A 115343-nucleotide genomic window follows, 5' to 3' on the forward strand; every position below is an offset into this window, starting at 1 on the left:
CCTCATCCTCTTTTCTGCAGACGAAAAAAAACCTGTCTTTTCAGACAGGTTTCTAAAATGGTCGGCGAGAGAGGATTACTCTGCTCTGCGAGCAGCGCCCTTCGGGCCGTTGCTGAAGCAACGTTGTCTCGCTACGCTCGGCTCAAACCTCCTTCGGAGGTCCTCATCCTCTTTTCTGCAGACGAAAAAAAACCTGTCTTTTCAGACAGGTTTCTAAAATGGTCGGCGAGAGAGGATTCGAACCTCCGACCCACTGGTCCCAAACCAGTTGCGCTACCAAGCTGCGCTACTCGCCGATTTTTTTAACTGTTTTGCCTGGTGCGAAGAGAGGGACTTGAACCCTCACGTCCGTTAAGACACTAACACCTGAAGCTAGCGCGTCTACCAATTCCGCCACCTTCGCGTTTCCCAGCAAAATCTGGGGTGGCTAATGGGACTCGAACCCACGACAACTGGAATCACAATCCAGGGCTCTACCAACTGAGCTATAGCCACCACAATACTTAATGTCACAAGTTAAAAACCTGCAGCATTTAAATCTCTACTGCCAACCGCGGTAAATCAACCACCGAAGCTCATGCGCACAAACGATATGGCGCGCCCGACAGGATTCGAACCTGAGACCTCTGCCTCCGGAGGGCAGCGCTCTATCCAGCTGAGCTACGGGCGCGTAGCGCCGTTGCGGATGTGCATACTAGAGATAAGCGCCCATCGTGTCTAGTGCTTTTTAAATAAAAAGACGCGTTTGATTACGCTTTGTGCATTTTGTCGACAAATAGTGCATTTCCTCTCTCACAACGCGTAAAAATGCGGCATTTATCAGCAATATCAGAGATCGCCACGCCAGTGATAGCGCAAATATTTAAGCAGTTTTAATTGCCGGCGCAGGCGGCCAGGCTGCCGAATCAGACGATAGAGCCACTCCAGCCCCAACCGCTGCCAGATCTCCGGCGCTCGCTTCACATGGCCGGTGAAAACATCGTACGTTCCACCCACGCCCATATAGAGCGCATCAGGCCAGTGCGCACGGCACGCCAGCATCAATAGCTCCTGACGGGGCGACCCCAGCGCTACAGTCACCAGCTTCGCGCCGCTGGCCGCAATCCGGGCAAACAGCGCATCCTGATCGGCTGGCGCAAAATAGCCGTCCTGCGCCCCGACAACATTCACATTCCACTGACGACGTAGCTTATCGCAGGTTTCATCCAGCACCTGCTGACGACCGCCGATAAGAAATACAGGCGTCCCTTCCCGCCCGGCGCGTTCCATCAGCGCTTCCCATAAATCAGCACCCGCAATGCGCTGCACCGACGCGTGTGGATACTTTTTACGAATCGAGCGCACAATGCTGATGCCATCGGCGTACGCATACTCCGCCTGCGCTAACAGCGTGCGTAATCCCTCATCCCGCTCAGCGGTCAGGATCTTCTCCGCATTAATCGCCACTAAAATACCGCTGCGTACGCTGTGCGGCGGCATCAGAAAATTCACCGCCGACGGCATGTTTTCGAAGCCATACAACTCAACGCCGCGAATCCGGTACTGCGGCGTCTCAGTTAACTTTGTCATATCTTCCGTCAATCCCAGAGGCTACTCAGAGCGGGCTGTGCAACACCCGCCTGCTGCGGTCGCGAATCAAACCTGCGCGATCCAGTAACCAGAAAAGTAATTTAGCCATGCCCAGACAGGCAGCAAAAATGATGCAGAAAAACACCACGCGTGAACCGAACGCATCAAGGCCTTCGCGTGCCAGCACGATCATGTTAAAGACCGCGCCAAAACAGAAGCTTTGCAGGATGGCGCCGGTGTAACGGTTGGTCTCAAGACAGCCACGCTGATAGATTGCATCAAAGGCTTTTATAATCATCCCTACCGCGACCGCACCGATCGGAATCGCCCAGACGCCGCCCATCACCACCAGCGACCCTATCAGCGTGGGTGAAATCGCCAGGCCAGAATGGTTGTTCAGCACTTCCCAGGTGAAGTAGTTAGCACTGTTTAACACTGCCAGCGGCCGATCCGGCCAGAGCCAGGTCGGAATGAAAACGTAGAAATCACGCCACAGCGGTGCCAGCCCCTGAAACTCAATTCTGGCGTAGTTATCCAGCAGCAAGGCGAGATTCTCCCACGGCGAGAAGGTATCACGCGTCAGATAGAGGAAAGTATAAAACGCTTCATCGCCCATAACGTCGAGGTTATAGCGGCGCAGTGCCAGCCAGAACATTCCTGCAATCGCCAGCACGCCCGCCGTTGCCAGCATCCACAAAGTGATCCAGCCACGGGTAATCCCGATAAACAGGAACAGGGCAAACGCAATAATGATATTGGCGCGGGTACCACCCACCAGCGCGTAGGTCAGTAAACCAAAGGCAACGGTCACCACCAGGAACAGCAGCCAGTTGCGGCGCGTCGGGCTCAAAAAGTAGGGGATCAGCATCGCCGGAATAAAGAAATAGAAGAAGCGCTTAAGCGCTACACCCGACACTTCACTGGAGAAAATCTGGTTATAGGCAGTCAGGCGGAACAGCAGAAAACCGTTATGAATGAAGAACACCGTCACGGTACCCAGCGCCACCAGCGCCAGTATCACGCAGGTCAGATGGGTTTCGACGCGATTCATCTGCAGCCAGGGCTTCGCCGGAGACGCGCTGGCGGGTTTCAGCCGCACTTTATAGCTGACGTAATAAATGGCGTAAAACGCCGTGGCCGACAGCAGCGCCTCCAGCAGGTTCTCAACCGGCACCACTTCAACATTAAAGCGAAACACCAGCACGGAGGTCAGCGGGAAGCCGAAGTAAAAGGTCAGTAAGAACAGCAGCGTGAAGAACAGATGAAAGTTAAAACGGACGCGCTTAAACTCCCGCCAGGTCAGGGTCAGAATAAAAACCAGCGACAGCAGATAGACCACCAGCAGGCCGCCAAACTGCATAAGACTCATGACAACTCCCCTTCGCTGAGCTGTAACGCGGCTCGCCAGCCCGCCAGATAACCCGGCGCAAAAAAGGCGATAGCCTGTTTATCACAGCTCATCAGCTGACGACGTGCCTCGGCGATCACCGCAGGCGACAGCGTATCTTCGCTGAACAATACCGGAAGCTGCTGCTCTGCCACATCACGCCAGAATGGATTTTTGCGGGTCAGGACAAACGGCACGTTGGCCTGAATCAGCAGGCAGAGTGTTCCCACCCCTTGCTGACGTTCAAACATAAAATAGCCGACATGGCAGCGCGCCAGCAGGGCTAAGTAATCATCAAACGCCAGGTTTTCACGCATCAGATTCACCTGACCGTTTGGGAACAGCGCATCGGCAGCGGCCTGAATCTGGCTGATATAAGCCTCATTACCTGGCGGATAGCCCAAAGGGACCTCGATACGCACCTGCTCGCCAAACTGCGCGTGAATCGCTTTTAAGCCTTCGATGTGTCGGTTACTCGGATCGCCCGAGTTGCCCAGCAACAGCGTAAAAGGCTCCGACGGGACAGATTCAACGGCTGCGGCGGGCATTCTGGTGGGAAAATAGAGCAGTGAACCGGGTACGCGCCGATGGCGCTGCTGATAGTGATGCAGGTCGCCCCGGGTCGCAAAAACCTGTGCAACCCGCCCCTGCGCTATCCGGCGGACCAGATAGAACAGACGGAACTTCAGGCTGCGCGAATCTTCATAAAGATCGGCGCCCCAGACGTGCCAGAACAGCTGTGAACGACGCAGCTTACCGCTGAGTAACGCCAGCCAGATCCACGGGTTAAACTGTCCGTGGCAGAAAAAACGCTGCTGACGATTTCTGGCGCGCTGCAGTACCGCCTGCGCCAGCGCTTTCTTGCTGGTAAAGCACTCGATCTGCAACGCACTGAACGGCGCCAGGCTCTCGGGCTGCTGCGTCACCACCATAAAATGGCGTGGCGCAGCCGCAGGCTGCTCAACGCTGAGTACGTCGTTGAAAAAGCGCAGCACCGTAAGATTGTGGTGGGGAATGTCCGATCCCAAAACGTGAATTAAAGTCATTTTTTCCGGCAGTAAACAATAAAAGCGCCACAACACAGGGCAAAGTAAGCCATATAGGTAAACATATAGGCCTGCGCCGCACCCGTCGCGCCATGTAACGGGATCAACCAGCGTGAAAACAGGGTCAGCAACAGGAACTGGCTGATCTCAGTCAGAACATAAAAGCGCAGCGAGGCTTTGGCGATAACCAGATATCCGAAAACATAGGCGCCGACCTTAAAAACATCGCCGCACAGCTGCCAGACAAAGAGATCGCGCATCCCGCGAAACGCTTCAGAGAACAGCAGGCTGATGGCGAAATCGCGCAGTACCCAGACACCCAGGCTGGCAACCGCTACGGCGGGCAGGACAAAGCGCAGTGCACGGCCAATCTCGCGCGCGATGTCGCGTTTGTTATCCAGCCGCGCCAGCGTCGGCAGCAGCCAGACGCTAAACGTCGCGGTAATAAATTGCAGATAGGCATCGGAAATGCTGGTGACGCCCTGCCACAATCCGACCTGTGCCCAGCCCTGCTGCTCCGCCAGCAGATTACGCATCAGCACCCATGCGACCGGCAGGGTCACGGCGGTGATCAGCGCCATCAGGGTATATTTTGCCAGATTACGGGCCAGCTCAGGATGCCATTGCGGTCGCAGCCAGCTAAGCGGCAGCGGCGCACGGCGTTTCAGCATCAGGAGTGCAGGCAGCAGCAGCAAAGCCGGCACCAGCGCCAGACCCGTCAGCGCGCCCTGATAGCCGCCCAGCCACCAGCAGAGCAGATAGCCCGCCACGCCAATCAGGCTGCCGAGAATCAGCGCCAGCGCATTACCGCGCGCGTCGCGATAGCCCTTCAGCAGCGCCAGGGTAAAGTTGGCCCAGGCGATGCCGAGCTGAAGAAAGGCCACCACGCGGATGACGCCCTGATAACGGTCGTGACCAAACAGCGCGATACTGATGGGTGCCGCCGCCAGCAGAAACAGCAGCGCCAGCATACCGGAAAAACCCAGCACCATGGTTGATGCCGTGCCCACCATCGCCCGCAATTGCTCGGGCTGCTGCTGATACTGCGCCACATAGGTGGTGACGCCATTAAAGATGCCTGCGCCCGCCAGCACGCCCAGCACGGTGATCAACTGACGGAAGTTCCCCGCCTGGCCGACACCCTCGGGTCCGAAGCTGACCGCCAGCAGTTTGACGACCAGCAGGCCGGCCACAATTTTTACCAGCGTGGACGATGCGGTCCACACTGAGGCTCTGGCTAATGACATCAGGAAAAGAAGCTCAGCAGTGAGCTGATAACCGTGCTCTGATTGTTATCCGACAGGTTATAAAACAGCGGCAGACGCAGCAGGCGTTCACTTTCCCGCGTGGTAAAGCGATCGTCGCCGACAAACTGCGAGAACCGCTCACCGGCGGGCGAACTGTGCAGCGGAATATAGTGAAACACCGTGAGTATCTCGGCTTCTTTCATCCAGTTTATCAGCGCCTGACGATCGTCCTGATCGCGCAGTTTGATGTAGAACATATGCGCATTGTGTTCACAGCTGGCGGGGATCACCGGCAGGCTGATGCGTCCCTGAGCCGCCAGCGGCTGCAGCGCATCGTAATAACGCTGCCAGATGCGTAACCGCTGCTGGTTAATACGTTCAGCGGCTTCCAGCTGCGCCCAGAGATAGGCTGCCTGCAGATCGGCCATCAGATAGCTCGATCCCATATCGCGCCAGGTGTATTTATCGACCTGACCCCGGAAGAACTGGCTGCGGTTGGTGCCTTTTTCCCGCACGATCTCGGCGCGCTCGACCAGGCTGGCGTCGTTAATGAGCGTCGCGCCACCTTCGCCGCCGGCGGTGTAGTTCTTGGTTTCGTGGAAACTGAAGCAGCCAATATGACCGATGGTGCCGAGCGCACGACCTTTGTAGCGTGACATCACGCCCTGCGCCGCATCTTCAATCACAAACAGCTTATGCTTTGCCGCCAGCGCCATAATGGTGTCCATTTCACAGGCCACGCCTGCGTAATGCACCGGCACAATGGCGCGGGTTTTTTCAGTGATGGCCGCTTCGATCAGCGTTTCATCAATGTTCATGGTGTCCGGGCGCACATCGACAAACACAATGCGGGCGCCGCGCAGCACAAAGGCGTTGGCGGTAGAGACAAAGGTGTAGCTCGGCATAATCACTTCATCGCCGGGCTGCAGATCGATTAACAGCGCCGCCATCTCCAGCGAAGCGGTACAGGAGGGGGTCAGCAGCACTTTTTTGCTGCCAAAACGCTGCTCCATCCACTGCTGACAGCGACGGGTAAATCCACCATCGCCGCACAGCTTGCCGCTGTTCATCGCCGACTGCATATACTCAATTTCTGTGCCCACAATCGGGGGCGCATTAAATGGAATCATGACCTTTCCTGTAAAACCAGTACGCGGTGCTGTCGAGCCGGGCACCGCTGCGTAAATAGAGGCGCATCGCCGTGAGATTGCTGAGCTGGGTAGCAACCCGAAGCTGAGCCAGCTGTCGTACCCGCGCCCAGTCTGCCGCCGCCAGCATCAGTCGCTGACCCAGCCCCTGGCCCTGCGCGTCGGGCAGTACGCCCAGCAGGCCAATGCGGGCATCGCCATCCACCGCGCGCAGCGAAACAAATCCCTGCAGCTGACCCGCGGCATCGCTTGCCACCAGACACTGATCGTCAAACGCCCCGCGTACCGCATTTTCAATCCACTGCGCATAGAAGCGTCCGCTGGCGTCCGGCGCATACCAGGGCGCGCGAAAACGACTCTGGCTGAAGAGCTGTGAGGCAGCATCGCGCAGTAGCGGGATCTGGGCTTCGCGCGCAATGCGAATTCCCGCCTGCCGTTCAGTCTGTTTCAGCGCCAGCGTCAGATCTGCTTCGCCTTCTGCCAGCCGGAACTGATGCTGCTGCAGCGTATCAATCAGCGCCGTCTCGCTGGCAGCGACTTTCATCTGCATCAGCGCACAGGGATGACGCAGCGCCTGTTCCAGCGGGATGTCACCTTGCGGCTCCAGCCGCACGGTATCAACACCGAAGAATGCGCTCTCCCAGTTAAGGGGATTAATATTGACGTGGACGGGCATGTAATAAATCCAGCAGGTATTGGCCGTAGCCGGTTTTTGTCAGCGCTTCACCCGCGGCCCGCAGCTGGTCATCACTCAGCCAGCTGTTACGCCAGGCACCCACACATGTAAGCCGTTTATACGGTAAAGCGCACCAGTGCAGAACCGATAAACCCGGCACCGCCCGTGATCAGAAAACGCCTCATCGCCACACACCTTTGGTGTCGACAATCCAGTTCTGCTGAACGCTGGCGCCATCAATGGCGCGGAAGGCGCGGTGATCGACCAGCATCACCAGAATATCGGCCTGTTCCAGCGCCTGCCCGGCAGAGACCAGCACGGCTTTGTCGGCCAGTGCGTCAGCAAGCTGCTCAATATGGGGTTCAACCACCCAGGTGGTGCCGCTGTGCCACTCTGCAATTTTCTGTGCCACGCCCACCGCCGGGCTTTCGCGCAGGTCGTCAATATTGGGTTTAAAGGCCAGGCCAAAGCAGGCGATGGTGATATCGCTGGCGCGCTTGCCGGTCTGTGTCAGGCAGTCCGCCAGCGCGGTTTTCACCTGGTCCAGCACCCACTGAGGCTTGGCGTCATTGACCTCACGCGCGGTGCGGATCAGGCGGGCTAATTCAGGATTCTGCGCCACGATGAACCAGGGATCGACGGCGATACAGTGACCGCCGACGCCTGGGCCCGGCTGCAGAATGTTGACGCGCGGATGGCGATTCGCCAGCGCAATCAGCTCCCAGACGTTAATCCCCTGATCGGCACAAATCAGCGACAGCTCATTGGCAAAGGCGATATTCACGTCACGGAAGCTGTTTTCTGTCAGCTTACACATCTCGGCGGTTCGGGCGTTGGTTTCAACGCATTCGCCTTTTAAAAACAGCCGATAAAGCTCGCTGGCGCGGGCGGAACAGGCTGGCGTCATGCCGCCAATCACCCGGTCGTTGTTAATCAGCTCAACCATCACCTGACCAGGCAGCACGCGCTCCGGACAGTAGGCCACAAAAATATCGGGCGTATCACCGTGCTGAGGAAAGCGCAGGTCGGGACGCGCCGCCGCCAGCCAGTCGGCCATCTGTTCGGTGCTGCCCACCGGTGAGGTCGACTCCAGAATCACCAGGTCGCCCTTTTTCAGTACCGGCGCAATCGACTCCGCCGCGGCTTTCACAAAGCGCAGATCGGGCTGATGCTCATCTTTAAAAGGGGTCGGTACGGCGATAAGAAAAGCGTCGGCGGCTTCCGGCTGCGTGGTGGCGCGCAGATCGCCACGCGTAACAGCCGCATGCACCACCTGATCTAAATCGGGTTCCACGATATGGATCGCGCCACGATTGATGGTTTCAACGGCGCGCGCGTTGATATCCACGCCCACCACTTTTTTTCCCTTTGAGGCAAAAACGGCTGCCGTCGGCAGCCCAATGTATCCCAGTCCAATCACGGAGATGGTTTCAAAACTCATAATTTGGCTCGGTTATCTTTTAAGGCTTGTAAAATACGACCACAGGCTTTGCCATCGCCATACGGATTATGGGCGTGGCTCATCGCCTGCCAGGCAGCGTCGTCAGTCAGCAAGCTGCTGACCTCCGCCACGATTCGGGCGATATCGGTCCCCACCAGTTTGACGGTGCCGGCGTCGACCGCTTCAGGCCGCTCGGTGGTGTCACGCATCACCAGCACCGGTTTACCCAGCGAAGGCGCTTCCTCCTGAATGCCACCGGAGTCAGTGAGGATGAGCCAGGCGCGGTTCATCAGCCAGACAAAAGGCAGATACTCCTGCGGTTCAATCAGAATGATATTCTCAATGCCGCTGAGAATCCGGTTTACCGGCTCGCTGACATTGGGGTTAAGGTGCACCGGATAGACAATCTGCGCCTCGGGATGCTGGCGGGCAATCTGCGCCAGCGCGCTGCAGATACGTTCAAAGCCGCCACCAAAGCTTTCGCGACGATGTCCGGTGACCAGCACCAGTTTCTTATCCGGGTCGAGAAACGGATAGCGCGCCGCCAGTTGTGCATTCAGATTGCTGTCATCCAGCACCCTGTCGCGAACCCACAGCAGCGCATCAATGACCGTATTGCCGGTCACGATAATGCGCGCATCGGGCAGATTTTCCTGCAACAGATTCTGACGCGATCGGGAGGTGGGGGTGAAATGCAGATGGGCAAGATGACCGGTAAGTTTACGGTTACCCTCTTCCGGCCATGGCGAGGCGAGATCGCCGGTACGCAGACCGGCCTCCACATGCCCGACCGGAATCTGATGATAAAATGCCGCCAGGCTCGCCGCCAGTGTGGTGGTGGTGTCACCATGCACCAGCACGATGTCCGGTTTGAAGTCGAGCAGGACGGTTTTCATGCCCTCTAAAATGCGGCAGGTGATCTCGGTCAGCCCCTGCTCGGGACGCATAATATTGAGATCATAGTCCGGCTGCAGCTTGAACAGGCGCAGCACCTGATCGAGCATTTCGCGATGCTGTGCGGTGACGCACAGTCGCGATTCGAAAGCGGGATCCTGCGCCAGCGCCTGAACCAGCGGTGCCATTTTGATCGCTTCGGGACGAGTACCAAATACCGTCAGAACTTTCACACTGTTTCTCTCACTCATGCGTGTCTGACATCAGACGCGGACGACGTGCCAGCGCCACTCCCGCGCCTGTTAATGCCCCAATGGCACCCCACATAATCATCATGAACAGACGTCGCGGACTGTCACGTGATACCGGCTCTTCCGGCGTACGCAGATAACGGTAGGTCTGGAACTGGCTGTTCAGTTTTGGCCCGGTCTGCAGCGTGGTCAGCATTGCTCTGTTCTGATCATAGCTGATATCAAACTCCGGACCGGTAGCGCGCAGCGTATCCAGCTGTCCCTGTAAAACGGGCTGGCCCAGCAGAAACAGGTCGCTGTCTGCCAGATTTTCACCCGCTTCACGCGTCTGTTTCTCATTGATGCCCTGCTGGCTGGCGATTTTCAGCGCCTGTTCCAGCCGATGCTGCTGGCGCTGAAACACCGCATTAGCCACATCTTCCTGACGTTTCACCTGCGCCTGCAACTGGTCGGTACGCGCCCGCCAGGCACCTTTTAGCTCATCATTCAGATGACGCGCGGCGCGCTCACTGGCATAGGCGATGTACTGACGCAGCAGATTATTGGCGTCGCCAGCGGTTTCCGCTTTGAGTTTGACGTTATCGGGCAGGTTATGTGCCGCGTCAGCGGGCGTGAACAGGATATTGCCGATCATATCGTCGAGCAGCGCGGCATCATTATGCGCATTGCCGGTTTTACGACTCTTGTAATAATCCGTTTGCTGCCAGAACTCACGACGTGTATCCCAGGAGGCGAGTTGCATGGTGAACTCCTGATAAACCTGATCCATCACCGTAGGTGAAGGTGCGGCCAGGGTTAAGGCGTTGTTGCGCACATCCAGATTGGTCAGGAATTGCTGCTGCGCATAGTAAGAACCCAGCATGTTCACCGTCGGACGATCGGTGATCGCCGTGGTGCTCCAGACCTGTTTCAGCAGCAGCGTGGCCAGCCAGGCGACCAGAGCAAACAGCAGCGCCAGCCCGATAATCCAGCGCTTGCCACGCCATAAACGGCAGCAAAAGCTGCGAATATCCAGTTCGTTGTCCACAACGTCAGAAGGCATGGCAGAGGTATCCTTTATCAGCTCTTTTCAGGGTAATTTGTTTTTTGCTTCGCGATGATGGCTCAGACGGCGCTTAATGCGGCGGACACGTCGCGCCACGCGCCACGCATGTTTGAGGCAGTAGCCGTAAACCATAAACGCGCCCAGGAATAGCAGCAGCATCACCCACTCCGGGATAAATGCCAGATATTCGCCCAGCACACCGATACCGGCGAGAATGGCCGCCGCAACGGTAATCAGCACAAAGGCCTGACGGGAGGTAAAGCCGGCACGCATAATCAGATGATGGATGTGCTGACGGTCAGCCGAGAACGGACTCATGCCTTTACGCAGGCGACGATACATAATCGCCACCATATCCATCAGAGGAATGGCAATAAGCCACAGTGCGGTAACGGGCGTGATGGGATGGCTAAGACCCTGCGTCGTTTCCAGCAGAATCCAGATAATGGTGAACCCGATCATGGTGCTGCCGGCATCGCCCATAAAGACTTTGAAGCGACGGCCAAGGAAGCCGAGGTTAAGCAGGATATAGGGCAGCGTGGCGGCAATCATCGCAAAACACCACATCGCGAGGCTGGTCTGGCCGTCGAAGTAGAGGATAATCCCCATGGCGGCAAAAGTGACCGAGGAGAGTCCGCCCAGCAGACCATCGATCCCATCCACCATATTAAAGGCGTTGATCGCGGCCCAGACGGCAAACAGCGTCAGCACATAACCAAAGGGCCCCACGATAAGCTCGAACGGGCCGACGATAAAGCCCAGGCTAAGCAGATAGAGTTTTGCGCCAAACATCATCACCAGCGCGACAATGGCCTGCACCACCGCACGAATTTTGACGCTGATATCGAAACGGTCATCCAGTGCGCCAACCAGCACCAGAACACCGGCGCAGCCCAGATAGAGCAGCGCGTGAGGCAGATAGTAGTTGGTAATGGCAAACGTGAAGCAGATACCTGCGAACACAGAAATGCCGCCCACCAACGGAATCGCGCCATGATGGCGTTTACGTGAGTTAGGCTTATCAACTAAACCAATTTTTTTAGCTGCTTTTCGAGCAAAAAAGAGGAAAGCCAGGGAAAAGAGAAAAATTAAACCAAGCTCAGTACTCATAGTGAGTAAATTCACGTTAAACGCTCTCAGCTAACATCCCGCACAACAATACGCGAAAAAACGCGCCTATCGCTGTGTCGGATTCCGAATTCTGCATAAAGAGACAGACGAACGGTCAAAAGTTCGCCATCGCTACCACAGTCATTATAAATGCTCCTGCCAGTGTTCAATCCTATAGCTCACAAATGAAAAACGCCACGTTGAGACGTGGCGTGAGGTCGATTTTCTGCGCATCTGGACTAAAAAAGCCGAATCTGTGGTTCGGCCAGGCAGTATCGGATTAAGAACGCTTCATCATATCGAAGAATTCATCATTAGTTTTGGTCATCGCCAGCTTGTTGATGAGGAATTCCATTGCGTCGATTTCGCCCATCGGGTGAATAATCTTACGCAGGATCCACATCTTCTGCAGCTCTTCCTGAGAGGTGAGCAGCTCTTCTTTACGCGTACCAGAGCGGTTGTAATCAATCGCCGGGAAGACGCGTTTTTCAGCGATTTTACGGGCGAGATGCAGTTCCATGTTACCGGTACCTTTAAACTCTTCGTAAATCACTTCATCCATCTTCGAACCGGTATCAACCAGCGCGGTCGCGATGATGGTCAGGCTACCGCCCTCTTCCACGTTACGTGCAGCACCAAAGAAACGCTTTGGACGATGCAGGGCGTTGGCATCCACACCACCGGTCAGGACTTTACCTGAAGCAGGAACCACGGTGTTGTAAGCACGTGCCAGACGTGTAATGGAGTCGAGCAGGATGATGACATCTTTCTTGTGTTCAACCAGACGCTTGGCCTTCTCGATCACCATTTCAGCAACCTGAACGTGGCGTGAAGCTGGCTCATCGAAGGTTGAGGCGATAACTTCGCCTTTCACCAGACGCTGCATCTCGGTGACTTCTTCCGGGCGCTCATCGATCAGCAGTACCATCAGGGTACAGTCCGGATAGTTGTGCGCCAGGCTCTGCGCGATGTTCTGCAGCAGCATGGTTTTACCGGCTTTCGGTGGTGCAACAATCAGACCACGCTGGCCACGACCAATTGGCGATGCCAGATCCAGTACGCGAGCAGTTAAATCTTCCGTTGAGCCATTACCCCGCTCCATACGCAGACGTTTATTTGCGTGCAGCGGCGTGAGGTTTTCGAACAGAATCTTATTACGCGCATTTTCCGGCTTGTCGTAGTTAACTTCGTTAACTTTCAGCAGCGCAAAATAACGTTCACCCTCTTTCGGTGGACGGATTTTGCCAGAGATGGTGTCACCAGTGCGGAGGTTGAAGCGGCGGATTTGACTAGGGGAAACGTAGATATCATCAGGGCCGGCGAGGTAGGAGCTGTCTCCGGAACGGAGGAATCCAAATCCATCCTGAAGGATCTCCAGCACGCCATCACCGAAGATGTCTTCGCCGCTTTTCGCGTGCTGCTTCAGGATTGAAAAGATAATGTCCTGCTTGCGCATACGAGCCTGGTTTTCCAGTCCCATATTTTCGCCGAGAGTAACCAGCTCAGCAACCGGCGTATTCTTTAATTCGGTAAGATTCATAGTGATGGGTTCTTAAACTCGGGGTAATACTCGGAATGTTTTTCGTGAATGGTATGGCAACTAATCCATGCCGTTAATGGCTCTTTTCGGCTCTTCCTGACGATCATCGTATGGAATGGCGATCGGTATGCAGGGAGATGTCCGAATGTGATGCCAGAGTTGGAGCTAACCGTAAGATTGCTGAACCGTTCTATCTTTATAAGGTACAGGGCGACAGGGTTCAACAAGGGAAAACTTTTAGATGCTAACTACAAGGTAAGTTCGTAATGCAGTGCTGGTAAATTAGCACGCCTGAAAGCGAACGTCCAGCAGCAGGAGATAAATTCACCACTGCCGGACATTCAGCCCTGAATTACGCCAGATTGGCGTTCAGGAACTCTTTCAGCTGGCCTTTAGACAGCGCGCCCACTTTGGTCGCGGCGACTTCGCCATTTTTAAACAGCAGCAGCGTCGGGATACCACGAATGCCATACTTCGGTGCCGTGCCTGGGTTATCATCAATATTCAGCTTAGCGATGGTCAGTTTGCCATCATACTCTTCTGCAACTTCATCAAGGATTGGCGCGATCATTTTGCAAGGACCGCACCATTCAGCCCAGAAATCTACCAGTGTAACGCCGTCGGCTTTCAGCACGTCGGTGTCGAAACTGTCATCAGTCAGATGAACGATTTTATCGCTGCTCATGTTTTACTCCACAAGATTATGCCTGGCGAATTGGCGTAAAATATACCAATGTTGGTTGACTTTATTTCATCGGATACGCTTTCGTAAAGCGATAGTAAGCTGATATTCTACCACACTATGAGCAAAACACACTTAACTGAACAGAAGTTTTCCGACTTCGCCCTGCACCCAAAAGTGGTGGAAGCCCTTGATACTAAAGGCTTTCAATACTGCACGCCGATTCAGGCGTTAGCTCTGCCTTTTACGCTTTCAGGGCGTGATGTTGCAGGCCAGGCGCAAACCGGTACCGGCAAAACGATGGCGTTTCTGACGTCAACGTTTCATCATCTTCTCTCTCATCCTGCGGCGGAAGGTCGTCAGGTTAACCAGCCACGGGCATTAATTCTTGCGCCGACGCGTGAACTTGCTGTGCAGATTCATGCTGATGCAGAACCCCTTACCGCCTCAACCGGCCTGAAACTGGGTCTCGCCTATGGCGGAGACGGTTATGACAAACAGCTGAAAGTGCTGGAGCAGGGCGTTGATATTCTGGTGGCTACCACCGGTCGCCTGATCGACTACGCGAAACAGAATCACGTCAACCTCGGTGCTATTCAGGTCATGGTGCTGGACGAAGCCGATCGTATGTTCGATCTCGGCTTTATTAAAGATATTCGCTGGCTGTTCCGTCGCATGCCGCCGGCCACTCAGCGTCTGAGCATGCTGTTCTCGGCGACCCTCTCCTACCGCGTCCGTGAACTGGCGTTCGAGCACATGAACAGTGCTGAATATGTGGAAGTGGAACCGGAACAGAAAACCGGCCATCGCATTCAGGAAGAGCTTTTCTATCCGTCTAACGAAGAGAAAATGCGCCTGTTGCAGACCCTGCTGGAAGAAGAGTGGCCCGATCGCGCCATTATTTTCGCCAACACCAAACACCGCTGTGAAGATATCTGGGGCCACCTGGCCGCCGATGGACACCGTGTCGGCCTGCTGACCGGCGACGTTGCTCAGAAGAAGCGCCTGCGCATTCTGGATGACTTCACCAAAGGTGATGTGGATATTCTGGTCGCCACTGACGTGGCTGCTCGCGGTCTGCACATCCCGGCTGTTACCCACGTCTTTAACTACGATCTGCCAGACGACTGTGAAGATTACGTTCACCGTATTGGCCGTACCGGTCGTGCAGGCGCCAGCGGTCATTCAATCAGCCTGGCCTGTGAAGAGTACGCGCTGAATCTGCCTTCGATTGAAGAGTACATCGGCCACAGCATCCCGGTCAGCAAGTACAGCAGCGAAGCGTTGTTAACGGATTTACCGCCGCCTAAGCGTCTGCAACGCAGCCGTTCCGGCAATGGCCCGCGTCGCGGAGGGAATAACGCCAATCGTCGCGGTGCTCCACGCAACAACAACCGTAAACGTTCAGGTTAAGGCCACCATGCTAAGCGCATCGTCACTTTATGCAGCGATTGATTTAGGGTCTAACAGCTTTCATATGTTGGTGGTGCGCGAGGTCTCTGGCAGTATCCAGACCGTTGCAAAAATTAAGCGCAAGGTTCGCCTTGCTGCCGGTCTGGATAAAAATAACCTGTTGTCAGCCGACGCGATGTCGCGGGGCTGGCACTGCCTCAGACTGTTCTCTGAACAACTGCAGGATATTCCCCCCGATCAAATTCGCGTGGTGGCGACCGCCACGCTGCGTCTGGCTGCCAATGCGCAGACCTTCCTCGACACCGCCCAACAGATCCTTGGCTGTACCATCAACGTCATCAGCGGTGAAGAAGAGGCGCGCCTGATTTATCAGGGCGTGGCCCACACCACCGGCGGTTCCGACCAGCGTTTAGTGGTCGATATCGGCGGCGGCAGCACCGAGCTGGCCACCGGCGACGGATCGCACGCGTCGGTGTTGTTCAGTCTGTCGATGGGCTGTGTGACGTGGCTGGAGCGATTCTTCAGCGATCGTCATCTGGCAAAAGAGAACTTTGACCAGGCCGAGCTGGCGGCACGTGAGATGATCCAGCCCATTGCAGCGCAGCTGCGTGAGCAGGGCTGGCAGGCCTGTGTTGGTGCTTCAGGCACGGTTCAGGCGCTGCAGGAGATCATGGTGGCGCAGGGCATGGATGAGCGCATCACGCTGAATAAGCTGCAGCAGCTGAAGCAGCGCGCCATTCAGTGCGGCAAACTGGAAGAGCTGGAAATCGAAGGGCTGACGCTGGAGCGGGCGCTGGTGTTCCCCAGCGGCCTGTCGATTCTGATCGCCATCTTCCAGGAGCTCAGTATCGATAGCATGACGCTGGCGGGCGGCGCACTGCGTGAAGGACTGGTCTACGGCATGCTGCATCTGCCCATCGACCGGGATATCCGAACCCGTACGCTGCATAACGTCCAGCGCCGTTTCAGCATTGATGTCGAGCAGGCGGATCGCGTGCGTCAGCTGGCGGAGAGCTTTTTCCGTCAGGTTTCCACGTTGTGGAAGCTGGATCAGCGCTGTCGTGAGTTGCTGCTCAGCGCCTGCGCGATCCACGAAATCGGCCTGAGCGTTGACTTCCGTCATGCGCCGCAGCATGCGGCGTATCTGGTGCGTCACCTCGATCTTCCTGGTTTCACACCGGCACAGAAGAAGCTACTGGCCTGTTTACTGCAAAACCAGAGCGGCAGCATCGATCTGGCTTTGCTGACGCAGCAGAACGCCCTGCCGCCGCGGCTGGCAGAACGGATGTGCCGTCTGCTGCGGCTGGCGATTATTTTCTCCACCCGCCGTCGCGATGACACCCTGCCTGCGGTGCGGCTACAGGCAGACGATGATGCCCTGCATCTGACCCTGCCCGCGGGCTGGCTGGAGGCCCATCCGTTGCGCAGTGAGCTGCTGGAGCAGGAAAGCCATTATCAGTCTTACGTCCACTGGTTATTAACCCTGTCGTAATTGCCGTCGCGTGAGGCGAATCTCTTTCGCCTCCTGCACTGGTTTAACTCTTTTTCGCCTTATCCAGCATCGCTCTCAGACCGGCCACCCGGCTCTGACCGGTTTTCATCCGCTCCTCCGCACTGACCACTTTGCGCTCAGTTTCCCATTGCAGATCGTCCTGCGGCAGTTCCAGCAGAAAACGGCTCGGCTCCGGCCGGATTAATTCGCCATATTGCCGGCGTTCGCGACACAGGGTAAAGGTCAGCTCTTTCTGTGCCCGTGTGATCCCCACGTAGGCCAGGCGACGCTCCTCTTCGATATTATTTTCATCGATACTGCTCTGATGCGGTAACAGCCCCTCCTCCATGCCCACCAGGAACACATAGGGGAACTCCAGCCCTTTGGAGGCGTGCAGCGTCATCAGCTGCACCTGATCCAGCTCTTCATCGCTTTCACCGCGCTCCATCATGTCGCGCAGGGTAAAGCGCGTCACCACCTGCGCCAGCGTCATCGGCTCATCAATATCGCTGCCCTCCAGCATTTCTGTCATCCACTGAAACAGCGTGTTGACGTTCTTCATCCGCATCTCTGCGGCTTTCGGGCTGCCGGAGGTTTCGAACAGCCAGCTTTCGTAGTCGATGCCGCGAATCAAATCACGCACTGCGTTTACCGGCTCACGTTCGGTCAGCTGGATAATCTCATTCAGCCAGTGGGTGAAGCGCTGCAGATGCTCCAGACCACGGCCACTCAGCGTCTGCCCCAGACCGACATCAAAACTGGCGTTAAACAGGCTCTTGCTGCGCAGGTTGGCCCACTCACCGAGCTTCTGCAGCGTAGCCGGGCCAATCTCACGGCGCGGCGTATTGACGATGCGCAGAAACGCGCTGTCATCCTCAGGATTGGTCAGCACGCGCAGATAGGCGAGCAGATCTTTGATCTCGGGCCGTGAGAAGAACGAAGTACCGCCAGAGATGCGATAAGGGATGCGGTTCTGCATCAGAAACTTTTCAAAGGTCCGGGACTGATGGTTACCACGATAAAGAATGGCGTAATCTTTGTACTGCGTCCGGTTGATAAAGTGATGCGCGATGAGCTCGCCGGTGACCCGCTCCGCTTCATGCTCTTCGCTGTTGGCAGTGAGCACCTTCAGCTCGCTGCCCTGCCCGAGCTCCGAAAAGAGCCGCTTCTCAAAGACGTGCGGGTTATTGGCAATCAGGATATTTGCCGCTTTCAGTATGCGCTGCGAAGAGCGGTAGTTCTGCTCCAGCTTCACCACCTCCAGCGCCGGGAAATCCTGATTCAGCAGCACCAGATTCTGCGGGCGTGCGCCGCGCCAGGAGTAGATAGACTGATCATCATCGCCCACCACCGTGAAGCGCGCCCGAGCGCCCACCAGCAGCTTAACCAGTTCATACTGGCTGGTGTTGGTATCCTGATACTCATCCACCAGCAGATAGCGGATACGCTGCTGCCAGCGTTCACGCACCTCCTGATTACGCTGCAGCAGCAGCGTCGGCAGCAGAATCAAATCGTCGAAATCGAGCACGTTGCACGACTTAAGATGCTGGCTGTAGAGGGCGTAGCAGTGAGCAAAAATATTATCCTGCTGTGATCGCGCCAGCGCGGCGGCGCCCTGCGGATCGATCAGATCATTTTTCCAGTTCGAGATGGTGGAGATGAGCTGCTGTAGCAGCGTCTTATCCTCTTCCAGCCACTCTTTTGTCAGCTCTTTCAGCAGGGCGAGCTGATCCTGATCGTCGAACAGCGAGAAGTTTAACTTCATGCCCAGCGCCGCGGTTTCGCGTTTGATGATCTCCAGCCCCAGCGTATGGAAGGTGGAGATCAGCAGGCCGCGCGCCTCTTTGCGGCCCAGCGTCTGCGCCACACGCTCTTTCATTTCGCGCGAGGCTTTATTGGTAAAGGTCACTGCGGCGATGTGGCGCGCCTGATAGCCGCATTCACGGAGCAGATGGGCGATTTTATTGGTAATCACGCGGGTTTTGCCCGATCCCGCGCCCGCCAGCACCAGACAGGGACCGGTAACAAATTCGACGGCACGTTGTTGGCTGGGGTTTAAACGCATAGGAGAAATCGCCTGATTGAATCGAAAGAAAGGGGTTTATACTGGGCGGCAATTATACACAACCGAGATACCAACATGGCGAAAACCGCGGCGGCTTTACACATCCTCGTCAAAGAGGAAGCGCTGGCAAAAGAGATACTGGCAAAACTGGCGAAGGGTGGCAATTTCCAGCTGCTGGCAAAGAAGCACTCAACCTGTCCTTCCGGCCGGAATGGCGGCGATCTGGGCGAGTTCCGGCAGGGACAGATGGTGCCGGCCTTTGATAAAGCGGTCTTTACCTGCCCGCTGCTGACGCCTTACGGGCCGGTAAAGACCGGCTTTGGTTATCACATTATCAAAGTACTCTATCGCAACTAGTTACTTCTTCTGCTTCATCTGCTGCAGGACGGTGCTGCACTGGTTGTCTTCGTTATCACTAGGAGAGATCAGTGCCAGCAGCGCCGCCGCCGGGCCGACTACTGCGCCCAGTGCCACTGCAGCAGCACCACGTGCCAGCAGTGGCCCCGTTTTCACGCCCGCATCAGGATTTTTAAAGGTGCCACGCACGTAGAGCGGGGAGCGCAGCGTTACGATGCGGACGCCCTTACTCTCCGGATTCACCGACAGATCCAGCCGCTCACTGGCGAAGTTCGCGTTGCCTGACACGTTGATAATCGCGTTCTCGGTATCAAACACAAACAGGTTAGGCGTCGCCACACCGTTCTGCAGTTTGAGATCGGTGGCGGCGCAGTTGATGCGCACCTGGTCATCGCCAAACAGTTTGCCCACCACGTAGTTACCGACGTTGAGTCCGGCAATTTCCATCAGGCTGCGGCTGATCAGACCATCATTCATCAGCAGCTTAAGTTGCCCGTTGCTGGTCGCCAGCAGATCGGCTACGGAGTTACCGGTGCCAGTAAAGCTGGCATCGCCATTGAGCTGGCCACGGCTGTTCTTCATCGCCTCCACATTCGGGAAGAGCTGACGCAGCTGCAGCTTACGGACATGAAGATCAACCCGGCCACGCATCGGCGAGTGATCGCCCTCCAGCCGGATAGTGCTGTTGAGATTGCCGCCCGCCACACCAAAGCGCAGCGGGTCCAGCAGCAGATCACCGTTTTTGAGCTGTAAATGGGTATAGAGATCGCTTAACGGCAGTGAATTGCTGTGTTCGATCCGTTTGCCGCTGAACTTCACGTCGGCATCCATCACGTCCCAGTTTTTGGTTTCGAATTTATCGTGTGGCAGCACGCGGTCTGCGGGCTGATTCGATTTCTCCCCGCGCCGGGCTTTGGCCTGAGCCGTTTTTTCACTACCTTTGCCAGAGTCGACCCCAATCAGCGGCCCCAGATCGGCCATGCGCAGTTGCTCAGAGGTCAGCTCGCCGCTGAGTGTCGGGCGGGGTTTGACCTGACTGTAGATCAGCGAGCCATGAATATCGCTGTCGCCAATATGTCCGTTGAATTTCTCATAGCGGTAGACCGCGCCCTTTTCGCCGCTGAATTTTGCAATCAGATGGCCGTCGGTTTCATAAGGTGGCGTGTCAGGCAGCAGGACGCCGGTCAGGCCATAGAGATTGGCCAGCGTATCGCCCGAGAAGCGCAGTCGCACGTTAAGCCCGCCGAGGTTCATCGGATCCTGCAGACCGCCGGTCACCTGAACGCGGGTGGTGCCGTTGCGCAGATCGGCCTGAATCGGGAACGGGGTGTTCTGACTGCGCAGTGACAGCATGCCGCCAATCTTACCGTCGCCGCTGAGTGACTCATTGTTATAAGTGCCCTTCGCCTGCCAGCCAAAGACGAAGTCGCCTGCGCCCTTCTGCTGGTCATTGCCTCCGGCAATCTGCGTATACGGCACCGGTTTACCCAGCGGATTAACCTGCACCGTGACATCTGCGCGGTTAATGGCATCGCGATAACGAATCTGGCCCTGATCGAACAGAATATTATCCAGACGGAATGACCAGGCCGATGGCGCAGCACTCTTCTCATCCTTGCCGCTATTGGCAAGGGTAAAGGTCCAGTTGTTCTTTTTATCCGCGGTCTGGATCAGACGCGCATCCGGCCGCTGCAATTTAATCCACGGGATGAACAGTTCTTTGTGCAGCAGCGACAGCGGTGACAATGTGGCATCGACCCGCTGCAGATGTACCATGGTGACGTCAGCAATGTCAGGCGGATTCCCCAGCATGATATCTTCCGCATGGATCTGCGGCCACGGCACCCAGCGCCGCCAGCCTGTTTCGTCGCGATTTCGTGCCCAGTCGATACCCAGATCCCCGCGTATCGCAAAGGGGCGGTTTAACTCGGTTGAAACTTTTTGATTGATGGTGGGCTTCAGGCGATTCCAGTCAAAGGTCGCGATGACGACGATAATCACCACGATCAACAACACCAGAATTCCTGCTACCCAGCTGACTATTTTCCCGGTACGCGACATTACGCTTTCTCCTTGCACATTCACGGTCTGCGTTAAAGATAGTCGAGACCGCGGGCAACAGCATCAGGGAAGCGGGATAGTAAGATGATTCAATTCAGAAAAAGGGGTTTCTCAGCCATTTCGTTAGCATAAGCGGTAAAAAAAGCCGACATTCCCGGCGTTTATCCCCGAGACCAAAGCTAATGGCCGCCTTTAAAGGTAAATTAAAACACCGTTTTAAAACCATTGACGTCTGCCATACCAGACGCGAGACTAAGGCGATATTTCACTACAGGTCTGAAACCATGACGCAGAAAAAAATCGCCATCATCGGCGAATGCATGATTGAGCTGTCCGAAAAGGGTGAGAACATTAAACGTGGCTTTGGCGGCGATACGCTCAATACGGCCGTTTATCTCGCTCGCCAGGTTGATGAGCAGCAGTTACGGGTCGATTATGTCACTGCGCTGGGTACGGATTCGTTCAGCGATCAAATGATCGCGGCCTGGCAGCAGGAGAAGGTCAATACTGACCTGATTCAGCGGCTCGATAATAAAATGCCGGGCCTGTATTTCATTGAAACCGATGCCGACGGTGAGCGCACCTTCTGGTACTGGCGCAGTGATGCCGCCGCGCGTTACTGGCTCGACAGTCCGCAATCAGCAGAGATAGCTGAACAGCTGTCGCACTACGATTATCTCTATCTTAGCGGCATCAGCCTGGCGATTCTGCCGCCTGCCAGTCGTGAAAAGCTGATGGTGCTGCTGGCGCGCTGCCGGGCTAATGGCGGCAAGGTGATTTTCGATAACAACTACCGCCCGCGTTTATGGGCCGATCGGGCCAGCACGCAGGCCGCTTATCGCGCCATGCTCAACTGCACCGATATCGCCTTCCTGACACTGGATGATGAACATCTGCTCTGGGGCGAAGAGCCGCTGGATGACGTTATCACGCGTACCCGCCAGGCGGGTGCCAGCGAAATCGTGATTAAGCGCGGTGCAGACTCCTGCCTGGTGGTCACCGGCGACGCACCGCTGATTGATGTGCCTGCGGTACGTCTGGCGAAAGAGAAAGTGATCGATACCACCGCAGCCGGTGATTCGTTCAGTGCCGGTTATCTGGCTCGCCGTCTGACCGGCGCCTCTGCAGAGGTCGCCGCGCAGCGCGGACACCTGACTGCCAGCACCGTGATTCAGCATCGCGGCGCGATTATTCCGGCAGAGGCGATGCCTGACTGACAGAGCGCTAGCCAGTGTCGTTGATACAGGCACTGATCGTGCCGATGCCAGAAAATGCGCCCGAGGGCGCATTTTTTTAGGCTGCTGGTAACGTCTGGCTGCGTGACTGTAACCGATGCTATCCGTTCCCAGATGAGACTGGCACGTTAGCCCCTGCAGCGTGGCGGTGTGATCCTGACGCTAAAATCATTATGTCGCCTTAAGTACGCACAGCGTGATATCCGGTAAATTGCGGCTAATAAAGCGGGCCGTGCCAGCTATTTACCTTAAGCGGAAAAATTGTGGTTAATAACAGATCCCCTGCGGTCTCCCCCTTCAAGCTCTCTTATAATTTATTGATTAAAATTAATAAGTTAAACAAACAGATCCACCACCAGGCATAGTCCGAATCTGGTCAGATCCCCCCTTTTCGGATGGACGACTGCCTGAAAAAAGACCATCTTTTAATCAAAAGACAGCAGGACGCTGTTCTCTCCGGCCGCGAACAAAACAATTAAAATATTCCCCGCATCAGGATCTATTTATGCACACAGAAATTATTAATATCTGGCCACACGGTGATGCGCCAGGCGCCAGCGATTCGCGCGCACAGCCGCAGATTGTCGACATGGCAAAAGAGTATGAGCCTTACGATCGGGCCGCTACCGGCGTGCGTTGCCCGGAGATGGCGATCTGGCATCCGGTCGAATCAAACGGGATTACCCTGCTGGTCGCACCGGGCGGTGGCTATCAGCGCGTGATGATCGATCGTGAAGGCAGCGCCCTGGCGACATTCTTTACCTCAATGGGCTACACCCTGGCGGTGATGACTTATCGCCTGCCCTATGATGGACATCACGAAGGGCCCGACGCGCCGCTGGCCGATGCTCAGCGCGCGGTACGCGTCCTGCGTGAACGCGCGCAGCGCGGCCTGAATGGTAAATATATCGTCATGATGGGCTTTTCGGCGGGTGGTCACGTGGCTGCCAGTCTGGGTACGCGTTTCGCAGAGAAACTCTATCCGGTGCAGGATGGCGCAGAAAACTTCTCGCCGCGCCCGGATGCGATGGTCCTGGTCTATCCGGTAATCAGCATGCGGGACGGCATCGCCCATGAAGGTGCCAGAACCCGCCTGCTGGGTGCCTGGCCCGATCAGAAAACCATTGACGCTTATTCAATGGAAACCCGGGTTCATCCGCTGGTGCCGCCGACGCTGTTGATCCACGCAGCCGACGATGATGATGTATCAGTGAATCACAGCATGACGTTTTTTGGCGCGCTGCGTGAGCATAAGGTCCCGGCAGAGGTGCATTTCTATCAGAAAGGCGGGCACGGATTTGGGATCCGCGGCGTGGCAGATTTGCCCCTCGCCAGCTGGCCGATGTTAGTGACCGAGTGGCTCAGGGCAAAAACCTGACTTTATGCGGCTGGCGGAACGTCTTTGACGTTGCTATCCGGCGGACTGGCTTCATTGCTGGTCGCCGGTGCCGCTGGCGGTGCCATCACTTTGTCCCAGTTGTTTTGCAGGCTCTTCACGTTGGTTTCCGCTTCGCCTTCCGGCTGAATCAGTACCATCATCAGTTCCTGCGTCAGCTGCTGACGCAGCTCCTGGTTTAACTGTTCGCGGGTCAGGCCGGCCAGGAAAGTCTGACGCAGCTTCTGATACTGCTCAGGTGCGATATCAACTACGGCGTTCTGCTGGGAGCGCAGGCGCTGGCTCATCAGCACATCCGTATCGGTGCGGGCATAGGTGGTAAACAGCTTGTTCAGCTCCAGCAGCTTCTGCGCCATCAGCGCATCAAACTCCTCCTGCGGCAAGCCTTTGTCACGCACGTTTGCCAGCTCACGCGCCACCAGATTCATATTCTGCGCCAGATTTTCGTTGCGTCCATCCAGGTTGATGGAGCACTGCGCACGCTGATAAAGCACACGGCAATCAAATCCCACCTGGATGCCCTGTGCCTTGCTGTCACTGAGCGCACGCTGGACATGCCAGAACAGCGCTTCACGTGCCAGATCGCCCTGCCAGTAACGCTGCAGATTCTGGGAGTCACGAATCGGTTGCCACGGCGTATCCCACACCAGCGAGAGGCGATCCTGCGTCATGTTGCTGCTAACCAGATTTACCGGCTCGTGCGGCAGCGGCGACAGGGTGGGCAGTGGCGCAGGCGTTTCACGTTTACCGGTTAACACCGAGAAGGTTTTATTGATCTGCTCAGAGAGGTTGCGGCTGTCAACATTCCCCACCACGTAGAGCGTCATCGCATCCGGAGTGTACCACTGATGATAAAAATCATTGAGCTGGGTTAAATCAACCGGCGCGCGTGGTTGCGCTGCGGGGTCATGCGCCAGCAGCGCGGAGCCTTTCAGGCGGTAGCGCCACCAGACATCCTGGGTATCTTTCGGCCAGGTCGCCACCGGATCCGATGCCGCCAGCGCGGTATTGACCACCTGTTCGGTGATGGCCATATTGCCTGCCGTGGCCGCCAGCCAGTTCAGCGCTTCTTTCAGCAACTCGGGGCGGTTATTCGGCAGGCTCAGATTATATTGGGTGGAATCATAGGAGGTGATCACAGGTGGCAGCGGATGCTGAGGATCCATCGCCTGTTGCCATAGCGCGCGCTGCTGATGGTTATCAAGCGCGGTGTTGTGCACCATCGCCAGACGCGGCAGCAGATGGCTGAAGCCAGCCTGTTGCGCACTCTCTACCAGCGAGCCGGTATTCACCACCAGCCGCAGTTCAATACGGTCACTGGGGCGTTGCGGTGTGGCCAGTAACTGCCAGTTAAATCCATTATCCAGCTTGCCTTCCTGCCAGGCCGGATCCGGTTGCAGCGTTTCTGCCTGGAGACCAAAGCTGCTTGCCAGCACTAATCCACCAACCAAAAGCCGAATTCTGGTGCCCTGCATGTGAACCCCTACTCAAATAATTCAAATATCGTTATCACTGGCGCATATTGCCGCTGTTATTAACGATTCGGCTGGCGCCGAATCGCGCTGTTATCCAACAACAAAGTGTTTGACCACAGGAAGCTCAGGATGTCGCGTAACGAAGTGAAAAACGTCAAAAAAAACAAGTGGGGTTTATTATGCAAATGCCCGCTGTCAGGGCAAGCGACAGCGGGCATTTGTGGGGATTTAAGTGAAATTCAATGATTAAATTGAAGATTCAGACGCTTTATTCTCCTTATTCCGGCCTGCCAGCGTGTCGGTCAGCTGTTTATGATCCAGCTGATCGACCCACTTCGCCACCACCACGGTCGCCACACCGTTACCGATCAGGTTGGTCAGCGCACGGGCTTCGGACATAAAGCGGTCGATACCGAGAATGAGCGCCAGACCCGCCACCGGCAGATGTCCCACCGCAGAGAGCGTCGCCGCCAGCACGATAAATCCGCTCCCGGTTACCCCCGCCGCGCCTTTGGAGGAGAGCAGTAGCACCACCAGCAGCGTAATCTGATGGAAAATATCCATGTGCGCATTGGTCGCCTGAGCGATAAATACTGCCGCCATGGTCAGGTAAATCGAGGTGCCGTCCAGGTTAAAGGAGTAACCGGTGGGGATCACCAGCCCTACTACCGATTTCTTGCAGCCCAGCTTCTCCATCTTATCCAGCATGCGCGGCAGCGCAGACTCGGAAGAGGAAGTACCCAGCACAATCAGCAGCTCTTCTTTGATATAGGCGATGAACTTAAAGATGCTGAATCCGGCGAACAGGCGTGCAATCAGCCCCAGCACGATCACCACAAACAGAATACAGGTGATGTAGAAGCAGATAATCAGCTGGCCGAGCTGCACCAGTGAGCCCACGCCATACTTGCCGATAGTGAACGCCATCGCGCCAAATGCCCCTATCGGTGCCAGACGCATGATCATGTTGATGATGCCGAAAATCACTTTTGAGAAGCTTTCAATCACGTTGAAAATCAGCGTGCCAGTGTTACCCAGACGATGCAGGGCAAAACCAAACAGAATGGCAAACAGCAGCACCTGCAGAATGTTACCGCTGGCAAAGGCGCCAATCACGCTGTTGGGGATGACATCCAGCAGGAAAGCAACGATGCCCTGCTGTTCTGCCTGTTGCGCATAAATCGCCACGGCTTTGGCATCCAGCGTGGCAGGATCAACGTTCATCCCGGCACCTGGCTGCACCACGTTCACCACGATCAGGCCGATAATCAGCGCGATGGTGCTGACAATTTCAAAATAGAGCAGTGCAACCGCGCCGGTCCGTCCTACCGCTTTCATGCTTTCCATGCCAGCGATGCCGGTCACCACGGTACAGAAAATCACCGGGGCGATAATCATCTTGATTAACTTAACAAAGCCATCTCCCAGCGGCTTCATCTGGGTCCCTAACTCCGGGTAAAAATGGCCTAACAAAACGCCGATGCCAATCGCCATCAGCACCTGGAAATAAAGGCTTTTAAAAAGTGAGGTTTTCATAAACAGGTGTCCACTAACGCCGTGAGGTGATGTTGTCGGATTCGTTATTGTGACTGGCGGGCAACAGAGGTGGCGCCTGACAGTAACCCGAAAATAACACTCTGTTTACGTGATTAATACAGGGTGGCAAACGCCCAGGAAACCCGGGGATCGTAATTCTGAACTGAAACGCTTCAGCAAGGGGTTTTGTAACTAAAATTCTCGCAAAATCAATGAATCAGGCAATTATTGCGGTAGTGAGGAGTTTACGATCCATGCCTGATTAAATCGGGTCAGAGGCAGCGCTTCAGCATACAGATAGCCCTGTCCGATAGAGATGCCGCGCGCCAGCAGCCAGTCACGTTGTTCTGCTGTCTCCACGCCTTCGGCAATCACCTCCAGATGGATAATCTCGGCGATGGCCGCCACGATGCAGACCATGGTGTCGTCATGCGGCAGCGCCGCCACGAAGCTGCGATCCATCTTTAGCTTGTTAACCGGCAACGCTTTCAGCTGATGGAGGTAGTTAAGGTTGGAGTAGCCCATGCCGAAATCGTCCAGAGCCACGGCCACGCCAGTCTGCTGCAACATCCGCAGCATCGATATCGCCTGTTCAGCATCATCAAGCTGAGCCGTCTCTGTCACTTCCAGCACGAAGGTGCCAGGTGCGATGCGGTGGCGCGTCAGCAGGGATTGCAGATGAGAGACCACGCCCGTGTCACGCAGTTGCACAGCGGAAATATTCACACTCAGCGGCAGCATAATGCCCTGTCGCTGCCAGCCTGCCAGAATGCGGCACGCCTCTTCAAACACCCAGCGGCCAATCGCGCTAATCACACCAATCTCTTCGGCACTGGCAATAAACTCTTCGGTCAGACCGTAGCTGCCGTCGGGCTGGCGCATACGCAGCAGCGCTTCCGCGCCGACTAACGTGCCGGTGCGCATATCGACCTGCGGTTGCAGATAGAGGGCGAACTGCTCATTGTGCAACCCCTGCAGAATGTCATGCTCCTGGGTCAGACGTTTTTGCGCGCGCTCGGTTAACGCGGCGTCAAAGAACAGGATCTGATTTTTGCCCTGATGACGGGCCGACATCATCGCTGAGGTCGCGCGGCCAAGCAGATCACTGGCGCTCAGCGGCTGATCATCGCGCAGCGCCAGACCAATGCTGACGTTAGGACGCAGCTGCAGCTGATAAAGGTTGACCGGCTGATTAAGGCGAATCATCAGGTTACGGGCCAGACGCAGGGCGCGGAACGGATTACTGGCGCGCTTCATCAACAGAACAAAGTCGCTGGTCCCGGTCTGCGCCAGCAGAGTATGGTCATCCAGCGTATTACGGATCTTCTCCACCAGCGTCAGCATCAGCGTATCGCGCTGCTCATCGCTCAATACGCCGTTGGCTTCCTGCAGGGTTTCAATGCGGATCACCATCAGCCCCAGCGGCTGTTCCGGGCTGCTCATGAACTGCTCGACCAGCGCCAGAAACAGGGTACGGTTGGGCAGATCGGTCACGGGAAAATGGGTGGTCAGCCGGCTCATCTCATCATGTATCGACTCCAGCACCTGCTGATTGCGGTTGTAGCTGCGGATCAGCATGCCGATTTCATCATCGCGGTGGCTCTGCGGCAGTGACAGCTTATGCGTCAGAATCGACTGCGGCGGCAGCTCCTGCAGCTCCCGCGAGAGATTGCGCAGCGGATGCACCACCAGCCGGTTGATACACCAGCTGATCGCCACTGACAGGATCAGTGCCAGCAGCAGATAGGTGATAATCATGGTCGAGAGCGTGCTGAGAATAAACTGGTAGACGCGCGTCGAGTTAGCCTGCAGCACCAGATAGGCCAGCGGTTTCGGCATCCCGGTATTTTCCACTGAGTAGAGCGGCAGGGTAATCTGCACCGGCAGCTCAAACAGTCGCGCCACCAGACGCGGCACCGGTTTCTCCGTTTCGAAGTCGGCATGCAGAGCCTGAAACGCATTCGGCAGCACCACATCGGCGCGCGATAAAATACCGGCAGGTTTCAGTGAATGGAGAATGCGTTCGGCCTGAGAAATATCGGCGCGCAGTACCGCTTCCGACAGCGGCTGGCGGACGGTGTGTGCGATATTCTCCATCTGCTGGGCGTAGTCAATCCTGCGCTGCTGCACAAAATGAAACAGTTGGATGACGATAAAGATGCTGATGGTGATAACCGCAACCAGCGAAACTGTCGCCATCTGCTTTATCGTAAGTGACCGGCTTACGCGCAAAAATATTCTCCTGACGATGAAAAAAGCCCAGATAGCAGACAGTACAATGCCCGCCAGTATATCCCATAAACTGACTTTTTTACCGTCTGAAAAGTCCGGCTTTTTCCCGGTCGGGATTATTTAAAATCCGCGTAAGGGGTCAGCGGCTGTGGCGGCATATCCAGATCCCCTTCCCAGCCTGCGGCAGAGTAACGCACGTAGATAAGCCCGTGGCTTGGGGTATAGTCTTTTGCCTGTTGAATATCGACGCCCACCCCGATAAACCAGTCGGGTGTGATACGACGTTCAACCACGCCCTGCAGCGTATACCCCGTGCCGCTGCCGGTGCTGCCGGCGGAAACGGGATTGCTGGCAAGGGTAAAGCCGGGATTGACCGGATAGCGCTGCTGCGCATCGGTTTTCGAATGTGACCAGGAAACCGAGCCGCCCAGGTCGAACGACCAGTTTTCTGTCCGCTGTCGCCAGGTGACCGGCACGGAAAAGGAGAGATACTGTTGCGGACTGTAGTAGCCGCCCTGACCGAAGGTGTAATCGCTGAGATCCTTCTGATAGTGCCAGAGCATACTGTTCAGCCCGACGGTGGCCCGGCGATTATCGCTATTAATGAGCTTGTAGTAGTAGCCGGCCATTAAGCGCTCGCGACTGTTATCCGCAACGTTTTTACCGGTGATCTGATGCGCGCTGATGTCGCCCCAGACACCGTGTGCGCCGCCCTGATCGTAACTCAGCCCGATGCTGCCACCCGTTGCCACTACGCCGCCCCAGCTTTTTCCACCGTTGGCTGATGGATCGCGCGCGCCCGCATAGGAAAGCAGCGAACTGGCGATCGGCCGTCGCGAGGCGGTCAGCGTCACGCCAAGATCCCTGACGTCAGTTTTCCAGCTCAGGCCGCCGGTCCAGTTGGTCACCTCAAAGCCCAGCGGCGTGGTACCCAGATCCGCTGACCAGCGGTCATTATGCCAGCCGACGCCCAGCGCAGTGCCCTCGGCGCGCTGACTGGCATCGCGGCTGCATCCGCCGGAACTGGCGTCGTCGCAGCTACCAAACTGCTCGTCGAAGCTGCCGTTGCGGGTGGTAAAACTTCCTGCCGAGACGTCCACCTGGTCGAGACGGAAAAAGCCGCGTCCGTCGGCAAACGGACTTTCCGCCTGCAGCATGGTGGTATGGGCAGTAAAGTCGGAGACCCCAGCCGTACCCTTATTGCGCGAATAGTCCTGCTGCACCGTCAGCGTGGTCTCACGCTGACGATAGAGATCTGCGGTGTCGCTGCGAATACTGCGCTTCAGCCAGTCATCCTGTTCCTGAGAGCGTGTCGCGCGGCTGATACTTTCGCCGCTGCCGATACCGCTGGCCGTCATCGCCTGACGATAATCCGCCAGCGCGATCTCTGGCTGCTGCTGTGTGCGCTCCAGCCGTGCCGCATCACGAAACACCAGTGCCTTATCCTGTGATGGCGGCAGTGACGCAGCGCGCTGCTTCAGGCTGGCAAAGCGCACGGCAGCCTGCGTGGTTTCGCCAACCGCCTGCCATGCCAGCGCGGCGCGGCGATCGGCATTAAGAGTGTTGGGCTGGGCTGGCTGCTGCTCAAGTGCCTGGCGTGCTTCGCTGTTGCGCTGGAGGGCAACCAGCGCTTCGATTCGTCCCAGCGCTGCGTCGCTGTTGTCAGCTTCACCTGACAGCACCTGCTGATAGATCTCCAGTGCCTGCTGCGCGTCCCCGCGAGCCAGCGCCCAGTCGGCCAGCGTCAGGTCGCGTCGGCTGGAAACCGGCTGCTGGTAAAGCAGCGTCACCGCTGCCCGCTCCTGCCCTGCCGCACGAAGCGCTTCGGCGCTGGCAAAAATTTTATCCTGCCCGAGCCGGTCAGCCAGCTCATGCATATTGCTGTTCCACTGCGTTTCAGGCAGGCGATGCAGCGTTACCAGTGCGGCGTCATCATTATCCCGGCTGGAAAGGTAGAGCGCGGCGGCGTAGAGCGCGGTCGCATCGCCGGGATGCTGCTGTTGCAGCGTCGCGATCTGCGCATCCGCCTGTTGGATGGCCCCACCGTCGCGTAGCGCGCTCGCCAGCCGATAACTGAGCCAGACGTCATCCGGCTGCAGCGCCAGCGCCGCCCGATACTTCTCTGCCGCCTGCGGCCATTTATTCTGCCGGGCGAGCGCATCGGCCTCGGCGCGCAGGCTGTCACTGCGCAGCGTGCGCAACGTTCCCGCCATCTCGCGCTGCTGCCCGGCGGGTAGCGTACTGATAAACTGCATGACGCGGGCAGGCGACTCGGCCTGATAAAGCCCGGCCAGGCGACGCACGGTGGTGGTGTTGGTCGCGTCCAGCCGCAGCGCATGCTGCCAGAACAGTTCGGCACCTGCCGCATCTTTGCGCGCCATCGCCACATCGCCCAGGCCAATCAGGGCATAGCTGTCGGTGCTATCAATTTTCTGTGCGGCGCGGTAGGCGCGTTCGGCCCCCTCAACGTCATGCTGCGCCAGCGCCTTATCGCCCTGTTCGACCGCCAGCCAGTAACGGTTAGTCTGCAGCAGTGACTGCCATTTGCCGATCAGCGTACTCTGCTTGCCCGCCTCAACGGCGCGTTCCAGCCAGAGCACCGCCACATCACGATGGCCGGCGCGTGCCTGAGTCTGCCCCATTGCACCCATCAGTTCGGCGTCGTTGGGGTTATCCTTCAGTGCCCGGCTAAGCGCTGCCATCGCATTATTCACATCGCCCGCCTCGACCAGCGCCAGGCCACGCATCCGCTCGCGATAGGCGGGATCGGCGAGCTGCGCCTGCTGCTTCGCCAGCACATCCGCGCCCTGCTGGTGTGCGTCGCCGTCGGTAAAAACAGCCAGGTAGGCGTTTAACTGCGCCACGCTGCTGTCGCTGACCGGCTGATCGTTGATCTGCTGCAGCCAGAGATCGGCGGCGGCGGCGCGTCCGCCGTTGCTGTTTGCCAGCTTTTTCAACTGCGCTATCGCCTGCTCCGGCTGCTGTTGATCAAATGCCATGCGTGCAATTTGCAACTCAACCCCGATATTGCCCGGGTAGCGCTGCTCCAGCGCCTGCAGCTGCTGGTAAGCGACGCTCTCCTGACCGGGAATGCGTGCCAGCAGCCGCCAGTATTCCAGCGCCGTGTTCGCATCCGGAAAAACCCCTCCGAACAACGCTTCGTAAGCACTTTTCGCCTCCGCCAGGCGCCCCGAGGTGGCGAGCAGGCGCGCCTGCTGCAACTGCTGACGCCCATCCGACGATATCAGCGTCAGGCCGACGGCGGATTCACGCGTCGCGGCGGAGTCGGGCGCAACCTTTTTCAGCTGCTCCAGCAGCATCTGCGCTTTAGGGATATCGCCCTGACGCAGCGCCAGCCGCAGGCGAGCCGCCAGCACCTGCGGATTATCGGGATCGATCTTCTCAAGCCGGTAGAGCGATTGCTGCACCAGATCGTATTTGTTGGTCGACTCGCCGGTGCGTACCTGTGACAGCAACCATTCGACCGGCGACACCTCCGATCCGTCGACCGGTGCAGCCAGCCCCGGCAGCGCACTCAGTGCGCCGAGCAGCATGCCTGCCCGCAGCACCTGTGCGTTATTCATCTTCATCCAGTAAACGACGACGGGTAATAATTCGCATCAGACGCCAGGTCATCAGCGCGAACAGCACCACCACAAAGAGTGCGCAGAGTGCCAGCCAGAAGGGATGGACGGAGAGTAGCGACCAGAGACGCTCCCACCACGGCAGATGACCAACGTAGTAGCTCTCTCCCACGCGCAGACTGTTAACCCCTGACTCGCGGATCACCACGGTGGAGCCAGACATCGTGCCACGCTTGCCGCTGTCACCCATCGCCTCGTTGAGCAACTGCCAGCTGCGCGGCGTGCCATCGGCGAGCAACGCGACAACGCTGCGCTGATCGTAAAAAGGTGACTGGAAGCCAATCACCGTTGCCAGCGGGCCGCGGGAGCTGATAGTCGTCGTGCTTTCTGCCGTCTGTTCGCGCTGACTTTGCGGGTTCACCTCCGGAGTGATTTGTCGCACAGGCTCTTTCAGCCAGCTGGCGGTGGCGTCGACCAGCGCGGGGATCCGCTGGTCATCCTGAAGATCTTTGGGGATGACGCCGATCATCAGCAGATCCACATCCTGCTTCTTCGCCGTGGCCCAGTCATCGGTCAACTGAACGCGCAGCGCCGGATAGCCGGTTTGCGCACCCATATTGCCCAACGTATTCAGCAGCGTGCTGACCTGCTCTGCATCGGGTTTTGGCGGCATCAGTACCAGGGTTTGCGCCAGATCGGCGTAGCGGCTGAACGGAAAGCCCGCATTCGCCCAGGCGCGCAGCGACGGCATTTCGATGTAGTGGCGATAGCCGGAAAAATCGATGCTGGAATTGTCGTCCACCACCACATGATGCGTAATCGGCGTTGCGGTTTCGCAGCGCCCATCCGCGTTGCCGCTGATGGTGATGTTGGCGTAATCAAAATCGAAGCGCAGCTGATTCACCACCCCGAGGCGCAGCGCCGGAATCAGCAGCTCATGGCTCTTGTCCAGCATTCCCTGAATCAGCGGAATATGCAGCAGCTGCTGACCCGTCGTATTTTTCGGCGGCAGCGGATAATCCTGAATGAACTGATTATTCAGGTTGACCGCCAGCCGTGAGCCATCCGACTGGAAAGGCGCGGTGTAGCGATAACTCAGATCCATATCGATACCGCGCGCGCGAACCAGGAAGAGATCGGGCGGCAGATTGAGGGTCAGGCTGACGGGATTAGGCTGCACCCCATCAGACTGCAACTGATTCTCATATTGCGTCAGTTCGGCGAAAGTGGTGCGGCGATCGGTCCGCACCCAGTTAGGGGCGTCATAAGCCTGGCGCGGGGAGAGCAGCTTCACGCTGTCGATGGTTGAGGTATCGCCGCGCAGCAGCAGCTCACCCTGGGCGATACCCTGAACCGCCGTCAGCAGGTCCTCATTGTTGCGTCCCAGAATCAGCAGCATTTTTTCATACGGATTATCGGGCTGGCTGACAATCTCTACTGTGGGTTTTGTCACCGGCGGCAGATCTTTCAGGAAATCCGGGCGCGCATCGTTGGTGGCAAACACCACCGCATGCTGCTGTTGCGGCAGCTGGTTATACAGCACCGGGAAACGCTGCCCGCGCCAGCCCGTTTTGCTGCCAAACCAGGAAGCAAGAATGGCGGCAGCCCGCTGCTGCGTGACATCCGGCTGGGCGCTGAACACCATCGGCAGGGTCAGCGGTCGCGTATCCCGCGAATCAAAAAAGGGTTCCGGGAAGTGGGAGAGGTCATTTTTCAGCGGCAGTTTTTGCAGCGTCAGATCGATGCCGCTCTGTTTGCCGATATCCAGCCAGATTGCGCTATTGGCAGGATTTTCACAGACGTTGGCGTAGTGGCCCACCAGCTCGAAACGCACGCGGTTAAAGTCGGCGATGTAACGCGGATCGATCGACAGCTGCGTCTGGATCTCTTTACCCAGCTGTTCCGGCGTCAGGGTAATCAGACCGACCAGCTCATCATTGAGATAAACCTTCAACTGCGACAGCGTCGGCAGCAGTGCGGGCGAAGGCCGAAAGCTGAGGTTCAGCAACGCGCGCGTCACCACCTCATCGCTGCGCACACCGAACTCAATCTGTCCGGTAGTGCGGGTGCCACGCAGCGTCATGCTGCCAGGCGGCGGTGCCAGCTGGGCAAAGCTCAGCTGGCTGTTCCGCAGCGGTGCGCCGTTATCCTGCGGTAAAGATTGCACAGGCGTTACACCATTGATGTTTGCGGGCGCGTCCTCCTGCGCGGCGGCACAGCTTAACGTTGCACTGCCCAGCAGCAGAGCGGCAAACCACCTGTTTACTCTCGGTATCGTCATATCATCAACTCAATGCGTTTTTTGAAGCTGGCACACGTCCGATGCCTTGCGGCAACAGCGAAGCCAGCCAGCTCACCCCAACGGTAAGCAGGTTAAACAGCCGACGTAACTGCGGCGGGCCATATTCCGCCAGGCGCAGGTAACCTTTGAAACCGAGGATCATGATATCGGCGAGGCTCTGGACCGGTTTATCTTCCGGAAAACCGTCCTGCCACAGCGCCCAGGTATCGGCGCGGGCGAAGGTACACTGGATAAATTCAATATGCTGCTGAGTGGTCAGTTGATGGAGACGCACGCCAGCCCGGTGGCCAAAGACACGCTGCACCTGGCACGGGAAGCTGAACTCCTGCTGTCCACGACGCAGCAGCAGCCACACTTTTTCATTCTCCCGCAGCGCATCCGGCTCGCGCATCTCCAGCCCGACGCCGCCGTCAGAGTAGTCACGCAGCGTACAGGGCAGCATATGACCATCTTCGCGTGCAATGGCGGCCGGCATGGCGATCTCCACCCGGTGCGCCTCACGGATCTGCCGTGCTTCAACCGAAACCGCTACCGCACCGCCAAGAATAATCATGTTGTAGAGCACCCAAATCAGGCTCACCCATACCGTCAGTACCTCATTGGCCGGACCGTGCTGCATGCGCCAGAACGCCATCAAAACCCCTGCGAGGTTGAGCAGCACCAGCAGCATATAGGGCTTGGTTATCACCCAGTCCAGATGCTCCTCCTCCACCAGCCCGCCTTTTGCGGTGACGTTAAACTTCCCTTTATGAGGATTGAACAGCGCCACGGTGGTAGGCCGGGCGATATACCAGGCCAGCACCGTCTCGTAGACCTCGCTCCAGAAAGAGTGTCGCCAGCGTCCCTGAATACGCGAGTTGGTGAGGCTGGTATGCAGCATATGGGGCAAAACATAAATGGCGATCGCCAGCGCAGGCGCGTAGATGATGTAGGCATGACAGAGCAGAAACGCCAGCGGCGCCAGCAGGAAGACCAGCCGCGGAATGCCAGAGAGAAAGTGCAGCATGGCGTTGGCATAACAGAGCCGCTGTACCCACTTCAGCCCCTTACCAAACAGCGGATTATCAAGGCGGAAGATCTGCACCATACCGCGTGCCCAGCGGATGCGCTGTCCGATATGCGCTGACAGACTTTCGGTCGCCAGTCCGGCCGCCTGAGGAATGCGGATGTAGGCCGAAGTGTAGCCGCGCCGGTGCAGCCGCAGCGAGGTATGGGCATCTTCGGTAACGGTTTCCACCGCAATACCGCCAATTTCATCCAGTGCGCTGCGGCGCAGCACGGCGCAGGAGCCGCAGAAAAAGGTGGCATCCCAGGTATCATTACCGTCCTGCACCAGCCCATAAAAGAGCGAACCCTCATTGGGCGTACGACGAAACCGCCCGAGATTGCGCTCAAACGGATCGGGCGAGAAGAAGTGATGCGGCGTCTGCATCATCGCCAGCCGGGGATCTTTAATAAACCAGCCCATGGTCATCTGCAAAAAGGCGCGCGTCGGCACATGGTCACAGTCGAAAATCACCACAAATTCGCTGCGGCAGTACTTTTTCAGCGCGTGATTGATATTGCCGGCCTTGGCGTGCTCATGGGTGGGACGGACGACATAGTTGATACCCACGCTGGCGGCAAAGTCGCGGAATTCCGGCCGGTCGCCGTCGTCGAGCAGATAGATATTCAGGCGGTCTTTCGGCCAGTCGATGCCCATGGCAGCGTAGATGGTGGGTCTGACCACGCTGAGCGGTTCGTTGTAGGTTGGCACCAGCAGATCGATGCCTGGCCACTGATCCCGATCGACAGGCATCGACACTGGCTGACGATTAAGCGGCCAGAGCGTCTGAAAATAGCCCAGCACCAGCACCACCCAGGCGTAGGTCTCTGCCGCAATAAGCAGCAGACCAAACACCAGACTCAGCGGATCGTCCCAGTTCAGCGTCGAGGTATAGCGCCACCAGAGGTAGCGGCACGATACGGTCAGCGACAGCACAATCAGCATCATGGTCGGGAAACGCCCCGGGATGCGTCGTACCAGCATCGCCAGACTCCAGAGCAGTACCACAAAGATAAACTGCGTCATCAGGCCAAAGGGCTGGCTGATACAGAGCAGCGCCAGCAACGTGGCAAACAGGGCAGTGACGGCGAAGAGGCTGCGTCGCACCAGCGGCGACAGCCGCTTCAGCCACTGTTCGATGCGCACATCGATTCCCTGGGTCTGTGAGTGGGCAACGGCCTTGTCCAGCCAGCGGTAGCCATGGTGGCGCCAGCCAGACAGCGCACCGAGGCCACGGAAACCGCCACGAGCGCGATCGCTCTGCGGCAGGATCACCAAAAGCCACAGCGTCTGGATCAGATAACGCAGGATATCCAGCGGTCGCGGCCGCTCCGGCGAAATGTGCGGATAGAGCCGGCGGCGCTGTTGAATAATCCGCTGCCAGCCTGGCGTTTCGAAGCGAAGCAGCATCAGGCCCAGCACCGACCAGAACAGATGGAGCGCACTGGCGAAGCGGGACGCGCCATTGCCTCGCGCTGTGGTGTAGCCCCTGTGCAGCGATTGCCAGGCGGGCGCCGTTAACAGCCAGCACAATGGATTCAAGAGCTCACTCCATTCAGATTGAGCAGCAGCCAGCTTGCCAGCGTGATGATCTCTTCACTGACCAACGCATGTGGCCGGTATTCACCGACCGGCTGCTTCATCATCAGCGCTTCTGCCAGCGCCTCATCCCGGTGGATCAGCAGCGGTATCAGCGGATTCAGCGAGGCCATCCAGAGCTGATGCAGATCCTGCTGCAGACGGCTGTTGGCATTAAACTGATTGATAATAAACCGGGTGCGCGCCGGAAACTGGCGCTGGCTAAGCCGTAAATGGCAATTCGCGTCTGGCTGAGTGACGCACAACAGGCTGTCCAGCGTCGGATAGAGCGTTTCATGCCAGGGCAGGGTATCGGCAGGCAGATCGAAAATAATCCACTGATAGCGCGCCCGCAGGTCCGGCAATGCCTGGAGCAGCGGCGCGGCGATCGCCTCATTCTGTCTGGCAATAGTCAAAGCATGCTGATGGGACAGCACCCCGTGAGGCAGCAAATCAGGACCATCGGGATAGCGAAGCCCGCTGTGCTGCCAGTCACCGCCCTCGCACAGGGCTTTCATCCAGCCATTATCCTGCTGAGCGGGCAGATTAAAATGCACGCCGAGCTGGCTGACCGGGGAGCCATCGATCAACAATACTCGTTCGCCGAGTGCCGCCAGCGCCCAGCCTAATCCGGCACAAAGAGAAGTCGTGCCGACGCCGCCCCGTACGCCCTGAAGCGCGATCTGCGGCATCAGCGATCGGTCTCAGACTGGCTGGCAAGGGTTTCCGCTAACAGCGGCCAGCGCGACACGATCGCTTTCAGGCGCTCTTCCCGCGCAATGTCGACATAGCGGAAAGAGTGCAAAGAAAACGCATCACGCAACGCACTAATATCATCCTGACGATCGCCATCAGCGGCAACAGGGTTATAGAGATTGTGGTTTTTCATTACTGTTCGCCAAAAATAAAACAACGTCACACTCAGGATGACCGACTGCGCGTACGCGTAAAGGAAAGTTGAAAAATATTTCCAGAAACGCGGCAATTGCAGAACAATGTGAGCCGGCCTGTGATTAGCAATGTTTAAATTTCTCAGGTTACATCCCGGCCTGTCTATAATAAGCTAGCCTGGACTGGAAAAATAACGAATTCAATATGAAAAATTCTTTTTCGCTGGGGCTGTTGCATGTTCAGCCTGAATTAACGGCATTGCAAACGCCTGGCTGTTATTGGGTGACCTGTGCGCGGCAGGATGACGCCCGCACTTTTATTCGACAGGTAATTTCACATCAGCAGGCCGTAACGCTGATCAGCGCTGACCAGCCGCCGCGTGATTTGCTGACGCCCGACCCACCTGGCGGACCCGATCGTATTCCGCTGTTTTCTCTTTCCAAAAGCAAAGGCAGTTTGTTGCAGCTGGAAAGTGATTTTCTGCGCACGCTCGGCAGTAAAAATGGGTTAGTGATATTTAATAGCAACGCAGCGCAATGGGATAAGCTTGATGACGCAGAATTATCCCGCTGGATAAAGGGCATGCGTCAGACGCTGCATAAAAGAAAGCTCACCCTTTTAATCGTGACCTCCGGCACCACAATAATAAATCTGAGTAATCATCTTCAGCGTTATTTTCGTCAGCTGGATGGCGTTGCGCATTTGAGCTTTCAGCAGGATAGCTGGCAGTATCGAATTAACTGGTGGTATGCCGCGGAACGCCTGCTTGCCGATCGGGCAATACGTCTGGGCTGTGAAAATGAGCGATTTTTTACCTTAAATGAAAAGCAGGAACCACTGAGCCTCAACGATGAGCAGCATTATCTTGCGGACAACATCGTGCTCGAGGGCGCGCCGCCGCTTTCACGCCAGTGGCAACTGTTCGAGGATAATGAGCAGGTCTGGTTGCGGGCGCAGCAGGCCAATGCCGCAACGGTGATTTTCAGCCTGACCCGCAGCGAATATATCAACGAACTGGCGAAGATGGTGCACAGCCTGCGTCGTACACGCGGCAACGGCCTGAAAATTGTGGTGCGCGAGATGGGTGCCAGCCTGCGTTATAGCGACGAACGTCTGCTGCTGGCCTGCGGTGTAAACGCCATCGTCCCGACCAACGCCACAATGTCGCGCTTTCTGACCACGCTGGAGGGCCTTCAGGGACAGGTGTTTAACCGTCGCGTTCCCGCCAGTCTTGAGGCGTTAACCGCTTCGTTGCAGCCTCTGCATGAGAAAGGCTACCTGCGTCTCGATGCCTTCTGTCAGTCAGTCGGCCAGTTGATCAGCAATACCCTGCTGCCGGAAAATGATAAGGGCCTGCTGGTCGCGTTGCGGCCGGTGCCACAGCTTAAGCCTCAGCAAATCCTGACGCTCTGTAAACCGCGCCGCTTTGGCGACCTGGTCACAGTGCTGGAAGATCGTGTCATCCTTTTCCTCTCTTCCTGCCGCTATAACGACCTTGATAAGGCATTGAAATATATCTTTTCCCTGCCTCACGACGAGCTGTTTGCTAACCGGATGGTCTGGTTTGAGGATAATCAGATCCTCGCGGAAGTCAGCAATATTAAGAAACTGACGCCGATGGCAATTCAGGATCTGGCTCCGGTATCAGAGACGGCCCGAGCCGCCGTTGAGAGCCGGCCTGAAACACATGAACGCGCTGCACCGCAGCCCATCACTTTACTGCCGGAGAACAAAGCCTGATGAATCTGATGGACTGGGTACAAATTGCGCTACTTATTCTGGTTATCCTGCTGTTCTTAAAGCCATTATATCAAAAATGGCTACCCCGTCGCTGGAACGGCATCATGAATCGTTTGTTGCCAGCGCGCGCGCTTAAATCGGAAGGTTACTGGCAGCGTCAATCCTCTGAAACGGATAGAAAAAATTAATGAATACTGATCAACCCGCGGCGGCCTCCTCTTCCCGCTTCTGGTCCTCCTGGCGCGGACTGGGCGGCTGGAATTTCTACTTTTTACTGAAATTCGGCCTGCTGTGGTATGGCTATCTCAATTTTCACGCCCTGAGCAATCTGGTGTTTCTCGCCTGGCTGCTTTTTCCGTTACCCTCGGCGCGCCTGCATCGCATCCGCCAGTTGATCTCGATTCCGTTTGGCATCGCGCTGTTCTGGCACGACACCTGGCTGCCAGGGCTCAGCAGCATACTCAGCCAGGGCGATCAGCTGGCGGGCTTCTCTGCGGCCTATCTGCTCGACCTGGCCGATCGCTTTATTAACTGGCAAATGGTGGGAGCCGCCTTTGTGCTGCTGGTTCTCTATCTGTTTGTTTCACAATGGATTCGCATCACGGTGCTGGTTTCCCTGATGCTGATCTGGCTTAACGTGCTGACGATTGCTGGCCCGGCGATGTCGCTGCTGCCGACCCGGACGGCCACGCCACAGGTCGTATTGAATCAGACACCCAGCGGCGGCCAGCCAGCCGCCACGCCGGATGGACTGGAGCAGTCTGCGCCGCCGACCAGCGCAAATCTCACCGCCTGGCTGAACCGCTTTCATGAAAGTGAACGCCAGCGCGTGACGCATTTTCCCGACAATCTGCCTGCCGATTCGCAGCCTTTCGACATCCTGGTGATCAATATCTGTTCGCTCGCCTGGTCTGATATGGATGCTTCTCAGCTGCGTAACCATCCGCTGTGGCAGCATTTCGACATCATGCTGAGCAATTACAACGCCGCAACCAGCTACAGCGGACCGGCGGGTATCCGACTGCTGCGTGCCAGTTGTGGCCAGACCTCGCATAGCGATCTCTATAAACCTGCCGATCCGCGTTGCTATCTGTTCGACAATCTGGCGAAGCTGGGCTTTAAAGAGCAGTTGATGATGGATCACACCGGCGTATTCGGTAACTATCTGAAGGAGGTGCGCGAGGGCGGCGATATTCAGGCACCGCTGATGTCACAGGCGGGTATCGCACCAGAACTGACATCATTCGACGGCTCGCCGGTATTCAACGATGCGCAACTGATGCAGCGCTGGCTGGACGACCGCAGCAAAAGCAGCGATGCACGCAGCGCCACCTTCTACAATCTGATCCCGCTGCACGACGGCACCCGTGAACTCGGCAGCACCAAAACGGCACCGTGGAAACCGCGCGCGCAACTACTATTCGATCAGCTTGATGCCTTTATGACGCAGCTGGAGAAGTCGGGCCGCCGCGTCATGGTACTGGTAGTGCCCGAGCACGGTGCCGCGCTGCAGGGAGACAAAATGCAGATGTCCGGCTTGCGCGATATTCCCAGCCCGGATATTACTCACGTACCGGTGGGCATTAAGTTCGTCGGAATGAAGGCGCCGCATCAGGCTCAGCCATTGAACATTGATGCGCCGACCAGCCTGCTGGCCTTGTCAGAGATTGTGTCGCGCGTCGTAGATGGGCAGGTATTTAATGCCCCGAATGTGAATATGTCGGTGCTGACTGACAAGCTGCCACAGACGCCGGTGGTGTCGGAAAATGACGGTGCAGTGGTGATAATGTATCAGGGCAAACCCTGGATCAGGCTGAACGGCGGCGACTGGGTCGCCTATCCGCAGTAACGCGTAACCGCCGGGTTGCAGAGCCTTGACCCGGCAGTTAAAGGCGGGTCAGGCGCGGCGCCTGCTCCCTGTTGAGCGCGTGGCTGTCGATGGCAGAATAGCGGCCAGTGCCGCCATTCTGCCAGTTATCAGCGCTTCTCCTGAAACGCCTGCCAGGTCAGCAACTGCAGACTGGCAGAAAAGTAGTTCTGATCCGCAGCCAGCTTATCGCTCAGATAGCCGGTTTCATTCAGCGTCAGGTCACGTACCGCCAGCAGTCCGCCCTCAAGATGGTAAGGTGCAGGGGCATTCGCCAGCACGTCGAACCAGGCGGGTGTCAGCATGCGGCTGTAACCCTGCCAGACGCGCTGAAACGGCACCAGTGCCAGACTGTGCGGGTCATACCACCAGATGTTCAGCGGCACGCGAATCGCATCGTAACTGAAGCGGTTCGAGTAGCCGACGGCCGGGGCAACCGAACCGTCGGCATTCAGTGCGACCCAGTCCATTGGCAGCCCGGTTTTGCCAAAGCTCAGCTTACCCAGCAGATCAAAGCCATCGTTAATCAGCTTATCCCAGACCTGAAGATGGCTGTGTTCACCAAACTCACGCCACGCCTGAAACAGGAAGTAAGAGGGATTGAGCACCACATAACTGACTTTGTTAAAGCCCTGCGCACCCGGCAGCATCACGGTGTGGCCGCCAAAGCTCGTGACATCCAGCCTGATAATGGCGCGCTGAATACGGTCAGATTCCTGCTGGTAGCTCTCCACCTGCCATTTCTGTGCAGCACGCTGTAGTGCCCAGGCCAGCAACACATCGCCATCCGCGGCGTTATTCTTGTCGGCGACCGGGTTGTCACTGCCCGGCACGTAGCGCCAGTAAAAAAGCTCGGTCTGCGGATTACGCAGCTGGCTGCGCGTCCACTGCCACAACCGATCGAAGGTGGCGCGATCGTCGTTGGCCACCGCCAGCAACATGCCATAACCCTGGCCTTCGGTGTGACTGACGTTGTTATTGGCGGTGTCAGTGATCCGCCCTTCTGAGGTCACAAAGCGACTTTTAAAAGTCTCCCAGCCGCTGGCACTCGCCTGCGCGCTGCAGGCCAGCAGTAAAACAGAGCAGAGCCAGACCCGCCAGAGTGGATTACGTTTCATTTCCGATCCTATTGATATCGATAGTGCAGCGTGCTGCCATCGTTGAGTTCAAGCGTAACCGGCACAATGCTGCTGCCGCCCTGGCCCTGCAACCAGCCCGAAAAAAGTCCGGCCATCACCGCACCAAACGCCGCCTGCCAGTCAGCCGGAGAGTGGATGTTGTCGCCTGCCGGTAAGGCGTGATACGCAATCAGCAGCGCCTTCTCTTCCGGCTGAAGCTGCACAAAGCCCCAGTTAAACCGCGCCAGTTGCAGATTGCACTCGCGCTCCAGATCCTGCACGGTACGCGACTCTGGCAAAGGATAGCGGGTCGCCAGCGATTCCCCCATCTTATAGAGAAAGGCTTCCGCCTCCTGATGACCGGCGTTGGCGATCATCCCGTCAATCAGCACGCTGACCAGGTCAAACCAGCCCGGCTGATACGGATGCGATACCCCCGAATGCTCACTCATTACTTCTCTCCGAACAGGTAACGGACATAGAGCTGTGCGCTGCTTTCGTTGTAGTCACCAAAGGTGTCATAACCCAGCTGGCCGCCAATCGTCACATCTTTATTGAGTTTGTAGTCCGCCCCGGCGTGCAGGTTGTAGCCGATGCCGTTTTTACTGCCGCCGGAGTAGTAAGCGTCTTTCACGCTGCCGCTGGCGGCAAGGGATTCCAGCTCTGACTGCAGGCTGGCATCCGCCGGGAAGTACGCGCTCTTATCCTGACTGTAGGTCTGATAACCGGCTGCACCGCCAATATTCACTTTCAGATCGTCAAACTTGCGTGAGAACTCTATCGGGAACGAGACCGACGCATAGTTCTGCGGGCTGAAGTAGCCGCCCTGACCGTAGCTGAAGTAGCTGAGGTTCTTTGAGAAGTCCATCCACGACAGGCTCATGCCCACTTTCAGCTCGCGATCCTCAGTGTGGAACGGACGGACGTAGGCGCCGGCTGTTGCCTGCAGGTTGTTGTTGCTGGCGACATTCTCGCCGAGATAGCTGTACGCGCCCGCACCAGCATAGAAGCCGGCATCGCCATTGTCGTAGCTTAACAGGGCGTTAGCGCCGTTTTTGGTGACGCGTCCCCAGCGTTTGCCACTGGTTTTATCTTCTGCGCCGACGTAAGAGAGCAGGCTGTCGGTAATCGCGCGGCGCTCACCGGTCAGGATCAGCGTCAGGAAGTCGGTGAGTTTCGGTGACCACTGTACGCCCCCGACCAGAGTACTGAGATCCTGGCCCAGCGGCGTACTGCCGATATCCACTTTATAGCTGTCGCCCTTCAGCGCCAGATTCAGCTCCACGCCCGAAGCGGTTTGCGAATCGGTGGTGGCGTTCGGCAGGTCATTCACCGTTGCACCGCCTGCAGCCACCACCCTGCCCTGACTCAGCGCATTGGTGCCGAAACGGCGCCAGGCATCGGCTGCGCCACTGCCCGCCGTAAGTGACACCGGCGTGGCGGTAAAGTCGAGGCGCGCCGTTTCAAACGGCACGGTAGAGAAGGTCAGCGGCGCTTTAGCTTCCGTCAGCTTGCTCAGGCCCGACTCGCCATCACGCCCGCGCACCTGCACCATGCCCTGACTCCAGCTGCCGGTTTTTTCCTGCAGCGAATCCATCATGGTGTCGACGTCGTGCAGAATCTGTGACTGTTGAGCAACGGTTTCGCTGCCCGCGGCCGGTTCGCCCTGCGTTGTCACGCCAGCGGCAACGCCCGCCGGTGCCGCCTGCCACGGCAGCACGGTGCCGTAGCTGGATGGTGAACGTCCCACCGGCGAAGTATCACGGTTGATAAACGGATTATCCGCCAGCGCCAGTCCGCCCACGGTCGGCACGCTGCCAGGCTGCGCGCCCTGCAGGCCAATCAGCTGACCGCGCGCTGAACGCAGATAAGCCATCGCCTGAGAATGCTCGCCATTGGCTTCCGCGACCCGCGCCAGCAGCAGCAGACGATCCGGTGTCTGAGTCGTACTGTTAAGGCCGCGACTCAGCTCATTAGCGCGCTGCACATTGCTCTGCGCCAGCGCGACGTTGATGGCCCCGACGCGCGCATCCTGCGTCGGCGTATCCTGGGTCATCAGGTAGTCATAGACCACGCCCGCATCCCGGTTCATCTTGCCGTCCTGGTAGAGACGGGCCATCGCGAACATCAGATCGCGGTTCTGCGGATCCTGCTGCAGTGCACCAATCAGCTTGTCATACGCCACCGCGTACTGACGCTGCTGCCGCAGACGATCCACTTCGTTAATCAGATAGCCATTGCGAATACCGGCCAGTTGCGTTGGCGTACTGCGCGCCTGCAGTTCCGGATTGCTGAGGAAGCGCTGCGCCTCACTGCCGAGGCCCGCCTGATTCAGTACCGTCATCTGCGCGGCATAATCGCCCGCATTGCCCTGCACGCCACGCTGCAGGTTAGTCCGCACCACCGAAACGGCGCTGGTGAGATCGCCCGCCTGCGCCAGCTTCTGCGCCAGGTTTCCGGCATCAACCGGGTTGGTAGGTGGATTAACCGTGAGCGCCTTCAGGGTATTCGCGGCGGCAGCCGTCGCGCCCTGCGCCAGATACTGGTCGGCCGTGCTCATCTGCAGATTGAAATTAACCCGCTGCGCCAGTTCACGCATCGCCGCCGTCTTAGCGTTAGCGGGAATACGCGACAGCAACGTGCTGGCCTGCTGCCAGCCGCCGCTTTCGCTGGCGTTAAGCGCACCGGCATACAGTTCGCTGGTGCTGGCCCCGTTGCGCATCACCGGCTGCATCACGTTGGCCGCCAGCAGCGTGTCGCCCTGCTGACGATAAAGCCGGGCTAAATCAAGCCGCAGCCAGCCATCCGTGGGATAGCGCTGAATACCCTGCTGCAGCGTCGCGATGGCAGCGGCATTGTTACCAGCCGCCAGTTGACGCTTCGCCTGCTGACGCAGCGCATCGGCTTCATTGGCCCGTGGCGTGACGCTCTGGCGAACGCTGTCCGGCAATGCACCCAGCAGCGTACTGGCTTCGGCACCCCGATTCTGCTGACGCAGAACGTAGAACAGCCCCTCTTTGGCGCTGCGGTTATCCGCATCGCTTTGCAGAATAGTGCGATAGAGTTGCTCCGCCTGCTGTGGCTGATTGGTGCGGCGCAGCACGTCGGCGCGGAACAGTCTGGCGGCCAGCCCTTTTTCGCCGTCAGCCTGCACCAGCGGTTCGCTTAATGTCAGCGCCTGCGCCGTGTCGCCGCTTTTCAGTGCCTGCTGGGCGCTGGCCAGCTGTGCATAAAAACGCGCATCGTCAGCCTGCTGCTGACGCGATGAACCCTGATCGCCGCCGAGCTGAGCAGACCGCTGAAGATAATCCGCCGCTTCCTGATAACGTCCGGCTCGCTGGGCCACATAGCCCATGCCCGCTAACGCATCGGCATCCTGCGGATTCGCACTCAGTACTTTTTCAAAGCTGGACTGCGCACCGCCGACGTCACCGCTGTTGAGCGCACTGAATCCGGCCCCTTTTTCTGCGCCGCCGACGTTTTTACGGTAGTAGTCGATGACGGCGGAGTCCTGCGGATGACGCTGCTGCCAGGTCTGATAGAGCGCCGCATCTGACGGCTGCGGACCGAGCCACAGCAGCGCCTGACGCAGCGATCGATCGGCATCCTGATTACCGCTCGCCAGCGAACTCAGCACCTCAATGCCTTCGCGACGGGTTGTTTCCTGATAGGTCAGCGCTTTACCCAGCGCCAGCCGCGCGCCGGTGTCCTGCGGATGCTGAGCCGCAAACTGGCGCAGTGCCTCAACCGCCTGCGGCAGCAGCGTACGGTCGCCCGCCATAGTGAGATAATATTCTGCCGCGACGCTGGGTGGTGGCGCATTGCCGCTGAAGGTGTTGCGCCAGGTCTGTAACGCCGCCGGAATATTGCCGCTGCGCGCCTGCTGACGCGCCAGCGCAAGCTGCGCCTGCGGAATGGTCTGCATCTGGCGCGCGTTATCCAGCTCGCCAAGATGCGGATCGTTGGGGGAGACCTGACTCAGACGGGCGCGATACTGCGCCGCCGCCGCAGTGTCGCCGCTCTGCTGTGAATAGAGCGCCAGCAGGTAGAGCGCCTGAGTGTTGTTGGGTTCAACCATCAGCACCTTTTGCAGTGAGGCTGTCGCCAGGTCGTCATGCGCTTTCTGATGCCAGTAAGAGGCCTGATCGAACAGCGCCTGCAACGCCGGGTTGGCGCTTTCCGCCGCCAGCAGCGGCTGTGACAGGGCCAGCGCACTGCCCAGCAGCAACGCCTTACGGATACCGGCACTTAACAGATTTTTTTTCATTATTATTATCCTTACTTCCTGCCGGAATCACGGTCCTGCTTTGGGTTCAGACGTCGCCAGGCGTGACGCTTCAGCATCACCCAGGCCGCACTGCCCACCAGCGCGGAGAGCAGCATCGCCGCCACTGCCAGCAGCACCGAGTGCTGGTTGGCATACCACACCACCATCATGTACCAGGGCAACTCACCGCTGGGGAACTGCGCGCCGACGCGGAAACTGCGGATACCGTTTTCATCGGTAATAATCGCGGTATCGCCACGAATGCCGGCGTTAATCTGCGCTGAACTCAAATCGTTATGCAGTCGCAACAGCTGATCGTCGCTGGTTGCCACCGTCATCACCACCAGCCGATCGCGGTTCCATGGCGATCGATAGCTGAGGAAGCCTCGCCACGCTTCGTTGGAGGAGAAGTAACGATCGGCATCCAGCTGCTGACGACTCCAGTCACCGGTCAGCCAGCCGCGTAATTTTTCCAGCGTATCGGGCTCTTTCACCCCAAAGGTGCTGCCAGTCGCGTCATAAGGGGAAGCCGCCAGCATCGCCTGGTTAAAGGCGCTGTTGCCGGTGGTGCTCACCGCCAGCAGATCGCTCTGCTGTATGCGCGCCAGATGGGTGCCGCCAGTCGGCAGGCCAAACAGTACCTGATTCTGTGTCAGCGCCAGACCGGTGGCTTTACCAGCCCGCGCCGCCAGATCCAGCAGCGTTGACAGTTCAGCATCGCTGGGCGTTTCCGGCAGCAGCAGCGTGGTCTGGCTGAAATCGGCCAGACGTGAGAACGGGAAAGAGGCACCCACAAAGTAAGAGAGGTTCGGCAGCATGCTGAAGTGACGGGTATGGCTCAGATCGATCCATGAATCCTCTTCAATCCGGCTCTTGATGTTGTTGTTCAGTAACACACCGCAGGGCGCATCAGCCCGCGGTTTGATATTGAAGTAGAGCGCCAGCTGGTTATCGCCATAGATCAGGTAGGGTTCGAGATTAAGCTGATACTGCTCCTGACGCGCATCACCGCCCAGACGGTGCCAGGCGTTCTCCAGCAGGCCGACTTTGTTCACCGTCAGATTGCGCAGAAAAGTGCCGTTGAGCATGACGTTAAGGAAGGAATTATCCTCATCGATCCAGCTTTCGGACGGGAAGCGATAGTGCAGATTGACCGGCACTGTGTCGCCATCCCACAGGAACAAATCAGGCGCGGCGCGGAAGTTAACACGCAGCGCATCATGCCAGATGCCGCTGCTGGTCAGACTCTGATCTTTACGCAGTAGTTCGCTCAGTCGTACCGGGCGGTCAGTGTTAATCCAGCGCGGGGCATCGTAAGGTTTGCGGTTTGCAATAGTCTGTGCGGGGACCTGCAGATGACTCTCATCCGTCGTCAGTGGCTGCGTCGTCAGACGGTTCGCCGCCTGACGCAACTGGTCCTCATTGTTGCCACTGACCAGCAGCAATTTGTAAACCGGATTATTGGGATTATCCACCACCTGCAACATCGGACCGTTACTGGCCGGGAAAGTCAGGGTGCCGATCCGGTCACCAGGATGACCAAACAGGATGCCGTTGTGTTCCGGCAGTTCGCCGCGCACCACCGGGAAACGGATGCCGCGATAATCACTCTGAATGCCAAGCCAGGATGTCACCAGTGCCGCCGCGCTGACAGCATCGGCTGAAACATGACTGGCAAAGCCCACCGTCACGGTGGACGCCGTCATCCGCTGAGGATCCAGGAAGGGGCGCGGGAAATTACGCAGGCTGGTGCCGATATTGAGCTTCTGACCCTCAAGGTACAGCGAGGTGTTCGGCAGAATGGTGACCTGATACTGCTGTGCGCTCTCTCTTTCACACAGCAACTTGTCCGCATCATTGATTTTAAAACTCAGATTGTTCGCCGACACCACCATCGCCGCCGGAATATCCAGCTCATAGTCGCTGACATCGCTGTCCGTCGCACCCAGCGGCAGCGTGCCGAGCGGCTGACCATTCAGCATCAGTTGCAGCGACGTATTGCGTGCCGCCAGCGCAGCTGAGACGCGCAGCGTCAGATTAAGTCGCGCATTGGTGATGACTTCATCGCCGGGCAGGGTAAAGGTGATGCCCGACTGAAGCTGACCGCCGGTCAGCGTGATGCCGCGCGACTGGCCCATCTGGGCCACTGAAATAACACTACTGATTGGCTGATTGATGGCAGCCGCGATCGGCGGCTGCGCTTCTGCAACCGGCGCAGCTACCTGGCCTGGCGCGTAGGGCAGCGCACTGGCGGCCGCTTCCAGCGCGGGATCGGCACTGCTCAGGCCCTGCGGCAGGGGTACTGCTGACAGCGCGCTGCTGTCCTGGGTCACCGCGCCGGTGGCGGCTATCGGCGCGGTCGTCTGGGCAGAAGCCGCCGCCTCACCGGTCGATGACGCGGTCTGAGGCGTTGAAGTCGCGTCACCGGTCACTGAAGATGGCTGAGTTTGTGATGTCGCCTCGCGACCTGGGGCGTAAGAGGCGTTCACCGGGGGTGCCATGGCATTGGGTGATGCACTCTGAGGCGCCGATGCCGGTGCAGATTCTGCGAACGGTGTCGCAGATGGCGCATTTGCCGCTGGTGACACTGACGGCATTGCAGACTCTCCACCGCTGACCGGAGCGGCTACCTGGTCTGAACCTGCCGTCTGGGTGGAACCATTATTTATGGGTGCCACAGATGCCGCATCGCTGACCGGATCCAGATTTGTCGCGGGTGCAATGACGGTGGCATCGGCAGGCTGCGTGGCGGAAACGGCATCAGACGGCGTCGGAGCCGGACTGTTTACCGGCGCACTGGCAGGCTGCGCGGTGGAAGCAGCATCAGACGGCATCGGAGCCGGACTGTTTACCGGCGCACTGGCAGGCTGCGTGGCGGAAACAGCATCAGGCGGCGTCGGGGCTGAACTGTTTACCGGCGCAGCACTGCTGTTATCAGTAGCAACCGGCGTTTCCGCGCCAGCGGGCGTCAGCCATAACGCTGCGGTCAGTGAACTGGCCAGCAGAATTTGCGTCAGGATCTTCATGCCGCCCCATCCTCTTTCGCCGCCGCGGCAACCGGGTCGACATTTTTACGTTTATCGTGGCGGCCTTTCCAGGTCAGCCAGAACAGCTCAAAGACGGTACGGATAATAGTGCCCAGCGAAATCAGCGGGTTGTCCTGCTTATACTCCGGCTGAATCCAGGCATCAGCACGAGCCAGCACCACACGGACCAGTTCGCGACGACGCGCCAGCGGCATCGCCTCAAAGCGCAGACGGATGCTCTCATCATCGCCGGAAATCTGACTGACCGGGATAGTGATCGCGCCGGATTTCAGCAGCAGATCAATCTCTTCAATCTCATCAGTTTCATGACGTCCATCGGGTGCATCAAGCTGCGCGCCGCCCATCGAAAGGTTGCTGGTCTGGGTGCGCGATGAAATGCCGCTGGCGTAATGAATAATCGCCGGGATTTGCACTTCAACACGGATGGTTTTACGCACCTGCTTGGTTTCGCGCGCCACGGCAATTGCCGCCATCAGAATGATCAGGCTGAAGATCGCCCAGCCGACGTTGAGCGCGATAACGTAAGGATCGACGCCAAAATAGTCATGCATCACGGCACGCACCACGCCGGCTACAATGCCAATGCCCAGCAGCAGCGCCACAATCACATGCGGACGCACGATGTGGAAATCGAAGAAGCCCTGATCCAGCACGCCGCCTTTATCGGTCACGTTAAACTTGCCATGTTTTGGCGACAACAGGGTCAGAATGGTCGGGATCACCAGATGGAAGCACATCACCGTCTCATAAATTTCACCCCAGAAGGTGTAACGGAAACGGCCATTCATTCGTGAGTTAACGTAGAGCGACATCACCAGATGGGGCAGCACATAGGCAAAGATCAGCGAGGCCGATGAGTGAATAATATTCAGGTTAAACAGCAGGTAAGCCAGCGGTGCGGTCAGGAAGGCAACGCGTGGCAGGCCAAACTGGAAATGCAGCATGGCGTTGAGATAGCAAAGACGCTGCTGCCACTTCAGGCCACGGCCAAACAGCGGGTTATCGACGCGGAAAATCTGTGTCATGCCACGCGCCCAACGGGTACGCTGAATGATATGCAGGCCCAGACGTTCTGTTGCCAGACCGGCAGCCAGCGGGATCGACAAAAAGGCTGAGCCCCAGCCCAGTCGCTGCATTTTCAGGGCGGTGTGTGCATCTTCGGTCACGGTTTCAACGGCAAAACCGCCAATCTCTTCCAGCGCTGAACGACGGATCACCGCACAGGAGCCACAGAAGAAAGTGGCATTCCAGTTATCATTACCCTGCTGCACCGGGCCATAAAACAGCGAGCCTTCGTTTGGAATGCTGCGTGCTGCGCGCAGGTTACGCTCAAAGGGATCGGGAGAATAGAAGTAGTGCGGCGTCTGTAGCAGCGCCAGCTTCGGATCTTTCAGGAACGGTCCGACCGTCGCCTGCAGGAAGGTGCGCGTCGCCACGTGGTCGCAGTCGAAGATGCAAATCAGCTCACCTTTGGTGATTTTCATCGCATGGTTGAGGTTCCCGGCTTTGGCATGTTTATTGTCGTCACGGGTGATATAACCCACGCCGACATCCGCCGCAAAGCGGGCAAACTCGCTGCGCTTGCCATCATCCAGCAGATAGACCCTGATTTTGTCACCCGGGTAGTCGATACACTGCGCCGCGAGTACGGTGTCGCGCACCACATCAAGACTTTCATTGTAGGAAGGCACATAAATATCGACCGTCGGCCACAGGCTGGTGTCGTCCGGTAAGGGTTCAATCGTGCGTTTTAATGGCCAGGTGGTTTGCAAGAAGCCAAGAATTAAGATCAGCCAGACGTACAGCTCCGCCAGATATAAGCCAATGCCTAAGATAGCTTCAACTTCGGAATTAAAGTGCAGCGTCTCGGTGGTCCGCCACCAGATATAGCGGCTGGACATCAGCGCAGAGAGAACCACCATCACCACCGTTATTTTGCGGCTCTTGCTGAAACCCAATAAAAACATCATGCCGATGCTGATCAGACCAAAAATATACTGTTTCTGGCTGTCCATTGGCGTAATGATGATCACCGCCGCAACGGGTGCAAGCACCAGCAGCAGCAGGTAAAACCCGATTTTACTCATGATTCACCCTGAGAAGAGCTGTGTAAGTCAGTCGCCTGGCAGAAGCCGACTAAAAGTGGTTTGTGCGGATGGGAGCCTGAACTTCGCCATTACCCACGGTGATATTCAGAATGCTGCTGACCCTTTTCGCGATCAGTTCAATATCAAATGCCGCTGCGGAGGCGGGACTGAAATCGTAAACAGACTGCTGCGAAGCATTGGCTTCACCCACACTTTCATCGCGGTGAACCACGCCCAGTAAATTATCGCCCAGGCGCTGCTGCATAAACGCGGTGACATCGCGATTGATATTCCGGCGGTTGTCACACTGGTTAAGGATGAAATAGTGACCCTGCTTATTATTGAGCGGCTTACCGATCATCCGGTTCTCTTCAATCTGCGGTAATAACGATACTGATGCGGTATCGGCTAACATCACTACTAAATGCATATCGGCCAGCGCCGTCATTGCTTTAAGGGCGGGGCCCGGGCCCGGCGGGAAATCAGCCACGATCACCAGACCGGGATAATTGAGCACCGTATCCAGACCGCGCTTAATAAAGTGGGGATCTTTCATCAGGTTCTCTTCGAACCGTTCGCGCTGCGGCTCCGTGACGTCGCCATAGGGCAGCACAAAGATATTACCGCCGGTGGTAAGAATCGACTGGCTCCAGTCCGCCTGCTCTTCTGAGCGCGCCACAAATCCGCGGCCATCATGAAGCGGCACGCCAAAGTGAAGACGCAGTGCATTCTGCACATCAAAATCAATCGCCAGAACTTTGCTACCGGAACGCGCCAGACTCCAGGCCAGATTCGCCGCCAGCGTGGTTTTCCCCACGCCCCCCTTCGGCGAGCACACACAAACTAATGGCATAGCGCAATCTTCTCCAGTAACGGTTTGAGTAAGGTTTCTTTCGGCAGATTAATCTCGCGCGAGCGGAACAGCGCACCAAATCGCCCTGGCTCAGAATGGGTGGCGGTGGGTGCGACGACGGGCTGAAGCTCCGCCACGGTGGCAGGCCGGACCGGCTCAGCACGCAGCATGGTCGCAGGCTCAGCCACGGCCACTTTTTGCAGTGGCGGCGGTGGCGGAAAGAGTGATGAAGGACCGCGTGCAGTCGTGCTGGTTGCTGGCAGGTTACTGCCTGACAGGCTATCGAGAATCGAGGTGCGAGCTGCCATTGCCGGTTGCGCAGTGAGTGCGGCATGTCGTGCCGGTGCCCCAGGCGGTGGAGCCGTAAACTCATCACCACGCAACGGCTGAGGTTGCGGCAGGTCAATACGCTCGCCGCCGCCAAACGGGGTCTGATGTTCTTCTTTCGCCAGCTGGCGAATCAATGCCCATTTACTGTGTTCCGCCGCTTCCTGCGTCTGGCCAGACATATCTTTAAAGTCGATGTCGAGCGTTTGCGTTTTCTCTTTAAAACGCTGCAAATCATCGTAATTATTCTTCATTGGCCATGGCCTGCAACAAGGTGGGAATTTTCCTGGAATATAACACATCCCTTTAATATCAGTCAGAAAAACCTGATTACAAAAAAAGCAATTTCAATCAAATTGTTTAATCATAAAGATTCAATAGTGGCGGAAGAAAGCCTTTTCTGAGTCATTGCCGCTGATAATTAATAAGTAATACTTAAGTTAAATTCATTAGCCCTCTTTTAATAATTTTTCAGAAAATACCCCTCTTACAACCTCTGGCACTGCCAGGCTGACTCCTGTAAACAGCCTTTCAAAGAGCCTTCAGGCTGCCGCAGGCGCAAAAAAATCGCATTTCTGCCATAAGTGATTGAGGCTATTTATCTTTTTTCACTGCAAATATCGCCAGAAGGAAAACAGGTTAAGACTGATAACGGAAAAAGAGGAGGAATAACCAGAAAGTGCTCGCTGACCTGCCAGCAGTGCGGCTTGCAGCTGAGTTGAGATAAAAAAAGGCTCCAGAAAGGAGCCTTCGGCTGGGGAGTTAAGATCGCGAACAGGCTCAGAGGGCATACGCCTTACGCAAAGACGCAAAAGACGCCATCCCTGGCAGGCTCAGCGCGGGCGATTACGCACCTCATCCCTGAGGGGCGCCCGTAGCCGGGCCAACGCGTTGCGTTGTTCAAAAACGCTCCCGGCGTTTTTGTTCGGGGGGCGCAATGTTTTGCTACAGGCCTGTGCTCCCATCGCTTTCAATTTTGTGCGGTCTGTAAACACCAGAATGCGCTGCCAATCCTCAGCTGACCTTTTCTGCCACGCCGACCGGTTGATTCTCATCCTGATCAACCGCGAAGCAGGCAATCTCCTGTCCGCCATAGTTTTTCAGCTTCGGCTGCAACTGCACGCAGGTGCCAAAACGTCGGTGGCAGCGCGCATTAAAGGCGCAGCCCGGCGGTGGATTGAGCGGGCTCGGCAGCTCGCCGGTCAGCTTAATGCGCTCACGACGGTCGTCTGGATTAAGCCGCGGCGTCGCCGACAGCAAAGCCTGGGTATAAGGATGCCGCGGGTTGGCAAAAATCGCCTCTTTACTGCCCTTCTCTACGCACCGGCCGAGATACATCACCATCACCTCATCGGCAATGTGTTCCACCACCGACAAATCGTGCGAGATAAAGACATAAGAAAGCCCCATATCCTGCTGCAGATCCATCATCAGGTTAAGCACCTGGGCACGCACCGACACGTCGAGCGCCGAAACCGGCTCATCGGCAATCAGGACGTCCGGATCGAGCATCAGCCCACGCGCGATGGCGATACGCTGACGCTGCCCGCCTGAGAACATGTGCGGGTAGCGGTCGTAGTGCTCGGTTTTCAGGCCGACTTTTGCCATCATCTCCAGCGTCTTCTCGCGGCGTTCCGCGCGGGTCAGCTGGGTATTAATCACCAGCGGCTCTTCCAGAATCTGGCTTACTTTTTTGCGCGGATTGAGTGAGCCGTACGGGTTCTGGAACACGATCTGGATTTTCTGGCGACGCAGCTTCTGCGCCTGGGGATCATGTTTCAGCAGATCCTGACCGTGCCAGTAAAGCTGCCCTTCGGTCGGGGTTTCAATCATCGTCAGCAGGCGGCCCAGCGTGGATTTCCCACAGCCTGACTCGCCTACCACCGCCAGTGTTTTACCGCGTTCCAGATTAAAAGAGACGCCATCCAGCGCTTTGACCAGACGTTCCTGACCAAACAGCCCCTTCTTCACCGGGTAGTGCTTCTTCAGATCAATCGCCTGCAGCAGGAACTGATCTTTCGTGGTTTCATGACTCATAAGTTGGTCTCCCGGCATCGTCCAGCGGATAGTGACACTTAGACTGGCGTCCTGGAATGGTGCGCAGTTCAGGTTCTTCCTGACGACAAAGGTCAGTCGCATAGGGACAGCGTGGATTAAGCAGACAGCCAATCGGGCGGTCATACTTGCCCGGTACCACGCCAGGCAGCGAGGCCAGGCGTGCTTTATCGGCCGCGAACTCCGGCAGCGCACGCAGCAGCGCCTGCGTATAAGGATGGCGCGGCGCCTTAAAGATATCGGTCGCTTTACCGCTTTCCACCACCTGACCGGCATACATCACGATAATGTGGTGCGCCGCTTCTGCCACTAACGCCAGATCGTGAGTAATCAGGATCAGCGCCATGTTCTCCTGCCGCTGCAACTCCAGCAGCAGTTCGATGATCTGCGCCTGAATAGTCACGTCGAGCGCCGTGGTCGGCTCATCGGCGATTAACAGCTTAGGCCGACAGGCGATCGCCATGGCAATCATCACACGCTGGCTCATGCCGCCCGACAGCTGGTGCGGATAGACATCGAGCCGTGACGCGGGATCGGGAATACCAACCTGATTCAGCAGGTCGATCGCCCGCTGACGCCGGGTGCGTTTATTGCCGCCCTGATGCACCTTGATCGCTTCCATGATCTGGAAACCTACGGTGTAGCAGGGATTCAGGCTGGTCATCGGGTCCTGAAAAATCATCGCCACTTCGGCGCCCACCAGCTGGCGGCGCTCACGTTCGGAGATGTTCTGCAGGTCGCGCTGGTTGAACTCCAGCTTCTCAGCCATCACCTTGCCGGGGAAATCGATCAGCCCCATGATCGCCAGGGAACTCACCGATTTACCAGAGCCGGACTCGCCCACGATACCCACGACCTGGCCCTGCTCAACCTGATAACTGATGCGGTCAACCGCGCGGAACGGTGCTTTATCGTCGCCGAAATGCACCGATAGTTTGTCTACATTTAATAACGCCATCTCGGTGCCTCTTTACTGCTTGAGTTTCGGGTCGAGTGCATCACGCAAACCATCGCCCATCAGGTTAAATGCCAGCACGGTAAGCAGAATGACCAATCCAGGGAAGGTCACTACCCACCAGGCACTTTGCGCATACTGCAGGACGTCGGAGAGCATCGTACCCCACTCCGGCGTTGGCGGTTGCGCACCCATACCGAGAAAGCCCAGCGCCGCCATATCGAGAATGGCGTTGGAGAAACCTAATGAAGCCTGCACGATCAATGGTGCAAGGCAGTTAGGCAGAATATTCACAAACATCTGGCGCAGCATACCGGCACCGGCCACGCCGGAGGCGGTCACATAGTCGCGGTTCACTTCCACCAGCACCGCCGCGCGGGTCAGACGGATATAGTGCGGCAGCGCCACAAAGGTCAGCGCGATAGAGGCGTTAACGATCGAAGGGCCAAAGATGGCGACCAGTACCAGCGCCAGCAGCAGGCTGGGCAGCGCCAGCATGATATCGACGACACGCATGATGATGGCATCGACCACGCCGCCGAGATAACCGGCCAGCAGGCCAAATATCACGCCGAAAATCAGTGACAGCACCACCACCAGGCAGCCAACCAGCAGCGACAGCCGCGCGCCGTACATCAGACGCGACAGCACATCGCGGCCTACATCGTCGGTGCCCAGAATGTAGCTCCAGCTGCCACCTTCCTGCCAGACCGGCGGATGCAGCAGCGCATCGCGGAACTGCTCAGCAGGGGCATGCGGGGCCAGCACATCGGCAAAAATGGCGCACAGCAACACAATGATGATGTAGACCAGGCCCACAACGGCGCCCTTGTTACGTTTAAAGTAGTGCCAGAATTCCTGAAACGGGGTCATCGGCTTGGGTGCAACGGTAACGCTGCCGGGATCAACAACAGACATGATGCCCCCTTATTTCTTATGACGTATGCGCGGGTTAACCACGCCATACAGCAGATCAACCAGCAGGTTGACCACAATAATCAGTACTGCTGTCAGCAGCACCCCGCCCTGCACCACCGGATAGTCACGGCGCTGCAACGCTTCAATCAGCCAGCGACCCAGGCCCGGCCACGAGAAGATGGTTTCGGTCAGAATCGCCCCGGCCAGCAAGGTGCCGACCTGCAGGCCAATCACCGTAACCACCGGCAGCATGGCGTTTCGCAGCGCATGCACTACGATCACGCGCATCCGCGTCAGGCCTTTGGCACGCGCAGTACGGATGTAATCTTCACCCAGCACTTCGAGCATCGCCGATCGCGTCATTCGCACAATCACCGCCAGCGGAATGGTGCCGAGCACGATGGCAGGCAGAATCATGTGCATCACCGCATCGTGGAAGTCGCCCGGCTCACCCCAGAAGAAGGTATCGATCAGCATAAAGCCGGTCAGCGGCATGGTGTCATCCAGGAAGACGGTGTCGCCGACCCGCCCGGAAACCGGCGTCAGGTTGAGCTGTACCGAGACCAGCATGATCAGCATGATGCCCCACCAGAAGATCGGCATGGAGTAGCCGGTCAGTGAGATCCCTACGGCGGTGTGATCGAAAATCGACCCCCGCTTCACGGCGGCCATGACCCCAACCGGGATACCAATGGCCACGGCAAATATCATGGCGCAGATGCCGAGTTCCAGCGTCGCTTTGAAGCGCGGAACAAACTCATCCCAGACCGGGATGCGGCTCTTAAGTGAAATGCCCAGGTCGCCATGTAATACGCCGTTAATGTAGTTCAGGTACTGTTTCCACAGCGGCTGATCCAGACCTAACAGCGCCATTAACTGTGCATGGCGTTCAGGAGAAATACCGCGTTCGCCCGCCATGATCAGTACCGGATCGCCGGGGATCATGTGAACAAATGCGAAGGTGAGTAATGTAATACCGATAAACGTTGGGATGACAAGGCCCAGACGTCGGAGTATGAACTGCAGCATAATCCGGGTTCTCTCTTGTCCGCGCGACCGTCGCCGCGAGGGTAGTTATTGCTTACATCTGACGATCGGGTAGGCCCGACCGCGACGCAGACAGGCTGCGCCTCTACCGTTTCCAGTAAAACAGGGAGATAAAGCCGGGGCGACGCGCAGCCACCCCGGAAAAGGCGACAATTATTCTTTAATGTCTACCTGAGCAAAGTAGTGTCCGCCCAGCGGATCGACTTTGTACCCGGAGACTTTCTTGCTGACCGGTTCGTATACCGTTGAGTGCGCGATCATCAGCGCCGGTACCTGGTCATGCATCACAACCTGTGCCTGCTTGTAGTACTCGATGCGCTTCGCCTGATCGGCGGTGGCGCGAGCTGGCTGAATCTGATCCTCAAAGGATTTATCACACCAGCGCGAGTAGTTAGAGCCATCTTTTGCCGCTGAACAGCTGAACAGGGTGGCCAGGAAGTTATCCGGATCCCCATTGTCGCCGGTCCAGCCCATCATGACGGTCTGGTGCTCGCCTGCTTTGGCGCGCTTCAGATATTCGCCCCACTCGTAGGTGACGATTTTGGCTTTGACGCCAATCTTCGCCCAGTCGCTCTGGATCATCTCAGCCATGCGGCGCGCATTCGGGTTGTAAGGACGCTGAACCGGCATCGCCCACAGGTCGATTGAGAAACCATCTGCCATGCCCGCTTCTTTCAGCAGCGCTTTGGCTTTCTCAGGATCGTAGGCGTAGTCTTTCACGTCGTCGTTATAGCCCCACATCGTTGGTGGGATCAGGTTTTTAGCAGGCTGACCTGCACCCTGATAAACGGCTTCGATAATCGCCTTTTTGTTGACCGCCATGGTCAGTGCCTGACGCACTTTCAGGTTATCCAGCGGTTTTTTCTCAACGTTGTACGACAGATAGCCGACGTTCAGGCCAGCCTGCTCATACAGGTTGATGTTTTTGTCCTGCTTCATACGCGCGATGTCAGCCGGGTTTGGATAGGGCATGACCTGACATTCGCCCTTCTGCAGCTTGGCGTAACGCACTGAAGCATCCGGGGTAATGGAGAAGACTAAGCGATCGATTTTCGGCTTGGTGCCCCAGTAATCCGGGTTAGCTTTGTAAAGGATGCGCGAATCTTTCTGGTACTGCAGCAGCTGGAACGGACCGGTACCGACCGGATTCAGGTCGACGTTTTGCGGGGTGCCCGCTTTCAGCATGTTGTCAGCGTACTCTTTCGACAGAATCGAGGCGAAGTCCATGCCAAGGTCAGCAAGGAACGGCGATTCAGGACGCGTCAGCACAAAGCGCACGGTGTTCTCGTCCACTTTTTCAATTTTGCTGATCAGCTTCGGCATGTCCATGCCTTCGAAATATTCGTAGCTGCCGCCGGAGACGCCGTGATAGGCGTTGTTTTTATCCAGCTGGCGTTCAAAGGTGAACACCACATCATCCGCATTGAAGTCGCGCGTCGGTTTGAAATCTTTGGTGGTCTGCCACTTCACGCCTTTGCGCAGGTGGAAGGTGTAAGTTTTACCGTCTTCACTGACATCCCACTTCTCTGCCAGCGCAGCGTGCAGTTCGGTGGTGCCGATAGTGAACTCAACCAGTCGGTTGTAGATCTGACGTGAGCTGGCATCGTAGGTGGTGCCCGAGGTGAACAACTGCGGGTTAAAGCCTTCCGGAGAACCTTCAGAACAGTAAACCAGGGTTTTTGCCTGAACACCGGCGGCGACAGTCATAGCAATCAGGCTCAGACCGACCTTCAGCATCCCGGATTTAGCCAGGGAGTTGATCATGCTTTTGCTCCATTGTGATGTGATGTTGTGTGTATTGCCCGACCTCTGATTTTTTTATGCGGTTCAGGCGTACCACCGAACAGGTGGTTAAAGCACGCTACGTTTTTTTTGTTTTTTCTTATGCAGATGGTGCATTCAGAAAATTCCGTAACTGTGCGTTTATTGACGCATCAATTTGTCAACAGTTGCAAAGAACGTCAATACAACGGTTACTTATTTACACAGAGTGTGAGGGATAGCATGCAACGGTAATAAAAACCCTTTCGGCCTAAAAGCCATACAATGCACAGCGCTACTGGTCTGATTTCCGTGCATTGTGCTGGATGGTTGTTCTATCGCTAGTGATTCTCACCGCTAAAAAACTTAAAACTTTTACCGGCAAATGTTGAATAACTGAACGATTCACCGTGCGTTATGACGTTCATCCAGCGGAATATGCTGGTAAAGAAGCATAAGAAATCAGCATGTTGCCGCTTTCGGTCATAAGAAGAATGTGTCGCGAATTATGATCGCATCTCTTATATGGCAAGGCCTGCCAGCGGGTAAGTGATGATAACAACGGCTGGTAAACAGAATGCGCGGTGGATGGGGTTTACTGGAACTTTCTGGAAGGTGACAGCTGAGGTTTGGATCTGTCAGCCGTCTGAGGCTCCCAAATAAGTACCTGATGCGTCTGCCAGACGTGAAGCGAAGGGAGCATACGCCTGGAGCAAAGCATCGCGGGCCAGGGATGGCCTGCGTTGAGCCTGCCAGGGATGGCGTTTTTGCGTCTTTGCGGAAGGCGTATGCTCCCTGAAGCCCACTCAGCGGTAATAATGTGAATGCTTAGCGGTCAGATCGAGACTGCTTCGGGAACACGGCCAGATCGGAAAGGCGCTTAAACCATCCATGGACGCTCGGCCCACGCCGTCCATGGCGTGGGACGCTTTCCTCCTCTGCCCGTGTTCCCTTCGCCTTAAGATTGTTGATTGCTGTCAGCGTCACTCTGGTTTGGATCTGTCAGCTGTCTGAGATGCTTCTGTAAGTACCTGATGCGTCTGCCTGGCGTATGCTCCCTGAAGCCCGCTCAACGGTAAATCCGTACCTTTCATCCACTTTTCTTCAGACGAAAAAAAACCTGTCTTTTCAGACAGGTTTCTTAAATATGGTCGGCGAGAGAGGATGACTCTGCTCTGCGAGCAGCGCCCTTCGGGCCGTTGCTGAAGCAACGTTGTCTCGCTACGCTCGGCTCAAACCTCCTTCGGAGGTTCTCATCCTCTTTTCTTCAGACGAAAAAAAACCTGTCTTTTCAGACAGGTTTCTTAAATATGGTCGGCGAGAGAGGATTCGAACCTCCGACCCACTGGTCCCAAACCAGTTGCGCTACCAAGCTGCGCTACTCGCCGATGGGGGCGCATGTTACTGCTACCCCCGATCAGCGTCAACCGCTTTTTATGCTTTTGCCGCCAATCGCCTGGAAAGCACGCGGTTACCGGGAATCAGCCGCCTGCTTTACCCTTTTCGACCACTATTACAGCGGTTTAGCCTGACCATTACCCGGTGCCTGACACCAGTTGTTGGCCGGGTTAATACCGCCATCTGGCGAGGTGTAACCCAGACAACCCAGGATGGTATCGAACAGCTCAACGTGGCGATGGGTCCGGCCCACACGCTGCTGCGCCTGCAGACGCTCAAAGTTGCTGCGGTTCTGACTGTCTTCCAGATACTTATCTGACGCCCAGACCATCATCGGCACCCGGAACTGCTCAGGCGGAGCCATCTCACGCGGCGTGCCGTGCAGATGCATATTCTCGCTAATCGACTCACCATGGTCGGCGGCATAGAAGACAATCGCCTTCTTATCACGCAGCTGATCCAGCACGCTATCCAGCATGCTATCGACATACAGCACCGAGTTGTCATAAGCGTTGATCAACTGCGCTTTGCTGCAGGTCTCATCCACGCCCATACACTCCGGCTGATATTTCGCGAAGCTGCGCGGATAACGCTGTGAATAGAGGTAGTGCGAACCTTTGGTGTGCAACACAATCAGATGCTTACCTTTCGGGAAACGATCCAGTGACGCTTTCATCTCCGGCACCAGCAGCATGTCATCCACCGCTTTGCCCTGATTACGCTTCTCTGAACCGATCTGCTCACGGAAGGCAAAATTGTTGGCATTGATGTTGTCGTAGAACCAGACTTCGCTCTGCATCGCAAACAGCTCAGAGGTGAAGCCCAGCTCTTTCATCACCGCAAACACATTCTGCTCTTTCAGCGTACGGCCCGGATTATCCATGGTGCCGCCTTCGCGCACGAACATGCAGCGCAGTGACAACTTAGTCGCGGTATCACAGGACTCGCCCCGGAATGCCACCAGGTTCTTCTCTTTCGACAGCTTCGGCGTAGTGTCACGCTCATAGCCCAGCATCCCCATGTGATCCCAGCGCGTGGTTTCGCCAATCACAAACACCACATAGGTATCATCAAGCCCGGCAGGCGCGACGTAGGTAAACTTCTTCGCCGGATCCAGCAGCTCCTGGCTGTTCAGCGACTCATCCACACGGGTCCAGGCAAACAGGCCCACAGCCGCCAGCCAGTTCGAAGGAAGATAAGAGTGCGCCACCACACCGCCGTAACTCGGCAGATCGATGTTAGTGATCTCTTCGTTATGCTTCTGCAGCTTGTCGAAAAACCGAATCGGCAGCCAGACCAGCGCCACGCAGAGCAGCATGATCAGGGTGGGTTTCAGGCGCTGTCCCGGCGTACGCAGCTGTTCATTCAGCGTCATGCTCAGCTTATTGCGCCAGATCATCAGCAGTGGCAGCGCGCTGACCAGCACCATCCACAGGATGAAATGGTAACCAATCACCTCTTTAGAGAGATCGGTGTCAGTCGTCATCACCGAAGCCACAATGCCGTAGCCGATCACCACGTTAAAAAACGCCATGTAATAGGCGGCGGCAACCGAAATCAGCACAATCAGCGTGGCCAGCACGCGATAAAACCACTTTCCTCCCAGCGACAGCAGACGCATCAGGAAGAAAGTCAGCACCACAATGGCCACTACCTCGGTGACGGCAGTCAGCCAGTTCGTAACCGTAGAGTGCCTGAGAAAACCGTCAAAACGACGATAGAAAATCGGCAAATTCAATAAGATACCGAGATAGAGCGCCAGCAAGAGCGATAACTTCTGCTGAGTCAGGGTTTTAATGTAATTCATGAAAAAAGGTGTTTCTCCGGTGTGAAGCGCTTGACCAAATCTTTTATGTGACTGCCGAAACGCGGCAGAGTTCGCTGAATAAGCGGACCGGACAAGATGAAGGAAAATTCTGAACGGATTTACAGGCTATAATGCGAGGTGGCTCAGTAAAACATGGTCGCGTTTGATAGACCAGAAAATAATCGTTGTCGACCTGATTAGCACATTTTTTGTACACATCGAACAGGAACGGCCAGGTGGGCTGTCGCAGCAGACAGCAGCAGGAGAGCGAAAATGAGAGAGGGAAAAAAGTGCGGGCCTGATAGTTTCAGGCCCGCAGCACGCTTAGCGAATAATGTTCAGCGTGACATCGATGTTGTTGCGGGTGGCGTTTGAGTAAGGACAAACGATGTGTGCCGCATCAACCAGCTTCTGCGCTTCTGCTTCATCCATCTCTGGCAGATGAATGTTCAGGGTCGCTTCAATACCAAAGCCATCAGGGATAGGGCCGATACCCACTTCACCTTCGATCCAGGCGTCTTTTGGCATGGTGATTTTGTCACGGCCCGCCACAAACTTCATCGCGCCCAGGAAGCAGGCAGAATAGCCCGCAGCAAACAGCTGCTCCGGGTTAGTCACTTCGCCGCCTGCACCGCCCATCTCTTTTGGCACGCCCAGTTTCACGTCCAGTACACCGTCAGAAGAGGTTGCACGACCATCACGACCACCGGTTGCTTTGGCTTTGGCGCGGTAAACCACTTGTTCTAAAGACATGACATTTCTCCGTTACGCTATTTAATCGCCCACTACTTATACAGCCGTAATCAGGCGGTGAGGTTTAACGGGTGCCGCGCACCCGTCAGCAATATTTATCGTGACTTATTCAGGTTATCTCGCAACCCATCCAGCTGTAATTTCAGCGCCAGCAGAGCGTCATCATCACAGGCTGTGGCACACTTAACCGCTTCAGGAATGGCTTCAGCCCTGGCCCGTAACGCCTGCCCGGCTTCGGTCAGCGTCACCGCAACCTGGCGTTCATCCTGACGGGTTCGCTGCCGGTTAATCAGGCCTGCACTTTCCAGTCGCTTCAGAAGTGGCGTTAATGTTGCCGAGTCTAAAAAAAGCTGCTCGCCAATCTCTGACACCGTGACATCATCTTTCTGCCACAACACCAGCATGACCAGATATTGAGGATAGGTGATGTCGAGCTGGCTCAGCAACTGACGATAGACTTTATTCATCGCCAGGTTGGCAGAATAAAGCGCAAAGCAGAGGTGCTGATCGACCAACAGTGGCATCGTTTTCACTTTTTTGTCATCTTGATCACAGTTCATGGTTAATAATATAGATAGCGCGCTAGATAATTGCAAGCAAACTTTTTGTCAGGGGGAAAGGCATGCAGGATTCACTGGAAGAACAGGCGCGTCGCTTCGCCACCGAGGCACATGCCAGTGCCGGTCAGCGGCGCAAATATACCGATGAGCCTTATATTGTTCATCCGGCAGCGGTGGTGGAACTGGTGCGCAGCGTCAGCCATGACGACGCGTTGTTAGCGGCAGCCTGGCTGCACGATACCGTAGAAGATACCGCAACCACACAGAGCGATATCGAAACCCACTTTGGTACGCGCGTGGCAAGCCTGGTAGAGATGCTGACCAACAGCGCACCCGCTGGGGCAAAAAATCGCACGGCCCGTAAACTGGCGCACTTCCGCCATACAGCCAGCGCCAGTCCTGAGGCACAAACCATCAAACTGGCTGACATCATCGATAACACCCGCGCGATTGTGCGTTTTGATCCCGACTTTGCGCGGGTCTACCTGGTTGAAAAGCAGATACAGATTGAGTTGCTGAAGCAGGGAGATGCGCAGTTATGGCAGCAGGCTTCAATGATTATTGAAAGCGGACTCGCACAGTTGCGGGAGCCGCCCTATAGCGTGCCGGAGAGCTGGTTTGCCAGACAGGCGGCTAAATACAGCGAATTGCGCTAATAAAAAACCCGCCAGCGGCGGGTTCTTTTCGTGATATCAGTTTATTCAAGCAACTGCCGTCCCAGATAGGGATTGGCATGTAATAACTTCATCAATTTCTGCGCCGTCGCGGAAGGACGGGTACGCCGGGCTTCCCAGCTTTTCACGGAAGAAACGCTCACGCCCATTACTTTTGCAAACTCATCAACCTGCATGCCGGTCATTTCACGCAGACGCTGCGGCTCTGGCTGGGCGGGTTGCTGACGCTGAATAAGTAACTCGGCGGCGCGATCATCACGTGTCAAAACAATCTGCTCAAGGCTGCTGAGCAATTCAAACATCGGGTCTTTTAATTCCATAGAGAACTCCTTAAAAACTCGCTATGAAGCACGTGAAAGTAGAGAGGTACGAGCCTGAAGTCAGGACTCTGAAACCGGGCCTGTTTCAGGCTGGATCCCGCAAGGGTTTATTTTTGTTATGAGAGAAACCATTACGGGACACAGCCTGCGGTGCACTGCTTTAAAGATGTCAGGTCAATGCAACAAATGCCGGGAGACTAAGTATGGATAGAGACCTGACTATTTGCCGCGCAATTTATAATTATTTTTTTAACTATGGTTTGCCGGAAAAGTTCCAGCACCTCTAACCTGCTGAGGCAGTTGAGTTTTGTGCCTTCGGTGTGGGCAGAAAAATCAAATGGTGTTTGCTATTTATGTGGATGCCATCAAGCTTTTTGCTGGCATATTCTCATTTCTGTGAGGCAATACACCTCTTCAGGTAGTGATTGCAAAATATACGCCAATGGTTTACTTCCTGAACACATATATTCACTGATCTTATTAAATTAAGAATAGTCCTGGTTGGGGCCTGAGGCCTGGCGCGCGGCGGCTCACAGTGCAGAGCGGGTAGATCTTTTATTCTTAACGGCGCTCTGTCGCCAGATTAATCAACAGTCATCTTAACGAAACGGCTGGCGCCTCATGCCGGTGCAGTTACCCGGCAACTATCGACCTGATGCGCGGTAAAAGTGCAGCCCCGTGATAACGCACTGACGACGGGCAAAACCCATACCTGACCTCTGTAAGGAAAAGCGATGCGAGAAACAGATTTTAACGTCGGATACCCTTCTCATCGTGTACCGATGATGGGTCGTAATGCCGTCGCAACCTCTCAACCGCTGGCGGCGCAGGCGGGTTTACGGATGCTGCAACAGGGTGGAAACGCCGTGGATGCGGCTATCGCCACCGCCATCGCCTTAACCGTGCTGGAGCCAACCGGAAACGGCATCGGCAGCGATGCGTTTGCCATTGTCTGGGATGGCAGCGAGCTGCATGGGTTAAATGCCTCAGGCCGATCGCCAGCCGCGTGGCATCCCGAACGCTTTGCCGATTTTAGTGCGATGCCTGAAACCGGCTGGGAATCCGTCACCGTGCCAGGGGCCGTCTCGGCATGGGTCACACTGGCACAGCGCTTTGGTACCTTACCGCTGACCACCCTCGCACAACCGGCAATTGACTATGCGCGCGACGGCTTTCCGGTTTCACCGCTGATTGGTCAGCTGTGGCAGCGCGGCTATGACAAGCTGCGGGATCAACCTGGCTTTAGCGACTGCTTTGCGCCGCAGGGTCGTCCGCCGCGTGCTGGCGAGCTGTTCCGCAATCCGGCTCAGGCCCGCACCTTGCAGGAAATCGCTGAGACTCAGGGCGAAAGCTTTTACCGCGGCGCACTGGCGCAAAAGATGACAGCCTTCGCCCGTGAGCATGGCGCAGCCCTGACGCTGGAGGATTTGAAAAACCATCGTGCCGACTGGGTTACCCTGCTGTCGCGTCCGTTTGCCGGAGGATCGGTGCAGGAGCTGCCGCCGAATGGTCAGGGCATTGCGACCTTAATTGCACTTGGCATTCTGGAAGAGTGGGAAATCAACCGCTATGCACCGGATTCGCCGCAGTGGCTGCATCTCTCCATCGAGGCGATGAAACTGGCGCTGGTTGATCTGGACCGTTATGTCACCGATGAAGATCACCTCGAATTTCCGGCGGAACACCTGCTCAGCAACGACTATATCCGCCAGCGGGCAGCGTTAATTGATCCTGACAAGGCGGGAGATTTCCGCTTTGGATCACCGCAGCAAAGCGGCACAGTGTATGTCGCCGCCGGTGATGCCAGCGGCATGATGGTCTCATTCATTCAGTCTAACTACATGGGATTTGGCTCCGGCGTGGTGGTACCCGATACCGGCATCAGCCTGCAGAACCGGGGCGCGGGCTTTTCACTCGATCCAGACCATCCCAACGTCGTGGCGGGCGGTAAGCGGCCATTTCATACCATCATTCCGGCCTTTGCGCGGGATCAGCAGGGCCAGCCGCTGATGGCGTTTGGCGTGATGGGCGGCCCGATGCAGGCGCAGGGACACCTCCAGCTGGCGCTGCGCATTATGCTGCACCAGCAGAATCCGCAGGCCGCGATTGATGCGCCGCGCTGGCGCGTGGTGCAGGGACGCGAGGTGGTATTTGAATCAACCCTCGATCGCAATACCCTGAGCACACTGCGCCGCATGGGTCACAACGTGGTACTGGAAGATCCCCTGAGTAATTACAATTTTGGTGGCGCGCAGGCGATAGTGCGCGATCCGCAGGGCTTCTACATTGCGGCCAGTGAGAGTCGCAAAGATGGTCAGGCGGTGGTGTTTTAAGGTCGCGGCAGTGAGCGTCAGACTGCTCAGCCCCTCCTTCATCTCTGCGCGCTGAAGCCTGCGATGGCAGGGAATGCAGCACGCCCTGAGGCGCAGGCGGTCCCATTCTGTAACCGGCGTTTCAGAAAGCATCTGTTTCACAGGTGGTTTCACGTTGTGCCGTGGCTCGGGTTTGTTCTATTCTTTAGGCCATTCCTACCTGGACATCTGACAGTATCACCGACAGGAGTTGACCCTATGGCTTCAGGACTTAAACGCCTTATGGCACGTGGCGGCATTATGCTCGCTGGCGCGCTGATCGTGCTGCAACTCACCGCATGCGGTGATAAAGAAGGCGAGCAGCGCAAAGCATTTATCGATTTTCTCCAGAACACTGTGATGCGCAGCGGCGAGCATCTGCCCAGCCTCAGCGAAAACCAGAAGCAGAGCTTTGGCAACTTCGCCAGCGATTACGCCATTATGTATGGCTTCTCGCAGCAGGCGAACAAAGCGGTTGAACAGGGTATGCGTCCGGTGGTGGATGAGCTTTCTGCCATTCGCGTTCCGCAGGATTATCTCAGCCGTCGTGATTCCCTGCGTCAGGCGACCAGCGCACTGGTGATCGTCACCCAGCAGATTGAAAGCGCCAAAATGCAGGCGGACAGCAGCAAGGCGACCCTGAAGCAGCCGGATGACCTGAAAAAAGTCTACGACACCGCCTATAACAAAGTGGTGACGGTGCCTGCCAATCAGCTGATTCCTCTGCTGCCAAAACTCCAGGCGCTGAGCCAGGGTGCAGTGCAGACCGGCGATTTCCTGCAAACGCAGGGAACCCGTGTCAGCTTCAATGATGGCGGCGTGCAGTTCCCGACTCAGGATCAGGCTTCGCAATATAACGCGCTGATGAGCACTTTATCCGCCAATTCGCAGGCGCTTGCTCAGGCACAGGCTGCCGTCCAGGGTGGTCTGCAGTAAACCCGCCTTACGGGCAGATGCTAATCGTCTGCCCGTCCCACTCTCTTTTCTCCTCCCACCCAATCACCCGCTGAATGAAGTGTGATCTGGCGCATTTTCGACCAAAAATAGTTTGTGATCTAAGTCACAGATATATAACAAATCAACGTCAAACAAGTGTGATTCACCTCACAGATAACCGGCCACCCCGTCTAAAAATCAGCCAACTGAGCCTGAGCTACGCTTTAAAGTGTGATCAAAATCACGCTAATCACCCCTGCCACCACCCTTAATCAGTGATGTAGATCACACTTACCCCGCACGCTACGCAGCGTCAAATTCGCGTGATAGAGTCCGCGTGCATACAGTAATACCACCGGCTTTGGGTCGGGGTGGCTAAACAAAAACAAGCGCGCTCTCCTATTGCAGCGCGTCTCAATAAGGGGTGGGTTTATGTCCTCATCAGTGAAGGTCAAAGTACAAAGCTTTGGTCGCTTTCTGAGTAATATGGTGATGCCAAACATCGGGGCGTTTATCGCCTGGGGTATCATCACCGCACTGTTTATTCCAACTGGCTGGATCCCTAACGAAACGCTGGCCAAACTGGTTGGCCCGATGATCACCTACCTGCTGCCACTGCTGATCGGTTTCACCGGTGGGCGTCTGGTGGGCGGCGATCGCGGCGGCGTGGTCGGTGCCATTACCACCATGGGTGTGATTGTCGGTGCGGATATGCCGATGTTCCTCGGTGCGATGATTGCTGGTCCGCTGGGCGGCTGGGCAATCAAGTCGTTTGACCGGGCGATTGACGGCAAAATCAAAAGCGGCTTCGAGATGCTGGTCAACAACTTCTCGGCCGGTATTATCGGGATGATACTGGCACTGCTGGCGTTCCTGGCGATCGGTCCGCTGGTAGAAGGTCTGTCACACATTCTCGCCGCGGGCGTGAATCTGATGGTGCAGAACAACCTGCTGCCACTGACCTCAATCTTCGTCGAACCCGCGAAAATCCTGTTCCTGAACAACGCCATTAACCACGGTATCTTCTCGCCGCTTGGTATCCAGCAGGCTAGTGAAGCCGGCAAATCCATTTTCTTCCTGATCGAAGCCAACCCGGGTCCGGGTATGGGCGTGCTGATGGCCTATATGTTCTTTGGTCGTGGCAGTGCTAAACAGTCTGCGGGCGGTGCGGCAATCATCCACTTCCTTGGCGGCATTCATGAGATCTACTTCCCGTATGTGCTGATGGCTCCTCGCCTGCTGCTGGCGGTTATCCTTGGCGGTATGACCGGCGTCTTCACGCTGACGGTGCTGAACGGTGGCCTGGTCTCTCCTGCCTCACCGGGTTCAATCCTGGCGGTACTGGCAATGACGCCAAAAGGGGCCTACTTCGCGAACATCGCCGCTATCGCTGCGGCCTTCGCCGTCTCCTTCGTGGTGTCCGCTATCTTGCTGAAAACCAGCAAAGTCAAAGAAGATGACGATATCGAAGCCGCGACCCAGCGCATGCATGAGATGAAAGCGCAGTCTAAAGGCCAGAGCGGCGCGGGTGCCCCAGTCGCCAGCGATGCCATGAGCGTTGAACTGCATCACGTGCGTAAAATCATCGTCGCCTGTGATGCCGGTATGGGTTCCAGCGCGATGGGTGCAGGCGTACTGCGTAAGAAAGTGCAGGACGCCGGGCTGAGCAATGTGTCGGTGACCAATACCGCGATCAACGCCCTGCCGGGTGATGTCGATCTGGTGATTACCCACCGTGACCTGACTGAGCGCGCCATCCGCCAGGCTCCGCATGCGCAGCATATCTCGCTGAACAACTTCCTCGACAGCGCGCTCTACAGCACCCTGACCGAGCGTCTGGTGGCGGCTAACCGTAGCGACGTGCATCGTCAAACGGTGAATACCGCGCTCTCTGACAGCTACGATGAAGGCAACGCACACCTGTTTAAACTGGGTGCGGATAACGTCTTCCTCGGCCTGACCGCCAGTAACAAAGAGCAGGCGATTCGCTTTGCGGGTGAACAGCTGGTGAAAGGCGGTTACGTTGAGCCTGAATACGTTGAGGCGATGCTGGCGCGTGAAAAACTGACGCCGACCTATCTCGGTGAGTCGATTGCCGTGCCGCACGGTACGGTCGAAGCGAAAGATCGCGTGCTGAAAACCGGCGTGGTGTTCTGTCAGTATCCGGCAGGCGTCCTGTTCGGTGAAGAGCCGGACGATGTGGCGCGCCTGGTGATTGGTATTGCTGCCCGTAACAACGAGCACATCCAGGTGATCACCAGCCTGACCAATGCGCTGGATGATGACAGCGTGATTGAGAAGCTGGCGAACACCACCAGCGTGCAGGAAGTGCTGGATCTGCTGTCAGGTAAGCCTGCAATCGCGTAATTTATAGCAATTATTTTCCCTGGGGCGGTCATGCCCGTCCCGATTTCCTGGGGCGGGTTTGCCCGCCCCATCGTCATTTGATATGGGTCAAAAATTATGAAAGCGTTACATTTCGGAGCAGGAAACATTGGTCGCGGCTTTATCGGCAAGTTACTGGCTGATGCAGGTATCGAACTGGTTTTTGCTGATGTGAATCAGACGGTGCTGGATGCACTGAACGCGCGTCATGAGTATCCCGTTCATGTGGTTGGCGAGCAGGCCAAAACAGAAACCGTTAAAGGCGTCAGCGCGGTAAACAGCACCAGCGATGAGATCATCACCCTGGTTTCTGAAGTCGATCTCGTTACCACCGCCGTGGGCCCGCAGATTCTGGAGCGTATTGCCGGCAGTGTGGCTAAAGGGCTGGAAAAACGCAGCGACAACGGCAATACCCGCCCGCTAAATATTATCGCCTGTGAGAATATGGTGCGCGGCACCAGCCAGCTGAAACAGCATGTGCTGAAGGCGCTGCCGGAGCAGTATCACGCCTGGCTGGAGCAGCATGTCGGCTTTGTGGATTCTGCTGTCGATCGCATCGTGCCACCGTCTGAAGCGGGCAGCACCGATCCGCTGGAAGTGACCGTTGAAACCTTCAGCGAATGGATCGTCGATAAAACTCAGTTTAAAGGCGACCTGCCTGCGATTCCGGGTATGGAACTGACCGATAACCTGATGGCATTTGTTGAGCGTAAACTCTTCACACTGAACACCGGTCACGCGATTACCGCCTATCTTGGCCAGCTGGCCGGTCACCAGACCATTCGTGACGCCATCCTCGATGAAAAAATCCGGGCCGTGGTGAAAGGGGCGATGGAAGAGAGCGGCGCGGTGCTGATTAAGCGCTACGGTTTTGAGGCGGATAAACATGCGGCCTACATCCAGAAAATACTGGGCCGTTTTGAGAACCCTTATCTGAAAGATGATGTTGAGCGTGTGGGTCGTCAGCCGCTGCGTAAACTCAGCGCGGGCGATCGCCTGATCAAGCCGACGCTGGGCACGCTGGAGTATGGTTTACCGCACGCCAGCCTGGTACAGGGCATTGCCGCCGCGATGCACTATCGCAGCGACCAGGACCCACAGGCGCAGGAGCTGGCCACGCTGCTGGCAGAAAAAGGCCCACAGGCGACGCTGGCTGAGGTTTCAGGTCTGGATGCTGACAGCGAAGTGGTGGCTTCGGTGGTGAGCGCCTGGCACGCTATGGCATAATGCGCGCGTGTTAGTGACGCAAGCCGGGCGCAGTTCGCCTGCGCCCAACGGCGGTATTGAACCCATGCAGGCAATAATGGAAGAGAAGCAGGCTTTTGAAAACCGGGTGCTTGAGCGCCTGAACGCCGGTCGTTCGGTGAGAAGCTTTCTGATCGCCGCCGTTGAGCTATTGGCTGAAGCCGTCAATCTGCTGGTGCTGCAGGTCTTCCGTAAAGATGACTACGCGGTGAAATATGCCGTAGAACCGCTGCTGCTGGGCGATGGTCCTTTGGGTGAACTCTCGGTTCGCCTGAAGCTGATTTACGGTCTTGGCGTTATCAGCCGGCACGAATATGAAGATGGTGAACTGCTGCTGGCGCTGCGCGAAGAGCTGAATCACGACAGCGGTGATTATCGTTTTACCGACGATGAGATCCTTGGCCCGTTTGGTGAACTGCACTGCGTCACCGCCTGGCCGCCCGCGCCGGTGTTTCACACCGAAGATGCAGAGCTGCGCAGCATGCAGCAGCAGCGCTATCTGCAGATGGTGCGATCCACCATGGTCCTGTCGCTAACCGAGCTGATTGCCCGCATCAGTATGAAGCAGGCGTTTAAAAAGTCCGGCAGCTAATCCTGTCAGGCGCCATCACGGCGCCTTTTTCGTCTTAACCTGAGCGGGAATATGCGCCACATTTGGTGTATCCTTTGCCTGTTTTCCTCAACGAGTTGTTGTCATGAAAGAGCAAGAAAAGAACGAAATCAAACTTCTCAGCGATAAGCTGGACGCATTGAACCGCAAAGAGCCGCAGTTACTGGAATCGGGTGATGTCGAGAAACTGGGCGCGTTGCTGAAAGAGAAAGAAGCGCTGGTCATTGAGATTGAGCGTCTGCGCGGTCAGCGGGTTGAAAAACTCAGTGCCGAGGCGCAGAAGCTGCAAAAAATGGGCTTCAGCCGCGAAATTACCAAGAAAGAGCAGGCAAATCTGGGCGCGCTGAAGAAAAGCGTGCGCGGCCTGGTCGTGGTGCATCCGATGACCGCGCTGGGACGTGAGATGGGGCTGACAGCAATGACCGGCTTCGCCAAAACCGCATTCTGACGGGTCGATCAGGCAGCAGCCTGATCGACATCGGCTTTGCGTTCGCCGGCGGCGGCATAGACCTGCTCCGCCAGCGCATCCAGCAGTTCATAGCGGCGACGATATTCAGCCCGCTTCTTACTGGCAATCTCCTCCAGCGTTTTGCGCGGCAGACTCAGCGGCAGGATAAACATCCCATCCCTGCGCGCCTCGCCACTCAGCGACAACCAGAATTCACTGTAGCTGGCAAAGAACTTATCCCCCTTGCTGTGGCGATAACGCAGGCTGCGGAAGACATGAGTCTCATCGCCTACCGCCAGAATATTCTCCACGCCGCACTGCTTCGCCACAATAAATACCGCTTCCATTAACAGGCGTTTCGGAAAGAGACCCTGCGCCGCTTTGGTCGCCTCGCGGATCACCTCATTATTGATATGTTTTCGCGGACCCTGTAATCCGCCAATTAATAATGTGCGCTGGTTATTTTCATTGAGAATTGAAAATGAAAGTGAAGCAATAATTTCGTCGTTATAACGTAATACCAGCGTCACTTCCCCTTCCCGATCGAAATAACCGGAACTGCAGGAAAGTAAAAAGGATTCGCCATTTTTACCGGTCAGCGTAGCCAGCGGATTATCCGTGGCGCTTTGCAGCAGCTGACGCAGCGCAGGGTTTTCCAGATTATTCATCAGACTGTAATGATCAAGTATCGCCTGCGCGCGCGCAGCAATGCTCAACCCTGAGCGGAGATAGGGCCGGTGCAGCTTGGCTGGCAGCAATCCCTGAGTACTCATCAACAGAGGGAGTTGCGGTAAATGCGACAGCTCATCCAGATAACGCAGCGTAGTCAGCGGTGATATTAAGGTTCTTAACACAAATTTCAGCCGGAAACGTTTACTTATCCAGAGTTTATTCGGAACGTATTTTCCGCTAATTAACTGAAAAAAAAGCGATGCAGAAGAATCGGTCGTAGTTTCATGAGTAGTTATAATTGACATAGTCATCGACACACAGTGAGCAGGAATGTCACTGAGCATAAGACAACGAGTATCAACGGCGTGTTAATGTGGCAGAAGGTTAAAAGCGCGGCGGTTAAAAAGCGAGATCCGTTTATTTTTGGTTTAATCTGGGACGACAGAATTTAAAGATAAAAAAACCGGCGAAATAAATTCCACCGGTTTATCGTTATCACGTTAACACTGGGTTAACTTACTGGGCAGCTGCGAAGCGGGCTGCTGCTTCGTCCCAGTTGACCACGTTCCAGAATGCTTTGATGTAGTCAGGACGTTTGTTCTGATACTTCAGGTAGTAGGCGTGTTCCCACACGTCCAGACCGATGATTGGGAAGCCAGAAACGCCAGCAACCGCTTCACCCATCAGCGGGTTGTCCTGGTTTGCGGTAGATACCACAGCCAGTTTGTCGCCTTTTTTAACCAGCCACGCCCAGCCTGAGCCGAAACGGGTCGCAGCCGCTTTCTCGAACTCTTCCTGGAATTTTTCCACGCTACCGAAATCTTTCTCGATAGCCGCTTTCAGGTCGCCCTGCAGCGTGGTGCCGGTTTTCAGGCCTTTCCAGAACAGGCTGTGGTTAGCGTGGCCGCCTGCGTTATTACGCAGTGGGCCTTTTTTGTCTGCTGGCAGCTGATCCAGTTTGGTGATCAGCTCTTCTACCGGCAGATTGGCAAATTCAGTGCCTTCCAGCGCCGCGTTAGCGTTGTTCACGTAGGTCTGGTGATGTTTGGTGTGATGGATTTCCATCGTCTGCTTGTCGAAATGCGGTTCCAGTGCGTCGTATGCGTAAGGCAGGGATGGCAGTGAATAACTCATGTTCTTCCTCTCCATTTAGTTTGAGCAGCACGACGAATTCGGGACGTGCCGCGTAAGCAGTCGAATCATTATAGTTAAATTCATGTAGCGTAAAAGGGTAATCAATGCCCTATTAACCATAAGGATTTGAGAAATCTGGCAAAAGCAACCCGTTGTTTTTACAGCATGCTGCTGCTGACTCCGCCTTTTCAGCTTTATCAGACAGGGAGAGCGAAGCACTCTGCCAGCACCACCAGCAGGCACTCATCCCGCCCGAACGCCGCATCTGCCCTGCCCTGCGCGTTACCTGCCCAGTTCGCGCAGCCCGCTGTCGAGCGCGCCGACCAGCCAGTCGATATCCCCTTCCTGGAACGCCAGTGGCGGACGCAGTTTCAGCACATTCCCATACGGGCCGGCGACCGAGGTCAGCACGCGATGTTCACGCAGCTTCTCGATTAAATCCAGCGCCAGCGTTTTGTCCGGCGTTTTGCTGTGACGATCGGTGACCAGCTCAAAACCGATAAACAGTCCGGCACCGCGCACATCCCCCACGCACTCATAGCGATCCATCAGGGTTCGCAGCTCCGCCAGCAGCTTCGCGCCGACCACGCGGCTGTGTTCCTGTAACCCCTCTTCGGTGATCACTTTCAGTACCGCCTGCGCCGCCGCCATCGCGACCGGGTTACCACCAAAGGTATTGAAGTAGGGAATTGAGTCGCTGAAGGCGGCCAGCACTTCACTTTTTGCCAGCAGGCCGGAAACCGGAATGCCGTTGCCCATTGGCTTGCCGGTGGTAATGATGTCAGGCACCACATCGTGGCGGCCAAAGCCCCAGAACGCGTCGCCGGTACGGCCAAAACCAGGCTGCACTTCATCGGCAATAAAGATGCCGCCGTTGGCATGCACCACCTCGACCGCTTTTTTCAGGAAGCCGCGCGGATCGGGCAACACGCCGTCCGAGGAGAAGATTGAGTCCGCCAGGAAGCCGGCAAATTTAATGCCGTGCGCCGCCATATCATCAATCTGCTGCTGAATCTGGTCAGCGAACCAGTCGCCCAGGTCAGGCGCGTCCACACGATACGCATCCGGTGGCATCACCAGCCGCGTGGTGGGCGCCAGCGGCTGTCCACTGCCCAGCGCCGGAGAAGCGCCGGATGTCAGTTCACTGGTGCCGTGATAGGCCTCTTTACTGACAATAATCCCGCTGCCGCCGCTAAAGGCGCGCGCCACGCGAATCGCCAGGTCGTTAGCTTCCGATCCGGTGCACATATACATCGCGCGATCGATCGCCGGGGGCGTGGTCGCCAGCAGCGCTTCGCTGTAGTCCAGAATATTTTCATGCAGGTAACGGGTGTGGGTATTCAGCATTTTCATCTGCTGCGTCACCGCCTCAGTCACGGCCGGATGACAGTGCCCGATGCTCGCCACGTTGTTGTAGACGTCGAGATATTTATCGCCCGCCGCATCCCACAGATATTGCCCTTCACCCCGCACCAGATGCACCGGTTTGCGATAGAACAGGCGATAAGATTCGCCAAGCACTTTGCTGCGTTTATCGGTCAGTTTGCGCGTCTCGCTGTCGAGCGCATCGGCATGTTCGGCGCGGAAACTGTTGGTATCCATAATAGTGGAACGCGTGGCCATAATGACTCCCGTTACAAGGATGAAGGAGGAAGAGCTGACGCCTTTATCATGCCTGCCTGAATCTAAAATGCAACAAAATACACAAATGCAATAAAATACACATGACGCAGGCAGATCGCCACGCTAAGCTTGCTCCCTGATTCAGACGGAATCTTTCGCTTCACTGGCGTATCATCCGTGATCTTCGCGCTTTAAAAGGAAACCTCTATGCTGCAGGAAACGCGCCTTCATCGCATCCGTGCCTTACTGACCCGGCTTAACCAGGTGAGTACCGAGCGCATTATCAGGGAGCTGGGGGTCTCACGCGAAACCGCGCGCCGCGATATCATTGAGCTGGAAGCGCTGGGTCTGGCACGCCGCGTTCACGGCGGGCTGGTGGCGATTGAAACGCGGGCTGAACCGCCGCTGACGGAACGCCGCAGTACCCAGACCCGGGAGAAGCGCGCCATCGCCCGCGCCGCTGCGCAGTTGCTGCAGCCCGGACAGACGCTGTTTCTGGATGCGGGCAGCACCACCACGCTGCTGGCAGAGGAGTTGCACGCCCTTTCCGGCCTGACGATTGTGACCAACAGCCTGCAGGCCGCGCTGGCGCTGAGCGCCGGAGAAGAAGATCAGCCGCTGAATAATCAGATTATTTTGCTGGGCGGGACGATGTCGGCGGGCGCACAACAGACGCGCGGCGAAATTACCGTGGGTGAGATTATCCGCTATCGCGCCGATGTGGCGCTGCTGTCGCCGGTTGGCATTGAGGCGGGTTGTGGTGCCAGCAGTTTTCATCCGCACGAAGCGGCCATCGCCAGGGCGATGGTGCAGCAATCCACTTCCTGCTATCTGCTGGCCGATCACACCAAACTGGGGGTAGTCAGCCGCACGGTTTACGCGCCGTCACCGGCGATCAACCTGCTGATTACGGATAGTGGTGGTGACAACAGTGCCGCCCTTGAGGCGTTGCAGCAGACGCTGCCAGAGGTGATGGTGGTTTAACGCAGCCGCTGAGGATGGCTGTAAACCGTAGCGCGTCCAGGTTTACTGAACCCGACCAGCGTCAGATTGCAGCGCTCAGCCACCTCAACCGCCAGGCGGGTCGCTGCCGAGACTGCGAACAGGATCTCAACCTCGCACATGGCGGACTTCTGCACCATTTCATAGCTGGCGCGGCTGGAGACCAGCACCGCGCCTGGCCCCCACTCAGCCTGGCTGCGATAGCCCAGCAGCTTATCCAGTGCCACATGGCGACCCACATCTTCACAGCCACCGGCCAGCTGACCATCAGGCTGGATCCACGCGGCAGCATGGGTGCAGCCGGTTTTCTGTCCGACCGGCTGATACGCTTTCAGCTGGCCCAGCGCCCGATCCAGCTGATCCAGCGCAAAGGTCTGGGTAAACGGCAGCGGAGAGAGCGGCTTGCCAATCTGGTCCAGCTGTTCAACGCCACACACGCCGCAGCCGGTACGGCCTGCCAGCGCACGACGCTGCTCTTTCAGCGCCATAAAACGGCGGCTGGAAAGCTCAATCTGAACCTCAATGCCGTGACAGCCCGGCACGATGTCCATGCCGAAAATGTCGCCTGGCGCGTCGATAATGCCCTCTGACAGCGAAAAACCCAGCGCAAACGCCTCCAGATCTTTGGGCGTGGTCATCATCACCACGTGAGAGATGCCGTTGTAAACCAGCGCCACCGGCACCTCGTCCGCCAGCCAGTCAGACTCTGCTGCGGTCAAATCGGCACGCTGCCATACCTGCGTTCTGCTGACGCCGGCCTGAATTGTTAAATCTTCGCCTGAGTCAGGCTGGATAGCTTTCAAAAAGTACGACCTGTTGTTAATAAATAATGAAATGCGACAGTCAGTACGGCTGCACAGCGGTGATCAGACGCAGACTAATTTTGCCTTCTGGCCCGGTGCGGCGCAAATAAACAGCGGGGCAATTCATGCGGTTTTCTCACCGGGAAAGGCGCAGCCACGCCTGCTGGCGGGCAGAATGAGAATGGGTATCTTTCAGGCTTTAACATCGGTAAGCATAAAACAACAGTAATTATCTGCCGCTACGGGAAATCTGCTTGCGCCGGGGATTGGTTGCCGAGGATTTTTAACAAAATTTAGAAAAAGAATTACTAATGACTAACCTGTTGACCCTGGTCAACTTACAGGCAGATAGGGCTGCTATTTTGCAAGGCTTCGCAATGGAGCCAATAAAGAAGAACGATAAAATGCAAATTAACAGACGGAGTTTTTTCAAAATCTGTGCTGGCGGGTTGGCGGGCACCAGCGCGGCGTTACTCGGTTTTGCCCCCGCCACAGCCTTAGCCAGCGTCAGAGAGTTCAAACTCATTCGCGCCAGAGAGACGCGTAATAACTGCACCTACTGCTCAGTCGGCTGCGGCATGCTGATTTACAGCCTGGGTGATGGCGCTAAAAATGCCCGCGCCTCGATTTACCATATTGAAGGCGATCCTGACCATCCGGTCAGTCGTGGATCGCTCTGCCCCAAAGGCGCGGGCGTGCTCGACTTTATTCACAGTGAACAGCGCCTGAAATACCCGGAATACCGCGCGCCAGGCTCGGATAAATGGCAGCGCATCAGCTGGGATGAGGCATTTGACCGCATAGCCCGCCTGATGAAGCAGGATCGCGATGCCAATTTCCAGGCCACCAATGCCGCTGGCGTCACGGTAAACCGCTGGCCGACTACCGCCATGCTCTGCTCTTCCGCCGCCAGTAATGAAACCGGCCTGCTCGATCAGAAATTTGCCCGCTCGCTGGGTATTCTGGCGCTGGAAAATCAGGCGCGCCTGTGTCACGGCCCGACCGTGGCCGCGCTGGCCCCCAGCTTTGGTCGTGGTGCAATGACCAATAACTGGAACGACATCAAAAACGCCAATGTGGTGATGATCATGGGCGGCAACCCCGCCGAGGCGCATCCGGTTGGCTTTAAATGGGTGATTGAAGCCAAAACTCATAACAATGCGCAGGTCATCGTGGTCGATCCACGCTTTAACCGCTCTGCGGCGGTCGCCGATCTCTACGCGCCACTGCGTGCCGGCAGCGATGTGGTTTTCCTGATGGGGGTGATCAACTATCTGCTGCAACACAATCAGATTCAGCAGGAGTATGTTCGCGCCTTCACCAATGCCGCCCTGATTGTCAGCGAAGGCTTCAGCTTCAGCGACGGATTGTTCAGCGGTTACGATGCTGAAACCCGTCAGTACGATCGGCAGAGCTGGCACTATGAGCTGGATGAAAACGGCCATGCAAGACGCGATGAGAGCTTCACTCACCCACGCTGCGTGCTGAACCTGCTGAAAACCCATGCCAGCCGTTACACCCCGGAAATGGTGACGCGCCTGTGCGGCACTTCGCAGGAATCCTTTATTGCGGTATGCGAGCAGCTCGCTTCCACCTGTGTGCCGAATCGCACCGCGACTATTCTCTATGCGCTGGGCTGGACTCATCACACCAACGGTTCGCAGATTATCCGCACGGCGGCGATGATTTAGCTGCTGCTGGGTAATATCGGGATGCCAGGCGGCGGTATTAACGCGCTGCGCGGCCACTCCAACGTGCAAGGCTACACCGATCTCGGCCTGCTGGCGCAGAGTCTGCCGGGCTATCTGCCACTGCCCTCAGAGAAGATGACCACGCTGGCAACCTACCTGCAGCAGGCCACGCCGGTCGCGACACTGCCGGATCAGGTCAACTACTGGCAGAACACCGACAAATTTTTCGTCAGCCTGATGAAGAGTTTCTACGGCGATAAGGCCACAGCGGAAAACCAGTGGGGCTACGACTGGCTGCCGAAGTGGGATAAGAGCTACGACTGCATGGCGCAGGCGGAGATGATGGAACAGGGCGCGCTCAATGGTTGCCTGATTCAGGGCTTCAACCTGCTGGCCGCCTTCCCGGACAAAAATAAAGCGGTCCGGGCACTGTCCCGCCTCAAATATATGGTGGTGATCGATCCGCTTCGCACCGAAACCGCCAGCTTCTGGCAGCATCACGACGAGTTCAACGATGTCGATCCCTCGAAAATCCAGACCGAAGTGTTCCGTCTGCCCTCTTCCTGCTTCGCTGAAGAGTCAGGATCGGTGGCCAACTCGTCACGCTGGCTGCAGTGGCACTGGGCGGCTGCGGAGCCGCCCGCTGAAGCGCTGCACGACGGTAAAATCCTCGGCAATCTGTTCATGCGTCTGCGCGCGCTCTATCGCCTGGAAGGCGGAGCAAACCCTGAACCGCTGATGGCAATGCGCTGGGACTACCGCGATCCGTCTAATCCTGAGCCGGAAGAGGTGGCGCAGGAGAACAACGGTCAGGCGCTGGCCGACATTTACGACGCCAGCGGCAAGCTGTTGCTGAAAAAAGGCCAGCAGCTCAACGGCTTCTCAGAGCTGCGTAACGATGGCACCACAGCCAGCGCCTGCTGGATCTACAGCGGCAGCTGGACGCCGGAAGGCAACCAGATGGCACGACGCGACAACGCCGACCCATCGGGGCTGGGCGCGGTCTCCGGCTGGGCCTGGGCGTGGCCGGCTAACCGCCGCATTCTCTATAACCGCGCCTCTGCCGATGCGCAGGGTAAAGCCTGGGATCCGCAGCGCCGCCTGATTGAGTGGGATGGCACTCGCTGGCACGGCATCGACGTGCCGGATTATCCGGTAACGCTGTCGCCGCAGCAGCAGGCCGGTCCGTTTATCATGCAGCCCGATGGTCTTGGCCATCTGTTTGCGCTCGATAAGATGGCCGACGGCCCCTTCCCGGAACATTACGAACCGATGGAAAGCCCGCTCGCCGACAATCCTATGAATCCGCAGCAGCGTCATAGTCCGGTCGTTCGACTGTTCAGCAGCGACGCCGCGCAACTGGGCGAGGCCGCTGACTATCCCTGCGTCGCCACCACCTATTCCATCACCGAACTGTTCCGCCACTGGACCAAACATGCCCTGCTGAACGCGATTGCGCAGCCGGAGCAGTTTGTTGAAATCGGCACCGAACTGGCAGAGGAGAAAGGCATCAAGGCCGGAGACAGCGTCAAAGTCTCGTCGCGCCGTGGCTATATCAAAGCCAAAGCGGTGGTAACACGTCGTCTGCAGCGTCTGATGATTGACGGCAAGCCGGTTGATACCGTGGGTATTCCCTGTCACTGGGGCTTTGAAGGCACCACGCGCAAAGGCTTCCTCGCCAATACGCTGACGCCGTCGGTTGGCGATGCCAACTCGCAGACCCCGGAATACAAGGGATTTTTAGTAAAAGTGGAAAAAGCGTAACGGTAGATGACAATGGCTTATCAATCACAAGATATTATCCGTCGCTCAGCGACCAACGGCTTCACCCCACCGCCACAGGCGCGCGATCACCAGCGTGAAGTCGCGAAGCTCATTGACGTCACCACCTGTATTGGCTGCAAAGGCTGTCAGGTCGCCTGCTCCGAATGGAACGACATCCGCGATGAAGTCGGTCATAACATCGGGGTCTATGACAACCCTACCGATTTGACCGCCAAATCCTGGACGGTGATGCGCTTCTCGGAAGTTGAAGAGAACGGCAAGCTGGCCTGGCTGATTCGCAAAGATGGCTGCATGCACTGCGCCGATCCCGGCTGCCTGAAAGCCTGTCCGTCGGCAGGTGCCATTATTCAGTACGCCAACGGCATCGTCGATTTCCAGTCTGAGCAGTGTATCGGCTGCGGCTGCTGCATTGCGGGTTGCCCGTTCAACGTGCCGCGGCTCAACAAAGAGGATAACCGCGCCTACAAATGCACCCTGTGCGTGGATCGCGTCAGCGTCGGCCAGGAGCCTGCCTGTGTGAAGACCTGTCCGACCGGCGCCATTCATTTCGGCAGCAAAAGCGACATGCTGACGCTGGCGGAGGAACGTGTAGCGGAGCTGAAGTCGCGCGGGTTTGCGCAGGCTGGCCTCTACAACCCGGAAGGCGTGGGCGGCACCCACGTGATGTATGTGCTGCATCATGCCGACAAGCCTCAGCTCTATCACGGGCTGCCTGCTAACCCGGGCATCAGCCCGACGGTGACCTTCTGGAAGGGGATCTGGAAACCGCTGGCGGCGGTGGGTTTTGCCGCTACGTTCGCCGCCTCTATTTTTCACTATGTTGGCGTTGGCCCGAATCGCGTCACTGAAGAGCACGACGACAACGACGATCACCCTGAGGAGCGCAAATAATGAAAAAGCCCGATCATCTGGTGCGTTACCGCGCACCCGAACGCATCAATCACTGGATTGTCGCGATTTGCTTTGTCATGGCCGCGTTAAGCGGATTAGGGTTTTTCTTTCCGTCGTTCAACTGGCTGATGCAGATATTTGGCACACCACAGCTGGCGCGTATTCTGCATCCTTTTGTCGGCGTGGTGATGTTCGTTGCTTTTATGCTGATGTTTTTGCGTTACTGGAAACACAACCTGATTAATCGCGATGACCTTTACTGGGCCAGAAACATTCACCGGATTGCGCTGAATGAAGAGGTGGGTGATACCGGTAAATATAACTTTGGTCAGAAGTGTGTGTTCTGGGCTGCTATTATCAGCTTAGTGTTGCTGCTTGCCAGTGGCATCGTGATCTGGCGACCTTACTTTGCCGATGCCTTCGCCATTCCGCTGATTCGTCTGGCGTTGGTGGTACATTCGGTGTCAGCGGTGGCGCTGATCATCGTCATTATGGTGCACATTTATGCTGCGTTGTGGGTCAAAGGCACACTGACCGCGATGGTGGAAGGCTGGGTCAGCGCCGAATGGGCCAGGCAGCACCATCCTCGCTGGTATCGTGAGCAGCGTAATCCGCCAATAAAACAGGAAAAACGCCCCTGATGAGTATTCGCATAATCCCGCAAGATCAGCTGGAGAAAGGCGAAAAGACAACGGCGGAGATGATTCCGCCGTTACTTTTTCCACGGCTGAAAAATTTATACAGCCGTCGTGCTGCGCGACTGCGTGACCTGGCGGCGAAAAACCCACTCGGCGACTACCTGCGCTTTGCGGCGGTGATCGCTGAAGCGCAGGAGATTGTGCTGTATGACCATCCGCTGCACATCGACCTGCATGCCCGCCTGACGCAGAGCGCCAGCGAGGGTAAGCCGCCGCTGAATATTCATACCCTGCCGCGCGATCCCCACTGGCAGCGACTGCTGCATTCACTGATTGCCGAGCTGAAGCCAGAGATGAGCGGTCAGGCACTGGCGGTGCTGGAGAATCTGGAGAAGGCGTCCGCCACCGAGCTGGAAACGCTGGCCAGCGCGCTGTTTACCGGCGAGTATGCGCTGGTCAGCAGCGACAAAGCACCCTTTATCTGGGCGGCGCTTTCGCTCTACTGGGCGCAGATGGCGGCCCTGATCCCAGGCAAAGCACGCGCTGAGATGGGCGATCAGCGCCAGTTCTGTCCGGTCTGCGCCAGTATGCCGGTCGCCAGCGTGGTGCATATGGGCAGTCATGAAGGCGCGCGCTATCTGCACTGTAATCTGTGCGAAAGTGAATGGCATGTGGTGCGCAGCAAATGTACCCAGTGCGAACAGTCCCGTGATCTGCACTACTGGTCGATCGACAGCGAACGGGCGGCGGTGAAAGCAGAGAGCTGTGGCGACTGCGGCACTTACCTGAAGATGCTCTATCAGGAGAAAGATCCGGCCATTGAACCGGTGGCAGATGACCTGGCATCGCTGATACTGGATGCCAGAATGGAGCAGGAAGGCTTCGCACGCAGCAGTCTCAATCCCTTTATGTTTCCTGGCGAATAGTCACTGACTCTGGAGAACCCGATGAAACTGATTGGCAGCTATACCAGCCCGTTTGTGCGTAAGATTTCGATTATCATGCTGGAAAAAGGCATTACTTTTGAATTCGTTAACGCATCGCCTTACAGCGATGACAGCCACGTGCCGCACTACAATCCGCTGGGCAAAGTTCCGGCGCTGATCGCTGACGATAAGCAAATCTGGTTCGATTCCAGCATCATTGCGGAGTTTCTGGAACTGCGTGGTGTGGAGCCTGCTCTGCTGCCTGCCGATCCGCTTGAATCGCTTAACATCCGTCAGCTGGAGAAGCTGGCGGATGGCGTCAGCGATGCCGCGCTGGTAATCGTGCGCGAGCAGATGCGACCGGGTGATCAACAGTCGGAAGAGGTGCTGCTGCGCAATCGTGAAAAGATTCAGCGCAGCCTCGACATGCTGGAAGCGAAGGCGGCAGAGGGGAAATGGCTTAACAACGGCCAGCTCAATCTGGCGGATATCGCCACCGGTTGCATGATCGGCTACCTCAATTTCCGTCGCGTAGTGCCGAACTGGTGTGTCGAACGACCCGCGCTGGTGAAACTGGCAGAAACGCTGTTTCAGCGCGAGAGCTTTGCAAGGACGACGCCGCCTGCGGCGTGATGGGTGCTGAGCCAGAACCATTAAGAAGGACAATGGTGTCTGGCTCCATATCAAGGTAATGACTTCATTAAGAGCAGCAGAAATCTGGAGCCAGGCTATAGATCAGTAAAAGCCCACGAATATTAATTTTACTAGATTATCTTCATTCCTGCCTCTGGACTTTCCGCTCGGAAATTTTAACTATCACTCAGTTAACCCGGATTTATAAAAATAATAATTAATGCGTATAGTTGTTTTAAAACTAATCATAAGTGAACTTATAATTTATAATGTAAGACCCTATTTTATTAGTATGAGCCGTCACCCATACTTTAGTCATACCTTGCTTCCTGTCATTGTATAAATTCGTACGATTTGTACAAAGTTGAAGCCATCTTTTTGTGTGAGCATCTTTAATCCACAAGCCAGCTTCACAATGGCTATATTTCCCAACTGCCGGACCTGGAAACGTAACCTCATATTCAGACTCATACTGAACAATGTTACCAGGAGCGATATAAACATAGACACTGTAACAATTTAGAATGCATATAAGACCAATAGAAAAGCCACATCCAAAAGCTTTCAGTACATAGATAGCTGATTCACCAACTGGTCTAAAATAAACAACTCGCCCCGAAAAAACAAGACCTACTATTGATGCAACAGTAATGTATGTTGTCCACTCGGGAACACTCTTCATTAATACAACACGACTTGCGACGCCAGTTGACCACATCAGATACCATAGCCATGCTGCGAATATGATGAAAAAAACGGAGAGTAATAAATAGCGTTTAACATTGCCTTTTTCATAGCCAGAAACAAAACGGCTTCCATGCATTTTAATCTTTCCTTATATAACACTAAAACTTATTTTAACTTCTGGTTGTTAGTGAGCTATCTTCTCATAAATATACTTTCAAACAATTTAATTTGCTAATGGAATTAGCGAAAACTCACTTTCACTTTGCTAGTTGACTATAGGTTTTAGAGCGTATTTTTATTATACTTCGTCACTGATACCGTCCGGTACGCCTGTCAGCGCCGAGTTGCAAGAAGCATAAGAGGTTACCGTACCCAGCAACGCGCCCCTATCGCCTGTACTTCCGAATAGTCTTCCGTCAGCTTATTTATCTGCGTTGCCAAGCAAACTGCATCCGTATCGCTTACCACCTGCGCCAGGTTCTTACCCGTCAGCCCCTTCACCGACACCGTCTGGCGGAAACACTGTTTCAGCGTGAAAGCTTTGCAAGGACGACGCCGCCTGCGGCGTGATGGTGTGCTGTAGATGGCAGGTGAAAAATTAAAAGGTGCGGTTTGGGGGCTAATTGTCTAATTCAGCTCTGAAGCGTGCCGTTCTGTCTGACGACGTCCTTATGCCTGACAATCTGATGCTGGATGAACAGGCTAACTATCTTTGATAGCGGCCTGATATTTTCCGGGATGTATGAAGTACCCGCAGGATGCGAACGCCATCTGTTTCGGCAACATAGACGATGATGAACGGAAAGCGTGGCACCACCAGTTTATATTGTTTTTCTGTGCCGACTTTTGTTCCGGCCCGCGGGTTTTCGCTAAGCAGACTGGCCATACGGGTAAACTTATCGTCTGTTGCACTGGCTACCAGCAGGCCAGCCTCACGATACAGATAACGAAATATCGTCTCCCTGTCTGCCTGCGCCTGTTTTTCCCATTGAACGGCTGATATCACAACGTTCCCCGCGCGGCCTGCGCTTTCAGTTCTTCCATGCGGGCATTCATTTCATCGTTACTGATGAACTCGCTATCACCGGCATCATAACGACTGAATGCCGTCACTATCTGCTCTTCCAGCCATGCATCATGTTGGCCATCCTGATATTGCCGCTCTTCAGCAGCCAGCTCTTCCGCTCGCTGACGCATAACCTCTGTCAGCGTCATCTTCTGGCGCTCTGCTGCCCGCATCGCCAGCCGTTTAACGTCCTCATCAATCCTGAAGTGGATAGTACTCATAACCTGACTCTCGCGTGGTGTCATTTGTGGTGTCATCATGCCTGTCATCCTTTTCCCTGTCATCATCATTTCACTCTTATGCGATGCCGGAAATCGCCATACCCATATAAAAAAATGGCCGGCTGCAGATGCTGAAGAGAGTATTGAGAAGAGGATGTAAACGAAATAGTAAACGGAAAAAACAATCCGTTTTTCAGAGACGACTCGCAGTTTATTACTTAGCTTTCAGCGAGTTTACAAAGCGGGCGGTGTATATTTGAACAGGAGAAAACAGAAAAGGAAGAACGTAACGAGAAATTTTTAGCGCGAGCTGAAGGTGGTGGAACACCAACAGCCCGCTGACCACAACTAACTGAACTGGAGTTAATTATGGCTAGAGCTGATTCTACGTCAGAACCCGCTGTACCCCAAGCACGCAAAAGCATCGTTGGTTACCGCCCCAACGGTGGCAGACCGAATCCATTACCCCAACTGACCATCAAAGGACGATGGCTGGAACAGTGGGGATTTATCAAAGGCCAGCCCGTCAGCATCATCGCCGAACAGGGCCAGCTGATTATCCGCATAATGCACCTCACGGAGGAGAACACATGAACATCACTTTTATTCCTGAGCCAGTCCCGGAACTGGCCATCCCGGGTGGCGAGCTTGCTGCGTTCGGACTTACTACCGATCCGATTAACGCTGCGTGATAATACGCTGTTGGTAACAACCGTGACTGAAGAAGCGGAGTGGACAGCACTGTGCGAAGCCAGTCTCCAGGGGCAGGATTCAGGGGCGGACTGGGTGCGGGAGAATGGCGAGGTGATTATCGGCGGTGACTGGCTGGCCGGGTTTGGTATCACGGATGTGGAACAGCTGGAGATTACCACTGCGCCCGGTGTGCTCCGTTTGCAGCGGCGGTAAGCGGGAAAGATTTAGGGATTAAAAGCAAAATCCCCGCTCACTGGCCGGGATTTAACGTTTAAGGCTGATAATCTTCATTTTCCCAGGCAAATACGCGGGAGAGTTTATGCGCTATCTCCATCCAGTCTCTCCCTTCGCACTGGTCGATATAATCCGTAATGGTTTTGGTGATCTCATCCAGATCGTATTTACGTACCAGAAGGGTATGGCGCATCAGCTCCGGTAGCCAATGGTGTTTGCAGAGCCATTCGGGAGTACAGACTCTTACATAAAAATAATTGCTTGCCACTTCATTCATAGGGCCAATTGTTAAAGTTAACGACATAACAAAGTTATCGATTTCTTCTGGAAAATAAACATCCAGATCGCATAAGTCATTTCCTAACGTTTTTAATTCTGCTTTCATTTATCAATACTTATATGACCGTTACCAATACGCACCCGTTCTCCGGTCGCTAGGTTTATTTTATATGTTTCAAAATTAGCCTGTATACCAGTTGGATTTAAATGCTCTGGAGCATTTGGTTTTGCATCAGGGTCACGATATACCCTTAAACCATCGCCACTGACCAACCCTTTTCCATCAGTTGTAGGTATTGCTCCGTCCCCAACTCAGATTTTACCTAATTGATCAGCTTCTGTTGCTGTTCCTGAACCAACGCCGTAGTTTAACTTGCCATTGTCACCTTTAACTGCGGCTGCCAACCTTGCATCCTGAGATGCAATATTATTCAGGTTCTGCTGTACTAGATCGTCTTTCAGTTTCGGATAAGTGGCCGCATTCTCTGCACCACTGGACGGCATACTGCTGACAACACCTTCCAGCGATTCCTTCGTAACCTTTCTTCCGGTCTGCTTCTTAACCGTCATCAACGCCTTCAGCTCTGACAGCTCTTTAGCCGACATCTTGCTGACAGGGAAAACGTCAGTCCCGCCTGTAGCGCATCACCTGCGGCCATTTCAGCCATCCAGATGCTGACCTCATTGGCACACAGCACCGGATTCGTGCCGCATCCGCTTATCGCCGCCTGTACCGGGACGCAGCTTAACGTGCGGGTGCTGCCGGACTGTCTGATACTGACGGTTAAACCGTCCTCAGCGGAACCGGAGGTGATACAGGCACTGCGCCAGCTCTGCCCTAAGCTCTCGGCCCGTAAACAACGTGAGCAGATGGACGTGATTCAGGTTATGGCGAAGCCGAAGAAGCGGGCCGGTAACTGACCGTTAAAGGAAAAATCCCGGCGCGAAGGCCGGGATTGGTGAGTTTATTCAGGTGAAGCCTTCCGGTCTTTTCTTTCTTTTAACCAGATCTTTATCCAGATCCCAACACCCAAAATAAGGCCGCCGACATATCCAGACTCTAAGAAAGATGCAAAAACATCACTCCAACTAAATGGGAAAAAACCATTCTCAAAATAGATAATAGAGGATCCAAGTAGCACTGATATAATATCGAAAAATAGAAATAGCATCAGGCAAATTAATATTAATTTTATTAATAAGGAAAAATTACTTTTTATTGTCATTTTTTCCCTTTCCATCTAAATTATCTTTTACAAAACTTCCTGTTTTTTCACTAAGATAGCCACCACCAATAGCACCTGTTAAATCAGAAACAGCCTCTTCCGCAACTTTTGATGTCACGCCTTTTATGATAGTGCCACCTATCCCTCCAGCGACAGTACCAGCTCCTGCACCTGCCATAGAATTAGTCGGATTTTCCCCTTTTATTCCGCTTCCGATAGCCGCTCCCCCCATATTTATTCCCGCAGATGCGCCGATTCCTTTACCCGTCGTAGCGGCTGCTGTCACCCCAGCCATAATCGCATCCACATAACTGAACGGATCTTTTCCAGTAAGTTGAACGCCAGCATTAACTCCCACACCAATCGCCGCATTCACCGCCATCCCCTTCACAGTCAGCCCCAGCACACTGCCACCAAATATCAGTGGCGCATCACCGATACTCGCATTCGATTTATGGTAGCCCCAAGTATTCATTATCGTCTGCGCTTTTGACATCGCTTCAGAGTCAGGAGCACGTTTAATGTAGTCCTGCCCTGACAGCAATCCTTTAACAAGTTCCTGCGAGACGGCGGAACCGTAATTATTCTCCATCTCCGAGGCATAAACGCGCAGATAACCTGCCAGTTCAGCCCGTTCGGTGCTGTTCATTTGTGAAGGGTCTTTGGTGAATTTTGACACCAGAGCATCACTGCGCTTGTCTGCATTTTCCAACTGAATAAGCTCATTAGCTGCAGCCAGTGATTTATCACCATTCTTAATTTTTTCAACAGCTATTTTGAGCTTATCCGAGGATGTGTCACCAAGAAAATTATTCTCAACCGCGTTTTTACCTACCTGCGCACCCGCCATAATATTGGCCGTGCTATCTCCGGTCATACCTCCAGCCAGACCCGCCACCAGTGTCCCCAGCGCGCTGATGGTCTGCTTCTCCGTTTCCGTCAGGGCGCTGACCGCTTTACCCGGATACAGCTGATTCATCACCAGCTGCGCCATCAGTTCGCCGCTGACCGCTCCGGCTGCACCCGCCAGCGCATTATTCCCGGATGCGTAAGACGCTACCGCCCCGACAACCGCGTGGGCCATAGCCTGCGCTTCCGGGTTGCCTTCCGTCAGCTTATGTATCTGCTCAGCAAGATATGGACTTGCCGCGCCGCTCAACGCCTGAGCCACATTCCCGCCCGACAGACCCTGCACCGCCGCTGTCACCGCGCTGATGGCCTGCTGCACCTTACCGCCGGTGCCGAACCCGCTCTCCGCGAACGCCTGATTATAGTAATTGCTGTAAACCTGTTTATTGACGTCGCTTGCGCTGTACTGCTTCGTCGGATCCTTTGCTGTCAGCTCAGCCAGCGCTCTGTCGCGGTCGGTCTGCGTGGCGCCGGACATTTTTTCATTCGCCTCCAGGGTCGCGATGATCTGGCCCTGCGTCCGCGCGATATCCCCCGCCTGAGCCCCGATTTCCCCGATAAGCTGCGCCTCCTTCAGCCGGTTCTGCTCCTTCTCCTTATCAAAGATGACGTCCAGCCCCGGGTTCGCGTTCGCCACGTCGCGACTCAGCTCTGCCACGTCCTGCTTCTGCTTCGACGGGTCGCGGATGACTATCGTGCCTTCGCTCACCGCCGCCTTCGTGGTGGAGTCCGCGCTGCCGCTGTCGTTCAGCCCCGCCAGCATGCCGTTCGCCATGTTCCCGGCGAACTGACCGCCAATGCCGCCGCCGGTGCTCATGCCCGCGCTCTGGTGCTCCACCTCATATTCCGCGTGGTTATCAATATTGCCGAAGCCCAGCGTGCCGGTGTCGAGCCTGTTCTTATCGGCGGTAGCCGTTGAGCTGATGACCGCGCCGTTCAGCTGCGTGTGCTCACCCACCGTGACGTCAAAGCCGCCCTTCTCGGCAAAGATACCGGTCTGCTCGGCCACGCTCTGCCAGGTGCTGTGCATCTTATCCCGGCTCACGTTCACGTTCGCCGACCCGGTCATTGAGCCGAAGGTGAAGCTGCCGCCCGCGCTGGCGCTCTGCTGTTTGCTGTCGTAGCGGCCGCTGTCCTGCTCCGAGGTCAGCGTCAGGTTGCGGCCCGCATCCACCTTCACGCTCTCACCGCTGGCCTGCGCGCCCGTGAGCGTGATGTCGCGCCCGCTGGTCAGGCTGAGCCGGTTGCCCGCGTCCAGCGTGGTCTCACTGTGCGTCAGCCCGTTGCCTTTTTCGCTGCCCTTCGCCGCGTTGACGCTCGCCGACACGCTGATGCCGTAGCCGCCCGACCCCACGCCGATGCCGACACCGACGCTGCCGCCCTTGCTGCTGTTCTTACTGTCGGTGCTCTGCGTGTTCTGCGCCGACTGCAGCAGAATGTCCCGCGACGCATCCAGGCTCAGGTCGCCGCCCGCCTTCAGCTGGCTGCCGGCGATGCTGATGTTGCCGCTCTGCGCCGTACCGTTTTTGCCGGTTGCCGTGACGGTCAGATTCCGGCCCGCCGTCAGCGTACTGCCCTGCGACTGACTGCTCTCAGTACGCGCTTCGCTTTTCGACGACTGGCTGCCGTACGAGGCGCTGACGCCGATGGTGTTGGTCGATCCCGCCTGATAGCCGTCCTGCCCCGGCTTCAGGTCGCCGGCGGCATTGTGCGCGTCCGCGGCGGCAGTGTTCAGCCCGTCCATCTGAGCCGCCTGCGCCGCCTGCACCCCGTTCAGCGCCGCCTGGGTGTTCTGCAGCGCGCTGACCCGCCCGTCACCCGCCTTCCTGGCCTGCTGCGCGCTGCTCACCGCCGTGTTGAGCGCGCTGCCTGCCGTGCCTGACAGGGCGATGCTCAGACCGCTCTGTTTCTGCTCGAAGGTTTCCCTACGGCTACGTGAATCAAAGCCCGGGTCGATAGTTACGCTGTCGCCCGTCAGGTTCAGGTCCTGACCTGCCACCAGGTCTGCGCCGCCGACGTGCAGCCGGTTGCCCGCCGTGATGTCCACGCTGCCCTGGCTGCTGCCGACGGTGCTAACGCTCTGGCTCTGGGTGGTGCCTCTTTCATCAATTTCGTGCCGCGTGGACTGCTTGCCGATGGTGAAACCGATGCCGCCGCTGCCCAGCAGCCCGCTCTTTTTCTTTTCTTTCAGCTGGTAGTGGCTGTCGGTCTCGGTTGCCGCGCCGATCTCCACGTCGCGTCCGGCCCGCAGACTGACGTCCCGATCGGCGGCCACCGCCGAGCCGGTCACCGTCAGGTCGCGCCCGGCAATGACCGTGACACTTTCGCCGCTCAGCAGGCTGCCGTTCTCACGGGTGGTAACGTCCCGCGTCACGCTGTGACTGCTACTTTTGTTCAGCAGGCCTTTATTCTCTGAGCGTTCTTCACTATAGAGTGACTCACGTTCGGTGGCGGTGTTGAGCACCACGTCCTGTTTCGCCTGAAGCCCGACCGCGCCCTGTTCGCTGTGAAGCGTACTGCCGGTCACGGTGACGTCGCCCTCGCGCCCAATCACTGTTACGCCCTGCTGCCCGCTGAAGGTGCTACCGGTGCTGCTCTCGCGCACGCTTTCTTCTTCACGATGGGTGCGGGTATTACCCTCACGCTTGTTTTCGCTGTCCTGATCGAGCAGGCTGGCCCGCGCATCTTTAATGGTGACGTTCTGCGCGCTGACGCCGATGCGGCCCTGGGTACTGTCAACCTGCGCGCCTTCGGCCAGCAGGTTATTACCCGCCACCAGTGTCACACCCTGAGCACCGCTCAGGGTGCTGAGCAAAAGACGATCTTCCGTGCGACTGTTGCTGACCGACGAGGTCCGGCTGTCGGCCTCAAGATGGGTGGTATTGGTGGTGGTTTCAGCGCCGATGCGGATGTCGCCGCCAGCCTGAACCCGGGCGGAGCCGGAGGCGCTGGCCTGGCTACCGGTCAGCGTCAGGTCACGACCGGCCGAGAGCAGAAGATTGCCACCGGCGTTAAGCTCGCTGCCCTTTGCCTGCTGCCACTCGCCGCTGACCTGCGCCATGCGCCTGCCCGCTTCTTCTATGCCGCTGCTGGTGCGGTTGCCCATTGCCCCGGAGATAACCTCCAGGCTGCCGCTGTGGCTGCTTTTCGCGGCACCGATCTCAAGGTTGTTGCGCGCGCTCAGACTGAGGTTATTGGTGGCATTGAGTTTCGCGCCCTGCAGCCGGATATCGGTGCCGCTGAGGCTGATATCGTCAGCGCTCATCGTCGCCTGACGCAGTGCATTCTGCAGATCGGTACTGATCGTCAGCGTCTCCGCCTTCACATCAATGCTGCCCGCCTTGATATCACCGCCCAGGTGCTGAAACTGCCCGCTGTTGATGGAGAGCGCCTGGTCCGCAAAGAGGTTACCGGCATTGGTCACGCTGTCCGCCGAGAGCTGCAGGTTACCGCCGCCAATCACCGCGCCCGCGCCAGTCAGGCGCAGCGTGGTCTGTGCCAGATAAACCTTCGGCACCCACACCGTCTGAGGGCCGTCTGCCGTATCAACCGTTTCGCTGACCAGCCAGACGATATCCTGTTGTAGCGCCGCAATCTGCTGCGGCGTCAACGCCACGCCCGGCACCAGATGGAAATCCTGCGCCACTTTAGAGCCGTTGTTCATTAGCTCCTGATACTGCGCCATCGCATCCCAGCCGTTAACGGAAGGCCTGCCGGTCAGTTTCAGGACCTGCTCGCGAACCAGACGCTGCTCATAAAAACCGTCGCCCAGGCGTTTATGCACCTGTGACGGATCGTAACCCACCCGTTCAAGCAGATAATCGCTGCTGATAAATTTGCTCTTGCTGGTAAAACGCTCGTCAGTCACGATCAGATACGGGCTGCCCGCCGCGGTATGCTGGCTGAACAGACCATTACTGGGGATGGTTGTGGCGACTTTCTCCAGCTGTTGTAGCGCCGTCAGGGCCAGTTCAGCCGGTAACAGTGGGCGACCCGTTGTGTTATTACCCGTCGTAAGTTCTGTGTCGCCGTCATGGCGGGCGACCCCGTCCACGGTAAAGGCCAGGCCACACGGTATTAGCTGGTCAATGATTGAGAATATTAAATACCCTTGTTAAAACCCCTATTACCAAACTGATGCCCAAAACATTTTCCAGTTTTCATATCGACGTAAATATTCACGGGAGTAGAGGTCTCAATCTCCATCCATGACTTGTTTTCTACATCTTCGCTAGAAGTCTCAACGATATAGCATTCAACACCATCATAAAAAGCCGTTTGAATGAAAGTAAATTTCTCACTCCATCCCATTTTATGCCGGGATGCGTAGTCACGAGCGGCGTCCTTAGCGTCTTCTAAGCTTATCATTGCTGAATTCCATAATAGACATTGTACATAGCACCGCCTACAACAACCGGCCCAAGAAATACGCCAGCTGCTTCATGTCGAAGTGCGGTAAAGGTAATCTCATAGTTATTGGTTAACGGGAATTTGAAACCATTAATAACATAACGTGGTGACATTCCTTTCGCTCTCATTAGCCCAACCATCTCGGCAAATGCTTCTTCCAGATACCGTAAAATATATGACCTGTTGTAGGAGCTAGTATGCATAAAGGCTCTAAGCTCTCGAAGCAGATAAAACTTTGGCGCAATGGAGGAATGTACCCGCTCATGATATATGGCCGCCAGAACATCCTCAGCCGCTTGTTCCGCTGTTTTTACTGTACGGTCGTAGGCTCTGCCAATAGTAATGTCACCCCATAAATTAGTTGAACCTAACCCGGCATTTTGCCTATCAGTAAAGCGGATTTTTGGGCGATACCGCCAGGATGAAGAAGTGTTTCGGGGGCCATTCATTGCGCGGCCCACTGATGCGCTGTATTTAGGCATACGTATATTTCTGTATGAATGCCTGAAGGCGTCGCGAGGGTTCTTTTTCAGTAAAATCGCCATCACAGTATCTACGCCAATCATGGTAATGGCTGCAGCTAAATAGGCAGCCGCATCATCAAGATCACTTTCAGTTCTGGCTTTGTATGTTGTCTTACCGAATTCGTAGAGCTTTTTTGAAGCCTCAACAGCCACACCACCTACGGCAACCCAACCCGCCACAATCAGAATGAGGTCAGCTAACTCACCAATACCAAAAAAGTGTGCACCAGCCCATAAACCAGTTATTGCAGCCATTGTGGCCAATGCTTGAGGGGTCAGCATTGCCAACAATTGTTGGCCGACATCACCAGGCAGAATTTTTGCAGCCTTAGTGATGGAAACTTCAAGTTTTTGCTGCATATCCATATTTGAGACATTCATCTAAACACCTTTTAGAATTATTTTCACGCATCTGCTGACGCAACTGTTGCCCGGTTTCAATTGCCTGGCCTTCTTCACGGGGATTATCGGCTGGCGGGGCTGCCATCAGCGGGAAAGCAGAGCAGAGCAGCGCGCCTGCCACCATGGCGAGCAGACGCACTGGCGGATGACAGAGCGATAAACAAATCCTTTTCATGAAAATTCCATTTCACTAAATGTAACCGGGTGTAAATTCTGGCGAATTATCCATCAGGTGAGGGGAAAAACAAGAGGGCTGGCTATTTTTAGGGCGGTTTCTTAACCACCGGATTGATGAAAAACTTTAGAGTATGACAGGAGAAAAATTAACAAGTAACCATTTGATATATATGAAAAATTTATAATCTGGCGCATCACCACAGCCGATTCCTGATGACCGGCAATGGCAGTTTAGGCACTTTAGCGTATTCATTTACACCCTAAAAAATGGCCGCTATAGCGGTCACACTCAGGTATGAGTTGAAGGCATCAGGCCAAAAAATCCCATAAAAAAAGGGACGATTGCTCGTCCCTTTTTCGCACAACAAATAGCATTACTGCAGCAGCGAGATATCCGCGACCTGCAGGAACAGCTCACGCAGTTTTGACAGCAGCGTCAGGCGATTAACCCGCACCGCCTGATCGTCGGCGTTAACCATCACTTTATCGAAGAAGTTGTCTACCGCAGTACGCAACTGTGCCAGTTCGACCAGCGCATCCTGATAGCGGCCTTCAGCGAAGTAAGGCTGCAGCTTGCTGCTCAGCGCAGTGACAAAGGTCGCCAGCTGGATCTCTTCATTCTCTTTCAGCAGCGACGCCTGCACGCTCTCATTCAGCGTTTCAGTCGATTTTGCCAGAATGTTAGAGACGCGCTTGTTCGCCGCCGCCAGTGCTGCGGCTGCTTCCAGCGTACGGAAGTGCGACACCGCTTTCATGCGTGCATCAAAGTCAGCCGGACGGGTCGGACGACGCGCCAGAACCGCCTGCAGCGTGTCGATGCTGTGACCCTCTTCCTGATACCAGGCGCGGAAGCGACCCAGCATAAAGTCGATCACATCATCCACCACGCGGGCGTTGCTCAGCTTGCTGCCATACAGGCGCACCGCTTCTTCGGTCAGAGTCTGCAGGTCGAGCGGCAGGTTCTTCTCAACGATGATACGCAGCACGCCCAGCGCCGCACGACGCAGTGCGAACGGGTCTTTGTCACCTTTTGGATGCTGACCAATGCCGAAAATACCGGCCAGCGTATCCATTTTATCGGCAATCGCCAGTGCACAGGCGACAGGGCTGGACGGCAGATCGTCACCGGCAAAGCGCGGCTGATACTGCTCATTCAGCGCCACCGCCACATCTTCGGCTTCGCCGTCGTGACGCGCGTAGTGCATGCCCATCACGCCCTGGGTGTCGGTGAACTCGAAGACCATGTTGGTCATCAGGTCACACTTCGACAGCAGGCCCGCGCGGGTGGCGTGATTCACATCTGCGCCAATTTCACCGGCAATCCAGCCCGCCAGGGCCTGAATGCGATCGGTTTTATCGCGCAGCGTGCCCAGCTCTTTCTGGAACAGCACCGTCTCCAGACGCGGCAGGTGATCTTCCAGACGCTTTTTGCGGTCGGTATTAAAGAAGAACTCCGCATCGGCCAGGCGTGGACGTACCACTTTTTCGTTGCCGGAGATAATCTGGCGCGGATCGCTGGATTCGATGTTGGTGACGAAAATGAAGTTCGGCATCAGGTTGCCGTCATTGTCATACACCGGGAAATACTTCTGATCGCCTTTCATGGTGTAGACCAGCGCTTCCGCAGGCACCTTGAGGAATTTCTCTTCAAAGGTCGCGGTCAGGACCACCGGCCACTCCACCAGCGATGTTACCTCTTCCAGCAGGCTGTCGCTGATATCAGCGTTGCCGCCTAAACGGCGTGCTGCTGCTTCAGCATCGGCTTTAATCATCGCTTTGCGGACCTGATAGTCGGCAATGACCTGGCCGCGTTTTTCCAGCACATCAGGGTACTGATCGGCGTTGTCGAGCGTGATTTCGCTTTCACCCATAAAGCGGTGACCACGAATAACCCGATCTGACTTAATGCCCAGAATGGTGCCTGGGATCAGCTCATCGCCCAGCAGCATCGTCACGGTGTGAACCGGACGAACGAACTGCACATCGCTGTTGCCCCATCGCATCAGTTTTGGCACCGGCAGCTTGCTGAGCGCGGTAGCGATCATTGCGGGCAGCAGCGCCTGAGCCGCTTCGCCTTTGACCTGAGCGCGATAAACCAGCCATTCGCCTTTATCGGTGGCGAGACGTTCAGCCTGATCGACGGTAATGCCGTTGCCACGCGCCCAGCCTTCAGCGGCTTTGGTCGCGTTGCCGTCAGCGTCAAACGCAGCAGAGATCGCCGGTCCGCGCTTCTCTACTTCCCGATCGGGTTGTGAGGCGCTCAGGTTGGCGACTTTCAGCGCCAGACGACGCGGCGCAGCAAACCAGCTGACCTCGCCGTGGCTCAGGTTAGCGGCATCCAGTTCAGCCGTTACCTGCGCGGCAAAGGCTTCTGCCAGGCTGCGCAGGGCTTTTGGTGGCAGCTCTTCGGTGCCGATCTCCACCAGGAAGGTTTGTTCAGTCATGGCTGCCTCTTACTTTTTGTTATTGCACATCGGGAAGCCCATTGCCTCGCGAGAGGCGTAGTAAGCTTCAGCCACGGCTTTGGTCAGGGTACGAATGCGCAGAATATAGCGCTGACGCTCTGTTACCGAGATCGCTTTGCGGGCATCCAGCAGGTTGAAGCTGTGTGCCGCTTTAAGAATGCGTTCGTAGGCGGGCAGTGGCAGCGGTTTTTCCAGCGCCAGCAGATGCTGCGCCTCTTTCTCATACTGCTCGAAGCAGGTAAAGAGGAAATCAACGTCGGCGTATTCGAAGTTATAGGTGGATTGCTCCACTTCGTTCTGATGGAACACGTCGCCGTAGGTGGTTTTGCCCAGCGGACCGTCGCTCCACACCAGATCGTAAACGCTGTCGACGCCCTGGATGTACATCGCCAGACGCTCCAGACCGTAGGTGATCTCGCCGGTAACCGGCTTACACTCCATGCCGCCAACCTGCTGGAAGTAGGTGAACTGCGTCACTTCCATGCCGTTGAGCCACACTTCCCAGCCGAGTCCCCAGGCACCCAGCGTCGGGTTTTCCCAGTTATCTTCCACGAAGCGAATGTCATGCACCGTCGGGTCCATACCCAGCTCTTTCAGCGAGCCAAGATAGAGCTCCTGAATGTTGTCCGGTGAGGGTTTGATGATCACCTGGAACTGGTAGTAGTGTTGCAGGCGGTTCGGGTTTTCACCGTAGCGGCCATCGGTAGGACGGCGTGATGGCTGCACGTAAGCGGCGGCGATCGGCTCCGGGCCGAGTGCGCGCAGGCAGGTCATCGGGTGTGAAGTGCCAGCGCCCACTTCCATGTCCAGCGGTTGGACAATGGTGCAGCCCTGACGCGCCCAGTAATCCTGCAAGGTCAGGATCAGCCCCTGAAAGGTTTTGGTATCAAACTTTTGCATGTTGAGTGTGCACGCGCTTCGGTTAGATTAAAAAAAGAGGCCGACAGTATACCCTTTGACCGCGCGATGTGCAGCCGTAAATCCCAGGCGCTACCGGCGCGTTTTCGCGGTGATTCAGGGCGCTGGCATACAGATGGCTCCGAATCCTGCTGGCAGCAGTTGTTGCTCTGGTCGCATTTGGCTACCCTTTTGCGCACGGACGCGATGCGCAAGAGGATGCCATGCCGCAGAAGATTTACTGGATCGATAATTTACGCGCGGTTGCCTGCCTGATGGTGATCGTGATTCACACCACCACCTGGTATATCACCGGGCCGATGGCGGTGACTGGCATCACCTGGGATGCGGCTAATCTGCTGAACTCAGCATCACGCGTCTGTGTTCCGCTGTTCTTTATGATCTCCGGCTATCTGTTTTTCGGCGAACGCAGCGCCCAGCCGCGCCATATGCTCCGGCTGGTGCTCTGTCTGCTGTTCTACAGCGCGGTATCGCTGGCCTATATCACCTGGCTGACCCCCATCAGCGAAGGGCGATCAATCCTGAAGATGCTGCAGAAGCCGGTGTTTTATCACCTGTGGTTCTTCTTTGCGCTGATCGGCATCTATCTGCTGTCGCCCCTGATCCAGGTAAAAACCGTGCAGGCGCGCTACGTGGCGCTGCTGGTGCTGGTGCTGGCGGTGCTCGCCAACCCCAATACGGTCACCCAGTCGCTGGGGCCGTTTCACTTTCTGCCGGTTAATCTCTATGTCAGCGGTGACAGTATCTACTACCTGCTCTATGCGCTGCTGGGACGGGCTATCGGCACCATGGAGACGACCCGGCGCGGCCTGACGCCGCTGGCTGCCGGGCTGTTTATCGCCTGTGTGATTGGCATTACGTTAGGGACGAAACAGGCGCTGATCGTCAACGGGGCGTTTAATGACACCTGGTATCTCTACTGCGGACCGCTGGTGTTTATCGCCGCGATCAGCCTGCTCATCGTGTTTAAAAACAGCCTGAACCAGCGCACGCTGCCGGGTTTAACGGTGATTGCACGCTATTCACTGCCGATCTACGGCTTTCATGCGCTGTTCATTCACTACCTGCGAACGCATCATTACGATGATATGTCGCGTCCGTGGCTCGACCTGCCCTGGGTGTTCGGGCTGACACTGGGCGGCAGCCTGTTGCTGGGGATGGCGCTGAAACGCGTCGATACCCGTCACTTTGTCAGCTGATCGGCTTCGCGCTGGCGGGCGCGCCGTAGCTGGCGCGCCGATGAAAACCCCGCCGCCAGCGCCGCTTTTTCGGCAGATTCACCCTGCTGCTGACGCTGGCGTGCCACGCCAACCCGCAGCTGCTCATGGTATTCACGCACGCTAATCCCCAGATGCTGGCGAAACAGCCGCGCCAGATGGCGGCTGCTGACATGCGTGCGTCCAGCCAGCTCGGTCAGGGTCCAGCCGTGCTCAGGATGGGCAATCATCAGATCCTGCGCCCGATGAATGGCCGGATGCATGTGGTTGCGGTAACGCAGCCACGGCGAAAGTTGCGGATCGTCACCGGCCCGGCGGAACCAGACCACCATCTCCCGCGCTACCGCCAGCGCGGTTTGCGTATCACAGAGCTGATTAATCAGATGCAGCGCCAGATCGATTCCCGCCGTGATGCCTGCGCTGGTCCAGATATTCTCATGCCCGACAAACACCCGGTTCTCCTGCACCCGTGCGCGCGGGGCCGCGGCTTTCAGACGGGCAATCACATCATGATGAGTGGTGCAGACCACGTCATCCAGCATGCCTGCCTGCGCCGCTAGCAGCGCACCCGAGCAGACGCAGACCAGCATAAAGGTCTGCGCGCGCAGCGCGCCGTGCTGGCGCATCAGCCACTCGCGTGCTTCTCCGGCCTGCGGCGTGGCGTAACAGACCTGCGAGTCATAGACGCCTGGCACCACCAGCAGACTCCCGGCGGGCAACTGTTCAGGTAACGGTTCGATGCCGCCAATGGTCATGCCGGTGGAGCAGATCACCTCCGGCTGCGGGCCGATGTAGCGCAGCGTAAAGTGATCGCCCGCCAGCTTCAGCGTCTCGGCCGGGCCGGTGAGATCCAGCGCCATCACGCCGGGCAGGGTTAAAAACCAGACGGTGTGTGTCATGCTGGCCCGCGCTACACCAGATCCCAGCCACGGGCGCGCCACAGCGCAGGCAGTTGCGCCATATCGTCGAAGCGCGTCACCAGCGGATGATCCAGTTCAGGGTTGTGCGGATCAGCGCAGTAGTAGTAGACCGGAATGCCAGCGGCGATACCGGCGCGGGCGCCCGCTTCGGAGTCATCCACCAGAATGCAGCGCTCAATCGGCACCTGCATCTGTTCCGCCGCGTGGTACATCAGTTCCGGATCAGGCTTCCAGTGCAGAATGTCATAGCCGCTGTAGAGGTGCTCCGCAAATAGCGGCAGCATGCCGGTTAAGCCCAGCGAGTGCTGCATCTTTTTTACCGTCCCGTTTGAAACCACGCACATCGGTACCTTGATCTGCTCAACCAGCGCTTTCGCGCCCGGGATGGGCTGCAGTTGCTGATCAAACAGCCGCGCGACCTCTGCGCGATAGGCGGTCTCCACCTCTTCCATCGGCAGCGTCACCTGATGCGCGTCGCCGACGTCACGAATAATGTCGTAGAGTTTGACGCCCTTATACTTTTCAAACATCTGCTGCAGCGACAGTTCCAGGCCGTAACGGGCAAAGGTGTTGACGTAGGCCTGGGTACAGAGCAACTCACTGTCCACCAGCGTGCCATCGCAATCAAAAAAGACGCATTCTACTGACATCAGACTCTATCCTTCGATTCAGGGGTGTGCTCCACACTCTACCGCACTCAGCGCAGATTGCGAGACTGGCAATCGGTTGCGAAAAATCATTGTATTGCCCCGGTAAAATCGCCAGGATACGCGCCGATGATTTTTTCTTCTGGATGGATGGCATGAGCAAGCAAGGCGTTTTGCAGCGCATCTTCAGGCTGCAGGAACATGGCACCACGGTGCGCACCGAAGTGATCGCGGGTATCACCACCTTTCTGACGATGGTCTACATCGTCTTCGTCAATCCGCAGATCCTCGGCGTCGCCGGCATGGATACCCAGGCGGTGTTTGTGACCACCTGTCTGATTGCCGCCTTTGGCAGCATTCTGATGGGACTGTTTGCCAATCTGCCGGTGGCGCTGGCGCCCGCAATGGGGCTGAACGCCTTTTTCGCCTTTGTGGTGGTTGGCGCGATGGGCTATTCGTGGCAGGTGGGTATGGGCGCGATCTTCTGGGGTGCGGTCGGCCTGCTGATCCTGACGCTACTGCGGGTTCGCTACTGGATGATTGCCAATATCCCGCTGAGCCTGCGCGTCGGCATTACCGCCGGTATCGGCCTGTTTATCGCCATGATGGGGCTGAAGAATGCCGGTATTATCGTGCCGAATCCCGATACCCTGGTGGCCGTGGGGAACCTGACCTCGCACAGCGTACTGCTGGGCGCGCTGGGCTTCTTTATCATCGCTATTCTGGCATCACGCAATATCCACGCGGCAGTGCTGATCTCGATGGTGGTTACTACCGCTATCGGCTGGATGCTGGGTGACGTGAAGTTTGTCGGCCTGTTCTCTGCGCCGCCTTCCATTACTTCTGTGGTCGGCCAGGTGGATATCAAAGGCGCCTTCAACATCGGCATGGCGGGCGTGATCTTCTCCTTTATGCTGGTCAATCTGTTCGACTCCTCCGGCACGCTGATCGGCGTCACCGACAAAGCGGGACTGACCGATGAAACCGGCACTTTCCCGCGCATGCAGCAGGCGCTGTATGTCGACAGCATCAGTTCAGTGAGTGGCGCGCTGGCAGGCACCTCATCCGTGACCGCCTATATCGAAAGCACCTCGGGCGTGGCGATTGGTGGCCGTACCGGCCTGATGGCCGTGGTCACCGGCCTGCTGTTCCTGCTGGTGACCTTCCTGTCACCGCTGGCCGCGATGGTGCCGTCCTACGCCGCTGCGGGCGCGCTGATTTACGTTGGGGTGTTAATGACCGCCAGCCTGTCGCGCGTACGCTGGGATGATTTGACCGAAGCCGTTCCGGCGTTTGTGACCGCCGCCATGATGCCCTTCAGCTTTTCCATCACCGAAGGCATTGCGCTGGGATTCATCGCTTACTGCGTCATGAAGCTGGGTACTGGCCGCTGGCGTGAAATCAGCCCCTGCGTAGTGATTGTTGCTCTGCTGTTTGTGCTGAAGATTGTCTTTGTAGACGCGCACTAAGCGCATTCAGGGCCGCAACCTCCGGGTTGCGGCTTTTTACATTTCAGGATGCAGGCTGCGCTCGCTGGGCAGGCTGGTCAGCCGCAGAGCATGAGGCCCGATGTTGGGCTTACCCATCTCTATTTCGCGTAATGCGTGCCACTGAAAGGCGTTATCCATCTCCCACAGATGCAGACGCTGAGTCGCAGACGACAGCGCACACGACCAGACCAGCATGGGCTCCGCATCACACACCACCTGAATATCGGGATAGAGTGAAGATCGCAGCCGACCCGCACCGGGCAACAGGCGCAGCGAATCCAGTCCCCGATCGCCCTCTCCCGTCAGCTTGAGAATGCTCTGGCGTAATGTCCAGATCTGCGTCACCGCCTCCATGGCATCCTGCTGGGCATTGATCCAGGCGATCTCGCCCGAGGTTAATCCCTGAATCAGTTGCTCCTGAGTCTGACGGCTTCTGGCATGCACAATCTCCATATCCAGACCGGCACGTCCGCCCTCTTCGGCCAGCAGCACACCCACCGTATTGCCCGCATAGGCGATGCTGAAATCGGGCAGATCGCTGTCAGCAAAAACGGGGCGTCCGTTGCTCTGGATAAGCAGGCGCGGCAGCTCACCAATGCCATAAACCCGTAGCATCAGTTGTGCCAGCAGGGTACGGGCGGCAAGAAATCGCCCACGGCGTTTGTCAGCAAACTGCTGTGCCGTGTCGGTGATAGCCTGGGGAATGCGTAAATCATTAGCCGGGAAGCCGGGATCGCCCGTCCAGCGTACAAAATGACCAGCCATCTGTCGCTCCGTGAAAATGGTCAGATAATCATCAGAAGCATTGTAGGAATTTTCTTACCTTAATGCACCTGGCAACGCACAGATTGGGGTAAATTCGGAATAGGATGAGCAGAGTGAGCTGAGTTGCGGGGATCGACCAGAGATAAGCGTCGCGATTCGACTCGCGACGCGGGCAGCATCAGGCGAAACGACTCGCCTGCTCAAAGCTCAGTCGCGGCAGGCGCGGATGCAGTTTTGACGCATCACCGTAGCCGAGGTTAATCAGCAGGTTAACCTGATACTGACCGTCGGGGAAAAAGGCGTCATTGATTTTGGCCGGATCAAACCCGGACATCGGACCGGCATCCAGACCCAGCGAACGCGCCGCCAGAATCAGGTAGCCCGCCTGCAGGCTGCTGTTACGGAAAGCGGTCTCTTTTGCCGCCTCGGGACTGCCGGTAAACCAGCTGCGCGCATCAGCATGGGGGAACAGGGCGGGCAGCTGCTCATAGAACTCGCGGTCCCAGGCCACAATCACCGTGACCGGCGCGCTCATGGTTTTTTCCAGATTGCCGGAAGAGAGTGCCGGTTTCAGCTTCTCTTTGCCTTCCGCCGAGGTCACGAAAACAAATCGCGCAGGCGAGCAGTTCGCCGAGGTCGGGCCCAGTGCCGTTAAAGCATAGAGCTGCTCCAGCAGGGCGTTATCGACGGGCTTAGCCTGCCAGTAACTGTGGGTGCGGGCGTCATTAAACAGCGTGTCCAGTGCGGCAGTGTCGAGCGGTGTACTCATGCAACTCTCCTGTTTCAGGCGAAAAAGTTCGCCCAACGGTGTTCACGTAGTGGGTTTGCGTCCGGTCCGGCGCGGCGGGATGAGGCGGGGATCACTCACCGCAATCCGTCGCCGCACGTCAGATCGGCGCTTCAACCGTTATACGGCAATGCCGTGCCGCCGCAAAATAACATATCAGCAAGAATCAACGCAGAGGCGGGAATAACAGGGAGGCAGCGTGGCAGGAAATCTGGCCTGACAGCAGGACGCTATCAGGCCAGCACGGTTATTTACCGATACAGAAGCTGGAGAAGATGCGACCCAGCAGATCGTCAGAAGTGAACTCGCCGGTGATCTCGCTTAACGCCTGCTGGGCAAGACGTAACTCTTCCGCCAGTAGCTCACCGGCCCAGGCACCGAGCAGCTGCGCTTTACCCTGCTGTAAGTGCATTGCCGCCAGCTCCAGCGCCTGCAGATGACGGCGACGCGCCAGGAAGCCGCCTTCCATATTGCCGGCGAAGCCCATGCTCTGCTTCAGGTGATCGCGCAGCTCGTCCACGCCCGCGCTGGTGCGTGCCGACAGGCGAATCAGTGAGTGACCATTTACTTCTGTCAGACCGAGAGACTCACCGGTGACATCCGCCTTGTTGCGGACCACGGTAATCGGCAGTTCGGGCGGCAGACGGGAGACGAAATCGGGCCAGATCGCCGCCGCTTCGGTGGCATCGGTCGTCGTGCCGTCCACCATAAACAGCACGCGATCAGCCTGTTCGATCTCCTGCCAGGCGCGCTCAATCCCGATGCGCTCCACTTCGTCGCTGGCTTCACGCAGACCGGCGGTGTCGATGATATGCAGCGGCATGCCATCAATATGAATATGCTCACGCAGTACGTCACGGGTGGTGCCTGCGATATCCGTGACGATGGCGGCGTCACGGCCCGCCAGCGCATTCAGCAGGCTCGATTTGCCCGCATTAGGCCGGCCCGCAATCACCACTTTCATCCCTTCACGCAGCAGGCTGCCCTGACGCGCTTCGGCACGGACGGCATCCAGGTCGCCGATCACCGTATTCAGCTGCGCTTCGATTCTGCCGTCAGAGAGGAAATCGATCTCCTCATCCGGGAAGTCGATAGCGGCTTCGACATAGATCCGCAGGTGAGTGAGTGCTTCCACAAGATGATTGATACGGGTGGAGAAGACGCCCTGCAGGGAGTTCACGGCCGAACGCGCCGCCTGCTCAGAGCTGGCATCAATCAGGTCAGCAATCGCTTCGGCCTGCGCCAGATCGAGCTTGTCATTCAGAAACGCACGCTCTGAAAACTCACCCGGCTGAGCGATACGCACGCCAGGCAGCGCCACGATGCGCTTCAGCAGCAGGTCGAGGATCACCGGGCCGCCGTGGCCCTGCAGCTCCAGCACATCTTCACCGGTAAAGGAGTTAGGACCAGGAAACCACAGCGCAATGCCCTGATCCAGCACGCGGCCATCGCTATCGGTGAACGACAGATAATCGGCGTAACGCGGCTTAGGCAGTTTGCCCAGCAGCTGGCGGGCGACCTCTGCCGCCTGGGCGCCAGAGACGCGCAGAATGCCTACGCCGCCGCGTCCGGGTGGCGTCGCCTGGGCAACAATGGTATCGCTGTGGCTCATAAATTTTCTCTCGCTACAAAAAACACAGGCGGTCGCTTTGACCGCCTGAGAATAGACTATTTTAGGGCGGGATTACTCCCGCTCTGGATCGCTTACGCTTTCTTCTTGTCGCGGCTATGCAGACCACGTTTTTCCAGGCCGCGATAAATCAGCTGCTGCTGGAGAATGGTGACCAGGTTGCTGACGATGTAGTACAGCACCAGACCTGACGGGAACCACAGGAAGAACACGGTGAAAATCACCGGCATGTACGTCATGATCTTCTGCTGCATCGGATCGGTCACGGTGGTCGGTGACATCTTCTGAATGAAGAACATGGTGATGCCCATCAGAATCGGCAGGATGTAGTACGGGTCCTGCGCTGACAGGTCATGGATCCACAGAATAAATGGCGCATGACGCAGTTCAACCGAGCCTGACAGCATGTAGTAAAGCGCCAGGAAGATTGGCATCTGAATCACCAGCGGCAGACAGCCACCCAGCGGATTCACTTTCTCTGCTTTATACAGCGCCATCATTTCCTGGCTCTGCTTCTGCTTGTCATCACCCAGACGCTCACGCATCGCCTGAATTTTCGGCTGCAGCATGCGCATCTTCGCCATCGAGGTGTACTGCGCTTTGGTCAGCGGGTACATAATGCCGCGCACGATGAAGGTGATCACGATAATGGAGAAGCCCCAGTTACCGATGAAGCTGTGGATAAATTTCAGCAGTTTGAACAGCGGCTGAGAGATAAACCACAACCAGCCGTAATCTACGGTCAGATCAAGGTGCGGCGCAATCGCTGCCATCTTGTCCTGAATTTCCGGGCCGACCCACAGCGTTGCACCCAGATTCTGCTGTGCGCCCGCGGCAATGGTGACCGGTGCAGATTTATAGCCAATCGCCGCCACGCCATTACCCAGGTTGCTGGTGTAAAGGGTGTTGGTGCCTTCGGTACGCGGAACCCATGCCGTTGCAAAGTACTGCTGCAGCATCGCAACCCAGCCATTGCTGGTGGTGGCGTTCAGGTTCTCGTTATCCGCGATGGTGTCGAATTTATACTTCTCATATTTCGACTCGCTGGTGGAGTAGGCCGCGCCACGGAAGGTGTGCAGAGCAAAGTTGTTGCTGCCGGTATCACGATGCTTAGGCAGATCGATGGTCTGCTTCAGCTGGCCAAACAGCGACACTTCCAGCGGCTGCTGGGTGGTGTTGTTGACATGATAATCGACATTAACGGCATATTCGCCACGCTTGAAGATGAAGGTTTTGGTGTAAACCACGCCATTTTCAGCGGTGTAGGTCATCGGCACACGCAGTTCGGACTGGCCATCAGCCATCTCGAAGTGATCCTGCGCAGCGTTGAACAGCGGACGCGCGCCGTTGTTCGGGTTATCCGGGCCATTACGACCGGTCAAACCACTCTGTGCCTGATAAAGGAACGCTGGCGTTGTTTCAAGCAGCTGGAACGGCTGGTTAGAACCCAGTTTGTCCGGGAAAGTCAGCAGCTGTGCTTGTTCAACATCACCGCCTCGGGTGTTGATATTCAATGACAGGACATCAGTCTTAACGGTGATCGTCTGGCCCTGACCGCTGGCCGGTACACCCTGACTGGCGGTATCACCCGCTACGCTGTTTGTGCCTTGTGTGGTCTGCGTCTGCTGTGGCTGCGGAGCGTGGTCCGTCTGCCAGGCTTGCCAGATCATAAAGGTCACGAACAGAAAAGCGATGAGAAAGAGATTGCGTTGCGAATCCATCGTTAATGTTCTCTGGTATCAAAGGTTTTTGGCGGCACAGGATCGTCACCACCCGGGTTCAAGGGGTGGCATTTTAATACGCGTTTTAATGTCAACCAACTGCCTTTTATCAGGCCGAACCTGCGTAATGCCTCAATTCCGTAATGAGAGCAGGTCGGGTGAAACCGACAGTGTGGTCCCAGTAATGGACTGATGCCGCGTTGATAGACGCGTATCAGGACGATCAGGAGCCGCGCGCCAGGCGACAGTGACGACGCCATAATTTCTCCAACGCTTCCGCCAGCATACGGTTATCCAGATCGGCAACCCCCTTCTTCGCGACCACCACGAAGTCCATCGACGGCAGTTCATGTTGACGCAGACGAAAGCTTTCGCGGGTCAATCGTTTGATCCGGTTGCGTTCATGAGCGCGTTTCACATGTTTTTTAGCGACGGTGAGACCGATGCGGGGATGCCCCAGCGCGTTAAGGCGGCCGAGAATAGTAATTTGCGGCGTGCCAGCCCGTTGTGGCTGCTGGAAGACGAAAGTGAAATGAGTGGGAGTTAACAAACGTAACTCCCTGGGAAATGCGAGCTTACCCATCAGGGCTTGCTTTATTACTTAGAAACGGTCAGACGAGAACGGCCTTTAGCACGACGACGTGCCAGAACCTGACGACCATTTTTTGTTGCCATACGAGCACGGAAACCGTGTGAACGGTTGCGCTTCAGTACGGACGGTTGAAAAGTGCGTTTCATGGCGGTTTCTACCTAAACTTGAAAATTTTCACTGGGTGACGCGTTTCGGGCCAGAAAATCGACCTACGCCTCAATGTGTCTTTAATAAAGAGGCGGGATTGTAATAATTGTACAGTCCCGAGTCAATTTACTTCGCGTGTCATAGTGCCTGAAAACCCGCATACAGCCCGCAGAGTCCCGACTTTGCGCCTGATGGCTCAATGTCGGGTGGAGAATTATACGGGCTCCGCACTAAAGCGCAAGGATCGCACGGGATCTTATTGCGATCGGCTTGCCGGATCCTGGGGATAAAATGAGATGTCGCCCGAAATTTTAATGGATTGCGTCAGATCCCTGCTGGTTTTTCCCGCAACTGGCGTAAACTTCTTTGCGCGCCTCTGGCCTGTGGATAAAAAGGATCAAAACTGTGTAGAAAGGGAAGATCTCTGCCTCGCTTTGCGCTATGATCCGCCCTTCCGCTGACGATCCTCCGGTGATTGCAGGACGGAAAACCGCTGATAGCGGTCGCAGGCGCTTTCTTAGCGTCTGTGTCAAAAATGAACGTTTCTTAGAGTAACGCCTACTATTCTTTTCGAATTTGTACGAGTGGAGTCCGCCGTGTCACTTACGCTTTGGCAACAGTGTCTTGCCCGTTTGCAGGATGAGCTTCCTGCCACCGAATTCAGCATGTGGATCCGTCCACTACAGGCTGAGTTAAACGACAATACGCTTGCCTTGTATGCTCCAAATCGCTTCGTACTCGACTGGGTTCGGGACAAATACCTTAATAGTATCAATGCACTGCTGAATGAATTCTGCGGTCCAAACGTGCCCGCCCTGCGTTTTGAAGTGGGAACGCGCCCGGTTCAGCAGCAGGCGGCAGCGGTCAGCCAGCCCGTAATGGCCAGCGTCAGCGCGCCCGTGATGCCCGTACAGAGCCATATTCGTCCGGCCCCGACGCAGATTATGCGTCCCAGCTGGGATAATGTCCCGGCACCAGCCGACGTGACCTATCGCTCAAATGTGAACAACCGTCATAACTTCGATAACTTCGTCGAGGGTAAATCTAACCAGCTGGCGCGCGCGGCGGCACGTCAGGTGGCGGATAATCCAGGCGGCGCTTATAACCCGCTGTTTCTGTATGGCGGCACCGGTCTCGGTAAAACGCACCTGTTGCATGCGGTGGGCAACGGCATCATTGCCCGTAAACCCAATGCAAAAGTGGTTTATATGCACTCCGAGCGCTTCGTGCAGGACATGGTTAAAGCACTGCAGAACAATGCGATTGAAGAGTTCAAACGCTACTACCGTTCGGTAGATGCGCTGCTGATCGATGACATTCAGTTCTTTGCTAATAAAGAGCGATCGCAGGAAGAGTTCTTCCACACCTTTAATGCCTTATTAGAGGGCAACCAGCAGATCATCCTCACCTCGGATCGCTATCCAAAAGAGATCAACGGGGTGGAAGATCGTCTTAAATCACGTTTCGGCTGGGGTTTAACGGTGGCGATCGAGCCGCCTGAGCTGGAAACGCGTGTGGCGATCCTGATGAAAAAAGCGGATGAGAACGACATCCGTCTGCCTGGTGAAGTCGCCTTCTTTATTGCCAAGCGGTTACGCTCTAACGTGCGTGAGCTGGAAGGCGCGCTGAATCGCGTGATCGCCAATGCCAACTTTACTGGCCGGGCGATTACCATCGACTTCGTGCGCGAAGCGCTGCGCGATCTGCTGGCGCTGCAGGAAAAGCTGGTCACCATCGATAATATTCAGAAGACCGTGGCTGAGTACTACAAAATTAAGGTAGCGGATCTGCTTTCCAAGCGCCGTTCGCGCTCGGTGGCACGTCCGCGCCAGATGGCGATGGCGATGGCGAAAGAGTTAACCAACCATAGCTTGCCAGAAATTGGCGATGCTTTTGGGGGTCGTGACCATACAACGGTGCTTCATGCCTGCCGCAAGATTGAGCAGCTGCGTGAAGAGAGCCACGATATCAAAGAAGATTTCTCTAATCTCATCAGAACATTATCTTCCTGACGCTATGAAATTTATTGTTGAACGTGAGCAGTTGCTGAAGCCGCTGCAACAAGTAAGTGGTCCCCTGGGTGGTCGTCCGACGCTGCCGATCCTTGGAAACCTGCTGCTGCAGGTAACTGAAGGTTCGCTGTTGCTGACCGGTACCGATCTGGAAATGGAGATGGTCGCACGCGTGGCGCTGACTCAGGCACATGAGCCTGGATCCACCACCGTTCCGGCGCGTAAATTCCTCGATATCTGTCGCGGATTGCCGGATGGCGCAGAAATTACTCTGGCACTGGAAGGCGATCGCATGCTGGTGCGCTCTGGCCGCAGCCGTTTTTCGCTGTCGACCCTGCCCGCCAGTGACTTCCCAAATCTTGACGACTGGCAGAGTGAAGTTGAATTTACCCTGCCGCAGGCAACGCTGAAACGGCTGATTGAAGCGACCCAGTTTTCGATGGCGCATCAGGATGTGCGTTACTACCTCAACGGCATGATGTTTGAAACCGAAGGGGAAGAGCTGCGCACCGTGGCCACTGACGGTCACCGTCTGGCTGTCTGCTCCATGCCGATTGGTCAGGCGCTGCCGAGTCATTCGGTGATTGTGCCGCGCAAAGGCGTGATTGAACTGCTGCGTCTGCTGGATGGAGGCGATACTCCGCTGCAGGTTCAGATTGGCGGCAGCAATATCCGTGCGCATGTCGGCGACTACATCTTTACCTCTAAGCTGGTTGATGGTCGTTTCCCCGATTATCGTCGCGTATTGCCGAAGAATCCGGACAAAGCGCTGGAAGCGGGCTGCGATCTGCTCAAACAGGCCTTTGCCCGCGCCGCTATCCTCTCTAACGAGAAGTTCCGCGGTGTTCGCCTCTATATCACCGAAAATCAGCTGAAGATCACCGCCAATAACCCTGAACAGGAAGAAGCGGAAGAGATGCTGGATGTCAGCTACAACGGCACGGAACTGGAGATTGGCTTCAACGTCAGTTACGTGCTGGATGTGCTGAACGCGCTTAAGTGCGAAAACGTCCGTCTGCTGCTGACCGATTCAGTGTCGAGCGTGCAGATTGAGGATGTGGCGAGTCCGGCAGCGGCCTATGTCGTCATGCCCATGCGCTTGTAGAAGATATCGGCCTGGCTTACTTGCTACGTTGTGCCCCGGCAGTGCTCGCCATCCTCACGTACTTCAGTACGCTCCGGTGGCTGTGCGCTGGCGGGGCGCAACGTAGCTGCGACGCCGACGGCCTGGTGACTGAGGTATCGGGCAAACCTGCTTTGCCGTTGACGCCCTGGATCGCCAGGCCCAAAACTTTATTGCCCTTCACGCTGGACTGATTCATGGCTTTAACCCGCCTTCTTATCAAAGATTTTCGTAATATTGAGCAGGCTGATCTGCAGCTGGCACCCGGCTTTAATTTCCTGGTCGGCGCCAACGGCAGTGGTAAAACCAGCGTTTTAGAAGCGATTCATACTCTGGGGCATGGCCGTTCGTTTCGCAGCCTGCAGGCGGGACGCGTGATTCGTCACGACGAGGCGGCGTTTGTGCTGCACGGGCGTCTGGAAAACAAAGAGCGGGAAATTTCAGTCGGGCTGACCAAAAACCGTGCCGGTGACAGCAAAGTGCGCATTGATGGCAGCGATGGTCATAAGGTCGCGGAGCTGGCGCAGCTGTTGCCGATGCAGTTAATCACCCCTGAAGGCTTTAGTTTGCTGAATGGCGGCCCCAAATATCGCAGAGCCTATGTCGACTGGGGCTGCTTTCATAACACCCCCGGCTTTTTTAACGCCTGGAACAACATGCGCCGCCTGCTTAAACAGCGGAACGCGGCGCTGCGCCAGGTCTCACGCTACAGCCAGATTCGTCCCTGGGATCAGGAGCTGGTTCCGCTGGCTGAACAGATCAGCCAGTGGCGGGCGGAATACAGTGCGGCGATTTCAGCGGAGATCACCGCCACCTGTGGCCAGTTTCTGCCGGAATTTGAGCTGCGCTTCTCATTCCAGCGTGGCTGGGACAAAGAGAGCGACTACGCCGAACTGCTGGAACGTAACTTCGAGCGCGATCGCGCACTGACCTATACCGCCAGCGGCCCCCATAAAGCGGATTTTCGTATTCGGGCTGAAGGGACGCCGGTAGAAGATTTACTCTCACGCGGGCAGTTAAAACTGCTGATGTGTGCATTGCGTCTGGCACAGGGCGAGTTCCTGACAAGCCAGAGCGGACGCCGCTGTATTTACCTCATTGATGACTTTGCTTCTGAGCTGGATGAGAGCCGCCGACGCCTGTTGGCGGAACGGTTAAAAGCCACTCAGGCTCAGGTGTTTGTCAGCGCAATTTCTGCCGGACATGTAATCGACATGACCGACGAAAAGGGCAAGATGTTCCGCGTGGAACAGGGTAAAATAGCGGTTCAACCTGAAGATTAAAATGAGCGAGAAACGTTGATGTCGAATTCTTATGACTCCTCAAGTATTAAAGTCCTGAAAGGACTTGATGCGGTACGCAAACGCCCGGGCATGTATATCGGCGATACCGATGACGGTACCGGTCTGCATCACATGGTATTCGAGGTCGTGGATAACGCAATCGACGAAGCGCTCGCTGGTCACTGTAGTGACATTGTGGTCACCATCCATGCCGATAACTCCGTATCGGTGCAGGATGATGGACGCGGCATTCCTACCGGTATTCACGAAGAAGAGGGCATTTCTGCCGCTGAAGTGATCATGACCGTGCTGCATGCTGGCGGTAAGTTCGATGATAACTCCTATAAAGTCTCCGGCGGCCTGCACGGCGTGGGCGTCTCCGTGGTTAACGCCCTGTCGCAGAAGCTGGAGCTGACCATTCGTCGCGAAGGCAAAGTGCATCAGCAGATTTACGTCCATGGCGTACCGCAGGCACCACTGGCGGTGACGGGTGAGACCGACATTACCGGGACCCGTGTGCGTTTCTGGCCAAGCCACGAAACCTTTACCAACGTGCGCGATTTTGAGTATGACATCCTGGCGAAACGCCTGCGTGAACTCTCATTCCTGAACTCCGGCGTGTCGATTCGTCTGGATGATAAGCGTGATGGTAAAAGTGATCACTTCCACTATGAAGGCGGCATCCGGGCGTTTGTTGAGTACCTCAACAAAAACAAAACCCCGATTCATCCTACCGTGTTCTATTTCTCTACCGAGAAAGATGGCATTGGTGT

The 115343-nt window shown here is 56.4% G+C and carries 90 protein-coding genes, 5 tRNA genes, 2 other RNA genes and 3 pseudogenes (1 of these 100 running past the window's edge); 30 read left to right on the top strand and 70 right to left on the bottom strand.

Features of this window, described 5'->3' with window-relative positions; translation table 11 throughout:
* Positions 1–58 precede the first annotated feature (58 nt).
* The 18 genes and pseudogenes from NR201_RS15895 to trxA form a co-directional block, all read right to left on the bottom strand.
* A non-coding RNA gene (locus NR201_RS15895) (RtT sRNA) lies at positions 59–188 on the bottom strand.
* Positions 189–219: 31 nt separating this feature from the next.
* Positions 220–296: transfer RNA gene (locus NR201_RS15900), tRNA-Pro, on the bottom strand.
* Positions 297–316: 20 nt separating this feature from the next.
* Positions 317–403: transfer RNA gene (locus NR201_RS15905), tRNA-Leu, on the bottom strand.
* Between the two features lie 16 nt (positions 404–419).
* Positions 420–495 (bottom strand) — tRNA-His (locus NR201_RS15910).
* A gap of 98 nt (positions 496–593) precedes the next feature.
* Positions 594–670, bottom strand: a tRNA-Arg gene (locus NR201_RS15915).
* A 158-nt stretch (positions 671–828) separates the two neighbouring features.
* Positions 829–1569 (bottom strand): lipopolysaccharide N-acetylmannosaminouronosyltransferase, encoded by a 741-nt coding sequence (gene wecG / locus NR201_RS15920; RefSeq protein WP_256849958.1) that lies wholly within the window; start codon positions 1567–1569, stop codon positions 829–831.
* A 25-nt stretch (positions 1570–1594) separates the two neighbouring features.
* Positions 1595–2938, bottom strand: coding sequence for an ECA oligosaccharide polymerase (gene wzyE, locus NR201_RS15925; RefSeq protein WP_033767575.1), 1344 nt, complete (start codon positions 2936–2938; stop codon positions 1595–1597).
* Positions 2935–4002: a TDP-N-acetylfucosamine:lipid II N-acetylfucosaminyltransferase gene (locus NR201_RS15930; protein WP_062759457.1), complete on the bottom strand. Its 1068-nt coding sequence runs from the start codon at positions 4000–4002 to the stop codon at positions 2935–2937. Before NR201_RS15930 ends, wzyE begins: the two co-directional genes overlap by 4 nt.
* Entirely contained in the window at positions 3999–5249 is a 1251-nt protein-coding gene (wzxE, locus tag NR201_RS15935; RefSeq protein ID WP_163799629.1) for a lipid III flippase WzxE, read from the bottom strand. Before wzxE ends, NR201_RS15930 begins: the two co-directional genes overlap by 4 nt.
* Positions 5249–6379: a dTDP-4-amino-4,6-dideoxygalactose transaminase gene (gene rffA / locus NR201_RS15940; protein ID WP_010671668.1), complete on the bottom strand. Its 1131-nt coding sequence runs from the start codon at positions 6377–6379 to the stop codon at positions 5249–5251. Before rffA ends, wzxE begins: the two co-directional genes overlap by 1 nt.
* Positions 6366–7073 (bottom strand): dTDP-4-amino-4,6-dideoxy-D-galactose acyltransferase, encoded by a 708-nt coding sequence (gene rffC / locus NR201_RS15945; protein ID WP_033780851.1) that lies wholly within the window; start codon positions 7071–7073, stop codon positions 6366–6368. The genes rffA and rffC overlap by 14 nt, the downstream gene beginning before the upstream one ends.
* A pseudogene (locus NR201_RS22755) lies at positions 7051–7170 on the bottom strand (glucose-1-phosphate thymidylyltransferase 2 RmlA2); the annotation flags it as partial. The pseudogene NR201_RS22755 and the gene rffC, both read right to left, overlap by 23 nt.
* Before the next feature lie 84 nt (positions 7171–7254).
* Positions 7255–8514 carry a UDP-N-acetyl-D-mannosamine dehydrogenase gene (wecC, locus tag NR201_RS15950; protein ID WP_010257361.1) on the bottom strand — a complete coding sequence of 420 codons (1260 nt, stop codon included), beginning with the start codon at positions 8512–8514 and terminating at the stop codon, positions 7255–7257.
* Complete coding sequence (gene wecB, locus NR201_RS15955) at positions 8511–9641, bottom strand: non-hydrolyzing UDP-N-acetylglucosamine 2-epimerase (RefSeq protein WP_256849986.1); 1131 nt, start codon at positions 9639–9641, stop codon at positions 8511–8513. Before wecB ends, wecC begins: the two co-directional genes overlap by 4 nt.
* A gap of 10 nt (positions 9642–9651) precedes the next feature.
* Positions 9652–10701, bottom strand: coding sequence for an ECA polysaccharide chain length modulation protein (wzzE, locus tag NR201_RS15960; RefSeq protein WP_010257365.1), 1050 nt, complete (start codon positions 10699–10701; stop codon positions 9652–9654).
* 27 nt (positions 10702–10728) lie between these two features.
* Positions 10729–11814: a UDP-N-acetylglucosamine--undecaprenyl-phosphate N-acetylglucosaminephosphotransferase gene (gene wecA / locus NR201_RS15965; RefSeq protein ID WP_022624853.1), complete on the bottom strand. Its 1086-nt coding sequence runs from the start codon at positions 11812–11814 to the stop codon at positions 10729–10731.
* A 280-nt stretch (positions 11815–12094) separates the two neighbouring features.
* Positions 12095–13354: a transcription termination factor Rho gene (rho, locus tag NR201_RS15970; protein WP_010257369.1), complete on the bottom strand. Its 1260-nt coding sequence runs from the start codon at positions 13352–13354 to the stop codon at positions 12095–12097.
* A gap of 352 nt (positions 13355–13706) precedes the next feature.
* Positions 13707–14039, bottom strand: coding sequence for a thioredoxin TrxA (gene trxA, locus NR201_RS15975; RefSeq protein ID WP_003851963.1), 333 nt, complete (start codon positions 14037–14039; stop codon positions 13707–13709).
* A gap of 117 nt (positions 14040–14156) precedes the next feature.
* Between trxA and rhlB the strand changes: the two genes are divergently transcribed.
* Both rhlB and gppA read left to right on the top strand, forming a co-directional pair.
* Entirely contained in the window at positions 14157–15449 is a 1293-nt protein-coding gene (gene rhlB / locus NR201_RS15980) for an ATP-dependent RNA helicase RhlB (RefSeq protein WP_022624852.1), read from the top strand.
* Between the two features lie 7 nt (positions 15450–15456).
* Positions 15457–16941, top strand: a complete 1485-nt coding sequence (gppA, locus tag NR201_RS15985) for a guanosine-5'-triphosphate,3'-diphosphate diphosphatase (RefSeq protein WP_033759447.1) — start codon at positions 15457–15459, stop codon at positions 16939–16941.
* Between the two features lie 43 nt (positions 16942–16984).
* Here the strand turns inward: gppA and rep are convergent, their stop codons facing one another.
* Positions 16985–19006 carry a DNA helicase Rep gene (gene rep / locus NR201_RS15990; protein ID WP_256849959.1) on the bottom strand — a complete coding sequence of 674 codons (2022 nt, stop codon included), beginning with the start codon at positions 19004–19006 and terminating at the stop codon, positions 16985–16987.
* 75 nt (positions 19007–19081) lie between these two features.
* Here rep and ppiC point away from each other — a divergent pair, with 75 nt between their 5' ends.
* On the top strand, positions 19082–19363 hold the full coding sequence (ppiC, locus tag NR201_RS15995) for a peptidylprolyl isomerase PpiC (RefSeq protein WP_033759445.1): 282 nt from the start codon (positions 19082–19084) through the stop codon (positions 19361–19363).
* Here ppiC and NR201_RS16000 read toward each other — a convergent pair whose 3' ends face one another.
* Entirely contained in the window at positions 19364–21424 is a 2061-nt protein-coding gene (locus NR201_RS16000) for an AsmA family protein (protein ID WP_122459508.1), read from the bottom strand. It abuts the gene before it with no gap.
* Positions 21425–21708: 284 nt separating this feature from the next.
* On the opposite strand from NR201_RS16000, the gene NR201_RS16005 reads away from it, so the two are divergent.
* Positions 21709–22641 carry a sugar kinase gene (locus NR201_RS16005; protein ID WP_111534717.1) on the top strand — a complete coding sequence of 311 codons (933 nt, stop codon included), beginning with the start codon at positions 21709–21711 and terminating at the stop codon, positions 22639–22641.
* 523 nt (positions 22642–23164) lie between these two features.
* Positions 23165–24037 (top strand): alpha/beta hydrolase, encoded by an 873-nt coding sequence (locus NR201_RS16010; protein WP_111534683.1) that lies wholly within the window; start codon positions 23165–23167, stop codon positions 24035–24037.
* Between the two features lie 2 nt (positions 24038–24039).
* Here NR201_RS16010 and NR201_RS16015 read toward each other — a convergent pair whose 3' ends face one another.
* From NR201_RS16015 to bcsR, 8 genes are all read right to left on the bottom strand, one after another.
* Positions 24040–25530: a pitrilysin family protein gene (locus NR201_RS16015; protein ID WP_256849960.1), complete on the bottom strand. Its 1491-nt coding sequence runs from the start codon at positions 25528–25530 to the stop codon at positions 24040–24042.
* A 246-nt stretch (positions 25531–25776) separates the two neighbouring features.
* Positions 25777–27066: a dicarboxylate/amino acid:cation symporter gene (locus tag NR201_RS16020; protein WP_010257403.1), complete on the bottom strand. Its 1290-nt coding sequence runs from the start codon at positions 27064–27066 to the stop codon at positions 25777–25779.
* Between the two features lie 225 nt (positions 27067–27291).
* Positions 27292–29298 (bottom strand): biofilm formation regulator HmsP, encoded by a 2007-nt coding sequence (gene hmsP, locus NR201_RS16025; RefSeq protein WP_073970695.1) that lies wholly within the window; start codon positions 29296–29298, stop codon positions 27292–27294.
* Positions 29299–29414: 116 nt separating this feature from the next.
* On the bottom strand, positions 29415–32882 hold the full coding sequence (gene bcsC, locus NR201_RS16030) for a cellulose synthase complex outer membrane protein BcsC (protein ID WP_256849961.1): 3468 nt from the start codon (positions 32880–32882) through the stop codon (positions 29415–29417).
* Entirely contained in the window at positions 32875–35163 is a 2289-nt protein-coding gene (bcsB, locus tag NR201_RS16035) for a cellulose biosynthesis cyclic di-GMP-binding regulatory protein BcsB (RefSeq protein ID WP_256849962.1), read from the bottom strand. The genes bcsC and bcsB (NR201_RS16035) overlap by 8 nt, the downstream gene beginning before the upstream one ends.
* A 4-nt stretch (positions 35164–35167) precedes the next feature.
* Positions 35168–37771 (bottom strand): UDP-forming cellulose synthase catalytic subunit, encoded by a 2604-nt coding sequence (gene bcsA, locus NR201_RS16040; RefSeq protein WP_154210640.1) that lies wholly within the window; start codon positions 37769–37771, stop codon positions 35168–35170.
* A complete protein-coding gene (gene bcsQ / locus NR201_RS16045) occupies positions 37768–38499 on the bottom strand; it encodes a cellulose biosynthesis protein BcsQ (protein ID WP_010257415.1) in 732 nt (243 codons plus the stop codon). The genes bcsA (NR201_RS16040) and bcsQ (NR201_RS16045) overlap by 4 nt, the downstream gene beginning before the upstream one ends.
* Positions 38499–38696, bottom strand: coding sequence for a cellulose biosynthesis protein BcsR (gene bcsR, locus NR201_RS16050; protein WP_010257416.1), 198 nt, complete (start codon positions 38694–38696; stop codon positions 38499–38501). Before bcsR ends, bcsQ (NR201_RS16045) begins: the two co-directional genes overlap by 1 nt.
* Before the next feature lie 206 nt (positions 38697–38902).
* Between bcsR and bcsE the strand changes: the two genes are divergently transcribed.
* Genes bcsE through bcsG form a run of 3 tightly spaced genes read left to right on the top strand, consistent with a single transcriptional unit; the run spans position 38903 to position 42287 of the window.
* On the top strand, positions 38903–40438 hold the full coding sequence (gene bcsE / locus NR201_RS16055; RefSeq protein ID WP_031590330.1) for a cellulose biosynthesis protein BcsE: 1536 nt from the start codon (positions 38903–38905) through the stop codon (positions 40436–40438).
* Positions 40438–40626: a cellulose biosynthesis protein BcsF gene (gene bcsF / locus NR201_RS16060; protein ID WP_022624843.1), complete on the top strand. Its 189-nt coding sequence runs from the start codon at positions 40438–40440 to the stop codon at positions 40624–40626. The genes bcsE and bcsF overlap by 1 nt, the downstream gene beginning before the upstream one ends.
* Complete coding sequence (bcsG, locus tag NR201_RS16065) at positions 40626–42287, top strand: cellulose biosynthesis protein BcsG (RefSeq protein ID WP_256849963.1); 1662 nt, start codon at positions 40626–40628, stop codon at positions 42285–42287. Before bcsF ends, bcsG begins: the two co-directional genes overlap by 1 nt.
* A 128-nt stretch (positions 42288–42415) precedes the next feature.
* Here the strand turns inward: bcsG and NR201_RS16070 are convergent, their stop codons facing one another.
* The 17 genes from NR201_RS16070 to NR201_RS16150 form a co-directional block, all read right to left on the bottom strand.
* The gene (locus NR201_RS16070; RefSeq protein ID WP_031590334.1) at positions 42416–43423 is read right to left on the bottom strand and encodes a glycosyl hydrolase family 8; all 1008 of its coding nucleotides are present in this window, start codon (positions 43421–43423) and stop codon (positions 42416–42418) included.
* Between the two features lie 8 nt (positions 43424–43431).
* On the bottom strand, positions 43432–43875 hold the full coding sequence (gene bcsD / locus NR201_RS16075; protein ID WP_022624841.1) for a cellulose biosynthesis protein BcsD: 444 nt from the start codon (positions 43873–43875) through the stop codon (positions 43432–43434).
* Complete coding sequence (locus NR201_RS16080) at positions 43875–47690, bottom strand: cellulose biosynthesis protein BcsC (protein WP_256849964.1); 3816 nt, start codon at positions 47688–47690, stop codon at positions 43875–43877. Before NR201_RS16080 ends, bcsD begins: the two co-directional genes overlap by 1 nt.
* Before the next feature lie 11 nt (positions 47691–47701).
* Complete coding sequence (bcsB, locus tag NR201_RS16085; protein ID WP_256849965.1) at positions 47702–50716, bottom strand: cellulose biosynthesis cyclic di-GMP-binding regulatory protein BcsB; 3015 nt, start codon at positions 50714–50716, stop codon at positions 47702–47704.
* On the bottom strand, positions 50713–52824 hold the full coding sequence (gene bcsA / locus NR201_RS16090) for a UDP-forming cellulose synthase catalytic subunit (protein ID WP_256849966.1): 2112 nt from the start codon (positions 52822–52824) through the stop codon (positions 50713–50715). Before bcsA (NR201_RS16090) ends, bcsB (NR201_RS16085) begins: the two co-directional genes overlap by 4 nt.
* A gap of 49 nt (positions 52825–52873) precedes the next feature.
* Complete coding sequence (bcsQ, locus tag NR201_RS16095; RefSeq protein ID WP_010671647.1) at positions 52874–53677, bottom strand: cellulose biosynthesis protein BcsQ; 804 nt, start codon at positions 53675–53677, stop codon at positions 52874–52876.
* Positions 53668–54258: a cellulose biosynthesis protein BcsO gene (gene bcsO, locus NR201_RS16100; RefSeq protein ID WP_045140905.1), complete on the bottom strand. Its 591-nt coding sequence runs from the start codon at positions 54256–54258 to the stop codon at positions 53668–53670. Before bcsO ends, bcsQ (NR201_RS16095) begins: the two co-directional genes overlap by 10 nt.
* Positions 54259–55018: 760 nt before the next feature.
* Entirely contained in the window at positions 55019–56041 is a 1023-nt protein-coding gene (dppF, locus tag NR201_RS16105) for a dipeptide ABC transporter ATP-binding subunit DppF (protein ID WP_010671644.1), read from the bottom strand.
* Positions 56031–57017 carry a dipeptide ABC transporter ATP-binding protein gene (dppD, locus tag NR201_RS16110; RefSeq protein ID WP_010257423.1) on the bottom strand — a complete coding sequence of 329 codons (987 nt, stop codon included), beginning with the start codon at positions 57015–57017 and terminating at the stop codon, positions 56031–56033. The genes dppF and dppD overlap by 11 nt, the downstream gene beginning before the upstream one ends.
* Positions 57018–57029: 12 nt before the next feature.
* Positions 57030–57932, bottom strand: a complete 903-nt coding sequence (gene dppC / locus NR201_RS16115; RefSeq protein WP_010671643.1) for a dipeptide ABC transporter permease DppC — start codon at positions 57930–57932, stop codon at positions 57030–57032.
* 9 nt (positions 57933–57941) lie between these two features.
* Positions 57942–58961, bottom strand: coding sequence for a dipeptide ABC transporter permease DppB (dppB, locus tag NR201_RS16120; protein WP_010257427.1), 1020 nt, complete (start codon positions 58959–58961; stop codon positions 57942–57944).
* A 171-nt stretch (positions 58962–59132) separates the two neighbouring features.
* Positions 59133–60743 (bottom strand): dipeptide ABC transporter periplasmic-binding protein DppA, encoded by a 1611-nt coding sequence (gene dppA / locus NR201_RS16125; RefSeq protein ID WP_010671642.1) that lies wholly within the window; start codon positions 60741–60743, stop codon positions 59133–59135.
* 1145 nt (positions 60744–61888) lie between these two features.
* Positions 61889–62018: non-coding RNA, RtT sRNA (locus NR201_RS16130), on the bottom strand.
* 33 nt (positions 62019–62051) lie between these two features.
* Positions 62052–62128 (bottom strand) — tRNA-Pro (locus NR201_RS16135).
* Between the two features lie 125 nt (positions 62129–62253).
* A complete protein-coding gene (gene eptB, locus NR201_RS16140; RefSeq protein ID WP_010257429.1) occupies positions 62254–63945 on the bottom strand; it encodes a kdo(2)-lipid A phosphoethanolamine 7''-transferase in 1692 nt (563 codons plus the stop codon).
* A gap of 324 nt (positions 63946–64269) precedes the next feature.
* Complete coding sequence (locus NR201_RS16145) at positions 64270–64698, bottom strand: organic hydroperoxide resistance protein (protein ID WP_010257431.1); 429 nt, start codon at positions 64696–64698, stop codon at positions 64270–64272.
* A gap of 95 nt (positions 64699–64793) precedes the next feature.
* Positions 64794–65258, bottom strand: coding sequence for a MarR family winged helix-turn-helix transcriptional regulator (locus NR201_RS16150; protein ID WP_010671641.1), 465 nt, complete (start codon positions 65256–65258; stop codon positions 64794–64796).
* A 62-nt stretch (positions 65259–65320) separates the two neighbouring features.
* On the opposite strand from NR201_RS16150, the gene NR201_RS16155 reads away from it, so the two are divergent.
* Positions 65321–65914, top strand: coding sequence for an HD domain-containing protein (locus NR201_RS16155; RefSeq protein WP_010257434.1), 594 nt, complete (start codon positions 65321–65323; stop codon positions 65912–65914).
* Between the two features lie 41 nt (positions 65915–65955).
* Here the strand turns inward: NR201_RS16155 and NR201_RS16160 are convergent, their stop codons facing one another.
* The gene (locus tag NR201_RS16160) at positions 65956–66252 is read right to left on the bottom strand and encodes an HTH-type transcriptional regulator (protein WP_010257438.1); all 297 of its coding nucleotides are present in this window, start codon (positions 66250–66252) and stop codon (positions 65956–65958) included.
* A 734-nt stretch (positions 66253–66986) separates the two neighbouring features.
* Between NR201_RS16160 and NR201_RS16165 the strand changes: the two genes are divergently transcribed.
* The 6 genes from NR201_RS16165 (at position 66987) to NR201_RS16190 (ending at position 74227) form a co-directional block, all read left to right on the top strand.
* Positions 66987–68585, top strand: a complete 1599-nt coding sequence (locus tag NR201_RS16165; protein WP_010671640.1) for a gamma-glutamyltransferase family protein — start codon at positions 66987–66989, stop codon at positions 68583–68585.
* 237 nt (positions 68586–68822) lie between these two features.
* Positions 68823–69539, top strand: coding sequence for a DUF3053 domain-containing protein (locus NR201_RS16170; RefSeq protein WP_256849967.1), 717 nt, complete (start codon positions 68823–68825; stop codon positions 69537–69539).
* Between the two features lie 432 nt (positions 69540–69971).
* Entirely contained in the window at positions 69972–71906 is a 1935-nt protein-coding gene (locus NR201_RS16175) for a PTS mannitol transporter subunit IICBA (protein WP_010257448.1), read from the top strand.
* A 96-nt stretch (positions 71907–72002) separates the two neighbouring features.
* The gene (gene mtlD, locus NR201_RS16180; protein WP_157354069.1) at positions 72003–73151 is read left to right on the top strand and encodes a mannitol-1-phosphate 5-dehydrogenase; all 1149 of its coding nucleotides are present in this window, start codon (positions 72003–72005) and stop codon (positions 73149–73151) included.
* Between the two features lie 64 nt (positions 73152–73215).
* Positions 73216–73761 (top strand): mannitol operon repressor MtlR, encoded by a 546-nt coding sequence (gene mtlR, locus NR201_RS16185; RefSeq protein ID WP_171820345.1) that lies wholly within the window; start codon positions 73216–73218, stop codon positions 73759–73761.
* A gap of 103 nt (positions 73762–73864) precedes the next feature.
* Positions 73865–74227 carry a YibL family ribosome-associated protein gene (locus tag NR201_RS16190; protein ID WP_003848030.1) on the top strand — a complete coding sequence of 121 codons (363 nt, stop codon included), beginning with the start codon at positions 73865–73867 and terminating at the stop codon, positions 74225–74227.
* Between the two features lie 8 nt (positions 74228–74235).
* Here the strand turns inward: NR201_RS16190 and NR201_RS16195 are convergent, their stop codons facing one another.
* The 3 genes from NR201_RS16195 to NR201_RS16205 form a co-directional block, all read right to left on the bottom strand.
* Positions 74236–75204: a VirK/YbjX family protein gene (locus tag NR201_RS16195; protein WP_022624830.1), complete on the bottom strand. Its 969-nt coding sequence runs from the start codon at positions 75202–75204 to the stop codon at positions 74236–74238.
* Positions 75205–75415: 211 nt separating this feature from the next.
* Complete coding sequence (sodA, locus tag NR201_RS16200) at positions 75416–76033, bottom strand: superoxide dismutase [Mn] (protein ID WP_008926407.1); 618 nt, start codon at positions 76031–76033, stop codon at positions 75416–75418.
* A gap of 282 nt (positions 76034–76315) precedes the next feature.
* Entirely contained in the window at positions 76316–77656 is a 1341-nt protein-coding gene (locus NR201_RS16205) for an aspartate aminotransferase family protein (protein ID WP_033759400.1), read from the bottom strand.
* A gap of 207 nt (positions 77657–77863) precedes the next feature.
* Between NR201_RS16205 and NR201_RS16210 the strand changes: the two genes are divergently transcribed.
* Positions 77864–78640 (top strand): DeoR/GlpR family DNA-binding transcription regulator, encoded by a 777-nt coding sequence (locus NR201_RS16210; RefSeq protein ID WP_010257462.1) that lies wholly within the window; start codon positions 77864–77866, stop codon positions 78638–78640.
* On the opposite strand, the gene fdhD is transcribed toward NR201_RS16210, so the two are convergent.
* Positions 78637–79461: a formate dehydrogenase accessory sulfurtransferase FdhD gene (fdhD, locus tag NR201_RS16215; RefSeq protein ID WP_256849968.1), complete on the bottom strand. Its 825-nt coding sequence runs from the start codon at positions 79459–79461 to the stop codon at positions 78637–78639. The two genes, NR201_RS16210 and fdhD, sit on opposite strands and share 4 nt — an antisense overlap.
* 404 nt (positions 79462–79865) lie before the next feature.
* On the opposite strand from fdhD, the pseudogene fdnG reads away from it, so the two are divergent.
* The 5 genes and pseudogenes from fdnG to NR201_RS16240 all read left to right on the top strand — a co-directional run bounded on the left by fdnG (position 79866) and on the right by NR201_RS16240 (position 86025).
* Positions 79866–82916: pseudogene (gene fdnG, locus NR201_RS16220) on the top strand (formate dehydrogenase-N subunit alpha).
* Between the two features lie 12 nt (positions 82917–82928).
* A complete protein-coding gene (gene fdxH, locus NR201_RS16225) occupies positions 82929–83828 on the top strand; it encodes a formate dehydrogenase subunit beta (protein WP_256849969.1) in 900 nt (299 codons plus the stop codon).
* The gene (gene fdoI, locus NR201_RS16230) at positions 83828–84469 is read left to right on the top strand and encodes a formate dehydrogenase cytochrome b556 subunit (RefSeq protein ID WP_010257478.1); all 642 of its coding nucleotides are present in this window, start codon (positions 83828–83830) and stop codon (positions 84467–84469) included. The genes fdxH and fdoI overlap by 1 nt, the downstream gene beginning before the upstream one ends.
* Positions 84469–85392, top strand: a complete 924-nt coding sequence (gene fdhE, locus NR201_RS16235; RefSeq protein ID WP_010257482.1) for a formate dehydrogenase accessory protein FdhE — start codon at positions 84469–84471, stop codon at positions 85390–85392. Before fdoI ends, fdhE begins: the two co-directional genes overlap by 1 nt.
* Positions 85393–85413: 21 nt before the next feature.
* On the top strand, positions 85414–86025 hold the full coding sequence (locus NR201_RS16240; RefSeq protein ID WP_256849970.1) for a glutathione S-transferase: 612 nt from the start codon (positions 85414–85416) through the stop codon (positions 86023–86025).
* A 241-nt stretch (positions 86026–86266) separates the two neighbouring features.
* Here NR201_RS16240 and NR201_RS16245 read toward each other — a convergent pair whose 3' ends face one another.
* The 3 genes from NR201_RS16245 to NR201_RS16255 form a co-directional block, all read right to left on the bottom strand.
* Positions 86267–86848, bottom strand: coding sequence for a hypothetical protein (locus NR201_RS16245; protein WP_073970692.1), 582 nt, complete (start codon positions 86846–86848; stop codon positions 86267–86269).
* A gap of 570 nt (positions 86849–87418) precedes the next feature.
* The gene (locus tag NR201_RS16250; RefSeq protein WP_010257487.1) at positions 87419–87718 is read right to left on the bottom strand and encodes a type II toxin-antitoxin system RelE/ParE family toxin; all 300 of its coding nucleotides are present in this window, start codon (positions 87716–87718) and stop codon (positions 87419–87421) included.
* Positions 87715–87999, bottom strand: a complete 285-nt coding sequence (locus NR201_RS16255) for a hypothetical protein (protein ID WP_062759460.1) — start codon at positions 87997–87999, stop codon at positions 87715–87717. The genes NR201_RS16250 and NR201_RS16255 overlap by 4 nt, the downstream gene beginning before the upstream one ends.
* 369 nt (positions 88000–88368) lie before the next feature.
* On the opposite strand from NR201_RS16255, the gene NR201_RS16260 reads away from it, so the two are divergent.
* Positions 88369–88593 (top strand): SymE family type I addiction module toxin, encoded by a 225-nt coding sequence (locus NR201_RS16260; protein WP_010671630.1) that lies wholly within the window; start codon positions 88369–88371, stop codon positions 88591–88593.
* A 120-nt stretch (positions 88594–88713) separates the two neighbouring features.
* Positions 88714–88905: a hypothetical protein gene (locus NR201_RS22690; RefSeq protein WP_306281449.1), complete on the top strand. Its 192-nt coding sequence runs from the start codon at positions 88714–88716 to the stop codon at positions 88903–88905.
* Between the two features lie 58 nt (positions 88906–88963).
* Here the strand turns inward: NR201_RS22690 and NR201_RS16270 are convergent, their stop codons facing one another.
* Together NR201_RS16270 and NR201_RS16275 are read right to left on the bottom strand one after the other, a co-directional pair.
* Positions 88964–89311, bottom strand: coding sequence for an immunity 8 family protein (locus NR201_RS16270; RefSeq protein ID WP_256849971.1), 348 nt, complete (start codon positions 89309–89311; stop codon positions 88964–88966).
* Between the two features lie 206 nt (positions 89312–89517).
* Complete coding sequence (locus NR201_RS16275) at positions 89518–89811, bottom strand: hypothetical protein (protein WP_256849972.1); 294 nt, start codon at positions 89809–89811, stop codon at positions 89518–89520.
* 66 nt (positions 89812–89877) lie between these two features.
* Between NR201_RS16275 and NR201_RS16280 the strand changes: the two genes are divergently transcribed.
* Positions 89878–90126 (top strand): hypothetical protein, encoded by a 249-nt coding sequence (locus tag NR201_RS16280; RefSeq protein ID WP_187500782.1) that lies wholly within the window; start codon positions 89878–89880, stop codon positions 90124–90126.
* Positions 90127–90414: 288 nt separating this feature from the next.
* Here the strand turns inward: NR201_RS16280 and NR201_RS16285 are convergent.
* The 6 genes and pseudogenes from NR201_RS16285 to glyQ form a co-directional block, all read right to left on the bottom strand.
* A pseudogene (locus tag NR201_RS16285) lies at positions 90415–95406 on the bottom strand (hemagglutinin repeat-containing protein); the annotation flags it as partial.
* 35 nt (positions 95407–95441) lie between these two features.
* The gene (locus tag NR201_RS16290) at positions 95442–95708 is read right to left on the bottom strand and encodes a hypothetical protein (protein WP_031593498.1); all 267 of its coding nucleotides are present in this window, start codon (positions 95706–95708) and stop codon (positions 95442–95444) included.
* Positions 95705–96655: a hypothetical protein gene (locus tag NR201_RS16295; protein WP_033759366.1), complete on the bottom strand. Its 951-nt coding sequence runs from the start codon at positions 96653–96655 to the stop codon at positions 95705–95707. Before NR201_RS16295 ends, NR201_RS16290 begins: the two co-directional genes overlap by 4 nt.
* Positions 96618–96851 (bottom strand): hypothetical protein, encoded by a 234-nt coding sequence (locus tag NR201_RS16300; protein WP_256849974.1) that lies wholly within the window; start codon positions 96849–96851, stop codon positions 96618–96620. The genes NR201_RS16295 and NR201_RS16300 overlap by 38 nt, the downstream gene beginning before the upstream one ends.
* A gap of 376 nt (positions 96852–97227) precedes the next feature.
* Entirely contained in the window at positions 97228–99297 is a 2070-nt protein-coding gene (gene glyS, locus NR201_RS16305) for a glycine--tRNA ligase subunit beta (RefSeq protein ID WP_010258943.1), read from the bottom strand.
* 9 nt (positions 99298–99306) lie between these two features.
* Positions 99307–100218 (bottom strand): glycine--tRNA ligase subunit alpha, encoded by a 912-nt coding sequence (glyQ, locus tag NR201_RS16310; RefSeq protein WP_010258942.1) that lies wholly within the window; start codon positions 100216–100218, stop codon positions 99307–99309.
* A 221-nt stretch (positions 100219–100439) separates the two neighbouring features.
* Between glyQ and NR201_RS16315 the strand changes: the two genes are divergently transcribed.
* On the top strand, positions 100440–101435 hold the full coding sequence (locus tag NR201_RS16315) for an acyltransferase (protein WP_124890426.1): 996 nt from the start codon (positions 100440–100442) through the stop codon (positions 101433–101435).
* Here NR201_RS16315 and NR201_RS16320 read toward each other — a convergent pair.
* Entirely contained in the window at positions 101420–102352 is a 933-nt protein-coding gene (locus NR201_RS16320) for a GlxA family transcriptional regulator (RefSeq protein ID WP_256849975.1), read from the bottom strand. The genes NR201_RS16315 and NR201_RS16320 overlap by 16 nt on opposite strands.
* Positions 102353–102363: 11 nt before the next feature.
* Positions 102364–103023, bottom strand: coding sequence for a 6-phosphogluconate phosphatase (yieH, locus tag NR201_RS16325; protein WP_010258939.1), 660 nt, complete (start codon positions 103021–103023; stop codon positions 102364–102366).
* Between the two features lie 152 nt (positions 103024–103175).
* Here yieH and NR201_RS16330 point away from each other — a divergent pair, with 152 nt between their 5' ends.
* Positions 103176–104489 carry an NCS2 family permease gene (locus tag NR201_RS16330; protein WP_010258938.1) on the top strand — a complete coding sequence of 438 codons (1314 nt, stop codon included), beginning with the start codon at positions 103176–103178 and terminating at the stop codon, positions 104487–104489.
* A 36-nt stretch (positions 104490–104525) separates the two neighbouring features.
* Here the strand turns inward: NR201_RS16330 and NR201_RS16335 are convergent, their stop codons facing one another.
* From NR201_RS16335 to rpmH, 7 genes are all read right to left on the bottom strand, one after another.
* Positions 104526–105275: a 4'-phosphopantetheinyl transferase superfamily protein gene (locus NR201_RS16335; RefSeq protein ID WP_010258937.1), complete on the bottom strand. Its 750-nt coding sequence runs from the start codon at positions 105273–105275 to the stop codon at positions 104526–104528.
* A gap of 178 nt (positions 105276–105453) precedes the next feature.
* Positions 105454–106044 (bottom strand): malonic semialdehyde reductase, encoded by a 591-nt coding sequence (locus tag NR201_RS16340; RefSeq protein WP_031591047.1) that lies wholly within the window; start codon positions 106042–106044, stop codon positions 105454–105456.
* 265 nt (positions 106045–106309) lie between these two features.
* Positions 106310–107674 carry a tRNA uridine-5-carboxymethylaminomethyl(34) synthesis GTPase MnmE gene (gene mnmE / locus NR201_RS16345; RefSeq protein ID WP_256849976.1) on the bottom strand — a complete coding sequence of 455 codons (1365 nt, stop codon included), beginning with the start codon at positions 107672–107674 and terminating at the stop codon, positions 106310–106312.
* A 92-nt stretch (positions 107675–107766) separates the two neighbouring features.
* A complete protein-coding gene (gene yidC, locus NR201_RS16350) occupies positions 107767–109413 on the bottom strand; it encodes a membrane protein insertase YidC (RefSeq protein WP_010258933.1) in 1647 nt (548 codons plus the stop codon).
* 2 nt (positions 109414–109415) lie between these two features.
* Positions 109416–109673 (bottom strand): membrane protein insertion efficiency factor YidD, encoded by a 258-nt coding sequence (gene yidD / locus NR201_RS16355; protein ID WP_008926397.1) that lies wholly within the window; start codon positions 109671–109673, stop codon positions 109416–109418.
* On the bottom strand, positions 109637–109996 hold the full coding sequence (rnpA, locus tag NR201_RS16360) for a ribonuclease P protein component (RefSeq protein WP_008926396.1): 360 nt from the start codon (positions 109994–109996) through the stop codon (positions 109637–109639). The genes yidD and rnpA overlap by 37 nt, the downstream gene beginning before the upstream one ends.
* A gap of 14 nt (positions 109997–110010) precedes the next feature.
* Positions 110011–110151, bottom strand: coding sequence for a 50S ribosomal protein L34 (gene rpmH / locus NR201_RS16365; RefSeq protein WP_003849659.1), 141 nt, complete (start codon positions 110149–110151; stop codon positions 110011–110013).
* A 597-nt stretch (positions 110152–110748) separates the two neighbouring features.
* Here rpmH and dnaA point away from each other — a divergent pair.
* The 4 genes from dnaA to gyrB form a co-directional block, all read left to right on the top strand.
* On the top strand, positions 110749–112164 hold the full coding sequence (gene dnaA, locus NR201_RS16370) for a chromosomal replication initiator protein DnaA (protein WP_031591042.1): 1416 nt from the start codon (positions 110749–110751) through the stop codon (positions 112162–112164).
* A gap of 4 nt (positions 112165–112168) precedes the next feature.
* On the top strand, positions 112169–113269 hold the full coding sequence (gene dnaN, locus NR201_RS16375; RefSeq protein WP_010258930.1) for a DNA polymerase III subunit beta: 1101 nt from the start codon (positions 112169–112171) through the stop codon (positions 113267–113269).
* Between the two features lie 215 nt (positions 113270–113484).
* Positions 113485–114570, top strand: a complete 1086-nt coding sequence (recF, locus tag NR201_RS16380) for a DNA replication/repair protein RecF (protein WP_010258927.1) — start codon at positions 113485–113487, stop codon at positions 114568–114570.
* Positions 114571–114588: 18 nt separating this feature from the next.
* A protein-coding gene (gene gyrB, locus NR201_RS16385; protein ID WP_010258926.1) for a DNA topoisomerase (ATP-hydrolyzing) subunit B crosses the window boundary here: on the top strand, positions 114589–115343 show its 5' end (the start). The gene runs 1654 nt beyond the window's last position; the window shows 755 of its 2409 coding nt (coding positions 1–755); it begins with the start codon at positions 114589–114591; its stop codon lies beyond the right edge, outside the window.

The sequence above is a fragment of the Pantoea sp. Fr-CA_6 genome (genome assembly GCF_024520895.1).
Taxonomy (GTDB): Bacteria; Pseudomonadota; Gammaproteobacteria; order Enterobacterales; family Enterobacteriaceae; genus Pantoea; species Pantoea agglomerans.

Excerpts from the sequence above, each read along its gene's own strand:
- wecG (WP_256849958.1), bottom strand. The coding sequence starts at position 1,569 with ATGACAAAGTTAACTGAGACGCCGCAGTACCGGATTCGCGGCGTTGAG.
- wzyE (WP_033767575.1), bottom strand. The coding sequence starts at position 2,938 with ATGAGTCTTATGCAGTTTGGCGGCCTGCTGGTGGTCTATCTGCTGTCG.
- NR201_RS15930 (WP_062759457.1), bottom strand. The coding sequence starts at position 4,002 with ATGACTTTAATTCACGTTTTGGGATCGGACATTCCCCACCACAATCTT.
- wzxE (WP_163799629.1), bottom strand. The coding sequence starts at position 5,249 with ATGTCATTAGCCAGAGCCTCAGTGTGGACCGCATCGTCCACGCTGGTA.
- rffA (WP_010671668.1), bottom strand. The coding sequence starts at position 6,379 with ATGATTCCATTTAATGCGCCCCCGATTGTGGGCACAGAAATTGAGTAT.
- rffC (WP_033780851.1), bottom strand. The coding sequence starts at position 7,073 with ATGCCCGTCCACGTCAATATTAATCCCCTTAACTGGGAGAGCGCATTC.
- wecC (WP_010257361.1), bottom strand. The coding sequence starts at position 8,514 with ATGAGTTTTGAAACCATCTCCGTGATTGGACTGGGATACATTGGGCTG.
- wzzE (WP_010257365.1), bottom strand. The coding sequence starts at position 10,701 with ATGCCTTCTGACGTTGTGGACAACGAACTGGATATTCGCAGCTTTTGC.
- wecA (WP_022624853.1), bottom strand. The coding sequence starts at position 11,814 with ATGAGTACTGAGCTTGGTTTAATTTTTCTCTTTTCCCTGGCTTTCCTC.
- rho (WP_010257369.1), bottom strand. The coding sequence starts at position 13,354 with ATGAATCTTACCGAATTAAAGAATACGCCGGTTGCTGAGCTGGTTACT.
- trxA (WP_003851963.1), bottom strand. The coding sequence starts at position 14,039 with ATGAGCAGCGATAAAATCGTTCATCTGACTGATGACAGTTTCGACACC.
- rhlB (WP_022624852.1), top strand. The coding sequence starts at position 14,157 with ATGAGCAAAACACACTTAACTGAACAGAAGTTTTCCGACTTCGCCCTG.
- gppA (WP_033759447.1), top strand. The coding sequence starts at position 15,457 with ATGCTAAGCGCATCGTCACTTTATGCAGCGATTGATTTAGGGTCTAAC.
- rep (WP_256849959.1), bottom strand. The coding sequence starts at position 19,006 with ATGCGTTTAAACCCCAGCCAACAACGTGCCGTCGAATTTGTTACCGGT.
- ppiC (WP_033759445.1), top strand. The coding sequence starts at position 19,082 with ATGGCGAAAACCGCGGCGGCTTTACACATCCTCGTCAAAGAGGAAGCG.
- NR201_RS16000 (WP_122459508.1), bottom strand. The coding sequence starts at position 21,424 with ATGTCGCGTACCGGGAAAATAGTCAGCTGGGTAGCAGGAATTCTGGTG.
- NR201_RS16005 (WP_111534717.1), top strand. The coding sequence starts at position 21,709 with ATGACGCAGAAAAAAATCGCCATCATCGGCGAATGCATGATTGAGCTG.
- NR201_RS16010 (WP_111534683.1), top strand. The coding sequence starts at position 23,165 with ATGCACACAGAAATTATTAATATCTGGCCACACGGTGATGCGCCAGGC.
- NR201_RS16015 (WP_256849960.1), bottom strand. The coding sequence starts at position 25,530 with ATGCAGGGCACCAGAATTCGGCTTTTGGTTGGTGGATTAGTGCTGGCA.
- NR201_RS16020 (WP_010257403.1), bottom strand. The coding sequence starts at position 27,066 with ATGAAAACCTCACTTTTTAAAAGCCTTTATTTCCAGGTGCTGATGGCG.
- bcsC (WP_256849961.1), bottom strand. The coding sequence starts at position 32,882 with ATGAATAACGCACAGGTGCTGCGGGCAGGCATGCTGCTCGGCGCACTG.
- bcsB (WP_256849962.1), bottom strand. The coding sequence starts at position 35,163 with ATGACGATACCGAGAGTAAACAGGTGGTTTGCCGCTCTGCTGCTGGGC.
- bcsQ (WP_010257415.1), bottom strand. The coding sequence starts at position 38,499 with ATGCCGCAGATCGCGCTTCAGGGCGTACGGGGCGGCGTCGGCACGACT.
- bcsR (WP_010257416.1), bottom strand. The coding sequence starts at position 38,696 with ATGAAAAACCACAATCTCTATAACCCTGTTGCCGCTGATGGCGATCGT.
- bcsE (WP_031590330.1), top strand. The coding sequence starts at position 38,903 with ATGAAAAATTCTTTTTCGCTGGGGCTGTTGCATGTTCAGCCTGAATTA.
- bcsF (WP_022624843.1), top strand. The coding sequence starts at position 40,438 with ATGAATCTGATGGACTGGGTACAAATTGCGCTACTTATTCTGGTTATC.
- bcsG (WP_256849963.1), top strand. The coding sequence starts at position 40,626 with ATGAATACTGATCAACCCGCGGCGGCCTCCTCTTCCCGCTTCTGGTCC.
- NR201_RS16070 (WP_031590334.1), bottom strand. The coding sequence starts at position 43,423 with ATGAAACGTAATCCACTCTGGCGGGTCTGGCTCTGCTCTGTTTTACTG.
- bcsD (WP_022624841.1), bottom strand. The coding sequence starts at position 43,875 with ATGAGTGAGCATTCGGGGGTATCGCATCCGTATCAGCCGGGCTGGTTT.
- NR201_RS16080 (WP_256849964.1), bottom strand. The coding sequence starts at position 47,690 with ATGAAAAAAAATCTGTTAAGTGCCGGTATCCGTAAGGCGTTGCTGCTG.
- bcsB (WP_256849965.1), bottom strand. The coding sequence starts at position 50,716 with ATGAAGATCCTGACGCAAATTCTGCTGGCCAGTTCACTGACCGCAGCG.
- bcsA (WP_256849966.1), bottom strand. The coding sequence starts at position 52,824 with ATGAGTAAAATCGGGTTTTACCTGCTGCTGCTGGTGCTTGCACCCGTT.
- bcsQ (WP_010671647.1), bottom strand. The coding sequence starts at position 53,677 with ATGCCATTAGTTTGTGTGTGCTCGCCGAAGGGGGGCGTGGGGAAAACC.
- bcsO (WP_045140905.1), bottom strand. The coding sequence starts at position 54,258 with ATGAAGAATAATTACGATGATTTGCAGCGTTTTAAAGAGAAAACGCAA.
- dppF (WP_010671644.1), bottom strand. The coding sequence starts at position 56,041 with ATGAGTCATGAAACCACGAAAGATCAGTTCCTGCTGCAGGCGATTGAT.
- dppD (WP_010257423.1), bottom strand. The coding sequence starts at position 57,017 with ATGGCGTTATTAAATGTAGACAAACTATCGGTGCATTTCGGCGACGAT.
- dppC (WP_010671643.1), bottom strand. The coding sequence starts at position 57,932 with ATGTCTGTTGTTGATCCCGGCAGCGTTACCGTTGCACCCAAGCCGATG.
- dppB (WP_010257427.1), bottom strand. The coding sequence starts at position 58,961 with ATGCTGCAGTTCATACTCCGACGTCTGGGCCTTGTCATCCCAACGTTT.
- dppA (WP_010671642.1), bottom strand. The coding sequence starts at position 60,743 with ATGATCAACTCCCTGGCTAAATCCGGGATGCTGAAGGTCGGTCTGAGC.
- eptB (WP_010257429.1), bottom strand. The coding sequence starts at position 63,945 with ATGAATTACATTAAAACCCTGACTCAGCAGAAGTTATCGCTCTTGCTG.
- NR201_RS16145 (WP_010257431.1), bottom strand. The coding sequence starts at position 64,698 with ATGTCTTTAGAACAAGTGGTTTACCGCGCCAAAGCCAAAGCAACCGGT.
- NR201_RS16150 (WP_010671641.1), bottom strand. The coding sequence starts at position 65,258 with ATGAACTGTGATCAAGATGACAAAAAAGTGAAAACGATGCCACTGTTG.
- NR201_RS16155 (WP_010257434.1), top strand. The coding sequence starts at position 65,321 with ATGCAGGATTCACTGGAAGAACAGGCGCGTCGCTTCGCCACCGAGGCA.
- NR201_RS16160 (WP_010257438.1), bottom strand. The coding sequence starts at position 66,252 with ATGGAATTAAAAGACCCGATGTTTGAATTGCTCAGCAGCCTTGAGCAG.
- NR201_RS16165 (WP_010671640.1), top strand. The coding sequence starts at position 66,987 with ATGCGAGAAACAGATTTTAACGTCGGATACCCTTCTCATCGTGTACCG.
- NR201_RS16170 (WP_256849967.1), top strand. The coding sequence starts at position 68,823 with ATGGCTTCAGGACTTAAACGCCTTATGGCACGTGGCGGCATTATGCTC.
- NR201_RS16175 (WP_010257448.1), top strand. The coding sequence starts at position 69,972 with ATGTCCTCATCAGTGAAGGTCAAAGTACAAAGCTTTGGTCGCTTTCTG.
- mtlD (WP_157354069.1), top strand. The coding sequence starts at position 72,003 with ATGAAAGCGTTACATTTCGGAGCAGGAAACATTGGTCGCGGCTTTATC.
- mtlR (WP_171820345.1), top strand. The coding sequence starts at position 73,216 with ATGCAGGCAATAATGGAAGAGAAGCAGGCTTTTGAAAACCGGGTGCTT.
- NR201_RS16190 (WP_003848030.1), top strand. The coding sequence starts at position 73,865 with ATGAAAGAGCAAGAAAAGAACGAAATCAAACTTCTCAGCGATAAGCTG.
- NR201_RS16195 (WP_022624830.1), bottom strand. The coding sequence starts at position 75,204 with ATGTCAATTATAACTACTCATGAAACTACGACCGATTCTTCTGCATCG.
- sodA (WP_008926407.1), bottom strand. The coding sequence starts at position 76,033 with ATGAGTTATTCACTGCCATCCCTGCCTTACGCATACGACGCACTGGAA.
- NR201_RS16205 (WP_033759400.1), bottom strand. The coding sequence starts at position 77,656 with ATGGCCACGCGTTCCACTATTATGGATACCAACAGTTTCCGCGCCGAA.
- NR201_RS16210 (WP_010257462.1), top strand. The coding sequence starts at position 77,864 with ATGCTGCAGGAAACGCGCCTTCATCGCATCCGTGCCTTACTGACCCGG.
- fdxH (WP_256849969.1), top strand. The coding sequence starts at position 82,929 with ATGGCTTATCAATCACAAGATATTATCCGTCGCTCAGCGACCAACGGC.
- fdoI (WP_010257478.1), top strand. The coding sequence starts at position 83,828 with ATGAAAAAGCCCGATCATCTGGTGCGTTACCGCGCACCCGAACGCATC.
- fdhE (WP_010257482.1), top strand. The coding sequence starts at position 84,469 with ATGAGTATTCGCATAATCCCGCAAGATCAGCTGGAGAAAGGCGAAAAG.
- NR201_RS16240 (WP_256849970.1), top strand. The coding sequence starts at position 85,414 with ATGAAACTGATTGGCAGCTATACCAGCCCGTTTGTGCGTAAGATTTCG.
- NR201_RS16245 (WP_073970692.1), bottom strand. The coding sequence starts at position 86,848 with ATGCATGGAAGCCGTTTTGTTTCTGGCTATGAAAAAGGCAATGTTAAA.
- NR201_RS16255 (WP_062759460.1), bottom strand. The coding sequence starts at position 87,999 with ATGAGTACTATCCACTTCAGGATTGATGAGGACGTTAAACGGCTGGCG.
- NR201_RS16260 (WP_010671630.1), top strand. The coding sequence starts at position 88,369 with ATGGCTAGAGCTGATTCTACGTCAGAACCCGCTGTACCCCAAGCACGC.
- NR201_RS16270 (WP_256849971.1), bottom strand. The coding sequence starts at position 89,311 with ATGAAAGCAGAATTAAAAACGTTAGGAAATGACTTATGCGATCTGGAT.
- NR201_RS16275 (WP_256849972.1), bottom strand. The coding sequence starts at position 89,811 with ATGTCGGCTAAAGAGCTGTCAGAGCTGAAGGCGTTGATGACGGTTAAG.
- NR201_RS16280 (WP_187500782.1), top strand. The coding sequence starts at position 89,878 with ATGCTGACCTCATTGGCACACAGCACCGGATTCGTGCCGCATCCGCTT.
- NR201_RS16290 (WP_031593498.1), bottom strand. The coding sequence starts at position 95,708 with ATGATAAGCTTAGAAGACGCTAAGGACGCCGCTCGTGACTACGCATCC.
- NR201_RS16295 (WP_033759366.1), bottom strand. The coding sequence starts at position 96,655 with ATGAATGTCTCAAATATGGATATGCAGCAAAAACTTGAAGTTTCCATC.
- NR201_RS16300 (WP_256849974.1), bottom strand. The coding sequence starts at position 96,851 with ATGAAAAGGATTTGTTTATCGCTCTGTCATCCGCCAGTGCGTCTGCTC.
- glyS (WP_010258943.1), bottom strand. The coding sequence starts at position 99,297 with ATGACTGAACAAACCTTCCTGGTGGAGATCGGCACCGAAGAGCTGCCA.
- glyQ (WP_010258942.1), bottom strand. The coding sequence starts at position 100,218 with ATGCAAAAGTTTGATACCAAAACCTTTCAGGGGCTGATCCTGACCTTG.
- NR201_RS16315 (WP_124890426.1), top strand. The coding sequence starts at position 100,440 with ATGCCGCAGAAGATTTACTGGATCGATAATTTACGCGCGGTTGCCTGC.
- NR201_RS16320 (WP_256849975.1), bottom strand. The coding sequence starts at position 102,352 with ATGACACACACCGTCTGGTTTTTAACCCTGCCCGGCGTGATGGCGCTG.
- yieH (WP_010258939.1), bottom strand. The coding sequence starts at position 103,023 with ATGTCAGTAGAATGCGTCTTTTTTGATTGCGATGGCACGCTGGTGGAC.
- NR201_RS16330 (WP_010258938.1), top strand. The coding sequence starts at position 103,176 with ATGAGCAAGCAAGGCGTTTTGCAGCGCATCTTCAGGCTGCAGGAACAT.
- NR201_RS16335 (WP_010258937.1), bottom strand. The coding sequence starts at position 105,275 with ATGGCTGGTCATTTTGTACGCTGGACGGGCGATCCCGGCTTCCCGGCT.
- NR201_RS16340 (WP_031591047.1), bottom strand. The coding sequence starts at position 106,044 with ATGAGTACACCGCTCGACACTGCCGCACTGGACACGCTGTTTAATGAC.
- mnmE (WP_256849976.1), bottom strand. The coding sequence starts at position 107,674 with ATGAGCCACAGCGATACCATTGTTGCCCAGGCGACGCCACCCGGACGC.
- yidC (WP_010258933.1), bottom strand. The coding sequence starts at position 109,413 with ATGGATTCGCAACGCAATCTCTTTCTCATCGCTTTTCTGTTCGTGACC.
- yidD (WP_008926397.1), bottom strand. The coding sequence starts at position 109,673 with ATGGCGTCGTCACTGTCGCCTGGCGCGCGGCTCCTGATCGTCCTGATA.
- rnpA (WP_008926396.1), bottom strand. The coding sequence starts at position 109,996 with ATGGGTAAGCTCGCATTTCCCAGGGAGTTACGTTTGTTAACTCCCACT.
- rpmH (WP_003849659.1), bottom strand. The coding sequence starts at position 110,151 with ATGAAACGCACTTTTCAACCGTCCGTACTGAAGCGCAACCGTTCACAC.
- dnaN (WP_010258930.1), top strand. The coding sequence starts at position 112,169 with ATGAAATTTATTGTTGAACGTGAGCAGTTGCTGAAGCCGCTGCAACAA.
- recF (WP_010258927.1), top strand. The coding sequence starts at position 113,485 with ATGGCTTTAACCCGCCTTCTTATCAAAGATTTTCGTAATATTGAGCAG.